Below are 103,868 nucleotides of genomic sequence, written 5' to 3'. Positions count from 1 at the left end.
GCTGCTGCTGCTGCTGCTGCTGCTCCCGAGCGTGCCGTTGACCGCGGTGACCGTGCCCGCCATCGGCGCCTTGAGCACCGTGCCCGCGACCGCCGCCTCGGCCTCGTCCACGGCCAGTTCCGCCTGCTCCACCTCGTTCTCGGCGGTGGAAGTGTCGGAGCCGGCGTCCTCGGCCCGCTCCAGCGAGTCGCGGGCGGCGTCCAGGTCGGCCTCGGCCGCGTCCAGGGAGCGCTGGGCGTCGGCCGGGTCGACCTTGGCCAGCACCTGCCCCTTGGCGACCTTCTGACCGACCCGGGCGTTGATCGCGGTCACCGTGCCGCCGGTGACAAAACTGGCGGTCGCGGTGCTGGCGCTCTCGACCGTCCCGTCCGCGGTCACGGTCTTGGTGACGGTGCCCTGCTGGACGGCGACCGTGCGGGTCGACGCGTTCGCGGCCGGGGTGGCGTCCGTTCCGGCGAGGGTCTGGTAGGCCCAGAATCCCCCGGCTACGAGGGCGACGCCGAGGGCGGTGTTGACCGCCACCGTGGGGCGTCGCAGGTTGAGGCGCGCTGGCATGCCGGACACTGTGGCGGTCCGGCCTCGGAGCAGCTTCCGGGCAACCTGGGAGCCAGCTCGAAATTGTGGTCCCGGTTCAGCCCGGCGCCGTGAAACGCCGGGCTGAACCGGCCCTCAGCCCGCGGTCAGCTCGTAGTCGTGCGCGGGCAGCAGGACCCGGAAGGTCGCGCCACCCTCCGCCGGCGACTCCAGCTCGACCCAGCCGCCGTGACCGTGCACAAAGGCGGCCACGATCGACAGGCCCAGCCCGGAACCGCCGCCCTTGCCGCGGTAACGGCTCGAGTCGGCGCGGTAGAGCCGCTCGAAGACCCGCGGCGCGTGCTCGGGCGGGATCCCCGGGCCGTTGTCGGCGACCTCCAGCACCGCCAGCCGGCCCCCGGACGGTGGGGCCGTGCCCGAGACGACGCTGCCGGGCGCGGGCGGTCTCGGGTGGATCAGCCCGACCCGTACGGTGATCTCGGCCTCGGGCGGCGTGTGCTGCAGCGCGTTGGAGACCAGGTTGGTGGCGATCTGCCGCAGGGCGTGCTCGTCGCCCAGCACCATGGGCGGCTCGAACGTCTCGTCGGCGTCGTTGAGGGCGGTCAGGTGCACCGCGCGCTCGGGGGCGCGGGCGTGCGCGTCGCGGACCGTGTCGGCGGCGACCTCGAGCAGGTCGACCGGCTTGCGGGACAGCGGGCGCTGCTGGTCGAGCCGGGCCAGCATCAGCATGTCCTCGACCAGCAGGCTCATCCGGCCCGACTCGCTCTCGATGCGCTGCAGGGCCGGGCCGGGCTCGACGCCGCCGCGGCGGTACAGCTCGGCGAACCCCTTGATCGAGGTGAGCGGGGTGCGCAGCTCGTGCGAGGCGTCGGCCAGGAACTGGCGCATCCGGTTCTCGGAGGCGGTGCGGGCGCTGACCTCGTTCTCGATCCGGCCGAGCATCGAGTTGAGGGCCAGGCCCAGGCGGCCGGGTTCGGTGTGCGGGTCGGCGCCGGCGACACGGCCGCTGAGGTTGCCCCCGGAGATGTCGGTGGCGAGGCGTTCCATGTCGTTCAGGGGACGCAGGCCCAGCCGTACGACGAAGGCCGCCCCCATGCCGAGCAGCGCGAGCACCAGCGCGCTGACCAGGGCGTCGATCAGCAGCAGCTGGTTGGTGGTCTGCTTCAGCTCGGACAGCGAGACGCCGCCCACCGCGTACCCGCCGATCTCTTTGTTCTCGACCGCGATCAGGCGCCAGTGGCTGCCGTCGGAGGCCTCGACCGTGTGCGGCTCGGCGAGCGTGGGGAGCTCGGCCACCCGGCTCACGGCCGGGACCGTCGGACGTTCGGTGGTGCCGGCCGATCGCGGATCGATCAGGACGAAGTTCGGGAAGAACCAGTACGTCACCTGGTCGGGGCCGAGGCTCTTCATGCCCCGCACGCCACCGCCCCCGCCGCCGTAGACGACGTTGCCGTTTCCGTTGCCCCCGTTGGGAACGCCGGGCATCCGGCCGTTCGCGTAGTCGTCCCGGGGGTCCATCTGGGACAGCGGATGAACCATGACCCGGAGCTGGTCGTCGATGCGGTCGAGCAGATAGCTGCGGATGAGCACGACGCCGGCGGCGTTCGCGATGATCAGGGCGAGCGCGGCCAGGGCACCCACCACCAGGACGAGGCGCGCGCGCAGAGTCCAGTGCCTCCAGCGCCGCGGCCGCGTCCAGACCCCCCGTGTGAACGCGGCCATCTCAGTCTTCGCCACCGCGAGGCAGCCGCAGGGCATAGCCGACGCCGCGCACGGTGTGGATCAGCGGCGGCTCGGTCCGGTCGATCTTGCGGCGCAGGTAGTAGACGTACGACTCGACGATGCGGCCGTCGCCACCGAAGTCGTACTTCCACACCCGGTCGAGGATCTGGGCCTTGCTGACCACCCGGCCGGCGTTGACCAGCAGGTATTTGAGCAGGTTGAACTCGGTCGGCGAGAGGTCGACGACCCGGCCCGCCCGGCGCACCTCGTGGGCGTCCTCGTCCATCTCGAGGTCGGCGTAGCGCAGCACGCCCCGCTCGCCCGGGCCGTCGAGCCCGGGCTGGGTGCGCCGCAGGATCGCCCGGATCCGCAACACGACCTCCTCCAGGCTGAACGGCTTGGTCACGTAGTCGTCGGCGCCGGCCGAGAGCCCGGAAAGCCGGTCTTCGAGGGCGTCGCGCGCGGTCAGGAACAGCACCGGCACGCGGGAACCGGTGGCGCGCAGCCGCTTGGCGATCTCGAACCCGTCGAGGTCGGGCAGCATCACGTCGAGGACCACGAGGTCGGGCTCGAACTCCTCGATCGCGACCAGCGCCCGGTGGCCCGTCTCGGCCACCCGCACGTCGAACTCGACGAGGCGCAGGGTCGCGCTGAGCAGCGCGGAGATGTTCGGCTCGTCGTCGACGACGAGCACCCGCGCGACGCGGGCCGGGGCGTCGCCGAGAGCGATCGAGGATCGGGAATCAGTCAGCACCCCGAAGGAGTATCAACGCCACCTAGGAATTCCCTATGAAGTTGTGCTGAGTCCGCTGTACCGCTGTCAGCTCGCTGACAGTCACCACGAACGGACGATCTCGTCGCCCTCCGAAAGGCCCCCGGTGATCTCGGTGAACTGGTCGCCCCGCAGGCCGATGACGACCTTGGCCGGCGCGCCGCCCTTGAGCACGGTGCCCTGGTCGCCGGAGACGTCGTGCACCGCGGTGCTGGGCACGCGCAGCGCCTCCTCCTTCGAGCCGGTCGTCACCCGCACCGACGCACTCTGCCCGACCAGCAGATCCTCGGGCGAGGTATCGAAGGACAGCAATACGCCGTACCGGACCATAGTGCCGTCGCTGGTGCCGACGGGGTCGACCTGCACCACGGTGGCCTCGAACTCCTTGCCGGCCCGGTCGGCCAGGGTGACCACCGCCTTCTGCTTCACGGCGAGCCGGTCGGCGTCGGCCTCGGGGAAGTCCGCGCTGATCTGCATGTCGTAGACGTCGGCCAGCGTTATGAAGGCGTTACCTGCGGTGACCTGGCTGCCGACCTTGCCGCTGACGCTGATGATCCGCCCCGCGATGGGTGCCGTGATGGTCGCGCCGGCCAGGGCTTCCTCGGCGTTCTCGAGCGTGGTGGTGGCCTGGGTGACCCGCTGCTGGGCGCTGAGGATGGCGTCGCCCCCTTGTTGCCCGCCTTGTTGCCCGCCCTGCTGTTGCCCGCCGGCGCAGGTTCCGCTCGTGGGTGCGCCCCCGCCTGGTGTGCTCCCGCCCGGTGCGCCTCCGCCTGGTGCGCCTCCGGTCGGGGCTGTGGTCCGGGAAGGCGCCGACGTCGTGGTGCGGGTCGGGCTCGGGCTTGTGCTCACGGACGGGCTCGGGCTCACGGTACGGCTCGGGCTCGCGCTCGGCGTGGGGCTGGCCGACGGCGGAGTGTAGGCCGCCGCGACGTTGGACCCGCAGGTCGTGCCGGCGGTGGCGGTGGCGTTCGCCCGGGCCTCGGCCAGCGCGTCCTCGGCGTCGTCGAGGGCGTCCTGCGCGTTGTCCACCGCTTCGGCCGCGTCGGTGTCGTCGACCTTGGCCAGCGTCTGCCCCGCCGTGACCGTCGTGCCCGCCCGCACCGAGACGCTTTCGACCGTGCCCTCGACCGCGAACGACAGGCTGCGGGTCTGGGCCGGCTGCACCGTCCCGGTGGTGGCGACCTCGATCGTCACCGCGCCCCGGTCGACCGCCACGGTGGCGGCCGCTTTCGGCTTCTCCTCGGCGTCCGCGCCCATGGCCCGGACCACCCCGAACACGATCAGCGCGAGCACGACAACCGCCGCGGCAGCCCAGATCCAGCGCCGACGACCGGCCAGTGCTTCACCCATGGCCCGGAAGTGTGGTGGTTGCCCCTCGCCGCCGCCTTCAACCGACCTCGGAGTTCCCTCGGAGCCGCACCCAGGGCGCCGCACCCCGGGACCGCGGCCTGGGAGCCGCAGCCCAGGAACCGCACCCTCGGACCACAGCCCAGGAACCGCACCCTCAAACCACAGCCCGGGAACCACAGCCCGGGAACCACAGCCCAGGAACCGCACCCTCGGACCACAGCCCAGGAACCGCACCCTCAAACCACAGCCCAGGATCCGCACCCTCGGACCACAGCCCGGGAACCGCACCCTCGGACCACAGCCCAGGAACCGCACCCTCGGACCACAGCCCGGGAACCGCACCCTCAAACCACAGCCCGGGAACCACAGCCCGGGAACCACAGCTCGGGAACCGCAGCGCGGGAGCCGGGATGCCGGATCGGAGTTTTCTCGGAGCCGCTACTTGGGGGCCGGGATGCCGATGAAGCCGAGGACGATGACGAGCACGCCGACGACGGCGATGCCCAAGGGGAGGCCGGCCCACAGGATGTACAAGCGGGTGTCGATCCATACGGATCCGCTCGGATCGTCCTTCTTCTTCCAGACCTTGATCGCGAAGTCTTCCCGGTGCGTCCGTTTGGCCGCATTCCACAGCTCCGACAGGGGCCGCGGTGAAGCGTTGATGGAATCGCGCACACGCTCGATCTCGCGCTGCACCTGCTTCATCACCTGCACGTGGAACCGGTTCCGCTCGAAATGCTTCAGGCTGAGCACGACGCCGAGACCACTGATGATGACCACCGCCGCTCCGGCCGGGACGTCGGCGACGCTCAGACCACCGACTCCGGCGAGCGCGGTTATGGCACCCGCAATCGCCGCGAGTGTTCCGGTCACGGTGGCCCGCAGACTCTCGTGCTGGCGGGCCTGGGTCGCATGCTCCTCATAGAACTGCCAGAGGTCCGCCACCATGGCACTGGAGTGGGTCGCTTTCGCGGCGGCCTGGCGACGAATCAGAAGGACGCGCGCGGGCGGATCGTCAAGCGCAGCGCGAGGCTGCATTGCGGTCATCCTGGCCCCCTCGTAAACGAGTCGCGGGATCCGCGGCCTCCTCATGATGCTCGCCGGCGCACCTCATGACAGTCCGATGCCCGACCGTGGGCCGGGCCGGAGCGGGGCGCGCGCAGCAGGCCGAGCCGGAGCGTGGCCGGGCGGGGGCGGCCGGGCAGGTCACGCGGGCCGGGCAGATCGGGTGGGCCGGGCGGATTGGGTGGGCCGGGCGGATTGGGTGGGCCGGGCAGGTCGGGCGGCCCGGACAGGTCGGGTAGGCCGGACAGGTCGGGTGGGCCGGACAGGTCGGGTGGGCCGGACAGGTCGGGTAGGCCGGACAGGTCGGGCGGCCCGGACAGGTCGGGTAGGCCGGACAGGTCGGGTGGGCCGGACAGGTCGGGTAGGCCGGACAGGTCGGGCGGCCCGGGCACAGGCTGCGCACAGGGGCTCTGAGGCAACTCCGAGGCGACGCCGATGTGGGGGCGAGGTGCGGGCGCTTGGGTGGGGCGTCATCCGAACCGGCATCGCGTCCGGTCCCTCCGGCATTCGCGGGTCTGCGGCCCGGGCCCGTGGAAAGAAGGCATCGTGTTTCGAGAGAAGGCTTACCGTCGCGCGGCGGGGCTGGTTGTGGCGTCGGCCGCGCTTGTTCTGACCGCGGCCTGCGGGGGCGGATCGGGGGACGCGAGCAGCGACGGGGACGGCGCGAACGGGGGCGGGCAGAACAGCGCGTTCACCGCCTACACCGACTGTCTCAAGGAGAACGGTGTCACGATCACGATGCCGTCGGGCGGGCCGCGTGAGGGTGGACGACCCTCGGGAATGCCGTCGGGGATGCCCCGGCCCAGTGGCAGTGCGGGGCCGCGGGGCGGAGGGGGCTTCCCGGGCGGCGGTGGCATGTTCGGCAAACCCGATGACGTCGACGACGCGACCTGGCAGAAAGCCCAGGAAGCCTGCTCCTCGCTGCGGCCTTCGGGGCGTCCGGGTGGCATGGGCAACGGGAACCGGGGCAACGGGCAGAACGCGGCCTACCAGAACTGCCTCAAGGAGAACGGCGTGACCGACCCGGCGACCATGGACACCAGCGACGCCACGGTCAAGAAGGCGATCGAGACCTGCAAGGTGCTGCAGCCGACGGCCGGCGCCACCCCGAGCGCCTGACGGGTCAGCGCCATCTCGACCGCCTGACGGGTCAGCGCCATCTCGACCGCCTGACGGCTCAGCGTCAACTCGACCGCCTGACGGCTCAGCGTCATCCCGACTGCCTGACGAGCCAGCGCCACCCCGACCGCCTGACGAGTCAGCACTACTCCGACCGCGCTGAATCGGCGTAGCCAGGTCAGTGCGGCACCAACCCCGCGCCGGCGTTGCCGTACCCCCCGTGACGGTGACGCCGGCGCGGTTCGCGTCGGGACAGGGCGGGCCGCATGAGCGGCTCGGCACCGGGGCGCAGCAGCCAGGCGCGCTGGGCGGCCAGGTCGCCGCTCGGGGCCCACGGCGTCAGGCGGTCGGCCACGGCGCCGATCACGGCCGCGACCGCCCGGAACAGGGCGGTCGCGAAGCTTCTCACCGCCGGCCCTGGACGTTCAGGCGGGACCAGCGGTCGGCCAGGTCGCGGCGGCGGCAGGCGACCAGGTGACCGGCCAGGATGGCGGGCTGGCCGCCGCGCACGCACGCGTCGGCGCCCGCGGTGAGGACGCCGGCCACCATCTCGGCCGGGGCCTCCTCGTCGACCAGCGCAACGATCATCGTGCGGGACGGCAGCACACGGCGGGCCGTGGCCACCTCGCGGACCGAGGCGCCGGCGAACAGCACGATCTCGTCGGGGCGTACGTCGTCGAGGTCGTCGGCCCGGCGCAGCGACCAACCGGCCGGCAGGTGCTGGGGCAGACCGGCGACGCGGCCCGGATGGCCGAAACAGACGACCGCGGGCAGCGGGCCCCGGCTGGTCGGCAGGTTGGCCGGGTTGATCGGCAGGTCGGTCGCGGTGGCGGTGAAGTCGCGCTGACCGGTGTTGCGATTCAACTGAACGAGCATGGCGCTCTCCCCCTACGTGCGAACCGTTCGGAACACCCTTCACGATTCGCCCGCAGGCTGAGTCACCCTTGTGCCCTACCTGTGCGTTTGTTGTCAGATTTATCGACGCCCGGCGATCAAGGGAATTGCCCGGAGGCGGGCAGCTCGGGGGTGGCCCCGCAACTCGTCGTTATCGACGCCCGGCGATCAAGCGAATTGCCCGGAGGCGGGCAGCCTGGGGGCGGCCCGGCCGCTCGCCTTCATCGACGCCCGGCGATCAAGCGGATCCCCTGGTCACGACCCGGACGATGTCGGGGGCGGGCAGCTCGGGGGCGGCCCGGCCGCTCATCACGGCGACGACGGCGGCCGCCAGATGGGCCCCGACGGCCGCCTGATCGGTGGTGACGGTGGTCAACGGCGGATCGGCGAGACGGGCTGTCGGGATGTCGTCGACCCCGATCACGGCCAGGTCCGCCGGCACCGACAGCCCCGCGCCGCGGACGCCGGCCAGCACGGCCAGCGCCACCTCGTCGTTGTACGCGCAGACCGCCGTGACGCCGGCCGCCTGCCACCTCCGTACGGCGTCGGAAGCGGCCGCCGGATCGAGCGGGACCGTCAGGCCGACCGGCGTGGGCAGCCGCTGGGCCACGCAGGCGGCGCGGACACCGGCCAGGCGGGGCTCGGCGAAGAACCGGACACGCTGGTCGTCGGGGTAGGCGTAACCGAGGTGGGTGTGCCCGGCGCGGATCAGGTGCTCGGCCTGGCGCCGGCCGACGAGTTCCTGCGGCACGGCGGACGAGCGGCCCCGGCGGCGCGGGACGGCCTCGACCACGGCGACCCCGGCCGAGCGCATGGCGGCGATCTCGGCGTCGGAGAACTCGGTGTACGCGATGACGGCGGCCGGCGTGATCGCCTTCCACAACTCGGTCATCGGGCGTTCCTGCCGGTTGCCGGGGTGCACCACGAGGGTGAGGCCGTGCCGGGTCAGCGCCGACGACAGCTGGCTCAGCATCGAGCCCACCTCGGGGCCGATCGGCCAGTCGGGCAGCAGGCAGAGCACGACGTCGGAGCGGCCGGTACGCAGGGTCCGCGCGGCCGCCGACGGGGAATAGCCCAGGCGGGCGGCCGCGTCGAGCACGCGGGTGCGGGTGCCGGCCGAGATGGTCTGCCGCGGCGTGTCGTTGAGGACGTAGCTGACCGTCGCGCGGGACACTCCGGCCACTCGGGCGACGTCGGCGCTGGTGACCCGTTTGGTGGTGGGTTCGGCCATCCACCAAACTTACACGTGTAACCCGGGTCGTGATAATGATGGAGACATGACGACCGACCTCGCCGCCCTCGTCAAGTCGCTCGGCCTCGCGGCCAAGGTACGCCTGCTCACCGGGGCCAGCGCGTTCACCCTGGCCGAGGAACCCTCGATCGGGCTGCACGAGATGCGGTTCTCCGACGGCCCGACCGGCGTACGCGGGCTGAAATTCACCGGGGGCCGGGTGGTCACCCTCCTGCCCAACGCGACGCTGCTCGCCTCGACCTGGGACGAGCAGACCGCGTACGAGGTGGGAAAGCTCCTGGCCGAAGAGGCAGCGGCCCAGCAGATCCACGTGGTGCTGGGACCGACCATCAACCTGCACCGCTCCCCGCTGGGCGGGCGGCTGTTCGAGGCGTACTCGGAAGATCCGCTGCTCACCGGCCGGCTCGCCGCCGCCTATGTGCGCGGCATGCAGGACAGCGGCGTGGCGGCCTGCCTCAAACACCTGGTCGCCAACGAGAGCGAGACCGAGCGCAACTCGATGAACTCGGTGGTCGACGAGCGCACGCTGCACGAGCTCTACCTGCTGCCGTTCGAGATCGCCGTCGAGGATGCCGGCGCGTGGACCATGATGGCGGCCTACAACGACGTCAACGGCGTGGCCGCGACCGAGCAGAACTACGTGAACAACGAGGTCGTCAAGGGCGGCTGGGGCTACACCGGTCTGATCATGTCGGACTGGTTTGCCACGAAGAGCGCCGCGCCGGCTGCGAACGGCGGGCTCGACCTGGTGATGCCCGGTCCGGACGGTCCGTGGGGTGACGCGCTGGTCGCCGCGGTCGAGGCGGGCGAGGTCGACGAGGCGGTGATCGACGACCACGTGACCCGGCTCCTGCGCCTGGCCGAGCGGGTGGGCGCCCTGGGCGAGGCACGGCGGTGGCCGGCCGAGATTCCCGAGCCCGATTCCCCCGTACGGCGGGAGCAGTTGACCCGCCTGGCCGCGCGCGGCATCACCGTGCTGAAGAACGATCACGACCTGCTGCCCCTCGACCGCTCGACGACCGTCACGCTGATCGGGCGGCACGCGGTCGAGACGATCGACATGGGCGGCGGGTCGGCCGCGCTGAACCCGCCCTACCAGGTGAGCGTGGCCGAGGGCCTGACCGCGCTGCTGGGCGACCGCGTGACGGTGATCGACGGCGTGAACGTGCGGACCCGTCCGGTCCCGGCACGCGGCGGCTTCCTGACCGCACCCTCGAACGGCCGGCCCGGCATCGACGTGATCCTGTTCGACGCCGCCGGCAACGAACTCGAACGGCGGTTCTGCGCCCAGGCCAAGACCATGATCGGCATGGACGACGACCTTCCGGCGCCGGTCGCCTCGGCTCGCCTGGTCGCCGACGTGCACACCGACGGACCGGCCGAGCTGGGCGTCATGGGCGTCGGCGACTGGACCGTCTCCGACGGCACCTCGCTCTCCCACGGCAGCTCGCCCACCGACGGCAGTTCGCCCTCCCACGGGACCTCGCCCTCCCACGGCGGCTCGCCCTCCCACGGCGGCTCACTCTCGGACGGCAGCACCTTCTCGCTACGCACGTCGGGTGGCGGCATGGGTGAGGAAGTGCTGACACCGCCGTACCGGACCTTCGCTCTGTCACCCACCCCGTCCTCCAGCCCCTCGCCCGCCTCTCACCGGCTCGACGCCACGGTCACGATCGAGGGCATGGGGCTTTTCGGGCTTATCGGGAATGTCGCCTCGCGGGAGTCGGTCGACGTGATCGACGACGCCGTCCGGGCGGCGGCCGGCGCCGACGTGGCGGTCGTGGTGGTCGGGTTGACCGAGGAGCAGGAGACCGAGTCGGCCGACAAGGACACGTTGCGGCTGCCCGGCGCCCAGGACGCGCTGGTCGAGGCGGTGGCCGGGGCTTCCCGCCGTACGGTGGTGGTCGTCAACGCCGCCACCCCCGTGCTGATGCCGTGGCTCGACCGCGTCGACGCCGTGCTGTGGGCCGGACTGCCCGGGCAGGAAGGTGGGCACGCGGTGGCCGCGGCCCTGCTCGGCGACGTCGAACCGGCCGGCCGTCTGGTCACCACGTTCCCGGCCGCCGACGGCGCCTCCCCCGCCTGGTCGGTCACGCCGGTCGACGGGCAACTCCCGTACGGGGAAGGAACTTTTGTGGGTTATCGCGGCCACATCGCGGGGCAGGCGCCCGAACCCGCGTTCTGGCTGGGTCACGGGCTCGGGTACGGCGAGTGGCAGTACTCCGACGTCCGCCTCATCACCGGCGACGCCCCCGCGATCACCGTCACCGTGACCAACGTCGGGCGGCACCCCAGCCGCGAAGTCGTGCAGGTCTACCTGCGCCCGGTCGAACACGACGAGCCCGTACGGCTGGTGGGCTGGACCGCCATCGACGTCGAACCCGGCAAGTCAGCCCGGGTCAGCGTCCGCACCGACCGCCGAATGTGGCGACGCTGGAACGCGGAGTCACATTCCTGGGGTGATCGACTCGCCGACGGCGGCGAATTCCTGGTGGCACGCGGCCTGGGCGACATCCGCGCGACAGTTTCCTGATCCGGGCCGGGCTAGCTGGCATACTCGTCACCTGCCGTGACGTACGACCGTGTCTGGATGACGCCGTGACCGCTGCACCCGAACGCTTGGGGCTCGAGGACATCGAGCTCCACAGTGTGGTGCGCCCGGAAAGCGTGCTCGAAGCCATGCGCCGCGAGGCCGAACGACACAAGGCACTGCTCGGCGAGGGCCGCACGCTGGTGCCGAACCGCTACACGGTCGGCCTGTCCGAGTACGACCACCGCCGCTGGGCCCCGCACGCGGCCCAGCTGGCGCAGGATCTGGCCGTCCGCCAGGCCGAGCTGATCGCCGACCAGGCCTGGATCGTCTATGGGGACGTGTCGGTCGAGGTGTTCGCCCTGGACGACCTGGACACGGGGACGTTCCGGGTGGCAGCGCTGCTCGAACCCGACCCGCCGCCCCTGGTCCGAGCCGTCACCCCGGGCGACGAGGCGGTGGTCACGCTGGTGAGCGCGGAGGGCCAGAGGTGGCCGTTGCCGGCCGGCTTGACGGTGCTGGGGCGCGACCGGCAGTCGGGGGTGCGGTTGCGCGACCCCGGGGTGTCCCGCCGCCACCTGATCATCGAGGTGACCCCCGACCGGATCACCCTGACCGACCTGGGTTCCCACAACGGCACAAGAGTCAACGGCCACCCGGTGGCAACGGTCGACCTACGCCCCGGAGACGTCATCTTCATAGGCGGAACGCAGCTGACGTTGCGCTCAGCGTCCTGATCTTCGGTTCCGGGTCGTCCCGGCCCTCGCGCGTTGCCAGCTGGGACGGCGGGATCTCAACTGCCGTAACGGCCTGCTGACGGCCCGCGCCTGGGCGTCTCGCGACCGCGGGGGGTGACCGCGCCCGGCGAGGCCAGGCCGGCAATCATCGCCTGGCCGTCCGGACTCGCCGCCCACCGCTCGGCTGCCGGGTCGCATGCCGTCGCCTGGTCCTGGTAGCGGTAGCCGGCCAGGTCGACGAGCAGCGCACACAGGTCGCCGAAGTCCAGCCCAGGGTCGTAGTCGTCGAAGATTTCCCGTACGCAGACCGTCATCGGCCGGAAGCCGGGACGGTCCGGCGGCCAGATGTTCGGGTGAAAGACCGGCGTGTTCCAGATGACGGTCGGCGGCGTCGTAGGGAACGTGGGTGGCAGGTCGATCGTGACTCGGTGGTGGTGAACGGGCAGCGGCTGCGGGGTGTCATCGGGCGGCACGAAGCCGGCGGCCGAAAACTCGACGACGATTCGGGTCGGGACCTCTGGATGATCCAGAAAAGTGATGGCGAAGCCGGTCCGGTCAGCCGCGAAGGCGCGAACCTGAGCAAGAACCGCGCGTAGTCGCGTCTCACGCCGAGCGACCTGCAAACTCGGAGCCCCGGCCGATCCTCCTGCCCGTGCCTCCGCCGAGACCCGCAACTTCGCATCATCGCGCACGTCGTTGTCGTGCAGGGTGGAGTCTGGCCGCAGGCGTTGGACGCCGCCTTCGGCCTCGCTGTCGACGACGACGGCCGTTCGGTCACTCAGCTGCCGAGTCTCCGCGACGATGGCCGCGGCGATATCACGCGGCGTGGCCGTGGCCGGCACCGACTGGAGCAGGTACGGCGTGGTGTCGGGACCGAAGACAGTCAGTTGCGATAGAAGGTAAGGCCGGAAGGGGTACTTCTCGTAGTACACCGCCAGTTCTGCCTCGGGCGCGTATGTGCGCACCAACTCCTCGATCTCGCGCCTTACCTGCTCCACCCTGTCACCCGGGTCAGGAATCGAAACCGAGCTCTGTTGCCTGCTGACGTAGAGGAGATCGACCTCCTCGCCGAACTGACCACGCACCACTTCGAGAAACTCGTCAGGCATGTCGACACCGGTGAGCGTCAAGGTGTGCGTCGGCTGATCAGCAGTTCCTCGCCGAAGCGCCGGGCCGGCCTCGATGACCGGAGCAGCCATCTCGGCGCGAAAAGCCTGGATCTCGCGGTTGCCGCGGAAGGTAGCGGCCGCGTCCTCGACCAGGTCGGTCAAGGCGTCGCCGGGGCCGATGCCCATCTCCATCAGGCGCACCGCCTCCGACCAGAAGCTCTCCGGAGAGGCGAACGCCGGCAGCAGCTGCGCAGGAAACCCTGCCCGAAGGAGAACCGATCGGGCGGATTCCTCGGTGAAGAACAGCCTGGACATCAGCTGCGCCAGCCGGACGTGAGTCGGGCGCGGCGCAGATCCGCGCAGCAACTCGTCAGTGCCGGTGCGGAGTGCCCGGGCCAGAATGTCGAGCTCCTCGGCGGTGACCGACTTGCGGACGCCGGACTCGATCTTGGCGATCGTGCCGCGGGTAAGCGAGGGGACTCCGAGCTGTGCGCACTCGTCGGCGAGATTCTGCGCTGACCAACCACGTGCAGCCCGCATCTGTTTGATGCGTTCCGCAACCCCCTGGGTGACCGAGACGCCGCTCATGGTTGCCTCCTCGCGCCACCCTGACTATACGCATCCGTTCTGATTCAGAACATCTGCTCTGTATCAGAGCAAGATCTTAGCGTATTGTGATGCTCGTGCAGTACTGAGGCGGTGATGGGGGTGGCGATGAAGAGCAATTGGCGCCGCGTGCTCGTGATCAGCTCCCCCTCCGGCGCTGCGACCGCCGCCGGAGCCGCATGCCTTGCGTCCACCGGCGATTCGGCGATGGCCTACCGCTTGGCGCTGCTGGCCGGGTTACTGTCCCTCGGCACCCTGGGCCTCATCATCGCGGCCGAACTGGCCACCAGCTGGATCAATCATCGCGCCGAACATCACCTCGCCTACGCGGCCAGGCGCGCGGTCCATATCGCCACGGCCGACGTCACCGCCGAGCGCCGGACCGCCGCTCTGGACAGCTCTCGGCGTTTCGGGCTGACCGACATCACGGCCCGGACACTCACCGCGATGCGCATCACCCGATCGGGAACCACGCCACCGGTCGACGAGGAGGCCGGCCGGTCACGGTAGACGGGTCGGATGCTCGCGAGCGCTTCTCTCATGGGAGGCCGACGCGGTTTCGAGGTCGTCGCGCCACAAGGTCCACGCTGCTTTGGCGCGTTTGGCCTGGTACATGGCTACGTCGGCGCGGTGCAGCACCTCGTCGGGGGTCGCGCCGGAGTTGCTCACGGCCACCCCGATGCTGGCCGAAGCGCGCACCGGCTCGCCGGCTATGACGATCGGCTCGGCCAAGGCCTCGGTGATGCGCCGGGCCACCGCCACCGCCTCGTCGGGGCCGCCGACTGAGCGCAGCACCACCGCGAACTCGTCACCGCCCAGGCGGCCGGCCAAGTCGTCGCCGCGGACGCTGCGGCGCAAAGCCCCGGCCACTGAGACCAGCAACTGGTCGCCGGCCTGGTGGCCGAGGGTGTCGTTGATCGGTTTGAAACCGTTCAGGTCGATCAGCAGGACGCCGACGGCCCGGCCGGACCGGTCCGCGCGGGGCAGGGACACGGCCAGCTCGCGGTGCAGGCGGGCGCGGTTGGCCAGGCCGGTCAGGGCGTCCGTGGCCGCGGCCTCGTCGCTCTCGTTCTGGGCCAGCATCTGGCGCACCACGACCACCCCGGTGATGCCCATGCTTCCGACGACCAGGCCGGACCAGGGATAGATCTGCCCCTCGCGCACGGAGGCTGCGCCCATCAGCAGGTAGCCGACGCCGATGGCGATGTACGGCAGGTTGGTGGCCAGCCGCCCGTGCCGGGTGCCGCGGTCGTCGCCGCTGGCGAGGCGTTGCCACTGGTCGGCCGCGCCGCATGCCAGCAGCAGGTGCATGGTCAGCCAGCAGGCGAACTGCCATGGCGTACGGGCTACCGCGATCGTCTGAGCCTGGGTGAAGCCGAGGTAGACGTCGCCGACGAACAGGGGGAACACGCCCGTGCCGAGCAACAGCAGGGGGCGGCGGGTGGCACGTTCGGTCCCGCGCATCAGCACCCGGGCGAACGCGAACAGGGTCAGCAAATCGACGACGGGGTACGCGGACGCGGCCAGCACCAGGCGCACCGAGGCGCCCTCGCGGACCAGGGCGGGGCCGATCACGATGTACCAGAGCACCATCGAGGCGCCAAGGGCGACCGTGGCCGCGTCGAGCAGGGCCTTCCAGCGTTCCCGGCGGGTGGCCGCGCGCACGGGATAGGACAGCAGGGCCAGGAACAGGATGAGGACGAACAGCAGGTGGGCTCCGTCGCCGGGCTGCGGAAACGGCGCCGCCCCGGTCACGAACAGGAACAGCACGGGCGTGGCCAGGGCCAAGCCGAGGGCCACGGTGACCAGGCGCCAGAACCGCCGCAGGCTGACGTCGAGCCGAGGATCGCGGGCAACGCGGGTGGAGTAGACAACTGCAACGATCCCGAGCACGACCATGACCGGGCCGGCGACCTTGTCGACTGCTCCCCCGGCGGCGACGGCGACCACGATGCCCGCCATGGTGGCCAGGTAGGCCGCGCACAGCACCCAGAGCACCACTCGCCCGCTCCTCACTGCACGACGTCCCAAGAATCTGTTCGGCCGTGCGAGGTAGCGGCTGAGCTAGGCCTTATGGTTGCGGTCCTTGATGCGTCGGCCGATAGGCGCGCGGCATCGTGGCCGAGCCGACTGCCGCCACCTGCGCCGAGCCTTTGGTTACGCGGATTGCCAGGCGCGCGGCGTCGCGGCCGGGCTGACTGCCGCCACCTGCGCCGGCCCGGTGGTCGCGCGGCCCGCCAGGCGCGCGGCGTCGTGGCCGGGTTGCTGCGGCCGCCTGGTGTGGGTGGGTTGTCGCGCGGATTGCCCGGCGCGCGCCGTCGCGGTCCGGGCTTCCTGCCGCCGCCCGGTGTGAGTAGGTTGTTGCGCGGCATGCCAGGCGCGCGGCGTCGTGGCCGAGCTGACTGCCGCCACCTGCGCCGAGCCTTTGGTTACGCGGCATGCCAGGTGCGCGGCGTCGTGGTTGGGCCTGCTGCGGCCCGATGGGCTGGGCGTGAGATTCGCTATTTCGCGAAGGCGCTATTCGGTTGTAATAGGTGGACGGAATAGTGGGTGGGCGTTTGCAATGTTCGCTCGAGCGGCACCGCTGGGTGGTTTTGAATTTGCTGGCTCGGCCGATGGATCTGCTGGCACCGGCGACCGGCAGGGCGGCCTGGATTGGCGCGGCAGGCTGGCCGTTTTGACCATTGGGGCTGACTGCGCAATTTGGTGTTGCCGTCGGTGACGGGGCGGGTGGGTGAACCTCTTTGCGGCTGGGCTCCTCTTTCGCACGCGCGGGAGGGAGGGGGCGTTTGCGTGACGCTGAGCCAAGCCCCACGCACGGTGCCGTTCGTGCTCGCGGCGGAACTCCTCAGCCTCCGGTGAATAGTTTCGACGCTTTGTCCGGTCGCGCATTTTAGCGAGTTCTGAAGAGCTGAACAACTGGAGCTGCCGCATGAAGAAATTATCCCGTACGCCTGATGGAATAGCCTCTCTTCGATCATGCCAATATTAGATCCCGAAAGCAGCGTAAATGGCACAGGCAACCATTGTCACCAAAAGCGGATCACAACAGAGTCACGTTAAGGAATCCGCGCGACGAAAACGCTGGAAAGACCACCCACCCACCCCAAGCGGCGGCAGCAACCCCGATCACGACGCCGCACGCCTGGCAACCCGCGCAACAACCCACCCACGCCAGACGGCGGCAGGGAGCCGGACCACGACGCCGCGCGCCTGGAAGCCGGAGCCGCGCAACAACCCAGGCCGCAGCAACCCCAACCACGACGCCGCCCACCTAGGACGCGCGCCCAGCGACCACGTTCCCAGCCGTACGGGGCAACCGGAACGCCTCAACAGCAGGAGCCAGCAACAACACCGCCAGCAACACGAACGCGACCCGGAAAGGCGACTCAGCGCCCGAGGTAAAGGCATCCCCAAGGCGTACGAGAAGCGCACCCAACGCCACCCCCAGCCCGGCCCCTAACTCCTGAACGGTCGACATCAGCGTGTTGGCACTGGTCATCCGCGCGGGTGGCACGTCGGCGAAGGCGACCGTGTTGTACGTGGTGAAGCCGGTCGAGCGGAACACCCCGCTCAGCAGCAGCACCGCCAGCGTGACGACCAGCGGGGAACCCCGGGAGAGCAACGCGATCCCGACCAGACACGTAGCGGAAGCAACGATCGAGCCCAGCATCACCGTACGGATGCCGAAGCGGCGCATCAGGGGCGTGGTGGCCGGCTTGATGCCGATGTTGCCGGCGAACAGCGCGATCACCACCAGGCCGGCCTGGGCCGCGGTCCAGCCGAAGCCGAGCTGGAAGAAGAGCGGCAGCAGGAACGGGATCGCGGTGATGACGGCCCGGAACATTGAGCCGCCCAGTGCCGTCGCCCGGTAGGTGCGTACGCGGAAGATGCGCAAGTCGACCAGAGGATGGGCCGACCGCAGCAGGTACAACGCGGCGCCGGTCAGCGTCAGAGCGGCCAGCACCAGAAGGGACGCCACCAGAGGCCAACGCGGCTCGCGGCCGGCGATCGCCTCCAGGCCGGCCACCAGGGTCGCCGTGCCGCCGGCGATCAGGAGGAAACCGCGCCAGTCCAGGGGACGTGGGGTTTCCGAACGCACGTCGGGCACCAGGCGGCGGGCCAGCACCAGGGCGGCCATCCCGAGCGGCACGTTGATCAGGAAGATCAGACGCCAGCTTGCGTACGTGCTCAGGATGCCCCCGAGCGCCGGTGCGATCAGTGGGGCGGCCAGTGCGGGCCAGGTCAGGTAGGCGATGGCGCGCACCAGGTCGGTCTTGGCCGTCGTGCGGATCACCACCAGGCGGCCGACCGGCACCATCAGGGCGCCGCCGATGCCCTGCAGTGCCCGGGTGCCGACCAGCATCGGCAGGTTCTGCGCGGCGGCGCACCCGACCGAGGCCAGCGTGAAGACGATCAGCGCGACGGCGAAGACCCGGCGGGCGCCGTGGCGTTCGGTGAGCCAGCCGCTGATCGGGATGAAGACGGCCAGCGTGAGCAGGTAGGCGGTGATCGCCACGTTCACGCTGACCGGCTGCACCCCGAGATCCGCGGCGATGTGCGGCGCCGCGGGGGCGATCACCGTCGCGTCCAGGATCTCCATGAAGAACGCGCCCGCGACCAGCAACGCGAGACCCCGGGCCTTACCGTCCATGCACGGATCATCCGACGACACCCGGGGTCAGCGGTAGCGCCCGCGGGCCGGAACTGAGACGGACGCAGGGTCAGCGATAGCGTCCCCCGGGCAGGAACTGGGCCGGACGCAGCGCGCGGGCAGTGATCCGCACATCGCCGATCCAGCCGTAGAAGCCCTGGCCGTACTTGAGGTCGAACGACGTCGCCCCGATCGTGAACGGACGGCCGACGGTGGCGATGCCCTGGGCCGGCTGGGTGGGGTTGCGCGCGATCTTCGAGCCGTTGACGTGGACGATCGAGCGTTTCCCGTCGTTGACGACCGCGAGGTGCTGCCAGACGCCGGTCGGCAGGGCGTGGCTCCACGACGTCGGGTTGTGGTCGCCCACCTCGGAGTAGAGCACGTACTGCAGGAACCGCTCGCCCGAGATGTTCAGGCTGCATGTGGGTTCGAGGTCGGACCAGCCGCTGTGCTTGCCGGCGTCACCCGCGCGGCCCTCCCAGCTGAGGATGCCCATCCACGCGTGGTCGCCGATGAACGGCTCGGGCAGCTTGACGAACGCCTCGATGGTGTAGCCGCCGAGGAACTTCGCGCTGTTGAGGGGCGCGTTGGCCGCCGTCTGCAGGATCGCGCCGCGGTCGGGGCCCTTGCCGCCGTCGAAGCGCAGGCTGGCGTGGGCGGGGGCGCCGACGTGGTGCTCCGTGGAGAGGGTCAGCGTTTCGGGCGTGCTGTTCGCGAGACGCCGTACGGTTAAATGGTTGCCCTGGCCGCTGAGATCCCGCACGGTGGCGCCGTCGGCCGTGCTCTGACCGGCCTGGTCGAATCGCCAGTAGGCGGCGGTGTGCCGGTCGACGACCTGGGCCGCCGGACGCGGCGCGGGCTTGGCCACCGGGAAGCGCGCGTCGAAGTCGAACTCCAGGCTGAACCGGTCGACGTCGCTGGTCAGCTCGATCGTCTCGGCCTCGAGCGGGGTGCGCTTGGCCGGGTCGCGGGCCAGGAACCAGGGTGCGAACGTCTCGACGTCGATCCGGTTGCGGCCCAGGTCGAAGTGGTAGAGCCGGATCATGGCGGCGCCGCCGTAGTAGCGGTCCTGGTAGTTGGTGATGTGCACGTGGACGTCGTTGCCCTCGGCATTCTGCAGCGTCGTGCGCCCGGGCGGCCAGTAGTGCCCGTTCAGGGTCAGGAATATCTGGTCGTTGTCTTTGATCAGCTTGTCCCAGAGGCGCTGGCCGTTGCCCGACAGCGAGGCCTTCCCGGAGTCGTCGGCGAAAGCCAGGTCGTGGGTCGTGACGATCGTCGGCACCCGGTGCGCCGCCATGATCGACGACGCCCAGGCCAGCCCTTTGTCCGAAATGCGCCAGTCAAGCGCCAGGATCAGCCACGTCCGGCCGGCCGCGGAAAGAAGATGAGCGCTGTTGTAGCCGTCCGGCGAGGCGCCGAGGAAGGACCGGGAGCGCTCGAAACGGGACGGCCCGAAGACTGACAGATAGGCACTGGGACCACGCTGGTCGTCAAGAGAGCCGTTGATGTCGTGATTACCGGCCAGAACGCTGTACGGCAGCTTCCCGTCGATCTTGGTGAACGTCTGCCCGGCCAGCACGATCTCCTGCTCGGTGCCGTGCTCGGTGACGTCGCCGAGGTGGGTCAGGAAGGCGATGTTGTCGTCGGCCCGCTGCTGCAGCAGATAGTTGAACGTCTCCTTGAGCGGCGCCGGGTCGGAGCTGTCGGCGTCGAACAGATACTGCGTGTCCGGCAGCACCGCGAGCGCGAACCGCGGATCGTCCTGATCAAAAGCGGCGGGCGCGGCGGAGGCGGCCGAGGGGGCGGCGGCAGTGACAAGGGATGCGGCAGCGGCCGCCCTGAACAGATTCCTTCGTTCCACGCCGCTCAATATCTCGGCCGCACCGCAACATCAGGCACCATCAATGCAAAGGTTGCATGATCATACGGCTTATCCGCAGGGCGAGTTCCACACGTCGATGGCGGTGCGCCCGTGGTCGAAGCCGAGGACGGACAGGGTGGCCGTGCCCAGCTTGAGCCGGCCCCCGCCCTCGGCCGGCATCCCGATCCAGCGCGCACCGACCACCCGCAGCGCGTGCCCGTGCCCGATCAGGGCCACGTCACCCTGGTCGAGCATCGGACGGACCTTTCCGAGTACGCGGTCGATGCGCTCGGAGATCTGGGCCGGGGACTCGCCGCCGGGCGCCCCGTCCCGGAACAGCCACCAGTCGGGGTCGGTCTGGTGGATCTCGGCCGAGGTGATGCCCTCGTATTCGCCGTAGTTCCACTCCACCAGGTCGTCGGTCGTCTCGGTGACCGTGAGGCCGGCCAGCTCGGCGGTGCGCAGCGCCCGGTGCCGCGGGCTGGAGATGACGGCCACGAACTGCCGGTCCTTGACCCGGTCGGCGACGGCTCGCGCCTGGCGCTCGCCCTCCTCGGTCAGGTCGAGGTCGGTGTACGAGGTGTGGCGGCCGTTGGCGCTCCACTCGGTCTGCCCGTGCCGGATCAAGACGATCTCACCCATGCTGTTCTTTCTACCCTGCCGCGAAGAGCATTAAAGGAGGTCCTTGAAGTCGACCGTCAGCGCGAACGGGTCGGCCACGGTGACCGGCTCGCGGCGTTCGACCTCGGCCGCCAGCTCGCCCGCGGCCCGGGTGATGCGCGACTGCAGCAGGCCGTCGGCCGAGTCGGCGCCCCAGTCGTCGCTGGCGGCGAAGACCGAGGTGGGAACGACGACGGCGTGCAGGTACGCGAACATCGGGCGCAGCGCGTGCTCCAGTGCCAGCGAGTGGCGGGCGGTCCCGGCCGTGGCCGCGATCAGCACCGGCTTGCCGTCGAGCACGTCCTTGTCGAGCACGTCGAAGAACGACTTGAACAGCCCGCTGTAGCTGGCGGTGAAGATCGGCGTCACCGCGATCAGGGCGTCGGCGCCGGCCACCGCGTCCAGGGCGTCCTTCAGCGCGGCCGGCGGGAACCCGGTGAGCAGGTGGTTGGCGATGTCGTGGGCCAGGTCGCGCAGCTCGATCACGGTGACCGTGAACTCGATGCCCGGGCCGGCCTCGATCGTCGCCGCGGCCAGCCGGTCGGCCAGCAGCCGAGTGGAGGACGGCTGGCTCAGGCCGGCGGAGACGACGACCAGGTTGCGCTGCTTCATGCGTTGGCCTCCTGACGAGCTGCGAGCAGAGACGCGTGCGTGGGTGCGTCCGGCACGTGGGCCGGTTTCATAGAGTCAAATTCCTTGCGCAGTACGGGGATGACCTCCTCGCCGAGCAGGTCGAGCTGCTCGAGCACGGTCTTGACCGGCAGGCCCGCGTGGTCGAGCAGGAACAGCTGGCGCTGGTAGTCGCCGACGTAGTCGCGGAAGCCCAGCGTGCGGTCGATGACCTGCTGCGGGCTGCCCACGGTGAGCGGGGTCTGGCTGGTGAACTCCTCGAGCGACGGGCCGTGGCCGTAGACCGGCGCGTTGTCGAAGTAGGGCCGGAACTCGTTGACCGCGTCCTGGCTGTTCCTGCGCATGAACACCTGCCCGCCGAGGCCGACGATGGCCTGGTCGGGGTCGCCGTGGCCGTAGTGGGCGAACCGCTCGCGATAGAGCCCGACCATGCGCTGCGTGTGCTCCTTCGGCCAGAAGATGTGGTTGGCGAAGAAGCCGTCACCGTAGAAGGCGGCCTGCTCGGCGATCTCGGGGCTGCGGATCGAGCCGTGCCAGACGAACGGAGGCACGTCGTCGAGCGGGCGCGGGGTCGAGGTGAACGACTGCAGCGGCGTACGGAACTTGCCCTGCCAGTCCACGACGTGCTCGCGCCACAGCTTGTGCAGCAGGGCGTAGTTCTCGATGGCCAGGGGGATGCCGGCACGGATGTCCTTGCCGAACCACGGGTAGACCGGGCCGGTGTTGCCGCGGCCCATCATCAGGTCGACGCGTCCGCCGGAGAGGTGCTGCAGCATCGCGAAGTCCTCGGCGATCTTCACCGGGTCGTTGGTCGTGATCAGCGTGGTGGCGGTGCTGAGCAGCAGCTTGTCGGTCTGCGCGGCGATGTAGGCGAGGGTGGTGGTCGGCGACGACGAGAAGAACGGCTCGTTGTGGTGCTCGCCGAGCGCGAAGACGTCGAGGCCGACCTCCTCCGCGTGCTTGGCGATGGTGACGATGTTCTTGATGCGCTCAGCCTCGGTCGGCGTCTGACCGGTGGTGGGGTCGGTCGTGATGTCGCTGACGCTGAAGATTCCGAACTGCATGACCCGCTCCTTCTATCGCCGGGACCCGGTGCATCCCGCTGTACTGCCAGCCTCAACCTCGTTGACCCGGCAACTATTTCAAAATCAAAGAACTTCCGCTGCGGCGGGGGTCACACTCCGTACGGTCGCGCCCGCGCGCTCGCCACCGCCCAGTCGCCCGAATGGGTCAGACGGGTCACTCGGGTTGTTGCAGGTAGGTTTCGGTACACAGTTACGGGCGGAAAGTGTCGATTTTTAATCCGCGGAGTGCCCGAGGGGCGTATCGCTAATAGAGGATGCATGTCCTAATGTGCAACCCGGCAACGGTGGACGGCTCAAAGATGCGGCGCGATTGCACCGCGTCTTACAGTGGATGGACTGGCCGACTTGGCAGCTGTCCGTGTCGACCGCCGTCGACCACACCCGCTGCTTGAGCGCCGGAGGGGCGACCCGTGACCGATACCGATCCAGATGTGAGCGCGGCCTCGATCGACCTGGACCTCGGACCGGTCGGCAACGAGGACGTGGACTGGGATCGGTTCAACTCCGACGCCTACTTCAGCCACAACTACAGCACGCTACGACCCGACGACACCCGCATCATCGAGATCGTCGCGAACTTCTTCGAGAAGACGTGCCGTGGTCACAGCCTGGGCCGCGCGATCGACGTCGGGGCCGGCGCCAACCTGTACCCCGCGATGATGATGCTGCCGTACGCCTCTCAGGTGACACTCTTCGAGCGGGCCTTCACCAACCGGCAGTGGCTGACCCACGAGCTGGAGAAGCCGCACGGCTCGTGGTGGCAGTTCTGGTCGACGATCGCGGCCGGACGCAAGCCGTACGAGCCGTTCCGCAAGCCCCTCGACGTGCTGCACGGCCGCGCCGCCGTCGAGCGCGGCAACATCTTCGACCTCACGCCCGACCAGTACGACCTCGGCACCATGTTCTTCGTGGCCGAGTCGATCACCACCCGGAACGACGAGTTCCAGCGCGCGGCCCGCCAGTTCGTCAACACCCTCAAGCCCGGCGCGCCGTTCGCCGCCGCGTTCATGCGCGACTCCTCCGGCTACATCGTGGCCGGTCGTTACTTCCCCGCCTGTTCGATCACCGAAGCTGACGTACAAAGGGCTCTTGCCCCCGTTGCGCGCAGCGTTCACATTGAACTGGTGGAGAGCAACGACCTCCGTGAGGGTTACGGCGGCATGATGGTCGCGACCGGACGGAAGAAGTAGCGCTCCAACACAGGCCCACGGACGGGTAGGTGACGGCGCACACATGCAGATCCAGCCACGCCAGCAGCTTCTCGACATCTGGCGCGCGACCGCGCGGGTGTCCTATCACGACGGGGAGTGGTTTCCCGGCGGCCGCAGCGGCAGCAATTCGATCAGCGACGCGGAACAGCTGCTGTGCATCATGGCCCCGGCGACCGAGATCCCGCTGTTCCGCCTCGACCGGCCCGACGCCGTCGCCAACGACGTGCTCGACAGCCTGCGGGTGGTCGGCGACAACCTGCAGATCCCGCAGCGGCTGCTGCGCGCTCTGACCCGCTACATCGAGCGTTACACCGACCCGCACGGCAACCCGGTCTTCTCGGGCGGCTCATATTTCTCGATCGACGACGAGGACCCGGGCGACGGCGGCGACGAGATCAAACAGGAGCAGCTCGACCTCGACGTGGTCGACTCGTTCTCCATCTCGGTCACGCTGATGCTGGCCACCATCGGCTTCACGAAGATCTTCCGCCAGGTCGTGACCCGGGCCGCGCTGATCAAGCAGGTCGACGCCCTGGAGAAGGCGGCCAACGTGCGGCTGTCGGCGGCGATGGCCGGCCTGCTGCGCAGCTTCGCGGTCAACGTGTTCACGGCCGAGAGCGGCTTCGGCACCGATCTGCTGCGCACGGTCAACCAGGAACGGCGCCCCACCCACCAGGTCGTCGAGGAGCTGCGCGAGGCCCTGCGCGAGATCAACGCCCGTCTGCGCGACGACGTCACGATCGGTTCCGGTGCGGCCGAGGGCAGCGAGCTCGACAATCCGAACCGGCTCTTCGAGTGCGGCTGGTCGTGGGGCGTGGTGCGGCAGGCACCCGAGATCGAGACCACGGCCGCGATCGGCGAGCAGCGCTCCGGCGTCGCCCAGAACGCGCCCTATCTCTACTTCACCACCGTCGCGATGGACGCCATCCAGGCGCTCTCGTCGGAACGTACGCGTCTGCTCGGCCTGCTCGACGCCGAACAGGCCCGTCTCGCGCAGTCGCTGCAGCTGCGGTTCGAGCTCACCCGGTCCTACTGGTCGGCCATCGCACGGTTCGGATCGGGCCGCTGGCCGCTGGAGGACCTGCCCTGGCGCACCACCGACGGCATCGAGTTCGACTACTTCAGCCTGCTCGTCGGCGGCATGGTCATCCAGAACATGCAGGCCGTACGACCGTCGAACACCGAGCTGCGCCGGATGACCGACGTGCTCGAGGAACTCGCCAACCGCGGCCGCATCACCCGCCGCTCGACCGAACCCGAATCCGCGGTCAACGTGCACTACCCGGGCCTGCACTTCCCGCTCGAGGGCAGTGAGGACATCGGCGGCCCCCGGCTGGCGTGGACGGTCGCCGACATCTCACCGACGCTGTTCAAGCGGGCGCTGACCCTGGCCGGCATGGTCGACGACGGCGTGATCCGCAGCCGTCTGCTCGACCTGGCCGACGCGATCTGGGACCACCTGCAAGACCGGGTGCTGCGCGAGGGCGACGACCACGGCCTGTGGGACCGGCCGTCCGGCGCTTACAAATACCTGCCCGACGACATCGGCGAGGTCTCCTGGTACTACACCAAACGCGTGGTCGACTGCCTGGTCGCGGCGGCCCAGCTGATCAACAATCCGCCGCTGCGCAGCGGCGTGCTCGCCCAGATGGCGGCCGACCTGCTCAACGAGGCCGACCACCTCTATGACCGCGAGCTGCTGAACGGCACCACGACGCGCGGCGAGACCCTGCGGATCGAGCTGGAACGCATCGGCACCGAACTGCGCCGGGCCCGGGCGGTGCGCCGGGAACGGCCCGGTGTCGCCGTGGCCGTGACCGAGGAGGTGCTGCGCAAGCTCGACCGGCTCTCGGCGGCCCGCCGCGCCGACAGTGGGGTGACCTGACATGCTGCTGTTCGCGACGTCCGACAAGGGCGGCACCGGGCGCTCGGTGACCAGCAGCAACCTGGCCTACCGGCACGCGTTGCAGGGCTACGACGCCTGCTACCTCGACTTCGACTTCGGCTCACCCACCTCCGGGGCGATCTTCGACCTGCCCGAGGCGCTGGCCGGGGTCGAGGAGGGCGGCCTGCACAGCTACCTGATCGACGGCACGCCCGAGCCGCGGCGGATCAACGTGTGGGCCGACTCCCAGCGGGAGGCGCTGCGCAACCGCCCGGCCGGCGCCGGACGGCTGACGTTGCTGCCCGGCGACGTGGGGCGCGGCGAGTTCAACTCGGCGCCCGGCATCGTGGACCGCTGCATCACCCTGTTCCAGCGGCTCGACGAGGAGTACGACCTGATCCTGGTCGACCTCAGCGCGGGCCGCTCGTACGCGACCGAGATCGTGCTGGCCGCCACCCGGAGCGAGGCGCTGCGCGGCGTCGAGGCGCGCTGGCTGGTGTTCCACCGGTGGACCCGGCAGCACATCATCGCCGCCAGCGGCCTGGTCTACGGCCGGCACGGCATCATCGAGACCGGTGGTCATCTGGGCCACGACCCCGAGGTGCTGCGCGAGGCGATCCGCTTCGTCCGTACGGCGGTGCTCGACCCGTCGTCACCCGACCAGGCCGGCCTGCGCCCCGAGCAGCTGGCCTGGCTCGACGTGTGCAACCGCCGCCTGCAGGATCTGGCCTCCCGCAAGGGCGTCGGCCGCCTCAACATGATCGGCGAGGTGCCGCTCGACCCGGTGCTGCAGTGGCAGGAGCAACTGATCTCCAACGACGACGTGTGGCTGCACCGCACGGCCAACGAGCGTACGGTGGCGGCCTTCGAGGATCTCTCCAAGAAGATCGTCGACGAGAGCGCGTGGGTCGGTCTGTGACGACCGCCGACGACCTGGCCACCGAGCTCGGCGCCCCGGCCGCGGCCGTCCGGTCGGTCGCCCTGTCCCACCTGTCGCTCGAACTGGGCCACCTCTACATGGAGGATTTCGCCGAGGGCGAGGCCCGGCTGCGGCAGCATTTCGACCGCGTACGCCCGTGGGCCGAGACCGCCGTGAGCCAGACCGCCCAGCTGGTCGGCCGGGGCCGCCCGCGGATCAGCACCTGTTTCCTGATCGACGACTACTTCACCCGGTTCTCGTCGCCGCGCGAGGTGGTCACGATGCTCGTCGCGGCGGCCGGCCAGGCCGGGCTGACCATCGACTACGTGGCCCGCGAGTCGGGGTGCGCCCGCGCCGGTGACGTCGACATGGCCCGCCTCGTGCAGGAACACCTGATCGACGAGCCGGCCGAGGGGGCGAACGGGCGCCCGGCGACGAAGGTGACCGGCTGGCTGACCAACGGCGAGCGCTCCCCCGGCACGTCGGCGGCGGCGATGGCCGCGCCCCGCCGGTGGCGGCCGCCCCGCCAGAGCGCCGTCCGCAACCATTCGATCTTTGTGGACGTCGAGCTGTGGAACGAGCGGGCCGACGGCAGCCGCCTCTGGTCGTGCCCGTTCCTGGCCGCGGTGTGGCAGCTGCAGCGGCTGGGCCTGCTGCGGCACCACGGGAAGCCGGTGGCCGAACCGGTGGAGGCGACACCCGAGACACTGCCGGGCGAGTGGGAGATGATGCCCCCGATCGTGCGGCTCAACCCGAAGGCGGCGCCGCTGCGGGCGTACCGGACCTTCACGCCGTTGGATTCGCGGTTCCTGCCGATCGAGCTGGCCGTGCGCACGATCCTGGGCAACGTGTCGGTCGACCCCACGGCGGCCGCGCAGGTGCGCGAACGTGCGCGCGGCGAGGGTTTCGCCCTGCCGGAAGAGACGGTGGGCCGGGTCGGTTACGCGTTCCTCTGACCCTCGGGCAGCAGCTCGCGCGAGATCTCCCACAGCTCGCGGAACAGCTGCGCGCACTCCTTGACCCGGGCGTCGTTGAGGACGAGCCGGGTCTCGGCCACCTGGGCGATCTGCGGGTCGCTGATGGTGGGCGTGGTCTCGTACGCGAGGATGTCGTCGAACACGATCAGGTCGCGCAGCTGCACCTGGAGCGGGGTGTGCACCGCCGACCGGTCGAGCAGCCGCACGTCGATCGACATCGCGCGCTGTTCCTCGTACGCCCGGCGCAGGTCGGGGTCGAGCTCCATCTCGGGCTTGTCCAGCACGAAGATGCGCCGCACCCGCTTGCCGGCCCGGGCCGCCCGGCGTTGCGCGTCGAGATAGCGCTGGCCGATCTCGCTGTTCCACAGGTCGTGGTCGACCGCGGCCAGGCTGATCGCGTCGACGCTGAGCGTGGCGTGCCGGGTGAGCCCGAGCAGCCAGTCCCGGTCCTCGCCGTAATAGGTGACCGTGCCGCCCTCGGAGAGCTGCTTGAGGAAGTCCGACGTCTCTTTGATCTTGGCCTGGACGAATTGGTAGACGATCGGCGGCGAGTCGGGCGAGATCGTGGTCGAGTTGCGCACGAGCTGGGTGACGAGGTCGGTCTGCAGGGCCGACGCCTCCACCGACCCGAACAGCTCGGTCGCCTCGTTGATCTTCGCGAAGGCGTCGCCGACCAGCCGCTTCATGTCCTCCATGCCGTCCTTCTCGAGCTTCTCGACGGCGGCCAGCCGCTTCTCGAACTCGACCAGGAACCGGACCATCAGCACGATGCCGCCGATGAGGACCGAGAGCGTGATGCAGACGGACTGGGGCTGGTTGAGTCCGTTCGTGATCAGGAACGTGGTGCCGCCGGTGGCGACGGTGATCAGCGCCGTACGGATGACGCCGGAACCCTCGCCGACCTGGCGCGCCTGGACACTCACCGGGCCGGCTCCCCGGCCAGCGCCTCGACCGCGGCCAGCGCCACCTGGTCGCGTATCCGGTCGCGCAGCAACCGCCACTGATCGCTCAGCGCCTCCTGCCGTTCCAGCGCCGTCCACAACCCGCGGGCCAGGTCACCGCCGCGGCGGCCGGGCAGCCACAGGTGCAGCAGGTGGTCGACGGCCGGGCGCAGCCGGCGCAGCGACTCCCCGAACGGCAGCACGCCGATCTCGGCCCGCTCCACGATGCCGATCACCGAGGTGAGCAGCCAGTCGTGCAGGGCCAGGTCTTCGGCGAAGGCCACCAGCAGCCGGGGCTCGGCGTCGGCGGGCAGGGCGACCCGCAGCACCCGCAGACGGTCGTCGGGCACGGTGTAGTGCAGGGGGCCGGCTGTCTCGGCCTGCTCGACCACGAACCGGAGCCGGGTGCGGGGCAGCCGCAGCCGCTCGCGGGGGCGGCCGTCGGCCGGGACGGCGCTCTGCACCGCGTCGGACGCCCGGCCCGCGACGTCGCCCAGGTCGAGGGCGGCCGGGTCACGGGCGGGAGCGGCGAAGGCATCGGCCAGCTCGGCCGGGCGGACGCGGCCGACGGCCTCGATCACGCCGGGCCGGGCCAGGTAGTGCGACCAGGGCTGCCGGGCGCTGCCCGCGGCGGGGGTCAGCGTGGCCCAGGCGGTGCCCTGCACGATGTGACCGCCGGTGATCGCGGCGCGCTGCAGGACGGTGCCGATGCCGCGGATCTGCCGGGCGGAGGCGACGGCGCCGAGCGGGCAGTCGACGCCGACGGGTCGTTCCGGCGAGCGCACGTACGGGCGTGGCCGCTCCAGGCGCAGCACCGGTTCGCCGGCCATCAGGTCGACCAGCAGCGCGGCGTCGTTCGCGCTCATGGGGCCACGACCGCGCAGCAGGCCGGTGTGGACCTCACCCACGATGAGCACGTCAGGGACCCCCATCTTCGACGGCACGGGGAACCTGGGGAGAGTACTCACCTCGATGTGGTCCCGATCCCCAGCGGCGCGTCCCCCGGGCCGCATGACGCCAGCCGTTCGATTGGAACGCAAAGGTCGGCGGATTGCAACACCGTGGGTGATCGCACACAAACGGTGAGTGGTATTGCCTACCATCCAATGTGCTGAGTGACAAGGTACGGGAGCGAAAAGCCGCATCGGCCGGAGAAATTCTCGCGTCTTGTCGAGCGGGGATCGATCCCCGTTAGCGTCGGGACGTGACCTCCGACCGACCCGATGTGCTTGTCGTCGGCGCCGGTGTCTCCGGCCTGACCACAGGGGTGCGCCTGGCCGAGAGCGGACGGCACGTGCGCATCCGTGCCGAGCAGGAGCCGTGGGAGAGCAGTTCGGCGGCCGCGGGCGCGATCTGGGACCCGATCTATGCCAAGCATCCCCGCGTCGAACACTGGGCCGCCCGCTCCTACGAGGTCTTCGTCGACCTGGCGGAAGACCAGTTCCCCGGCGTACGCGTGATCAACGGTGTCGAGGCTTCCCGCGTCCCCATCCCCTCCCCCGACTGGGCGGTCGGCCTGCCCGGCTACCGCGACTGCGTGCCGGACGAGCTGCCCGAAGGTTTCGTGAGCGGCTGGCACTACACCGCCCCGATCATCGACATGCCGTCCTACCTGCACGAACTCCAGCGCCGGCTGATCGCGGCGGGGGGCGAGCTGGTGTTCGGGCAACGGCTGCGCAGCCTGGGCGACGCGTTCGCCGACGCGCCGGTCGTGGTCAACTGCAGCGGGGTGGGCGCGCGCGAGCTGGTGCCGGATCCGGAGGTCCAGCCCATCCGGGGGCAGCTGGTCGCCGTACGGAACCCGGGGTTGACCGATTTTTTCGCCGAGCACACCGACGAGCTGGGCGAAATGACGTATCTGCTGCCCCAGGGCGACGTGCTGCTGCTGGGCGGGAGCGCCGAGAAGGGCGAGGCCGACCCGGTGCCCGACCGGGAGATCGCCGAGGCCATCGTGCAGCGGTGCAGCCTGATCTTCCCGGCGATCCGCGACGCCGAGATCGTCGGCCACCGCACGGGGATCCGCCCGTCCCGCCGCGAGGTGCGCCTCGAGCACGAAGACCTGGGCGACCGCCACATCATCCACAACTACGGCCACAGCGGCGCCGGCGTCAGCCTCTCGTGGGGTTGCGCCGACGACGTGTACGACCTGGTCGGCTCGATCGGCCGTGATCACTAGACTCACCGCATGCCGGACTTCACACCCACCTGGCGCACCGTCGAGGGCGACGTCGTACGGGGTCGGCAACGCCTGATCTTCGTGCGGAAACGCGACCACTACGACCTGGCCCCGCTCAGTGTCTTCGCCGACGGTGTCGTCACCTGGCAGTGGGATCGAAGCGACGTCGACGGCTTGCGGGCCGCGCTCGACGACGGCACCCTGACCCTGTCGCCGCCCTCGGACGCGTCGATCATCGTCGTGGGCACCGCCCGGGGTTCGGCGTCGCTCGAAACGTGGCTGACCCCCGACCTGCTGCTGGGCGACATCGCCGACGAGCTGGACCGGCTCAACGACCGCCCCGACTCCTCCCGGCGCTGCTTCGACGCCCTGATCGCGTACGCGGCCGACCCGACCGCCGCCAACCTGGAGATCGTCCGCGAGCGCTACCACGAGGTGCCCGCGCACCGGCGGATCTACATGCTCGGCGACATGGATCAGAACGACGTTCCCGTACGGATTCTGCTCGCCGAACCGGGTACGGAGATCCCCGCCCGGCATCCCGACCACACGTTTACGGTGACCCCATCGGAGCGTGAGTGGGCACTCGACTACTTCCGCCGCGCCGAGAAGGCCGTCGCCGAGTCGCGCTCACGGAAGGCCGCCGACGGTCCGGAGTCCGCGATCCCGCTGCGCGTTGGCGGTTCGGTGTTCCCCAACGGCTGGCCCGCACCACCCGGCCCGGAGCAGCTGCAGACCGACTACCCGGCGCCGGTCACCCACGGCGGCCGGGAGTACACATCGGTCATGCACGCCTACTGGGCACTGTCCACCGACGACCCGGCCTGGCACGACCGCATCGCCTCAGAGCCACGCGGCCTGGACGCCCGGAGTCTCGCCGCCGACGCCCCGCGACGCCCCAACTGGCCCGCGATCCGGCTCGGCGTGATGGCCGCGCTGCTACGCGACAAGTTCACCCGCCACCCGGCGATGGCCGAGGAGCTGACCCGAACCGGCGACACCCGCCTGATCTACGTCGACTGGGGATCGGCCTACTGGAGCTCGGACGGCACCAACTGGCTGGGCCGTCTGCTGGAGCTGGTGCGTTCCGAGCTCGCGGGTCGGTAGACCGGAGCTACCACGGTCCGCTGTGATGGGGTGACACGGACCAGTGGAGGCAGCGCGTGCAGATCCTCATCAAGACCGTCCTCACCGGAATTGCGGGCGCCCTGACCTGGTTTCTGGTCAACCTCACCGACCAGCCGGCGATCTGGCAGATCACGATGGCGGTCTTCGTCGCCGGCGTGGTGCTGGTGGTCCAGTTCCTGATCGAGGCCGCCGAGCAATCCCGCCGGCTCGTGTCGGCCGTCCGAGACACCAGCGCGGATCAGGTGCGGACGGTCCGGACCATCAACGCGGCCGCTACGCACCTGGCCGACGCCGCCGGAAACGGGGGCCAGGAGAACATCGTCCGCCTGGTCGGGGCCGCCGGCCGCATGGACTCGAAGCAGGATCTGCAACTCCGGTTCGCTGAACACCAGGTCGCGGGTTTGGTGACCCTCTTGGAGGGCCTGCACGCCGGTCGGGCGGAACATGAGGGCGAGAACCCGGACTGGTTGCTCGGCCTCACCGACACCGCGGCCATCAGCATCGACGCGACCAGCATTACCTCGTTCGACCGTCACCGCGGTTTCGTCGACGAGGGTGAGTTCTGGGTCAGCGACCTCGGCCTGCGCTACTTGGACCGCCAGCGCAAGGCGATCGAACGCAACGTCCGCATCCGCCGGTTGTTCCTGCTGACCGAAGACGCCACCGACGTGGACCAGCTCGAAAAGCTCCTGGAACCCCACCAGAAGATCAACGTCGAGACCAGGATCCTGCGCCCGGACGACATCGACTTCCTGCACCAGCACGACCTCGAAGACTTCATCCTCTTCGACCAGAAAATCAGCTACGAGTTCCACACCGCGCGGGCCCTCAAGAAGGACGTGACCCCCCTGATCGCGAGCGTCGCCCTGGTCGTCGATCCCCGCTTGGTGGCAAGGCGCAGGGAACGCTTCGAGGAGCTGTGGAGCGCCGCGGCCGACCCGGACGAGCCGAATGTCGCCTGAACAGGGGCTCAGCAACTCGGACGTTCCGTGGGACTCCTTCGATTCGGACGCCTACTTCGAAAGTAACTACAGGTGGCTCCTCCGCGAGGACGCCGAAATCATCGGGATCGTTGCCGACCACTTCCGCCGGTGGGCGCCGCGTCCTGGGCGGGCCGGCGCCATCGACGTGGGAACCGGCACCAACCTCTATCCGGCCCTCACGATGCTTCCGTTTGCCGAAAGAGTGACGCTCTTCGAGCGCTCGCTCAGCAACCGGGCGTGGCTCACGAATCAGCTCCGGGAGCCGGCGGAGTCGTGGGAGCCGTTCTGGGCGGAGATGAGGGGCCGACCCGAATACGATCGGATCGCCGGGCCGCTCGACCGGTTGGCGAGCTGCTCTCAGGTGGTGAAGGGCAACCTCTTCGATCTCGCGCCGCGCGGCTACGACATCGGCACGATGTTCTTCGTCGCCGAGGGCATCACCACTCGTACGGAAGAGTTCGAGCGTGCCGTTCGAGTGTTCATGGCATCGCTCACCGCGGGCGCGCCGTTCGCGGCGGCGTTCATGCGCGACTCGTGGGGATATGAGGTTGGTTGTCAGCGGTTCCCCGCCTGTCCGATCAATGAGGACGACGTCCAGCGGTGTCTCGCCGAGGTCGCCCGAATCGACGCGATCACCGTCGTGGACAGCCGCGGGCTTCGCGAGGGGTACAGCGGAATGATCGTCGCCACGGGACTTGTTGCGGGCTGAGCAGCCGGGCCGGCTTGGCGGAGCCGGCCCGGCTGTGGTCGGTCAGCGGCCCTGCAGGCGCTTCACGTTGTCGCCGAACGTCCAGGCGCGGGAGCCGTCCCAGTTGATCGACCAGGTCATCAGGCCCTTGATGTTGGGGACGCTGTTGTAGGCCTGGGTCACCAGGGCCGGGGTCATGTAGCCGCCGCCGGCGCCGGACTGGGCGGGCAGGCCCGGGACCTGCTTGTCGTACGGGATTCGGATTGTTGTGCCCTGGATGGTCAGGCCGTTGTTGAGGCACTGGGTCTGGACGGTGAAGCCCTGCACGGTGCCCGCGCCGTACGAGTCGCCGGAGCAGCCGTACATCGAGCCGTTGTAGTACTGCATGTTCAGCCACCACAGGCGGCCGTTGTCCAGGTACTTCTTGATGATCGGCAGGTACGAGCCCCAGATCGAGCCGTAGGTGACGCTGCCGCCGGTGACGTACGCCGTCTCGGGCGCCATGGTCAGGCCGAAGTTGGACGGCATCGCGGCCAGCACGCCGTCGATGATGCGGATCAGGTTGGCCTGCGAGGTGGACAGCTGGTTGATGTTGCCGCTGCCGGTCAGGCCGGTCTCGATGTCGATGTCGATGCCGTCGAAGTTGTACTGCTTGAGCAGCGGCACGATGGTCGAGACGAACCGGTCGGCGACGGCGCTGGAGCTCAGGTCGACACCGGCGGTGGCGCCGCCGATCGACATCAGGATCGTGGCGCCCTGGGCCTTGGCCGCGCAGATCTCGGCCGCGGTCGGCACCTTCACGCCGGAGTCCATGCCGTTCTCCCACAGCACCGTGCCGTCCGAGCGGATCACCGGGAAGGCCGCCATGAGCACGTTGTAGCCGTGCTGGGTGATCCGGCTGTCGTTGATCGGGATCCAGCCCATGCCGGGGTGCACGCCGTTGGACGCGCCGTCCCAGTTCTCCCAGTAGCCCTGCAGCACCTTGCCGGCCGGCTTACCGCGGGTCGCGCAACCGGTGGGCGGCGTCGTCGGCGGAGTCGTGGGCGGAGTGGTCGGAGGCGTTGTCGGCGGGCGGGTCGTCGGGGGCGGGGTCGTCGGCCCGGTAGGTGGCGGGGTCGTCGGAAGACCGGTGCACACGCCGAGGTCCTTCCACAGCGACGGCGTGGCGGCCGGGTTCCAGCCCGCTCCCGGGTAGGCGGTGTGGGCGACCAGCGCCTGGTAGAGGTTGGTGTTGTAGGTGACCTGTTGCCCGGCCGTGTACGAGCGGCCCTCGGCCCAGAACGTGGCCGAGCAGGCCACGGCGGCCGAAGCCGTGGTGGCGTTGGTTATCGCGACGGCCAATCCGCCGGCTGCCATTCCCAGCGCGGCGGCCAGCGCCAGCACTTTCCGACGAACACCCATGGCGACTCCCTCGATGCGCATGTGACCTGCGTTACGCACATCATGGAGTTCACATCCGTGAATATCAAGGGTTCTTAACAGTTAGTGGTAAACCGAGATAGGCGGCGTACGGCTCGAGCGCCGCCTCGGCTTGGCGGCGATCGGAAGCGCTGAAGGTCGCCAATGGCTCGACGGTGACGGTGACGCCCTTGCGGGTGAGCGTGCGGGTCCAGGTCGCCCGCACCCGCCCGGCCTGGACGAGCGTCGACCGGAACACACCGTTGCCACCGGGGACGATCGCGTCGACATCATCAGTCATCAGGGACCGGTCTTTATAGCCCAGCATGTATTCGTCGAATCCCGGCAGCGCCAGCCACTCCCCCGCCCCGAGGTCGGGCGCGCCGGCCGCCATGACCATCTCGACACCGTCGACGTCAACGGTGGTCAGCGCATCACCGGCCGCGGCGATGCCCGTGCGGCAATCGGTCATCGTCAGCCCCGTCCAGCCGACGAGATCTTTGCGCGGAGCCGGGCCGTGGCTGCGGAAATAGCGCAACGCGATCAGACCGAGCGCTTCCTCGCGCGACGGCCGCCGCGGCGCCGGCGCCCACTCGTCGAGCAGGACGAACGTCTGTTCCTTGCCGACGTGAGGCGCGATGGCCGTGACAGCACGCTGGGATGCGTACCAGAGAAGGTGGTAACCCCGCTGGCCGGTGATCTCGACCCCGCCCTCGGTCAGCGCGGTCAGGCACTCGGACCGGGTCAGGCGGCCGCCCTTCAGCGCGGCGGCCAGGATCTCGACCGCGCGGTCGGCCGTCGCCTCGTCGAGGCCCAGGGTGTCGCGGCGCTTGGCCGCCCCGGCCAGGGCCCGCGAGCCCATCAGCTCGAGCATCCAGTGGGTGTCGGCGGCGGGGACGAAATGGACTGTGCCGCGCATGGGCCACGTGCGGAGAACGCTTCTGTCCTCGAGCGCCTCGTTGATCTGATCGAGGGACCAGCCGGGCAGGCGGCAGCCGAGCGACCACAGGGCGCTGTTGACGTCTTGGGCCTGCATCGCGCCGAACCACTCGACGACCCCGGCCACGGACGCCGGAGCGTTGCCCCGCAACAGCAGGCTGGTCATCCGCAGGCCCAGGGCCGTCGTCGCATCCACAACGACGACCCTAGGACCTCCGTACGACAGAAATCAGCGGCCGCGCTGCGACCGGTACAGCTTGATCAGGTTGTTGGTCGACGAGTCGTCGTCGGTGGCCGGCGCGGACGACGCGGTCAGCTTCGGCGCGAGCTGGTTGGCCATCACCTTGCCGAGCTCGACACCCCACTGGTCGAACGAGTTGATCTGCCAGATCGTGCCCTGGGTGAACGTGATGTGCTCGTAGAGCGCGATCAGCTGGCCCAGCAGCGCCGGGGTCAGCTCCTCGGCGAGGATCGTGGTCGTCGGGTGGTTGCCCTGCATCACCCGGTGCGGCGCGATCTCGGGGTCGGTGCCCTCGTCGAGAACCTGGTCGATGGTGCGGCCGAACGCCAGCGCGCCGGTCTGCGCGAAAAAGTTCGACATGAACAGGTCGTGCATCTCGCCGATGTCGTGGTTGGGCTTGCTGAACCCGATGAAGTCGGCCGGGATCATCTTCGTGCCCTGGTGGATCAGCTGGTAGAACGCGTGCTGACCGTTGGTTCCGGGCTCGCCCCAGAAGACCTCGCCGGTCTGGAACGACGCCGGGGACCCGTCGAGGCGTACGGACTTGCCGTTGCTCTCCATCGTCAGCTGCTGCAGATAGGCGGCGAAGCGGTGCAGATATTGCGAGTACGGCAGGACGGCGTGCGACTGGGCGCCCAGGAACGTGTCGTACCAGACGTTGAGCAGGCCGAGCAGCGCCGGGACGTTCGACTCGATCGGCGTGTTGAGGAAGTGCTCGTCGACCTCGCGGTAACCCGCGAGCATGTCGGCGAAGTGCTCCTTGCCGACCGCGATCATGACGGACAGGCCGACCGCCGAGGGCAGCGAGTAACGCCCGCCCACCCAGTCCCAGAAGCCGAACATGTTGGCGGTGTCGATGCCGAAGTCGGAGACCCGCTTGGCGTTGGTGCTGACCGCGACGAAGTGCTTGGCCACCGCGTCGGCCCCGGCGTCACCGCCCAGGCCGGCCAGCAGCCAGTTGCGCGCCTCGGTGGCGTTGGTCAGCGTCTCCTGCGTGCCGAACGTCTTCGAGCAGACGATGAAGAGCGTGGTCGCCGGGTCGAGGTCGTGCGTCTTCTCATAGAGGTCGGTGGGGTCGATGTTCGAGATGAACCGGCACTCGATCTCGAGCGACTTGAAGGCCTTGAGCGCCTCGTACGCCATCACGGGGCCCAGATCGGAGCCGCCGATCCCGATGTTGACGACGGTCCTGATGCGCTGCCCGGTGTGCCCGGTCCACTCGCCGGACCGCACGCGGTCGCTGAACGCGCCCATCCGGTCGAGAACCTCGTGCACCTCGGCCACCACGTCCTGCCCGTCGACCACCAGCGTGGCGTCGCGTGGAAGCCGCAGCGCGGTGTGCAGGACGGACCTGTCCTCGGTGACGTTGATGTGCTCGCCGGCGAACATGGCGGCGGTCCGCTCGCGCAGCCCGGCCCGCTCGGCCAGCGCCACCAGCGCGCTCAGCACCTCGTCGGTGACCAGGTTCTTGCTGTAGTCGACGGTGAGGCCGGCGACCTGCGCGGTCAATCGCTCGCCGCGACCCGGGTCGCTGCCGAAGAGGTCGCGCAGGTGCACGGCCGCGAACTTCTCGGCGTGGCCCTGGAGCGCCTGCCACTCGGCGCTGTCGGAAACGTGTTCGCTCATTGTCCTAGTCTCTTCCTCGAACCCGGACTCTCGTCCTCATCCTGGCACGAATCGCTTCAGGCCGACGGCGACGCCGTAGAGATCACTTGGCGAACGACGCGTTCCATCGTGGGCATCACCTTCTCCGGATCCTCCCCCGCCGTCTGCAGCGCCACCCGGAAACACGCGATCCCGATCTGGGCTGCGAGCAGGGCCAGCTCCGGATCGGCGCCCCGGCCACGGAGGGCGACCTCGAGCGCGTCGGCGATCCGCTGCATCTTGCGGCCGGACCTGTCCTGCAACTCCGGCACGGTCGCGATCAACCTCTGGCGTACGGGAAACAGCTTCTTGTCGCCGAGCACGATGTCGCGCTTGGCGTAGGTGAGCCCCCAGAGCTGCAGCAACGCCCCGGCCAGGTCACGCGGCGCGGGGGCGGGCGCGTCGGACCCGGCGGCGAACATCTCGACCAGCGTCTGCTCGTCGGCGAACAGCACCTCCTGCTTGTCGCCGAAGTAGCGGAAGAACGTCGTGCGGCCGACCTGGGCCCGCTCGGCGATGTCGGTGACCGAGACCTTGTCGAAGCCGCGCTCGGCGTAGAGCGCGAACGCCGCCTCGACGATCTGCTCGCGCACCCGCTGCTGCTTCAGCTCACGGAGAGTCATGCCACCACCCTAGCGGAAACGGAACTCGATCCCGTACGGTACTGAGTACCACTTGGAACTCAGTACCGGGAGGTACCCGTGTCCACTTTCCTGATGAACGGCGCCAGCCGGGGCATCGGCCTGCACGCCGCCCAGCGGATGCTCGACCGCGACCCGGCGCTGCAGCTGATCGTGATCGCCCGCGGCGACCAGCCCGCCCTGCCGCGCACCACGGTCATCCCGGGCGACCTGACCTCGCTCGACAGCGTCCGCAAGGTCGCCGCCCAGATCACCGAGCCGCTCGACGGCTACGTGGGCAACGCGGGCGTGCAGATGACGACCGCGACCACCGCGACCGTGGACGGCTACGAGACGACGTTCGCGGTCAACGTGCTCGCCCACTTCCTGCTGCTGCGGCTCGTGCCGCTGACCGACCGGGCCCGCGTGGTGATCACCGGCAGCGACGCCCATTTCGGCGACTTCCGGCACAACCTCGGCCTCGTCCCGGCGCCGGCCTGGACCACAACCGAGCGGCTGGCCCGCACCGACCCGGGGCGCAAGGGCCGGGAGGCGTACGCGACCAGCAAGCTCGGGGTCCTCTATCTGGTGCATGCGCTCGCCCGGCGCGGCGTCGAGGCGTACACCTGGAACCCGGCCTTCACCCCCGGGACCGGTCTGGTGCGCGCTGACCGGATCGGCAACGTGCTGTTCCGGCGGGTGTTTCCGCTGATCCCCGGGGTCAACACGCCGGCCCGCGCCGGTGATCAGCTGGCGGCCGCCGCGATCGGGCCGCGCCCCGGGCCCAGCGGCAGCTACATCGACCGGGCCGCGGTCATGCGCTCCTCCGACGAGTCCTACGACGAAGCGCGCGAGGAGGAGCTGTGGGCCGCCGCTGAGCGTCTGACCGCGCTCGGCCTCCCGCGAATGGGCGCCTGACCCCGGCCTGCACGAACGCTCAGATCCGGCTGGCGCGAAAGCTCAACTACGGCCTGCACGAAACGCTCAGATCCGGCCTGCACGAACGCTCAGATCCGGCCTGCACGAACGCTCAGATCCGGCCGGCGCGAACGCTCAGATCCGGCCGGCGCGAACGCTCAGATCCGGCCGGCGCGAATGCTCAACTACGGCCTGCACGAACGCTCAACCCTGGCCTGCACGAAACGCTCGACTCGGTCCGTACAAGCGCTCGGCTGGGTCCGTACGGGCACTCGGCCTTGGTCCGCTGAGCGACTGACCTCATAGAACGCGCACAGGCGCGGCACAGAGCGGCCGTAGGGGCACGGCCGAAGGTAGCTGCCATGACGACCCTGATGGAACGGCCGGCGTCGGCCTCGCACCCGCCCCGGCACGTGGCGCCGCCCGTACGGAGAAATCGCCGATGGCCGGTCCTCGTGCTGCTGCTCGGCACCGCGGTGCTCTACCTGTGGGACCTGAGCGCCTCCGGCTGGGGCAACAGCTTCTATGCGGCCGCCGCGCAGGCCGGCGCGCAGAGCTGGAAGGCCTGGCTGTTCGGCTCACTCGACGCCGGCAACGCCATCACCGTCGACAAACCACCCGCCGCGATGTGGGTGATGGGCCTGTCCGCGCGCATCTTCGGCGTCAACAGCTGGGCGATCCTGGCCCCACAGGCGCTGATGGGCGTGGCCAGTGTCTGGTTCCTGTACGCGGCGGTGAAACGCTGGTCCGGGCAGGCGGCGGGCCTGGTCGCGGGGGCGGCGCTGGCGCTCACCCCCGTGGCCGTGCTGATGTTCCGTTACGACAACCCCGACGCGCTGCTCGTGCTGCTGATGACGGCCGGGGCGTACACGACCGTACGGGCCCTGGAAAAGGCGTCCTGGAAGTGGCTCGCGCTCACTGGCGTCCTGCTGGGCTTCGGTTTCCTGACCAAGATGATGCAGGCGTTCCTCGTGCTGCCCGCGTTCGCGCTGGTCTACCTGGTCGCCGCGCCCACCGGCCTCGGGCGGCGCATCCGTGACCTGCTGATCGCCGGTCTCGCGCTGATCGTCTCGGCCGGCTGGTACGTGGCGCTGGTGTCGCTGTGGCCGGCGTCGTCGCGGCCGTTCATCGCCGGGTCGACCAACAACACGCTGTGGGAGCTGGCCCTCGGCTACAACGGGCTCGGCCGCATCCTGGGCGGTTCCGGCGGCGGGTCGTCTTCAAATTCCTCGTTCGGGGGCGCGACCGGCATCGGGCGGCTCTTCGGGACGTCGATGGGGCTCGAAATCTCGTGGCTGCTGCCGGCCGCGTTGATCGGTCTGGTGGCCGTGCTGGCGGCCACGTGGCGGGCCCCGCGCACCGACCGGACCCGCGCCGGGGCGCTGATGTGGGGCGGCTGGGTACTGGTCACCGGGGTCACGTTCTCGTACATGAGCGGAACCATCCATCCGTACTACACCGTGGCCCTGGCGCCCGGAATCGCCGCACTGGTCGCTCTTGGCGGGCGTGTCATGTGGGATCGGCGGGGCTCGCTGTGGGGGCGGGCTGGGTTGTCGGCGATGATCGCGGCCACCGCGGTATGGGCGTGGGTGCTGCTCGGGCGGGTTGACTGGATGCCGGGGCTGCGGTGGGTCTCGCTTCTTGGGGTCCTGGTGGCGGTGGTGCTGCTGGTTCCGTTGCGGCGGGGTGTTGTGGTTGCGCTGGTTGTGGCGATTCTTTCGGCGGGGGTGGGTGGGGCTGCTTATGGGGCGGCTACCGCTTCCGTTGCCCACAGCGGGTCCATTCCGTCGTCCGGGCCGTCGTCTGCCGCCGGAACGGGGGGTGGATTTGGAGGCAGAGGTACGCAGGGTGGTGGATTCGACCGCAGCGAGGGATCTGACGGCTCGTCGAACGGAGGTCCGGGCTCGGGGTCGTCTTCCGGCGGGGCGGCGGAGGCCCCGTCCGGTAACGCCCCATCGGGGGCGAGCGGGGGGTCGTCCTTGTCCGGGGCTCCGGGTGGTGGTGAGACTGCCAACAGTGAGCTGACTGCTCTGTTGGAGGCGAGCGGTACCAAGTGGTCGGCTGCGGTCAGTGGGGCTACGTCGGCTGCCAACTATGAATTGGCCAGCGGGACCTCGGTGATCGCTTTGGGCGGCTGGAACGGCAGTGATCCGTCACCCACGCTGGAGGAGTTCCAGGCCTATGTGGCGGCTGGAGAGATCCACTACTACATCTCCGGTGGCGGTATGGGCGGCGGAGGTGGCGGTATGGGTGGTGAGTCCACGGAAGCCGGTCAGATCGCCTCCTGGGTGGCGGACAACTACACGGCTACGACCGTGGGCGGTAGTACGGTTTACGACCTCACTCAGGTGAGCTGAGTTTCGGCCTGTCTCGCCTCGCTTCGCCTCGAAGTAGGAGCCCCGCGTCCCGCCAAAGACGCGGGGCTTCGGCGCGGGTGCCCATGCGGTGGGCGCGCAAACTTTGAGGGGCTGGATTCACCCGGGTGAGTGAGGGGATGGTCGTCTCCCGGCTCGGGTGGGTTGGTGGTTGCGCGGCTTGCCAGGCGCGCGGCGTCGTGGCCCGGCTCGCTGCCGCCGCCCGGGGTGGGTGGGTGGTTGCGCGGCTGGCCAGGCGCGCGGCGTCGTGGCCCGGCTCGCTGCCGCCGCCCGGGGTGGGTGGGTGGTTGCGCGGCCGGCCAGGCGCGCGGCGTCGTGGCCCGGCTCGCTGCCGCCGCCCGGCGTCGCTGGGTTGTTACGCGGCCGGCCAGGCGCGCGGCGTCGTGGCCCGGCCCGCTGCCGCCGCCCGGCGTCGCTGGGTTGTTACGCGGCCGGCCAGGCGCGCGGCGTCGTGGCCCGGCCCGCTGCCGCCGCCCGGCGTCGCTGGGTTGTTACGCGGCCGGCCAGGCGCGCGGCGTCGTGGCCCGGCCCGCTGCCGCCGCCCGGCGTCGCTGGGTTGTTACGCGGCTTGCCAGGCGCGCGGCGTCGTGGCCGGGGTTGCTGCCGCCGCCCGGGGTGGGTGGGTGGTTGCGCTGCTGGCCAGGCGCGCGGCGTCGTGGCCCGGCCCGCTGCCGCCGCCCGGCGTCGCTGGGTTGTTGCGCGGGCTTGCCAGGCGCGCGGCGTCGTGGCCGGGGTTGCTGCCGCCGCTTGGGGTGGGTGGGTGGGTGGTTTCTTCAGTGCTTTCGCCGCGCGGAATTCGTTTGTCGGGTCAGCTTTGGTGACAATGGTTGCCTGTACCAATTTCGCTGCTTTCTTAATTCCACATTGGCATGATCGAAGAGATGCACTCCCATCGGGGCGCGCGGGATAATATTTCCATGCGGCAGCTTCAATTGTTCACCTCGTCCGAACTTGCCAAAATGCGTGACCGGACTAAAGCCCGCAACTATTCTCCCGACGCTGATGAATTTCGCCGTGTGCATGAACGCCACCGGCGCTGGGGGCTTGGCATGCGCCACGCGCGCCGACTCCGCCAGCTGCGCGAAGCAGCGTCCGATACCCAGCCCACAACCCGCGCATCCGTCGCGCCCGGCCGGCCCGCGGTGAACCGGCACGCCATCACGACAGAACAGCCGCAGCCGCAGTCGGCAGCCACCCGAACCGGCGTTCCGCGAGTTTCCGATAACGGCAATCGCAAATCGCGTCCGCACGATGCCACGGCTGACGCGCGTGACGCAATGGAGAGCGCCGACCCGCGCCACAATGCGGAATCATCCGAGTCCGGTGCGGAAAACGCCACGGCCGACACGCAGGGCGCAAGGGAAATCCTCGACCCGCACCACAACGCGGAATCAGCGGGTGGGGGTCGCCGCCGCGTACGTGGGAAGGCCTGTCTCCAGCAAGGCTCCGGCCGCCGCCGAGGGCAGGGGGCGCGACAGGAAATAGCCCTGGGCGTAATCGCAACCCATCGCGCGCAGGGCCGTCAGCTGGGTCTCGTCCTCGATTCCCTCGGCGACCGTGCGCATGCCGAAGCGGTGGCCCAGGCGGACGATCGTGGTGACCAGGGTTTCGTCTCCGGCGTCGCCAGTGGTCAGGCGGTCCACGAAGGAGCGGTCGATCTTCAGGACGTCCATGGGGAAGCGCCGCAGGTAGGCCAGGGACGAATAGCCTGTGCCGAAGTCGTCCATGGCCAGCATGACGCCCAGGGCCTTCAGGGCGACGATTCGGGACAGGTTCTCGTCGGTGTCGGTCAGCAGCACGCTCTCGGTCATTTCGAGGCACAGCTGGTCGGCCGGCATTCCGGTTTCGGCCAGCACGGCGGCGACCGTGGCGGCCAGGTCGCCGGCCTCGAACTGGCGCACCGAGACGTTCACGGCCATTTTCAGCGGGCGGCCCCACTCGACCGCCTGGCGGCACGCCTCGGTCAGGACCCAGCGGCCCAGCGGGACGATCAAGCCGGTCGACTCGGCGATGCCGATGAACTCGAGTGGGGGCACCATGCCGCGGGTGGGGTGCTGCCACCGTACGAGGGCCTCGAAACCGATGATCTCGCCCGATGCCAGGTCGACGGTGGGCTGGTAGTGCAGCACCAGCTCGTCGCGCTCCAGGGCCAGGCGCAGGTCGTCGGCCATTCCGAGGCGCTGCATGAGGGCGTTGTGCATCGCGGGGTCGTAGGCCGCGTAGACGCCGCCGCCGGCCTCCTTCGCCTTGTACATGGCCAGGTCGGCGTTGCGTTGCAGCTGTTCGATGTCCGTCGCGTCGGCCGACGAGGCGATGCCGATGCCGGCGCCCACGTGCAGCTCGCGGGCCTCGATGGTGAACGGCTCGTCCAGGCGTTCCAAGATGCGCGCGGCCAGGGCCTCGGCGTCGGTGGGGGCGTCGGGGGAATCGACGATCACGGCGAACTCGTCGCCGCCGAGGCGGGCGACCGTGTGGGGGGACGGCACGGCGTCCTGCAGGCGGGCCGCCACCTGCACCAGCAGCTGGTCGCCGGCGGCGTGGCCCAGGCTGTCGTTGACCTCCTTGAAGCCGTCCAGGTCGAGGAACAGGATCGACGCGGCGTCGGTGGCGGCCAGGCGTTCGCGGAACAGCGCGCGGTTGACCAGGCCGGTCAGCGCGTCGTGGTAGGCCTCGTGAATCAACTGGTCCTGCAGGCGCTGGGCGTCGCTCACGTCGCGGGTGTTGAAGACCAGACCCTGCACGTACGGGTCGTCGAGCAGATTGGTGATGGTCATCTCGGACAGGCACCAGTCGCTGTCCAGGTGACGCAGGGCGACCCGGAACGTGGTGACGCCGCCGGGGCGATTGAGCACGTCGTTGATCGCGGCCTGGATCACGAGGCCGGCGCGGCGTCCGACGACGTCCACGAGGCGCTGGCCGACGAGCGCCGCGGCCGGGTAGCCGAAGATGCGTTCGACGGACGAGCTCTGGTAGCGCACGGTCGAGTCGGCCTCGAGGATGGCCAGCGAGTCGGAGCTCTGCTCGACCAGGGCCCGGAAACGCTGCTCGCGGTCGGCCAGTTCGGCCGTCCGGTCGGTGACCCGCTCCTCGAGACGGCGGGCCAGCTGGCGGTTGTCGAGCACGAGGATCAGCTCGCGCAGCATGATCAGACCGATCGAGACGAACCGGCACCACGTGAAGACGGGCGAACTGGAATGTCCGGTGGCCAGCCACATCGTGCCGGAGATCAGGGCGGCCAGCACGGCCACGTAAGGCAGGAGCAGGCTGGCCGACCGCCGGGAACGCACCGCCTCGTCGTCCGGCTCCTCGTTGGTGATGCTGCCCATCGCGGCCGCCCGGATCGCGCCCAGCAGCAGGAACGCGTAACCGGCGAGCCGGCCCGCCTCGGGCAGCGACAGCCAGGCGCCGGCGTTGTCGGCCAGCAGGCGTACGGCGACGCTGTCACCCAGCGCGATCATCAGGAGGCCGCCGCTGATGAGCACGACCGTCGAGGAGCCGCGGTAGCCGCGGTGCCAGCGGGCGAGGGCCACGATCGCGACGGTGCCGAGCACGACGTCGGCGATGGGCAGGACGACCAGCAGGGCGCTTCCCATGTCCTCGGCCGGCCGGAACACGAAGTTCCAGCTGGTCATCAGCAGGGAACTGGCGACCAGCAGCGCGTCGACAACACTGCGCAAAGCGGTCAGGCGGGACCGTTTCGGCTGCGGGATGACGAACAGGGTGACGGTGACGATCGCGACCATGGCCACGTGACCCAGGCCGGTCGCGGTCCGGCCGTCGACGAAGATGCCCACCGCCTCGGCCACGGCGCCGGCGCCGAGACCGACCCAGGCCAGGCGGGTGCGGGCCTCGCGGCGGCGCATCACGTGCACGGCCGCGCCGGCCACGCCGAGAGCGACGACTCCGGTGAGGACGGCGACCACGCCCGGGTCGGCCGTGGTGGCCAGCGCTACGGCCAGGAGCAGCATGAGGACGGGTACGGCAGCGCCCGACTTCATCGCGTCCTCCCCTCCGTCGTCCCGTGTCTCCGCCCAGCAGAATCGGGTTGCCGAGCACCCACCTGAGAAATCGGGAACCCCGGAAATGCGGCCGGTCGCTTCCGCCGTACGGGGAACGGAACCCCCGGAAGTGCGAGCGGCGGCATTACCCGTACGGGAACAGAAGCCCTGGAGCGCGAGCGACGGCCTCCCCCGTACGGGAAACGGAAACCCCGGACATGCGAGCGGCGACCTCCCCCGTACGGGAAAGCCGCCGCGAAGCAAGAAGAGTCAGGTCACTTCTTCTTCTTGTTCTTCTTGTCCTTCTTCTTGTCCTTCTTTGACTTCTTCGCCATGGTGGGACCCCCCCTTCGACCTCTGGTTGGTGGCCGCCGGACCGGCGCCGAGGGTTAACGTTACGGAAAATCCAGGCGTGCGGGAACACGACCAGAATCTGCCTGGACCCGCACGCACCGGGTGAACCGTGCGTTGACTGACGTCAGCCGAGCTTGACCTTGAACGTGGCGTCGGCGGCCAGCTTCTTGAACGCGGCCAGCGCGGCCGGGGTGCTGTCGATGCTGATGTCGCGGTCGCCCTCGTCGTCCTTCTTGGTGTCGAAGTAAACGATCGCCTTGATGGCCGGACGCTTGGCGAGCTCGGGCAGCACGCTGTTGTAGACGGCGGACTTGTCGTTGATCTTGCCGACGCGGTGGTAGGCGCCCCACTCGGCAACCATGATCGGCTTGGCGGCGTGCTTGGTGGTGGCCCAGTCGTACCAGTTGGTGCCGCCACCGGTCGGGGCGCGGTCGAGCAGGTCGTTGAACTTGCCGTAGTGGTAGTAGCCGGGCTCCACACTCACGTAGGAGTCGAGGCCCATCCAGTCGACGACGTCGTCACCGGGGTACAGGTCCTTCCACCACGACTGCGCCATCCACTTCTCGTTACCCATGTACGCCATCACGTTGACCACATTGGTCACACCCTGGGCCCGCAGACGCAGGATCGTGTGGCGGTACATCGCCGCGAAGTCCTTGGCCTCCATGCCGGAGCCGGCCTTGGCCACGACATCGTTCTCGGGCTCGTGGTTCAGAACCAGGAAGAACTTCTTCCCGTACGCCTTGGCGCGCGCGGCGAACGCATCGATCCGCTTGTCCTGCTGGCCCTGGGCGACCTTGGCCCACGTCGAGCCGTACGCGATCTTCCAGTTGGTCAGCAGCACGCGGGGGCTGGCGGCGTCGCTCGTCATCGCGATCTCGGCCTTGGTCGGGAAGATCTCGTCACCCTTGTGGTAGGTGTGGAAGATCGTCGAGGTGCGGCCGCTGAGCTTCTCCCAGTCCTTGAGGGCCTGGTCGCGCGGCGCGGTGGTGAAGCCGCCGGCCGCAGCGCCCCACAGGACACCACAGGAGGGAACGAGGTTCGCACCGGTCACACAGTCACCAGCGGGCTTGGGCGTCGACACCACGGGCGGCGACACGTCGGTGTCGGTCTTGACCTCGAGGACCGGGGCGCCGGTCTTGGCCTCGGCCGAGTTGAAGCGCACGGCCGCACCGGTCGAGGACAGGGCGAAGGCGTACGTGCCCGGGCCCTTGACGACCTTGCCCAGGTCGAACGACAGCGTCGCGCCGGGAACGGCACTGCCCAGCACCGAACCGAGCGCCGGGGCGGTGGCCGCGGTGAGCTTGCCCTCGGCCCAGGTGGTGTTCGCGACCTGGCGGATGGCGACCGTGCTGGCCGACGAGGCCTGCGTGGTCAGCACCAGACGGGCCCCCGCGACCTTCGTGCCGGCCGGGACGGCGAACTTCAGGAACGAGGTCTTGGTCTCCTTGCCGGCGACCCCCGCCACCAGCTTGGTCTCCGCGCCGAAGGCGACGGCCGGGCGGACGTTCGAGACGTACGTGTCGTCGCCCGCTGCGATCTTCAGGGTGCCGGCGGCGGCGGCCGGGGCCGCGCCCATCGCGGCGACACCGGCGGTGCCGGCCACAACCGCGGTCAGGACCGAGTATTTCTTCAGCTTGGAACGACGCACTTTCGAATCTCCCCCGCTCTGTCCGGCCGTTGTCGGCCGGGCATGAGAAGAGATTCCGGGACGCCCGGTGCGCGTCCGGTGCCCGTCACGGTGCGGTCAGGTTGCGGGGGCCGTTTTCCTCAAGTCCAGCTTTTCCGGCCTCGCGACGGCTCACGTTCCGAGGCACGGCGGCCCGCTTTCCGCAGCACGACGACCGACGTTTCGAGACACGACGGCCGACGTTCCGAGGCACGACGGCCCGCCTCCCGAAGCACGACGACCGACGTTTCGAGACACGACGGCCGACGTTCCGAGGCACGACGGCCCGCTTCCCGAAGCACGACGACCGACGTTTCGAGGCGCGACGGCTTGCTTTTCGGGGCGTGTGCGGGGTAGCCACGAACCATGGACCTGATCATCGACGGGCACAACGACCTGCCCATGCAGCTGCGCGGACGCTTCGGATACCGGGTCGAGGGGCTGGACGAGCCCCGCCCCGAGCTGCAGACGGACATTCCCCGGCTGCGTGCGGGCGGGGTCGGCGGGCAGTTCTGGTCGGTCTACGTGCCGGGCGAGTTGAGCGAGCCCGAGGCCGTCGTGGCGACCATGGAGCAGGTCGACGCCGTCTACCGGATGGCCGCGGCCTACCCCGACGACTTCGCGATCGCGTACAGCGCCGACGACGTCGAGCGGGCCATGGCCTCCGGCCGGATCGCGTCGCTGATCGGGATCGAGGGCGGACACAGCCTGGCGACTTCGCTCGGTGTCCTGCGGGCGTTCGCGCGTCTCGGCGTGCGCTACGTGACGCTGACCCACAACGAAAACCTGTCGTGGGCCGATTCCGCCGCGCAGAAGTCCCAGGTCGGCGGTCTCAACGACGAGGGGCGAGCGGTCGTACGGGAAATGCAGCGCATCGGCGTCCTGGTGGACCTGTCGCACGTGGCGCCGGCGACGATGCACGCGGCCCTGGACACGGCGTTCGCCCCGGTCATCTTCAGTCACTCCGGCGTACGCGCGTTGCACGACCACCCCCGCAACGTGCCCGACGACGTGCTGACCCGCTTGCGCGACAACGGCGGCGTCATCCAGTTGACGTTCGTGGCACCGTTCATCTCGGCCGAGTCCCGAGCGTGGATGGCCGCCGCCGACGAGGAATGGAAGCGCCTGGGCCCGCCGCCCCGCCCCGCCGACTGGCCGCGCGCGCCGCGCCCCGCCGAGGACCCGGCCGCGATGCCGGACTGGCCCGGCCCCGACCGCCTGGTGGAGCCCGAGTTCGCCTCGTGGCTGGCCGCGAACCCGCGCCCGCCCGTAACCGTCGCCCAGGTCGCCGACCAGGTCGAACACGCCCGCGACGTGGCCGGCGTCGACCACATCGGTTTGGGCGGCGACTACGACGGAACCCCCGAACTCCCCGACGGCATGGGCGACGTCTCCAGTTACCCGTTGCTGATGACCGAACTGACAGGCCGAGGCTGGTCCGAAGACGAGCTGAGCAAACTGGCATCGGCCAACATCCTGCGAGTCCTCCGCGAGTCGGAGCGCCTGGCGCAGGAACCCCTGTGGCCCCTCTCCCCCGCCCGCTGACGATCAGTCCCCCGAACAACCCACCTCACGCTGGTGGCATCAACCCGCCGATGCCACCAGCACGCCGCCTTGCTCCCCCGGCCGCATTGCCAGCCCTCACCGACCCCTGCCTACTCACCACACCGCATCGCCTTACGCCACCGCACCGCCTTACGCCACCGCACCGCCTTACGCCACCGCACCGCCTTACGCCACCGCACCGCCTTACGCCACCGCACCGCCTTACGCCACCGCGCCCTCGCAGCCACCGCGCCCTCGCAGCCACCGCGCCGCCGCACACCGCGCCGCCGCTCCCCACCGTCGCGTCACCGGGCCCCACCGGCACCGCCATCCGCCGCCAACGCGACGCCACCATGCCCCGCGGCTACGGCGCCTGGTGCGGTGTTTGTCGTCGGGCGCGTTGGGGTTGTCAGACGAGGCCGGCGTCGTGGACCAGGATGGCGACCTGGACGCGGTTGTTGAGCTCCAGCTTGATCAGCAGGCGGGAGACGTGCGCCTTCACGGTGGCGATCGACATGTGCAGGTCGGTGGCGATCTCGGCGTTGGAGCGGCCCTGGGCGAGCGCCAGAGCGACGTCACGTTCGCGCTCGCTGAGCTGGTCGAGCCGTTCGGCGGCCCGGGTGCGTGAGGGCGGGGCCGGCGCCGCCACGTGGGCGATCAGCTGACGGGTGATCGTGGGCGACAGCGTGGCCTCACCCGCGGCCACCCGGCGCACGGCGTGCAGAATCTCCGCCGGAGGCGTGTCTTTGAGCAGGAACCCGCTCGCGCCGGCCCGCAGAGCCCGCAACACGAACTCGTCGGCGTCGAACGTCGTCAGCACCAGCACCTCAGGCGCCTGCGGCCGCGAGCGCAAGGTCTCGGTGGCGGCCAGCCCATCGACCCGAGGCATCCGGATGTCCATCAGCACGACGTCGGGCGCATGCCGCGACACCGCACCCGGCACCTCGGCCCCGTCGGCCGCTTCCCCCACCACGACGATGTCGGAAGCCGCCGACAGGATCATGCTGAGCCCGGCCCGGACGAGAGCATCGTCATCCACGATGAGAACGCGCACGGGCGCCCGCTCACCGTCGTCGATCATGTCGGCCATGGCAGCCATGCTGTCAGGGCGAACTCGTCCTGTGGGGTGCGACCGTGGCTGAGGCGGCCGCCGGCCAGGGCGGCCCGTTCGGTGAGGCCGATCAAGCCGGTGCCGGTGCCCGGGATCGAGGCGCCACCGCTGATCGGCCACGGATTGCGGATGTCGATCACCAGGCCGTCGCCGGCCGTGCCGGCCACGTTGACGCGGACGGCGGCGCCGGGTGCGTGTTTGCGGGCGTTGGTCAGGCCCTCCTGCACGATGCGGTAGGCCGTGCGGCCGGTGCCGGCGGGCACGGTGTCGGGTTCGACGCTGACGTCGAGGCTGACCTTGGTGCCGGCCGACCGTGACTCCTCGGCCAGCGCCGGCAACGCGCCCAGCGTCGGCTGCGGCGGCTCGGGCGCGCCCTCGGGCCGGTCGTCGCGCAGCACGCCGATCACCTCGCGCAGGTCTTGCAGGGCCTGGTGGGCGCTGGCGCGGATGACACCGGCGGCGCTCGTGACCTCGTCGGGGGTGGCGTTCGGTTTGATCTCGAGAGCGCCCGCGTGCAGGCTCAGCAGCGAGATGCGGTGGGCCAGCACGTCGTGCATCTCGCGGGCGATGCGGTTGCGTTCGGTGGCCCGGGCCTGCGCGACCCGCAGCTGCTGTTCGGCCTCGGCCCGCTCGGCTCGGTCACGGTAGGACGCCACGAGCTGGCGCCGCGCCCGCACCACCATGCCCCAGAGGCAGGCGATCAGCAGGAACACCGTGCCCCAGGCGGCGGTCCACCAATAGTCGCGACCGTGTTCGGGGCGGATGAAGGGGAACAGCGCGTTGGTGGCGGTGATGCCGAGGAAGAAGATCGCGAGCACGCTGAACTTGCGGTGCACAGCGATGGAGAAGAGCACGATGAGCAGGGTGAAACCGGCGGCGACGGTGAAGGTCGAGATGACCAGGCAGTAGATCGCGAGCGGGATCAGCAACCGGGTGCGCCGGAACCACAGCCCGACCGCCGCCACCGTCGCGCACGCGAAGTCGGTCCAGACCAGCCAGGTCGGGGTGCCGGCCTGCTCGACCAGGAACGAGGGCTCCGGGCGGAGCAGGTCGATCGTGCCGTAGAGGGTGAAGCCGAAGCCGACCAGGAAGACCAGGATGTCGACCAGCCAGTCACGGGTCGACCTGCGGCCCGGATCCGACGCTTCGAGCGCGGAGGGCAGCAGCCACCGGTATTCCTGGCTGAGCTTTCCCACGTTCGAAACTCTACGGGCGCCCGCGTGAGGCCGGATACCGACCAAAGTAGGTGTCAGGGGTAGACCAAGGTTCTGGGGCACCAACCTCCGGCCGAAGCGTGCGACCACCCGGCACCCGCAGGCTTGACTGCATGATCACGGTCGAACATCTCACGAAGAGGTACGGCAGCTACGCCGCCGTCGACGACGTGTCCTTCGCCTGCGAGCCCGGCACCGTAACGGGTTTCCTCGGGCCGAACGGCGCCGGCAAGTCCACCACCATGCGCATGATCTGCGGTCTCTCCACGCCGACGTCCGGTTCGGCGACCGTGCGCGGGGTGCCCTACCGCCGGCTCGGCAACCCCGGACGCGAGGTGGGTGTGCTGCTCGACGCGTCTGCTCAGCACCCCGGGCGTACGGGCCGGGAGATCTTGACTCTGGCCGCGCTCACCATGGGCGTCGACACCAAGGAGGTGCCGCGCGTCCTCGACCGGGTGGGGCTCAACACCACCGCCGGCAAGCGCCGCGTGAAGGCGTACTCGCTCGGCATGCGTCAGCGTCTCGGCCTGGCGCTGGCCCTGCTCGGTGACCCCGCGGTGCTGATCCTGGACGAGCCGGCCAACGGTCTCGACCCCGAGGGCATCTTCTGGATGCGTGGCCTGCTGCGCGACTTCGCCGACCGGGGCGGCGCGGTGCTGCTCTCGTCGCACCTTCTGCGTGAGGTCGAAGCGGTCGCCGACCGTCTGGTCGTCATCGGCGGCGGCAAGATCGTCGCGCAGGGCGACAAGGCCGAGCTTCTGGCCCAGACCGGCACCCTGGTGCGGGCCGCCGACCCGGCCGCGCTGGCGATGGTGCTCGACCGCGCCGGCCTGCCCGGAACGAGGACGACCGACGGGGGCGTCGTGGTTCCGACCGGGTCCGAGGTGATCGGGCGGGCCGCCGCCGACGCCGGGCTCGTCCTGCTCGAACTGCGCCCGGCCGGGTCCGGTGGCCTCGAGCAGATGTTCCTCACCCTGACCGCCGGCGATTCTGTCAAGGAGGCCGTCCGATGACCGCCGTTCTGCAGACCGAAGCTCCTTCCGTACGCCCGGAGTTCCGCTCCCCCGGGCTCGGCCGGCTGACCCTGGTCGAGCTGCGCAAGCTCGCCGACACGCGGGCCGGGCTCTGGCTGCTGATCATCATCGCCCTGGCCACGGTCGGCACCTCGGCCATCCAGCTCGGCTGGGCCCCCGACGAGGAGCAGGCGCTCGACGGTTTCTTCGGGTTCGCGCTGCTGCCGTCGGCCATCCTGCTGCCCGTGCTCGGCATCCTGTCGATGACCGCCGAATGGTCGCAGCGCACCGCGCTCACCACGTTCACGCTGGTGCCGGCGCGGGAGCGGGTGATCGCGGCCAAGCTGCTGGCCGGCGCACTGATCGCGCTCGCCTCGACCGCGGCCATGCTGGTGATCGCCTCGGCCGCGAACCTGCTGGCCGCGGCGCTGGGCGGTGACGGCGGCTGGAACCTGCCGCCCTCGCTGCTCTGGCAGGGCCTGGCCATGCAGATCATCCTGGTGCTGATGGGCATGGCGTTCGGTGCCCTGCTGCAGAACTCGCCGCTGGCGATCGTGCTCTATCTGGCGCTGCCGATGGTGTGGAGCCTGCTCGGCATGATCAGCGCCATCGCCGACGCCGCCAAGTGGCTGGACATCAACGTCACCACCACGGCGATGGCCGAGGCCGGGATGACCGGCGACGAGTGGGCCCGGGTCGGCGCCTCGGCCGCGGTGTGGGTGGTGCTGCCGCTGGCTCTGGGCATCGCGCGGGTGCTGCGACGCGAGGTCAACTAGAGGTTTGCGGAAGGCCGGGCGGGGGTAGCCGGGCGCATGCCCATCGGTGCCCAACCGCCCGGCCGCCGCGGCACGGTCGAGGAGCCGTACAGCCCGCTCAATCTGAGGCTGATTCTGGCCGCGTTCGGATTCGTCGTCTGCGTCGTTCTGGCGGTGCTGCTCTTCCGGGCCGGCTGGGCGGTGCCCGGCTGGCTGCTTCTGGCCTGGGCCGCGGTGGCGGTCGTCGACATGGTCGTGGTGCAGCTGCGGCGACGGGCCCGCAAGCGCGCCGGGAGTGGCCGCGACCACTCGCTCTTCGAATAGACACCGGGACGCTGCTCGCGACGAGTAGCGTCCCCTTTCATGAGCCGCGCCCGGTTTACAGCTTTTACGGTTTTCGCCCTGATGGCTGGCGCCGTCTCGCCATCCCCCGCATCGGCCGCGCCGGCCCATCCCACCGCCCTCACGGCTACCGCTGCTCTCGCTTCTGACACGCGCGAGCTCACCCGGACGAAGTTCACGCTCGACGGGCGCCCACTGCCGCTGCCGGACCGGCCCCGGGCGCGGACGGCGGCCAAGCCCACCCCACCGGTCGGCACCGTGCGCGACTGGCTCGGGCTCGACGACACGACCGGGAAGTATTACCGCAAGAAGTACACGCTGAAGGCGGTCGGCCGGCACATCGAGGTGTGGGTCGCGCAGGACATGGCGTTCCCCGCCGGCGACTGCCGCAAGGACTCGCTCGAGGTCACGGACAAGAACATCGCTGACCTCGTACGGGAATTCGACAGCACCATCTATCCGAAGGAGACGGCGGTCTTCAGCACGCCGCCTGATCGCAACGGCGCGGCCGCGACCGCTGAGGGTGACTTCACCGGTGACGGCGACAAGACGGTCACGCTGGTCGACAACATCCGCGACGCCAACTTCCACACCTTTCCCAAGGCGGTCACGTACGTCGCGGGGTTCTTCTCGCAGCAGCTCAACGAGCTCTTCGATCGCAACGTCATGACCATCGACGCCTACGACTGGAAGCACCGGCTCGGCGCGCAGCCCGCCGACGACCCGACCGACGACCTGTGCACGAGCCGGCCGGCGCGGCCGCGCATGTACGAGGCGACGTTCGCGCACGAATGGCAGCACCTGCTGGAGTATTACGCCGACCCGAACGAGACGACCTGGCTGAACGAGGGGCTGGCCGACTTCGCGTCGACGCTGACCGGATATGTGGACGGGCGGGCGGCGATCGACCAGCCCGGCAACGACACGCATCTCATGTGCTTCCAGGGGTGGGGGCCGGTGAAGACGGCGTACAACGTCATCCCCCGCGATTGCGGCGGCCCGCAGAACTCGCTGAACCTGTGGGACGAGGGCACGCCGAGCGAGGTGCTGGCCGACTACGGCAACGTCTATCAGTTCATGCTCTATCTGCGGGACCGGTTCGGCGTCGGGGTGATCTCGATGTTGCACCGCGACTCCCTGCGCCAAGGGCTGGCGGCGGTGCAGGCGGCGTTGCCGACCGGTGAGGCGCTCTATGACGTGCTGCACGACTACCAGTTGATGACGCTGCTGGACAGCGTGGACGGGCCGGTCACCGGGATCGCCGAGGACCGCGTGCGGGCGGCGAGTCTCCGGTCGGCGGTCAACCTCAGCAACAAGGCCGCCTACGACCTGCCGGGCGCGGCGCCGAACGGAGCCGATTACGTGCCACTGCCGACGCCGCTCAGGTCGGTCTCTTTCCGGGGCGCGTCCACGCTGGCGCCGCTGCCCACCGGGTGGACGATCGCGGCGGGCACCCTTTTCTCGGGCAACACCAACGACCTCGACTCGTACGCGGTGAGGCCCGTGACCATTCCGGCGGGCGAACCGGTGCTGTCGCTGGAGACGTCGTATGCGACCGAGGAACGGTACGACTTCGCGTACGTCATGATCTCGATCAACGGCGGCAAGACGTATCACGCCGTGACCGGGGACCGGACCGTTCCCGGGCCGCTCGGACCTGCTCTGACGGGTGCCAGCGGTGGAGTGGTGACGGCGCGTTACCCCCTCAAGCCGTACGCGGGGAAGAAGGTCTTGCTGGGTCTCCGCTATGTGACCGATGCGGCGGTGGCGAAGGGGGGCTGGCGGATCGGGACGCTCTCGCTGGCCGGGCGCACGCTCAGTGACGGATCTTCGCTGGCCGGCTGGACGTCGCCGACCGCGATCGAGCCGACGCCGGTGCACGGCTGGCACGTGCGGCTGGTCGGGCTCGACGCCCATCGCGCCGCGGTCGTGCCGGTGTCGCAGTTCAGGCGGCTGGCCGGTTATGCCAAGGTGGTCGCGGTGGTCGCGCACGACGAGCCGGACGAGAAGGAGACGCGCTTCGCGCCCTATCGCCTGGTCGCCAACGGCACTCTCCAGCCCGGCGGCGCCGGCCCGGCCACCGTGACACCACACGCCACTTCTACGCCCGCACCCCCACCCGCGACCTGACCTCGCCACTGCCCGACGGCCTCCGCTCCGCCGGGTGTGGCCGGCCCACCACCCCATCACCGCGTTCGTCAGCCGGCTCTTCGTGGCCGCGCTCCTCAGTCGGCCCACCAAGCTCCGCCGGGTTCTCATGGCAGCAGGCCGTAGATCAATGCCGGGGAGCCGGAGCCGGCGCGGTTGATCTGGCCGCCGCAGAGGATGTGTGCGCCCGTTTCGGGGAGCGACTGCAGGTTGGCCAGGATCTCGAGGCTGATGCGGTGGCGCTGATAGATCAGGCGTGACACCGCGAAGGTCTCGTCGGCGCCCACGTCGGGGCTGAAGGCGTCGGTTCCGGTGCCGCCACGGTGGCCGACGCGTCCGGTTCCGATCAGCCAGCGGGCGGTCTCGACGGCGAACCCGGGATGCGCCCGGGTGAAGCCGGCCGTGCCCCACTTCGCGTCCCAGCCGGTCCAGATGATCACCATGGACTCGTCGGGGATGCGGCCGTGCCTCTTTTCCCACGCCTCGACGTCGGCGACCGTGACCGCGTAACCGGGATCACGCGCGCACTTCTCCCGCACGTCGATCTTCACCGCCGGCCGATGCAGGTCGTGCAGGTCGAGCTCGTCGGCGAGCGGTTCGCCCTGATTGAAGTGGCCGGGCGCGCCCCAGTGGGTGCCGGTGTGCTCCCCCTGACGGACGAACCGGAGGTAGTAGCCGTCCCTCTCTATGGTGGCGACCGTCTCGAGCTCGAAGGGCGGGTCACCGGGGTAGATGGTCGTGGTCGCGGGATCGTTCACGTGGGAGAGGCTCACCAGCTGCATGCCGCAGGACTCTACACCTCATTGACAGTGTCATGGTGACAGTGTCACAGTGGTCGGCATGTGGACGCTCGACGAGTTGGTGGAACGGGTGCGCGAGGCCCTCGAGGCCGAATACCCAGGCGCACCCAACGGACGCGTCCGCGACCTGCCCGACCGCCGGGCGATCCGGTGGTATTCGACGATCGGCCTGGTCGACAAGCCGCTCGGCATGCGCGGGCGCACCGCTCTCTATGGCCCCCGTCATCTGCAGCAACTCGTCGCGATCAAGCGGCGGCAGGCCGAGGGGCGCACGCTCGCCCAGATCCAGGAGGAGTTGACCGGCCTGTCACCCTCGTCGCTCACCGACGTCGCCCTGGTCCCGCCCCGGCTGATGGTCGTGATCGACGAGGAGGCCTTCGGCCACCAACCCGAGCGTCCGCGCTTCTGGGCCGACCACACCGCCGAACCCGGCCCGGCTCCCGCGCCTCAGCCGACTCCCCCACTTCAGCCGGTTCCCGCTCGCTCCACCACTGCCACCCAGGCGTTCACCGGCGTGGCGCTGGGCGGTGGGGTGTTGCTGCTCGTCCCCTCCGCCGTCTCCGACCGCGACCGCGACGCCATCGCCGAGGCCGCCGCACCCTTGCTCGACCTGCTCACCGCCCGAGGCTTGACATCCGCCGACGGCTTGATCGATGGGAGTCCGTCATGACCCTCTCCGTCACCCCGATGGAGCCCGCGGAGATCAGCCGCATCCGGATCCTGCCCGACGCTGGTTTCGGCATGCTGCGTACCGACCGCGGTGCCCTGCCGCTCGACCGTCTCGACGTGCGTGCCCGCATCAGCGGCCTGGTGGCGCACACCGTCGTGACCACCGAGTTCGTCAACGTGCACGACGACGCGCTCGAGGCGACTTACATCTTCCCGCTGCCCGACCGGGCTGCGGTCACCGGCATGACGATGACCGCCGACGACCGCACGGTCACGGCCGAGCTGCAGGAGCGCGGGGCGGCCCGCGAGGCGTACGACCGGGCCATCGCCTCCGGCCGGCGCGCGTCGATCGCCGAGGAGGAGCGGCCCGACGTGTTCACGATGCGGGTCGGCAACATCGTCCCCGGCGAACGGGTGGTGATCGAGCTCAGCCTGGTCGGGCCGCTGCCGTTCGAGGACGGCGAGGCCACGTTCCGGTTCCCGCTGGTGGTGGCGCCGCGCTACATCCCCGGCACGCCCCTGCCCGGCAAGTCGGTCGGCGACGGCTGGGCGCCCGACACCGGCTCCGTTCCGGACGCCTCCCGCATCACTCCCCCGGTTCTGCTGCCCGGCTTCCCCAACCCGCTGCGGCTCGGCCTCTCGGTCGAGATCGACCCGGCCGGGCTCGAACTCGGCGAGGTGCGCTCGAGCCTGCACACGGTGGTCGACCGCGACGGCGTCCTGACGATCGGGCCCGACGAGCGCGCCAACCGCGACTTCATCCTGCGCCTGCCCTACGCGGGTGGTGGCCAGAGCGCGGTCGCCGTGCCCGACCAGACCGCCGAGGAGCCCGAGGGCGTCTTCCAGCTGGTCGTGCTGCCGCCGGCCGGCGCCGTGGCCACCCGGCCGAAAGACGTGGTGCTTCTGCTCGACCGTTCGGGCAGCATGGGCGGCTGGAAGATGGTGGCCGCCCGGCGGGCCGCGGCCCGCGTGGTCGACACGCTGACCGCCGGCGACCGTTTCGCGGTCCTCACGTTCGACCACCAGGTCGACCGCCCCGACGACCTGCCCTCGGGGCTGGCCGAGGCGACCGACCGCCACCGGTTCCGTGCGGTCGAACATCTGGCCAAGGCCGACGCCCGCGGCGGCACCGAGCTGCTGAGCCCCCTGCGGGAAGGGCTCGACCTGCTGCGGGCGAGCGAGAACCGCGACCGGGTGCTCGTGCTGGTCACCGACGGCCAGGTCGGCAACGAGGACCAGATCGTCCACGACGTCACGCCGCTGATCGGCACGACCCGCATCCACACGATCGGCATCGACCGCGCGGTCAACGCCGGCTTCCTGGGGCGGCTGGCCGCGCTGGGCGCCGGCCGGGCCGAGCTGGTCGAGAGCGAAGACCGTCTCGACGAGGCGATGGAACACATCCACCGCCGCATCGGCGCGCCGGTCGTCACCGGTCTCCAGGTCACCGCTTCGGGCATCACGCTCGTCGACGACGACCGGTCCCCGGCCCGGCTGCCCGGCCTCTACCCCGGCGTGCCGCTGGTGGTGAGCGGGCGCTACACGGGCCGGCCGGCCGGCGAGTTGGTGGTCACCGGGCGCACGCGTGACGACCAGGAGTTCCGTACGGTCGTTCCGGTGCACGAGAGCCATGAGCCGGCCGTCGAGGCTCAGTGGGCGCGGGCTCGCCTGCGTGATCTGGAGGACGCGTACGCGGCCGGCAACCGCGGCCTCGAGCAGCGCATCGTGGCGACGTCCCTGCGTTATGGCGTGCTGTGCCGCTTCACGGCGTTCGTGGCGGTGGACAGCCGGGTGGTCAACGAGGGCGGCGAGACCCGGCGCGTGACCCAGCCGGTCGAACTCCCCGACGGCTGGGAGAGCCCCGCCGAGTCGGGCTCGGTGATGATGTCGCTGGCCGCGGTGACCGGTCCGCCTCCGCCGTCGCCCGCCGCCCCCGGCCACTTCGCACCGACGTTCGCGGCCGACTCGATGGCCGACGGCGCCCCGCCCATGGGTGGAATGGCCGGCGGTGGTCCCGTCGCGGGCCGGGCGCGACGTTCGGGTGCTGTCCCGGCCGCACCCGCCATGATGCGGTCGAAGGCGCGGGCGTCCTTCGGGGGCGCGCCCACTCTGGACGATGTCCGTGCGTTGGCCGCCACCGAGGCCCAGCGCCTGCGAGACGCCGCCGCCCAGCCCGACTGGGAGCGCCGCGACCTGCTCGACGACCTGGCGAGCCGTCTGGACGTCCTGGTGGGTTCGGCAGAAGACCCGGCTTTCGCTCCGCTGAAGGACCTGGTGGCCAAGCTGCGCTCGGACGCTCCGGTGGCCGAGAGGTGGGCTGCTGCCATCGAGACGCTCGCTGCTTTCGCCGGCGACGCAACGCCCCCGGCGGCCGCCGAGCCGACGTCCCCGCCCTCCGACACGGCCCCCGAGCGAAAGGCTTTCTGGAAGCGCTGACGCCAAACCGGCGCCGCCACTTGGCTGGGTGCCGGGCGGTTTGGCGCTGGGCGTCGGCGGCCCCGGGTGGTGACCGATGCGGGCCGTCTGCTCGGCCTGGGGAGCGCCCCGCCCTCCGGTGGACGGTGGGCGGGGCGTGGTGGGTCAGCGGACGGGTGGCAGGACCTTGGGGGTGTTCTCGGTGGGGAGGCCCTGGGCGGCGATCTCGGCCGGGGTAGCGGTGGTCAGGTTGAAAGTGGACTCGCTGGTTTCGGTCGGGTTGTCGGCGAGGTTGGTCCGGAAGGGCTGCACGTCGCCCACGCAGGATTTGCCGCGGGCGGGCAGGGAGCGGGTGAGCAGGTAGTGGTCCATGGCGTTTGTCACGCACGCGGAGGTGCCGTATGCGGTGTGGCCCCAGTTGGCGCTCGAGAGCAAGCGGCTGTTGGGGAGGAGCTTGGCCGACTTCACGGCGTCGGCGTAGTTGGTGGCGGGGTCCCAGTAGCTGCCGACGACCAGGACGGGGTTCTTCGTCCGGCGGTTGAACGGGCCCAGGTAGGCGTCCTCGTCGCGGACCGTCCAGCTGTTGCGGGCGCAGGAGGCACTGGCCCAGGCCCACGCGCGGCCGAAGTAGGGGGCCCGCTTGTCGGCCTTGGCGCCGGCCTTGATCCACGCGGAGCCGCTGGTGGGGTGGTAACCGTCGGTGCACATCACGGCGGCGTACGCGTCGAACGAATTGTCGTACGGGAAAGCGCGGCCGATCGCCTTCTGGTGGGCCCGGGCCACGGTCAGGGTCTCGGTGCCGGTGGTCTTCGCGCCGGGCGTGGTCAGGCGCCACAGGGCGGCCGCCAGCTCCGTGACCTCGGCGCCGGCCTCCACGTCGTACAGGGAACTCAGGGCCATGCTGATGAACGTGGCGTAGGTGATCTTCTGGCCGCCGACCGACAGGGGCTTGGCCTTCAGGCGGTTCGCGACGATGCGGAACCGGCGCAGGGCCTGGCCGGAGAACTCGCACTTCGCGGCGCCGGCCTGGTTGCAGCGGCGCATGATCTCCTGGAGGGCCTTCCAGGCGCCGTCGGCCGAGCGCAGGCGGTCGTCCTGGACCTGGCCGGCGGTGGCGCGGGAGCCTACCCAGGCACGCGGGTCGATGACGCCGTCCACGGCGATGGCGCGGAAGCGGTCGGGGAACATGTTCGCGTAGTACTGGCCCAGGGCGGTGCCGTAGCTGAAGCCCAGGTAGGTGAGCTTGCTGTCACCGACCGCGCGGCGCATCACGTCCATGTCGCGGGCGACCTCGGCGGTCGACATCGCTCCGGCCAGGTCGCGTCCGTAGGTGGAGCACGCGCGGCCCTGCTTGGCGGCCGCCTTCACAAACGCCTTCTCCTCCTTCACCCCGTACGGGAAACCGGTGTTGAGCTTGGCCAGAACGGGCTGCTGGCGGCCGGGCCCGGCAAAACACATGACGGGGTCGCTGAAGCCGATGCCGCGCGGGTCCATGCCGACGATGTCGAAACGGTCGAGCAGCGAGTCGCTGAGGAAGAACGGGGCCGCCAGGGCGAGCGAGACGCTGGACGCGCCGGGGCCGCCGGGGTTGACGAACAGGCTGCCGATCTTGTGCTTCTGGTCCTTCGCCTTGACGCGCAGCAGGGCCAGGGTGACCTGCTCGCCATTCGGGCGGTCGTAGTCGAGCGGAAGCTTCGCCGTCGCGCACTGCGCCCACGTGTAGCAGGAGTACCAGCCGAGCTTCGGCGTCGGCACCGAGTCGACACGGCGGCGCTCCTCGGCGCTTGTGCGCGCGTTCCTCGACGGCGCCGAAGACGAAGCCGGAACAGCGGCCGTCGCCGGGCTCGGCGCGATCAACGCACCGGCCATGACCAGGCCCGCGACACCCGCGGCGAGCAGACGGGAGGGAAGCGACATGGACGACCTTCCTGATCAGCCGGTGCCCGTGTCGCGCCCGGATGAGCAGAAAGGTAGGTTCACGCGAGATCAACTCAGTGCGTCGTTGTGGAGCAGGAAAGTTGTCACCAAGCCGACTGAAGGTGTTCGTTCCCTGCCCCGACGGCCGCAACGGGCGGAAAGTCGGAAGTTCGGGGTCGGCGGAACCACGATCATCGCGGGTATCTTGGACGGCCGATCGTCGCTTGCGGACTCGATGGCGGCCCGATGGCGACGGGCAGAGTTCGATGGTGGCGGGCGGACCTCGATGGCGGCGGGTGAAGCGTGACGGACGGTGACCGGAGCGGCGAGCAGGACCCCCTGCTCGTACGGCCGTTCGTGCTGCGCGACTCGGGCGCGCTCGACGATCCCGACGCCACCCAGACGCGCATCACCGCGCCCGCCGCTGCGCCCGACCCCGCCGACGCGCCCACCGCGATCCTGCACCTGCCGTTCCGGCGTAAGCACGCCGCGAGCAAGTCGTCCTCCGGTCGCCGCCGCGTCATGATCATGGCCGGGGTGTCCGCCGTCGTGGTGCTGGGCGCCGCCGCGGCCGGTTATGCGGCGCTGCGGTCGGACGAGGTGCGTCCGTCGGTCGCGACCGCGCCCGGGGCCGAGATCCCGGCCGCGCAGGCGCCGGTGCCGACGACCGCCGCGATCTCGCCGTCGGTGTCGGGGACGACCGGTGATCAGATGGGCCGTCCGGCAAGCACCGCGGGTGGCGTCGCGACCTCGCCCTCCGCGTCGGTCAGCGCCGGGGCGACCTCGGCCGCGGTGCCGCCGGTCGCCGGCAGCCCCACGGCGGGTGAGCCGATCTCGCTCACGCCGTCGCCCGAGTCGGGCGGCGGGCGGACCAACGACCCCCAGCTCGTCGCGCCGGAACCCCCGGCCAGCGACCGTACGGGGGTGATCCGCGGCCAGAACGGGCTGTGTCTCGACCTGAACGGCGCGATCGCCGTCGACGGCAACCACGTGCAGGTCTTCGACTGCAACGAGACGGTCGCACAGACGTGGACGCTGGCCACCGACGGCACGGTGCGGGTGATGGGCAAGTGCGCGCTGGTCGTCGGGGGTGACCGGGTCGAGATCGTCACGTGCGACGGGCGGACGCCGGCCCAGTGGCGCGTCTCCGGCCAGCGGCTGATCAACTCGGCCAACGGGGGCTGCCTGACCGATCCGTCCGGGGGGCGTTCCTCGGGGACGGGCGTGACGGTGTCGACCTGTACGGGATCGGCCAGCCAGCGCTGGTCCCTGCCGTAACCGGGGGCCCTTCACCGTCTGCGTGACATCGGGCGCGGCCTTGTCGACGATCGGCACAAACGTCGGGCTTGGCGTTCCGCTGGAACCGCTCCCACCCCTAACGTGCGGCCCGGCCCGGCCGGTTTCTCCGGTCGTGACATCCCGTGGCGTACTCACGCTGGTGTCGCTTCGGGGGCATTGGTGATGGGGGTCCGGCGTGAAGCTGGGCTGCCGAGCGGCGGGAGCGGCGATGGACGGCGAAACGGGCGGCGAGGAGCCGACGCAGCTGGGCGGGGCCCATGGCGCCGCGAAAGGAGCTGGGCCACGCCGCGCCGCCGATGAGGTCGGACAAGCGTCGGTGATGCAGGCATCGACGCCAGCCCCGGTTCTGACGACGGGACCGGCGTCGGCGAGCATGGACGCGGCGACGTCGGCGGCCAGGGTGGGCGCGGAGTCGGCGACGTCGGTGGCCGAGGTGGGCGGGTCGGGGATTCGGCTGACTTTGGGTTCGCCGCTTTATCGGGGTGCGGCGGTCGCGATGTTCCTGTCGGGGCTCGGGTTCTCGGCGGCCGCCCCGCAGATCGCGTCGTTCCTGGTCAACGATCTGGGTGGATCGTTGACGGCGGCGGGCCTGTTCTATCTGACCAACCTCACCGCGCCGGTGGCCGGGTATCTCGTCGGGGCTCGCTCCGATCGCACCGGGCGGCGGCTCGGGCTCTTCCGGCTCTGCGCCGTCGCCGGGTTTGCCGGGTGGGCAGCTATCGCGTACTCGCCGCAGCTCTGGATGCCGTACGTGATCAGCGCCCTGGTTCTCGGGTTCGCCGGCGCGGCCACGTCGCAGCTGTTCGCCGCCCTGCACGACGAGATGGCGGCCCGGCCCGCTCCGGGGAACGACGCGGTGGTGGCCGTGGTGCGGATGGCGTTGACCGCGGGATGGGTGGTCGGGCCGGTGGCGGGGGCGTTCCTGGCGGCCCACACCTCGCTGCGCACCATGCTGCTGGCGACCGCGATCTGCACACTCGCGCAGATCGTTCCGCTCGGGATGCTGCGCACGCCGCGGGTCTCGGCGGCGACGGGTCCGGGTCGCGACAAGCAAGTTCCCGGCGTACGGGCGATGGCCCCGCTCCTGGCCTTCACCGGCCTCTACGTGCTCGTCTACGCCGGTGAGTCGATCAAGTACGCCTATCTGCCGATCTACATGAACGACCGGCTCGGGTTCGCGTCCGGTCTGAGCGGCGCCATCATCGGGATCCAGCCCCTGGTCGAGATCGTCCTGATGCCGCTGGCGGTGGTCGTGGCCCGCCGGACCGGCATGCTGCGGTTGATGGTTCTCGGCGCGGCGTTCGGGGTCGGCGCCAACCTGTGTTTCGCCCTCACCGGCACGGCGGCGGGCCTGTTCGCCGGGCAGATCCTGATGGGCGGGGTGTGGGGTGTCTTCGCCGCGCTCGGGATCATCGTCGCCCAGCGGCTGCTCCCGACCGCCGTCGCGACCGCCTCGGCCATCTTCCTGAGTTCGACCGCGCTCAGTTCCGCGCTGGGCGGGGCGGCCGGCGGTCTCGGCGCCGACCGGATCGGGCTTCCGCTGGTGTTCCTCATCCCGGGCAGCCTGGCGCTGCTGGCGGTTGCCGGGCTGGCCGTCATGGCGCGTCGGGCCGGTCGCGCCCTTGAACTCGAGAACGGCATCCGGCCCGCGAGTGGGCCGGGTCAAAGGGTGCGTGGGGTGGTGCTGTCGCGCACGACCAGCTCGACCGGGAAGGTCTGCCGGAAGCCAGGGGTGACGGCGCCGTCGAGCAGGAGACGGGTTGCGGCGACGGCCATCTCCTCGACCGGCATGCGCATCGTGGTGAGGGGTGGGTTGGCGCACACGGCGGCCACGCTGTCGTCGAAGCCGATCACGCTGACGTCGTACGGGACGGTGCGGCCGGAGGCCGTGATCGCCTGCACCACGCCCGCCGCCATCAGGTCGCAGGCTACGACGATCGCGTCGATCTGCGGATGGGTTGTCAGGAGGCGGTGGGCGGCCTCGAAGCCGTCCTCGCGGCGGAAGTCGCCGCCGTCGCTGATCTCGGACAGGCCGAGACGGTCGATCGCCCGCAGGTAGCCCGTCCTGCGGTCGCGCGCGTCGGCGCTGCTGGCGGGGCCGTGGATGGCCGCGATGTGGCGGCGGCCCAGGCCGTGCAGGTATTCGACGGCGGTGTACACGCCTCCGGCGTTGTCGGCCTCGATCGTGGGCACCACGGCCGAGGTCGCGGCCAGCGAGACCACACGCCGGAACTTCTCCTGGAAGCGCAACGCGATGGCGGGCGGAACGTCGGTCAGAACCGCGCCGACGGTCGCCCCGACCGCGATCCGATCCACCACGGCCACCAGCTCATCCGCCGCGCGATCAACCGCCGAACGGGAGCCAGCCGTGGCATCGGTGGGGGTCAAGGCCTGCACCCGCACCTGGACGTCGGTGCCCTGCAGGGCCGACGTGACGCCGGCCAGCACCCGGCTGTAGTACGGGTGCGACGCCAGCCACCCGATGACCGGGCCGTTGGTGAAGGCGACAACATCGACCGCCCGCTGGCGGCCGGATGCGAGGGCCCGCGCCGTCTGGGAGGGGACGTAACCGAGCTCCGCCATGGCCCGGCGCACCGCCTCGCGCACCGGGCCGGACGCGCCGGGCTCGTTGTTCATGACCCGCGAGACGGCCGACCGGGACACGCCGGCGCGGCGGGCCACGTCCGTGATCGTCGGCTTCGCGCGACTCATCGGCGGCCCCATCGGAGGCTCATTCGCGCGGCTCACCGGCGACCCATCGGAAGCTCATTCGCGCGGCTCACCGGCGACCCATCAGAGGCTCATTCGCACGGCTCACCAGCGACCCATCGGAGGCTCATTCGCGCGGGTCACCGGGGGCTCAGAGGGTCTTGGCCAGGTGGCGGCCGGCGGCCCGACCGCTGAACAGGCAACCGCCTAGGAAAGTGCCCTCCAGGGCGTTGTAACCGTGCACGCCGCCACCGCCGAAGCCGGCCACCTCGCCCGCCGCGTAGAGGCCGGGAATGGGCGAGCCGTCGCCGGCCAGCGCGCGGGACGAAAGGTCGGTCTGGATGCCGCCCAGGGTCTTGCGGGTCAGGATGTGCAGCTTGATGCCGATCAGCGGGCCCGCCGCCGGGTCGAGAATGCGGTGCGGGGTCGCCGTCCGGCCGATCCGGTCGCCCAGATAGCGCCGGGAATTGCGGATTCCCTGCACCTGGGCGTCCTTCGAATAGGGGTTGGCCATCTGACGGTCACGCGACTCGATCTGCGTACGGATGCGGGCCGCGTCGAGCAGGGGCTCGTCGGTCAGCTTGTTCATTCCGGCGACCAGATCGTCCAGGTTGGAGGCGACCACGAAGTCGGCGCCCTTGCGCTTGAACGCCTCGACGGGGGCCGGCGCGCCCTTTCCGAGAAGCCGTTCCCGGAGGAAGGCGCGCTTGTCGCCCGAGGTGATGTCGGGGTTCTGCTCGGAGCCGGAGAGCGCGAACTCCTTCTCGATGATGCGCTGGGTGAGAATGAACCAGGAATGGTCGTACGGCGCGATGTCGGGCGTCGTACGCAGGTGGGCCAGCGTGCTCATCGTGTCGTATCCGGGCAGGCAGGGCGCGGGGAGCCGCCGGCCCAGGGCGTCGAACCACATCGACGACGGCGCGGGCAGAATGCGGATGCCGTGGCCGGGCCAGATCGGGTTCCAGTTCCGGATGCCCTCGGTGTAATGCCACATGCGGTCCCGGTTGACGAGCCTCGCGCCGGCCTCTTCGGAAATGCCGAGCATCCGACCGTCCACGTACGCGGGAACGCCGGTGATCATGCTGGTGGGCGCGGTTCCCAGCCGTTCCGGCCAGAATTTCCGCACCAGTTCGTGGTCGCCGCCGATGCCGCCCGATGCGACCACGACGGCCTGCGCGGAAAGGTGGAAGTCGCCCACTTCCTCGCGGCTCGACGGTTCACCGCGGGCGGTGTCGGAAGCAGCGAGGACCTTTCCCCGTACGCCCGTGACCACGCCGTTGTCCACGACGATTTCGTCCACCCGGTGCCGGTAATGGAAAGTCACCAGTCCGCGGGCCGCGGCCTCCTCGATCGACCGGACGAACGGCGCGACGACCCCGGTTCCCGTGCCCCACGTGACGTGGAAGCGGGGCGCCGAGTTGCCGTGGCCGTCGGCGCGCAGGCTGCCGCGTTCGGCCCAGCCCACGGTCGGTAGCCAGCTCATGCCGAGCGACGAGAGCCACGCCCGCTTCTCTCCCGCGGCGAACTCGACGTAGGCGCGGGCCCACTTGTAGCCCCACGAATCCTGGTCGTCCTGGTCGTCGAGGCGGTCGAAGCCGGCGCTGCCCAGCCAGTCGTTCCAGGCCAGGTCGAACGAGTCGGCGACACGCATGCGCCGCTGTTCGGGGGTGTCGACGAGGAAGAGGCCGCCGAAGGACCAGTACGCCTGCCCGCCCAGGTTGGCGGCATTTTCCTGGTCGACCAGGGCGACCCGCTTGCCGGCCGAGGTGAGCTCGTGGGCGGCGGCCAGTCCGGCCAGTCCGGCCCCGACAACGATGACGTCTGCGTCCATGGTCCGGCAGGCTACCGGAAATTCCGAGGAAGTTTCAGGTTCCGGGGGTGACGGGAACCGGCGCGCCGAGCAGCGACCGCTGGGTGGTGAAGGCCGCGCGCAGGTGGTCGATCAGCTCGCCCTCGGCGGCGCCGGTGACCCAGCGGGTGAAGGCGACCTTGAACGCGGCCACGCCGGACTCGGCCGCCACCGCCGCGGCCGGGTCGGCCACCCCGCGGTCGCGCAGCACCTGGGCCAGCGCGGCGGCCACCCGGTCGAGCTTGGCCAGTTCCCGCTCCTGCAGAGGCGGGTTGGCGTCGATGATGTCCTGGCGTTGCCGGGAGAACGCGACCTCGGGGAAGTACGAGGTGGCAGCGTGCTCGAAGGCGGCCACGACGGCCCCGGCCGGGCCGGACGCCTCGAACGACGCCGCGGTCGTCTCGACCAGCAGTTCCTGCAGGCGTTCGGAGCCGGCGAACAGCACCTCGCGCTTGTCGGCGAAGTGGCGGAAGAACGTGCGCTCGGTCAGCCCGGCCCGCTCGGCGATCTCGGCGACCGTCGTGCGCTCGAAACCCCGGGACGCGTAGAGGTCCATCGCCGCCTGCCGGAGGCGGGCCTGCGCGTTCGGTTCCCAGCGTCCCATGCCGGCCATCCTATCCAACGACAGCCCCTGACATCACGGCGCGAGAAGCGAGGGCGCGAGGGCGCGAGACAGCAGGGGCAGCGGGAGAAGGACGCGGAAGCGTAAAGGGGCAGCGCGAGAAAAGGGCAGCGCGCGAAGGAAGCACGACAGTCGCTGACATCACATGTCGCGAGCCGATGACAGCGGCTGACATCGCGGTGTAGCGTCATGACAGCGGCTGACATCGGCCGCGAGGATCCGGAACCGCGAAAGGCGTGAGGATCCAGGACCCCGTACGAGAGAAGGAACTGTCATGCGCGTATTCGTCACCGGCGCCTCCGGCTGGATCGGCTCCGCGGTCGTGCCCGAGCTGATCTCCCACGGGCACGAGGTGGTGGGTCTGGCCCGCTCCGACGAGAAGGCCCGGGCCGTCGCCGCCGCCGGCGCCCAGGTGCTCCGCGGCGACCTCGACTCGCTCGACCTGCTGCGCGACGGCGCCCGCAACGCCGACGCCGTCATCCACCTGGCCTTCGTGCACGACTTCGGCAACTTCGCGGAGTCGCTGCGCAAGGACCGCGCCGCCATCGAAGCCCTGGGCGAGGCCCTCGAGGGCACCGACCGCCCCCTGGCCATCGCCTCGGGCACGCTCGCCGTGGTGCCGGGCCGGGTGCTCACCGAGAACGACACGGCCGATCTCGCCTCGGCCCACCCGCGGCAACAGAACGCGGCGGCCGCGCTCGCCCTGGTCGACAAGGGTGTCCGCACGCAGATCGTGCGGCTCGCCCCGACCGTGCACGGCGAGGGCGACCAGGGCTTCGTGCCCACGCTGATCAACGTGGCCCGCGAGCGCAAGGTGGCCGGCTACGTCGGCGACGGCTCGAACCGGTGGACCGCCGTGCACCGCAGCGACGCCGCTACCCTGTTCCGCCTCGCGATCGAGAAGGCTCCCGCCGGCGCCATCCTGCACGCCGTCGGCGAGGAGGCGATCACCGCGCGGGACATCGCCGGGGCGATCGGCCGCGGGCTGGGCGTGCCCACCGCGCAGGCCGAGCCGGCGGACTTCGGATGGATCGGGCCGATGTTCGCCGCCGACAGCCCGGCCTCCAACAAGATCACCCGTGAGCTGCTGGGATGGAACCCGACCGGGCCCACGCTGATCGAGGATCTGAGCGCCGGCCACTACTTCAAGTAAGCCTGAGAGTAAGAGTTGAACTAAGAGAGCGCTCTCTTGTTCCGGAACCTTTAAGAGAGACTTAAGTACGTCGATTTCTGCTTGACCGGGATCTCCCGGGATGGGAACTGTTAACTCACTTTCCGGTTCCCCACCCCCACCCGGGAGATCCCCTATGCACAAGCGCGCCCTTTTGGCGGTGTTCACGGCATTAGTCACGGCGGCGGCCGCGTTCGGCTTCCGCCTGACTGCCGACGCCGCGGAGACAAGAGCCCTGACGGCCGACGCCGCGGAAACAAGAGCCGACGCCGCCGGGACAAGAGCCGACGCCGCGGAGACAAGAGCAGCGTTCACCCACCCTGGCGTCCTGGTCAGCCGCGCCCAGCTCGACTTCGTCAAGAGCAAGGTCACCGCCGGCGCCCAGCCGTGGACCGCCGCCTACAACCAGATGCTGGCCAGCCGCTACGCGTCCCTCAGCCGGACGCCGGCCCCCCGCGCGACGGTCGAGTGCGGCTCCTACTCCAACCCCAACAACGGGTGCACCGACGAGCGCGAGGACGCGATCGCCGCGTACACGGACGCTCTGATCTGGTACATCAGCGGCAACACGGCGTACGCGCAGAAGTCGATCGCCCTGATGGACGCCTGGTCGGCGACGATCAAAGCGCACACCAACAGCAACGCCCCGCTGCAGACCGGCTGGGCCGGTTCGGTCTGGCCGCGCGCCGCCGAGATCATCAAGCACGCGTACGGCTCCTGGCCGAACCAGGCCCGGTTCGCCACCATGCTGCGCACCGTCTATCTGCCGGTCGTGATCGGCGGAAGCAGCAGCAACGGCAACTGGGAACTGTCGATGATGGAGGCCGCGGTCGGCATCGCCGTGCACCTCGACGACCAGGCCAGTTACGACCGGGCGATCGCCCGCTTCCAGGCCCGCACCGCCGCCTACATCTACATCGCGGCCGACGGCAGCCAGCCCAAGTATCCGCCGGTCGGCAGCGTCGACACCCGGGCCGAGCTGATCAGCTACTGGCAGGGGCAGAGCACCTTCGTCGACGGCCTCGCCCAGGAGACCTGCCGCGACTTCGTGCACACCGGCTACGGCATCTCGGCCATCAGCCACGTCGCCGAGACCACCCGGATCCAGGGCGCGGACCTCTGGCCGTCGGTGTCCGAGCGGATGCGGCATGCCCTCGGCTTCCACACCAAGTTCGAGAACGGCACCGCCGTGCCCGCCACCATCTGCGGCGGCTCGGTGACCAAGGGCCTCGGCCCGGTGACCGAGGTGGCCTACAACGCGCTCGCGAACCGGCTCGGCATCGCGATGACCAACTCCAGGACCTACACCGAGTCGCGCCGCCCACAGGGCACGAACAACCTGTTCGTGGCCTGGGAGACGCTCACCCACGCCAACAACCCCGCCTGAGGATGCCCGATATGAAGCGAAAAATCGTAACAACAATAGCGCTGGCAGCGACTGTCGCGGGGATCGGCCTGACAACCATGACGCAGGCGTACGCCGCGACCACGGGCTCAGTGACGAGCGCGGCCAACGGCAAATGCCTGGACGTGACCAACGGCAGCACGGCCAACGGCAACCAGCCCCAGATGTGGACCTGCGCGAGCGGCCCCAACCAGACCTGGACGCTTGCCGACGACGGCTCGGTCCGCGGCCTGGGCAAGTGCCTCGACGTGGCCAACGGCGCCACCACCGACGGCGCGGTCGTGCACATGTGGGACTGTTTCAGCGGCCTGACCAGCCAGCAGTGGACCCTCAACGCCGCGAAGGACCTGGTCAACGTCAAGGCCGGCAAGTGCCTGGACATCAAGGACAACAACCTCGCCGACGGCGCCAAGCTGCAGCTGTGGACGTGCGGCGGCGGCGCCAACCAGAAGTGGACCATGAACGGCGGCCCGACCACTCCCCCGACCACGCCTCCCACCACTCCGCCCAACAACCCGAACAACCCCGACCTGGGCCCGAACGTGACCGTGTTCGACCAGTCGATGAGCGCGAGCACGATCCAGAGCAAGCTCAACAGCGTCTTCAACCAGCAGGTCACGAACCAGTTCGGCCAGGCCCGGCAGGCGCTGCTGTTCAAGCCCGGCTCCTACAACGTGGACGTCAACGTCGGCTTCTTCACCCAGGTCGCCGGTCTCGGTCTTGTCCCCGACCAGGTGAACATCAACGGCCACGTGCACGTCGAGGCCGACTGGTGGCCGGACGGTTCGCAGAACGCGACCCAGAACTTCTGGCGCTCCGCCGAGGGGCTGAGCGTCACGCCGCAGGACGGCCTCGACCGCTGGGCCGTGAGCCAGGCGGCGCCGTACCGGCGGATGCACGTACGCGGGAACCTGGCTCTGTCCGACGGCGGCTGGTCGAGCGGTGGGTTCATCGCCGACTCGAAGATCGACGGCCAGATCCAGAGCGGCAGCCAGCAGCAGTTCCTCACCCGCAACTCGCAGATGGGCAGCTGGAACGGCTCGAACTGGAACCAGGTGTTCGTCGGCTCCCCCGGCGCCCCGGCCCAGAGCTTCCCCAACCCGCCGTTCACCACGATCGGCACCTCGCCGACCATCGCCGAGAAGCCTTACCTGTACGTCGATGCGGCCGGCGCCTATCAGGTCTTCGTGCCCGCTCTGCGCAGCAACGTCAGCGGCACCACCTGGGCCAACGGCAACCCGGCGGGCACGTCGCTGCCGATCAGCACTTTCTATGTGGTCAAGCCCGGTGACACCGCCGCCACCATCAACGCGGCCCTCGCACAGGGCAAGAACCTGCTGGTCACGCCGGGTGTCTACAACCTCAACCAGACCCTGAACGTCACCCGTGCCGGCACGGTGGTGCTGGGCCTGGGCCTGGCCACCTTCGTGCCGACCGGCGGCGTGAACGCCATGACGATCGCCGACGTGGACGGCGTACGGCTGGCCGGGGTGCTCTTCGATGCGGGCACGACCAACTCGAACACCCTGCTGCAGGTCGGCCCGGCCGGGTCGTCGGCGTCGCACGCGGCCAACCCGACCGTGCTCTCCGACGTCTTCGTCCGCGTCGGCGGATCGATCGCGGGCAAGGCCACCGTGAGCGTCGAGGTCAACAGCAACAACGTGATCGGTGACCACGCCTGGATCTGGCGCGCCGACCACGGCAACGGCGGAACCGTCGGCTGGAACGTCAACACCGGCCGCAACGGGCTGATCGTCAACGGCAACGACGTCACGTTCTACGGCCTCTTCGTCGAGCACTATCAGCAGTACCAGACGATCTGGAACGGCGACCGCGGCCGGACCTACTTCTATCAGAACGAGATGCCGTACGACCCGCCGAACCAGGCCGCCTGGATGAACGGCTCGACCCGCGGCTGGGCGGCCTACAAGGTGGCCGACTCGGTGACCACGCACGAGGCGTGGGGGCTGGGCAGCTACTGCTTCTTCAACGTCAACCCGTCGGTGGTCGCGCAGCGGGCGTTCGAGGTGCCGGTCAAGTCGGGCGTGCGGTTCCGCGACATGGTCACGGTCTCGCTCGGCGGCACCGGCACGATCACCAGCGTCATCAACAACACGGGCCAGACGGTGAACAGCGGCCACCAGGTCACCAGCATCGTGAGCGGCCCCTGACATAGCCGCAAATCGCCGCAAAATGTCGGCCAACGCATGACCATGGAGTCATGCGTTGGCTGATGCGCGTGGACACCAGTGTGCCGGCCGCCGGCGTGGTGACGTTCCTGCTGGTCTTCGGCCTGTTCGGCGGTCCCAGCGACCCCGCCCCGGCCGCCCGCTGGGTCGGTCTGGGCGTGCTACTGGCGCCGGCGCTCATGGTGTACGCCCATCGAGGCGCCGCCGCCTGGGCCGCCGTGCTCGGAGCGGTGCTGTGGACCCCACTCGCCATCAACCCCGGCACAGTCTTCGCCACCTGGGGTTACGCGGTCGTCGCGATCCTGCTCTCCCGCCTCGACAAGCCGCCCGCGCCGCTGCCGGTGCCACATCGCAAACCCCCTTCCCCGTACGCCGTTCCGCACGTCGCCGCCCCGGCCGAGGTGGCCGGTTTCTCGCTGCTGGTCGGGGCCGCGGCCGGGGTGGCCTGGGTGGCCGTGGACGACGCGGCCGTGCCCTGGCTGGCCGCCACCGTCTCCGCCTTCGGCCTGGGCTGTGCCTTGCTCGCCCGCGCGATGCGGCACCAGGCCGCACTGCGCCGCCTGTTCCTCACACCCCAGCCCGTGCATGCGGTGCGCGCGGTCGAACAGGAGGGGTACGTCCACGTGCTGCTGCCCTCCGAGGACGGCCGCACCGCCCTCGAGTTCGCCTTCGACGTGGCCGAGCCGGAACCGCGCCACGACGAGGACGACGTGCACACCGAGGCCGCCGTCCTCTACGGCGACCCGCGCCCGGGCAGCTGGTGCGCGCTCGAGGTCGGCGACCGGCTGCACGTCCCGGTGGGCCCGGTCGGCGAGATCATCGAGGTCCCGTACGACGTGGTCGAGGGTCTGCCCCGCGAGATCGAGGACGACGAGGAACAGCTGGTCGACCCCGAGTCGCTGCGCCCGGCCGATCGGGACGCCGACGCCTTCCAGGCCCGGGAGCACCGCATCTCGCCGCAGCGGGCCTGGATCGCCACCATCGCCATCGGTCTGGGCGCGGCGCTGGCCCTGGGTGAGGTGGCCCATCTGGCCGGGCTTCCCCGGGACGTGATGATCGCCGTGGCCGGGGTCGCGGCGGCGGCCGGGTACGAGTTCGGCTGGCGCTCCCAGCTGCGGCCGCGGCTGCGCTGGCACGCGGGCGGGGTCGCGGCGATCGGCTTCCGCGACCGCAACCGGGAGCCGTGGGCCACCGACAGCGCGATCGTGCACGACGACGAGGGCATGGTGGTGCTGACCGCGGGCGAGGCCGTGCTCACCGTCCCGGTGCCCGCGCCCTGGCCCTCACGCTCGCACCAGCGCACGGCCGACCAGCTGGTGGCCGCGCTGCGCGACACCCGGATCCGCGCGCTGAGCATGAGCCCGTTGCCCCCGCCGCCCATGCTCGACGTCCCGCGCCGCCCGCTGCTGCTGTTCGTGGCCTGGGCGGCGACTGTCGCGGCCACGACTCTGATCGTGAATTGAATGAAACACGACCCGCGTAGCGTACGAACGTGGACCTGAACACCGTCACCGAAGTGATCAGCCCGGCCCAGGTGGGTCAGTGGCGCCCGGGTGACGCGTGGCTCGGCGGCGGCACGGCGCTGTTCGGCGAGCCACGTCCGCACCTGACCCGCCTGCTCGATCTGACCGCCGCCGACTGGCCCGCCCTCACGCTGCGCGACGACGGCCTCGAGATCGCCGCCACCTGCACGATCGCCGAGCTGGCGGCGAGCGGCTACGACATCGCCGAGAAGTGCTGCCACGCCTTCCTCGCCTCCTTCAAGATCTGGAACGTGGCGACCGTCGGCGGCAACCTGTGCGCCGCGCTGCCGGCCGGGCCGATGATCGCGCTGGGGGCCGCGCTCGACGGCACGGTGCTGCTGCAGAGCCCGGAGGGCGAGCGCACGCTGCCGGTGGCCGACTTCGTCACCGGCGAGGGCACCACCGTGCTGCGCGAGGGTGAGCTGCTGCGCTCGATGCATCTGCCGGCCTCGGCGCTGACGGCCGTGACCGCGTACCGGCAAGGCTCTCTGCATGCTCATGGCCGCTCGGGGGTGCTGGTCGTCGGCCGGAGCGACCGGGACGGGCTGACCGTGACGGTGACCGCGGCGACCAGGCGTCCGTACGTGCTGAGGTTCGCCGAGCCGCCGACCGCCGAGCTGATGTCGGTGGCGCTGGCCGAGCGGATCCCCGACGACGCCTATGTCGACGACGTGCACGGGCTCCCGGCCTGGCGACGGCACATGACCCGCCTCTACGCCGAGCAGATCCGGGCGGAGCTGGTCGCGTGAAGATCAACGGAGCCGAGCCCGACCAGGCGCCCCGTCCGGGCCAGTGCCTGCGCACCTACCTGCGCGACCAGGGTGCGTACGGCGTCAAGAAGGGTTGTGACACCGGAGACTGCGGCGCCTGCACGGTGCACGTGGACGGCAAGCCCGTGCACTCCTGCGTCTATCCGGCGTTCCGGGCGGCCGGCCGCAGCGTCACCACGGTCGAGGGGCTGGCCGGCGACGACGGCCTGCACCCGGTGCAGCAGCGTTTCCTCGACGCCCAGGGCTTCCAGTGCGGGTTCTGCACCGCGGGCCTGATCATGACGACCGCGGCCCTGACCGGCGACCAGCTCACCGACCTTCCCCGCGCTTTCAAGGGCAACCTCTGCCGGTGTACGGGATATCGCGCCATCGCCGACGCGGTGGCCGGAGTGGTCAACGTGACCGAGCCGGTGACCGGAAAGGCGGTCGGCGCCAGCCTGGGCGCCCCGGCCGGCCCGCAGGTGGTCACCGGCCGCGCCCGCTACACGTTCGACCTCGACGTGCCCGGGGTTCTGCATCTGAAGGTGCTGCGCTCGCCGCACCCGCACGCCCGCGTTCTGGCCGTGCGCACCGAGGCCGCGCTGGCCGTGCCCGGCGTCGAGCTGGTGCTCACCCACGCCGACGCGCCCGCCGCCCGCTTCTCCACCGCCCAGCACGAGAACGCGGCCGAGGACCCGGCCGACACCCGGGTGCTGGACGACGTCGTGCGCTTCGCCGGGCAGCGGGTGGCCGCGGTCGTCGCCACCAGCGAGGCCGCCGCCGAGGAGGGCGTCCGCGCGCTGGCCGTCGACTACGAGGTGCTGCCGGCCGTGCTGACCCCCGACCAGGCGATGGCCGAGGGCGCGCCGCAGCTGCATGCGGGGGTCGAACGCAACGTCGTCGCCGAGCTGCACGCCGAGATGGGCGACCCCGGGGCCGGGTTCGCCGAAGCGGCCGAGGTCTACGAAGAGACGTTCACGACCCCGCGGGTGCAGCATGCGAGCCTCGAGACGCACGGCGCGGTCGGCTGGCTCGACGACGACGGCCGACTGGTCGTGCGCACCAGCACCCAGACGCCGTTCCTGACCCGGCGGGCGCTGGCCCGGCTCTACGACCTGCCCGAAGATCGTGTGCGGGTGGTCGCGGGCCGGGTCGGCGGCGGGTTCGGCGGCAAGCAGGAGATGCTGGTCGAGGATCTGGTGGCGCTGGCCGTGCTGCGGTTGCGGCGGCCGGTGCGCCACGAGTACTCGAGGGCCGAGCAGTTCACGTCGGCCACCACGCGGCACCCGTTCACGGTGACGGTGAAGGTGGGGGCCCGCGCCGACGGTGTGCTCACGGCGCTTCAACTGCGGGTGGTCTCGGACACCGGGGCGTACGGGAATCACGGGCCGGCGGTCATGTTCCACGGCTGCCACGAGTCGATCGCGGTCTACCGCTGCGCCAACATGCGCACCGACGCCTGGTGTGCGTACACGAACACGGTGCCCGCCGGGGCTTTCCGGGGGTACGGGCTGGGGCAGGTCTCGTTCGCCGTCGAGTCGGCCCTGGACGAGCTGGCCCGTCGCCTGGGCGTCGACCCGATCGTGCTGCGCGAGCTCAACATCGTGCGCGAGGGCGACCATCTGACCGCGCCCGGCGATCACGTGGACGACCTGACGATCGCCTCCTACGGTCTCGACCAGTGCCTCGACCACATCCGGGCCGCGGCCGCCTCGCCGGCCGAACCCGCTCCGGAGGGCTGGCTGGTCGGCGACGGGATGGCGGCCACGATGATCGCGGCCGGGCCGCCCGGCGGGCACTACGCCGACGCGACGGCGACGCTGCGGCCCGACGGCCGGTTCGAGATCGCGGTCGGCACGGCCGAGTTCGGCAACGGCAGCACCACCGTGCACGCGCAGATCGCGGCCGACGCGCTGGGGACGACACCCGACCGGATCGTCGTGCGCCAGTCCGACACCGACGTGGTGCGGCACGACACCGGCGCGTTCGCCTCGACCGGCGTGGTCGTGGCGGGCAAGGCGGTGCTGCACGCGACGCGCGGCCTGCAGGCGAAGCTCCGGCAGGCGGCGGGCGGGGCCGAACTGACCGACTCGGTGCTGGCGGAGCTGGCCGGCGACGGTTTCACGGCCGAGGGGCACTGGGGTGGCAGCCCGCGGTCGGTGGCGTTCAACGTGCAGTGGTTCCGGGTGGCGGTCGACCCCGGGACCGGCGAGTTGAGGATCCTGCGCAGCGTGCACAGCGCCGACGCCGGCACGGTGATGAACCCGCTGCAGTGCCGCGGGCAGATCGAGGGCGGCGTGGCCCAGGCGCTGGGGGCGACCCTGGCCGAGCACGTCGACATCGGACCGGACGGGCACGTCACCACGGCCGGGTTCCGGCAATATCACCTGCCCACGTTCGCGGACGTGCCGCGTACGGAGGTGCTGTTCGCCGACACCGACGACGCGATCGGGCCGCTGGGCGCGAAGTCGATGAGCGAGAGCCCGTTCAACCCGGTCGCTCCCGCGCTGGCCAACGCCGTGCGCGACGCCACCGGCGTACGGCTGACCGCTCTGCCCTTCACCCGTGACCGGATCTGGTCGGCGCTCCAGCCGGCGACGCCTGGAGGACCGGCGGCTCGGTCCGATCGGGAATCCGGGGCAGCGTCAGCGTGAAGGTGGTGCCGACGCCCAGCTCGGAACGGGCGGTGACGGTGCCGCCGTGGTCGTTGACGATGTTGCGCACGATCGCCAGGCCCAGCCCGTTGCCCTGCACGGCCTGATCCATCGCGTTGGCGGCCCGGTGGAACGGGGTGAACAGGCCGGGCAGGTCGTCGGCCGGGATCCCGATGCCGGTGTCCGTCACGGTCACCACGGCCCGATCGTCGGTGCAGGTCAGGCGGCATTCCAGGTGGCCGCCGGACGGGGTGAACTTGACGGCGTTGTCGAGCAGGTTGCGCACGGCCCGTTCCAGCTGCACGGCGTCGCCGCGCACCCAGGCCGGCTCGGTCGAGAGCTGACAGGCCTGGTTCTTGGCGCGGACGGCGACACCCAGCGTCGTGTGCACGTCGGTGACCACGCGGGCCAGGTCGACCGGCACGGCCTCGGCGCCGATCCGGTCGTTGGTGCGGTCGAGCAGCAGCAGGTCGGTCACCGTGTCCTCGAGCCGGTGGGCGTTGCGCAGGATCGCCTCGACGCCGCGCTTCTGCACCAGCGACAGGCCGATCGCGTGCTCCTCGTCCTCGACCAGCATCTCGCTGTAGCCCAGGATGCTGGTCAGGGGCGTGCGCAGCTCGTGGGTGACGGTCGCGACGAAGACGTCCTTCTGCTCGTCGAGGACCCGCAGTTCGTTGATGAGGCGGGCCTGGCGCAGCCGCAGCCGCTCCTGGTGGGCCGCGTGGTCGATCTCGCGGGCCAGGCCGATCAGCAGCCGGCGCTCCTCCTCCGACCAGGCCGGCCGGTCGGGGCGCACCAGGCAGATCAGGCCCGGCGGGCAGCCCGCGTCGCCGCTGAGCGGGATCACCAGCCCGCCCGGCAGTCCGGCCGGGCGCAGCGAGCCGCCGGGGGCGCACGAGCGGGCCTGCTCGGCGATCGAGGGGTCGAGCGGTTCGGCCGACGCCGGCCAGGTGACCTCGATCGGGACCCCGGCCTGGATGGTGATCCGGCTGTGCACGGCCGCGGCGCCGAGCGTCGCGCCGATCATCTCGGCGATCCGCCGGCCGGTCTCCGGCGGATCCTGGTCCTCCTGCAGCTGCACGGTGACCGCGTGGCGCAGTTCGCTGCGGGCCACCCGGGCCTTCTCGGCGCTGATCAGCCGCTCGGTCTCGCCGGCCAGGTCGTTGAGGGTGCCGGCCACGGCCCGCAGCTCACCCGGGCCGGAGGGCACGGCACGGGCGGTCAGGTCGCCGTCGGCGAGGCGGCGCAGCGTGAGCCGGATGTGCTCGAGCGGCACCAGAAGGTGCCGCTGGTGCAACATGGCCAGGCCGAGGCCGGCCGCCACGACCAGCGAGGCGAGGAGTGCGAACAGCAACGTGGAGAAGGCGGCGCCGAGACGCTCGCTGTCCCCGACCCGTTCCTCGTAGTTCTCGACCGCGGCGAAGACATCGGCGTTGGCCGTACGGAGGGTGTCGAAGAGATCCTTGCCGCGGGCCGCCCGACGGGCGTCGGTGTCGGGCACCCCGGCGTTGACGATCGGGATGGCGTAGCCGTAGAGCCAGCCCTCGGCCGCCTGCCGCTCCACCTGGAGCAGCCGAGCGGTCTCGGCGTCGAGCGGGTCGGCCGTGAGCCGTTCGATCGCGCTGAACGCGCCGGACCGCCCGCTGGCGTAGGGCTGGAGGAACGCCGTGTCGCCGGTGATCTGGAAGCCGCGGATCCCGGTCTCGGCGTCGGTCATGTACTGCAGCACGGCCCGGTTGGTGTCGCGGGCGGTGTCGATCCGGGAGGCGCGCTCCTCGTGCTGGACGCGTTCCCGCTCGCTCACCACGAAGTGGGCGACGATCAGCGCCAGGAAGAGCAGGAGCAGCACGACGAACCCGCCGGCCACCCGGTACTTCAGCCTCGTGAACGCGAACCGCTCGAAGATCATGACGGCGCCGCCGCGCGGGTTCTCATCGGCAGGGTGAAGACCACCGTCGTCCCGCCGCCGGGTGTCTCGGCCGCCACGATCCGGCCGCCGTGCCGGTCGACGATCCGCTGACAGGTGGACAGGCCGACGCCGTGGCCCTGGCCGGAGGCCGGGTCGACCTGGGTGAACATCTCGAAGACCCGTTCCCGCTGGGCCTTGGGGATGCCCAGGCCGTTGTCGGCGACCGCGATGCGCCACTGCTCGCCGTCGGGCCGCGCGCTGACCTCGATGTGGCAGGGCCGGTCGGGGCGGCGGTACTTGAGCGCGTTGCCCAGCAGGTTCTGCAGCAGCTGGCGGATCAGGGTCGGGTCGGCCTCGATCACCGGCAGGTCGGGCGGCACCTCCACGGTCGCCCCGTCCCGGCTGCCGCGCAGGTCGTTGAGGGCCTGGTCGACCAGGTCGCCGAGCTTGGTCGGCTCGGGTCGGCAGGGCGCGTGACCGGCCCGGGCATAGGTGAGCAGCGAGGTGATCAGGCGCTGCATCCGGCCCACGGCGCGGGTCGAGGCGGCGATCCAGCGCGCCGACTCCGGGTCGTTGCGGGCGATCCGCTCCTCGATCAGCTCCAGATAGCCGTTGACCACGGTGAGCGGGGCGGCCAGGTCGTGGCTGACCACCCCGGCGAACTGCTCCAGCTCGGAGTTGGAGCGGCGCAGCTCGACGATCGTGGCCGCCCGTTCGGCGTGCGCCCGGCCCAGGTCGGCGTGCGCGACCTCGAGCTGCTCGTGCTGTTCGCGCACCTCGGCCGCCAGCTCGGCGTTGGCCCGGGCCTGCCGGCGGCGCTCGAACAGGGCCAGGATCACCTGGGCCAGGTCCTTGAGGCGGTCGATCTGCTCGTCGGTGAGCTCATGGCGCTCGGTGTGGAAGACGCAGAGCGAGCCCAGCGCGTAGCCCTGCGGCGTGACCAGCGGCGCCGAGAAATAGAACCGGACACGCCCGAGCAGGCCGGTGACCCAGGGGTTGAACGCGAAGGCGAGGTCGAGGCTGGCGTCGGGCAGATAGGTGACCTCGCCCGAGGTGAACCGCACCGCGCACATCGAGTCGGAGCGGGCCGTGTCGGAACCCTCGAAGCCGTGGGTGGTGAGCTGGCACTGGCGGTTCTCGTCGATCAGGTTGAGCGTCGCGTTGGGCACACCCGCCACCATGGCCGCCACCCGCACCACGGCCTCCAGCTCGTCACCCGCGGGAGTGTCGAGCAGCTCGTACTCGTGCAGGGCGGCGAGGCGTCGCTGCTCGTAGGCGGCGGTCACACGGTTAATGTCGGCAGGAAACCCCCCGATACTGAGTAAATCACCCGCCGTACGCGGTCTGGCTGCTCGGCGGGGTGAAACCGTCGTATCCGTCGTCGCCGACCGCGGCGCGCAGGGTGCGGGCCACCGCCGTCACCACGCGCGTCTCGACCGCGCTGCCGACCAGGTCGGACGGGTTGGCCGGGTCGTTGGCGATGCCGGCCGCGGCCATGGTCGGGGTGAAGCCCACAAACGTCTCGGTCCGGTTGTCCTCGGTGCTGCCGGTCTTGCCGGCCACGTCGAGGCGGCCGAAGATGTCGCCGACCTGGGTCGCGGTGCCACCGTTGCACTCTCCGAACGTGCTCTGCTGACCGACCGGGCAGCGGGCGGCGTCGGTGGCGGCCCGCGCGATCTCGGGGTCGAGCACCTGCGAACAGTTGCCGGGCAGGGTCACCTTCGCGCCGTCCGAGCCCGTGATCGAGGCGACCGGCAACGGCGAGCAGTATTCACCCTCGGCGGCCACGGCCGCGTAGGCCGAGGCGAGTTCGAGCGGTGTGGTGTCGATGACGCCGAGGGTGAACGAGCCCCATGAGTCCGCGCTGTCGGCGGCCATTTTCGCGTCGGCCGGGGCGCTGAAGCTGATGCCCAGTTTTTTGGCCATGGCGACCACGGCGGCCGGGCCGACCTGCTCCTCCAGATGCACGAAGTACGTGTTCACCGACCGGCCGAAGCCGTCCCACATGGTGCGGTAGCCGTCCATCCAGCCCGGGTTGGCGTTGCCCGGGCAGTATCTGCCGTCGCAGCTGTCGGGGCCGGAGTCGGACCACTCGGTGACCAGTTTCGACGGCGAGTCGAAGCCTGTGCTCAGCGGCATGCCGGCCTCGAGCGCGGCCAGCATCGTGAACATCTTGAAGGTCGAGCCGGACGGGTAGCCGTTGACCCCGCCCCCACCGCTGATCAGCGGGTTGACCGTGTCGGTGATCGAGTCGCCGGTCGCGTAGTGCCGGTTGACCGCTAGCGCCAGCACCTTGCCCGTGCCCGGCTGCACCACGGCGATCGGCAGGGTCTTCTTGTTGTCGAGCCCGTAGACCTTGCGGGACTGCTCGGCGGCGACCTTCTGCACGCCGGGGTCGAGCGTCGTGACCACGGTGTATCCGCCGCGGCGCAGCGCGTTCTCCCGTTCGGTCCTGGTCGCGCCGAACTGGGTCTGGGTGTCCCACCAGCGCTCGAAGTAGTCGCAGAAGAAGCCCCAGCCGGCGGTGGTGCCGGTGGCGTCGACGCAGCCGTTGGGCTGGGTCGCGCCCGAGTAGGTCAGCTTCTCCTTGACCGCCGCGTCGTGCTGGGCCTGGGTGATCATGCCGGCCTTGAGCATCGCGTTGAGCACGTACGTCTGGCGGACCTTGGCCTGCGCCTTGTCGCCACCGATCGGGTTGTAGACGTCGGGCGACTGCACGATCCCGGCGATCAGGGCGGCCTGTGCGAGGTCGAGCCGGGCCGGGCTGACCCCGAAGATGCGGCGGGCGGCGGCCTCGATCCCGTACGCCCCGTCGCCGAAGTACACGATGTTCAGGTAGTTCCGCAGGATCTGCTGCTTGCTCAGCCGTGACTCGAGCTCGATCGCGTACTGGATCTCGCGCAGTTTGCGGCCGGCCGTGTCCTGGGTCGCCGCGGCCCGCTCGGCCGCCGTGAGGGTCGGGTCCTCCTTGAGCACGTTGCGCACCAGCTGCATGGTCAACGTCGACGCGCCCTGCTCGGCGGTGCCGCTGCGCGCGTCCGAGACCAGGGCGCGGGCGACCCCCTTGAGGTCGACCCCGCCGTGCTCGTAGAAGCGGGTGTCCTCGGCGGCGACGATCGCCTTCTGCATCACCGGGGCGATCTGCGACAGCGCGACGTCGTGGCGGTCCTCGTCGTAGAAGGTGGTGATCAGGGTCTTGCCGTCGTTGGCGTAGACCCGGGTCAGCTGGGCCGCCGGCGGGTCGAGCAGCTGGGCCGGCAGCTCGTCGCGCTGCTGCTCGCTCCAGTGGGCGCCGGCCACCAGCACCGCGCCGACCGGGATGGCCGAGACCCCGACGAGCACACCCACCAGCACCAGCACTCCGCCGAGCCGGGCCAGCGCCCCTGGTTTGGAGGTGGTGTTTGGCGAGCTCATCGAGGGTCCTCCAGCCGTCACGCGCAGTCGTCGACCAAGTCGGTAACACCGGTTTCTGAGAGACAGCTGGGTTTCGTTACCGATCCGTGACAAAGCGGTCCGCTTATACACGTGGTGACCATCACAGTGTACGTGACACATAGATCCGCCCTGATAGATCCAGGAATTCGAACCGTCACGCCCGCTTTGGTCACTCGGAGTTACGGAGATCCTGTGACCTGAGTTACTTGCCAGTAGCTCCAGCCCTTGTCCCGGCGAGGCCGGAGCGGCAACATTTCCCGCACGTTAATGGACGGCATCGACGGAACTGCATGCCATCGCCCGGAACGACAGGGGCGGCCTTCGATGCGATCCGACCTGTCGGTCACGAGGAGGATCCGTGAAGGATGCGCAAGGCGATCCGGAGTACGGACGCACCAACTGGCGTCGTTTCGCCGTCGCGGTCGGTGTGCCCGCCCTGGTCGCCGGAGGTCTGGTCGTCGCCCTGGCCAACGGCGCGCTGGCCGCCAGCTTCTCGGTGTCGGGCACCCAGTTCAAGCTCACCGCCGACCGCCTCGTCGGTGAGGGATTCACCCAGTACAGCAAGCAGCTGCCGACCGAGAAGGTGCAGCAGTCGACCGGGCAGAAGTACGTCGTCGCGGCCATGTCCGGGATCAAGTCGGCCGACATCTACAAGCTGTGCCAGTCGGTGGCGGCCGGGCCCGTGGTGCTGCGGATCGAGGCCGGCACCGACCCCGACAAGCCGGCCGAGGCCGACGACCTGCTGATCGGCATGTCCGAGCTGAGCGGCGACGCCACCTTCCAGAACATCGACATCGGCCAGGACGCCTCCACCCTCACCGCCGACGGGCAGAAGGAGCACGGCGAGGTCGGCTCGTTCGGCCAGCAGGCCAGCGACGTGACGATCGTGGGGCTCAAGCAGAAGGCGTACATGACCTCCGCCTCGACCTTCAAGCTGACCGGGATGAGCCTCAAGCTCTTCCTGGGCGACAGCAGCAAAGAGTGCTACCAGGGCTGATCCCGGCACTCCGGGGCTCGCGGTGTGGTTCCGCGGGCCCCGTCCCCGTTCCCGGAAGGTAATTGCAGGTGGCTCAGGACAGTTTCTGGAGCAGGTTCCGGCGGTGGCGGCGCAGGCGGCCGTTCTGGGGCGGCTTCTTCCTCGTGCTGGCGGCGCTAGAACTGCTCTACACCGCCAACATGAACCTCGGGAACCTCGAGGTGCACCTCGGCCCGCAGGGCTTCCTCTCCTATCTGCTGCCGATGTTGCTGCTGCTCTGCGGCCTGCTCAGCTGGTTCAGCCCGGCCCAGCGCGTCTTCTACGGCATCATCGGCCTGCTCACCGCGCTCTACACGTTCCTCGGGCTCAACCTCGGCGGCTTCTTCGTCGGCATGCTGCTCGGGATCGTCGGCGGGGCGCTGGTCATCGCCTGGGGGCCACCCCGGGTCCGGCCGGCCCCGCCGACTGACGGCCCGGACCCTGACGACGAGCCCGTGCGCACCGACCGCGACCAGCAGGTACGCCGCTCCACACAACTGGGCGACAGCACGATCATCCCGGGCATGAACGACGGGCGCTTCAAGAACCCGCGGGCGCTTTCGATCGTGCTGCTGGTGACCGCGGTGACCGGCAGCGTGCTGGTGGCCGGTTCCAGTCTTCCGGCCCGCGCCGAGGAGTGTCCCGAGGGGCTTCCGTCCCGCACCTCGGAGACACCGTCGGCGCCGGCCTCCTCGGCGGCATCCCCCTCGGGCCGCGAGTCGCTCGAGCCGACCCCCGCGGCTCCCGGCGATTCCAAGCCCGGCGGGGGTTCGAAGTCCGCAGCCCCTTCGTCCTCCGCGTCCGCTTCGCCGGGCGCGGAGGACGAGGGCACCGGCAACCCGATCCTCGACGGGATCGGGGACTTCTTCGACGGCGTGGGCGATCTGCTCGGCATCGGTGACAAGGAATCACCGGCTCCGAGCGCGTCGCCGACGCCGTCGAAGAACCCTTTGCCTGCGGCCCCCTCTCCGTCCGCGTCCGCCTCGTCCTCGAAGGCCGCCCGGTCCAGTGCCCCGGTTTCGGCCTCGGCCTCGGCCTCGGTGGAGGAGATCCCCTGCCTCGGCCCGCGCGTGATGGACAAGGTGGCGAGCGCCGACGACATCCCGCGGGTCGCGGTCGAGCCGGGCGTGATGAAGGTCGACTCGCTGACCATGTACGAGTCGACGTACGGCGGGGTGGTCGACATGCCGACGGCCAAGGGCAGCTTCAAGGCGCTCAAGTTCAGCATGGACAAGGCCGTGAACAAGCCGTTCACGCTGACCATGAACGAGCCTGGACGGGCACAGACCGTCATCAAGAGCAACGAGCTGGTCACCGACGGCAACGTGCGGTTCTATACGCCGGAGTTCAAGGGCAACCTGTTCGGCCTGATCCCGGTGACCTTCACTCCGGAGTCGCCGCCGCCGCTGACGTTGCCGGTGCTCTGGTTCACCAACGTCACGATCAAATTGGCGTACGTACGGTGCGACGTTCTGACGGCCGATCCGCTCGACATCCGCGAGAAGTTGACCGCAGCGTCGTGACCGGGGTGCGCGGTGCCGCCTCAGCGTCGTGACCGCCACGCTTCGACCACCGCTTCGGGGTCGAACGGGCGCAGGATGACCGGTGGGCCGTCCATGCGTCCGACCGTCGCGTCGTGGATCCGCTCGTTGAGGGCGGTCACGTAGTCACGCACCTCGCGTTCGGTGCGCAGGTTGCCGACCTTCTTCTCGAGGTCTTCGGTCTCGCGGCGCAGGGCGAGCGTGGGCGGGATGACGCCGGCCGTCGCGCCCTCACGCTCCAGCCAGTCCTTGACCCACCAGTCCTCCTCGTACTCCCCGCCGTGGCCGCGCAGAGGTTTGCCCTTTCCGGGCAGGTCGTCGAACTCGCCGCGTTCGGTGGCCTCACGCAGTTGCCGGTCGATGGAGGACTCGTACCAGTGCGCCATGAATCCATCGTAGTTTCGTCGTACGGGTGGCGTAGCTTGGCAGGCGTCGCGTTCCTCGTCGCCCGGAGGTCTCTGCCGTGTGCCGCAACATCCACCAGCTGCACAACTTCGAACCGCCCGCGACGCGGGACGAGGTGCACGCCGCCGCCCTGCAATACGTGCGTAAGGTCGCCGGCGCCACCCGGCCGTCGCAGGCCAACCAGGCCGCGTTCGACCGGGCGGTCGCGGCCGTCGCCGCCGCCACCGCCGAGCTGCTGGAAGAGCTGGTCACCACCGCCCCGCCGAAGAACCGCGAGGTCGAGGCGGCCAAGGCGCGGGCCCGGGCCGAGAAGCGCTACGCGAGCTGAGCCCAGCTGATCGACAGGCCGGTCACGGCCCGCTCGGTGCGGATCTCCATCGCCGTGCCCAGGATCGTCGCGCGGTCGGCCACCAGCGCGCGGTCGTCGAGGCCATAGGTGATCCGTTCGGAGAGGAAGGCCGGCGTGCCCGTGGGTTGCCGCAGCAGGGTGGCCGCGGCCTGGTCGAGAGCGCCCGGCCGCACGGCCTCGCTCGCCCGGTGCACGGCGACCCCGCTGTCGGCCAGCGCCTGATAGAGCGAGGTCGCGCTCAGGTCGGCCTCGGCCAGCGCGGCCCCGCGGATCCACGACACCTGGTGCACGGCGGGGCGCCCGGCCAGCAGGCGAAGGCGCTCCAGCCGTACGGCCGGGGGCCGCTCGCCGAGGTGAGCCGCCGCCCACGCCGGCGGCGTGCCCACCGCCTGGCCGAGGATCTGGGTGGCGACCGTGTGGCCCTGGGCCCGCAGATCCTCGGCGAAGCCGCGCAGCGAGTCGAGGCGGTAGGCGGCGCGCGGCTCGGCCACGAACGTGCCCCGCCCGGGCTGCTGCGAGAGCAGACCGTCGGCCTCCAGCTGCTGCAACGCCTGCCGCAGCGTCGCCAGGGTGACGCCGTAGAGCCCGCTCAACTCCTTCTGCGGCGGCAGGGCCGAACCGGGGGCCAGTTCCCCGCCCCGGATCTTGGCGCTCAGGTCAGCCGCGATGACCTGATATTTCGGCGTACGAGGCGTGGTCAGCGGAGGCCTCCTGGTCGGCACGGTCGAGAGCGGCGCGCATCGCCGCGACCTCGGCTCCCAGGTCGGCGGGCGTGGCACCGTCCAGAACCCTACGCATCAGAGCCGACCCGACCACAACACCGTCTCCGGCGCGTCCCGCCTCGACCGCCTGTTCCGGCCCCGAAACACCGAACCCGACCAGCACCGGCAGCCGCGCACCCGACGCGCCGTTGCGGCCCGCCGCGGTCGCGGCCGGCGACTCGACGCGCGATGGGGCGGCGAGCGAAGTGGTGGCTGACGGCGCGGCCGACGAGGCGGCGTGCGATGGCGCGGACCGCTGCTGGGCGGCTTTGATACGGGCGGCCAGGTCGGCGGCCGAGGAAGCCAGGGCGGCGCGTTCGCCGGTGGTGCCCATCCGGCTGATCGCGTAGACGTAACCGCGGCTGCGGGAGACGATCTCGGCCAGCCGCTCGTCGGTGGTGACCGGCGCGACCAGCAACGTCAGGTCGACTCCGGCCTCGGCGGCGGCGCGCTCCACGGCCGCTGCCTCGTCGAGCGGCAGGTCGGGCACGATCAGCCCGCGGACACCGGCCTCGGCCAGCCGCCGGCAGAACTCGGGGGCGCCCGGACGGAACACCAGGTTGGCATAGGTGAAGGCGATCAACGGCACGCGCACCTGGGGGCGTACGCGGGAAAGGTCCTGAAGAATCGATGCCACGGTGACGCCCCGGGCCAGGGCCCGGTCGGACGCCTGCTGGATCGTGGCGCCGTCGAGCATCGGGTCGGAGAACGGCAGGCCGACCTCGATCGCGTCGGCGCCCGCGGCCTGGACGGCGAGCAGGTAGTCGGTCCAGTCCTCGGTCAGGCCGGCGGTCAGATAGGGCACGAGAAGCGTGCGGCCTTGCGGCGCGACGGTCGCAACGCGGGCAGGCTCGGGGGTCGAGGGCGGCACGGCTTTCCCGTCGCGGGCTTCGATGAGGTCGCTCATGCGGTCGCCTCCAGTGTTGCCATGTCCTTGTCGCCGCGACCGGAAAGGGTCAGCACGATGCGGGAGCCGGCCGGAAGCAGCGGACCACCGGCCTCGCGCAGCACCCAGGCGACCGCGTGGGCCGATTCGAGCGCGCAGATGATCCCCTCGTCGCGGGCCAGCCGGCGGACCGCCGCGATCACCTCGTCGTCCTTCACCGCGTGGTATTCGGCGCGTCCGGCGGCGCCCAGGAAGGCGTGCTCGGGCCCGATCCCCGGGTAGTCCAGGCCGGCCGCGATCGACTCGGCCTCGGCCACCTGCCCCTCGGCGTCCTGCAGCACCATCGAGCGGGCGCCGTGCACCACGCCGGGCCGCCCGGACGACATCGCCGCGCCACCGGCCGCTTCCACGCCGACCAGGCGCGCCGCCGTGTCGGCGAAACCGGCGAACGTGCCGGCCGCGTTCGAGCCGCCTCCGACACAGGCCACCACGACGTCGGGGACGTACGGGCTCTGCGCCCTGGCCTCTTCCCCGATGACCCGCTGCAGTTCCCGCACCATCCACGGGTACGGGTGCGGCCCGCCGACCGAGCCGAGCAGGAAGTGCGCGCCGTCCACATCGGCCACCCACGCGCGCATCGCCTCGTTGGTGGCGTCCTTGAGCGTACGGCTGCCGGTCGTGACCGGGACGACGGTGGCGCCGAGAGTGGTCATCCGCAGGACGTTGAGCCGTTGCCGCTCGATGTCCCGCTCCCCCATGAAGATCGTCGCCTCGAGCCCGAGCAGGGCGGCGGCGGTGGCCGCGGCGACACCGTGCTGGCCGGCGCCGGTCTCGGCGATGATCCGGCGCTTGCACATCCGGCGGGCGAGCAGCCCCTGGCCGAGCACGTTATTGATCTTGTGAGAGCCGGTGTGGGCCAGGTCCTCGCGCTTGAGCAGCAGCTCGACACCGAGGGCGGCCGAGAGGGTGCGGGCCGGGGTGAGCGGCGTCGGGCGGCCGGCATAGACGGCGAGCAGGTCATCGAGCTCGGCCCGGAACGCCGGGTCGGCCCAGGCGTCCTGGAAGGCCGCGGCCAGGGCGTCGCAGGCCGGGACGAGGGATTCGGGAACGAACCGGCCGCCGAAGTCGCCGAAGCGACCGGCAGCCGGCTCGCGCATCAAGGTGGGCATCACGCCTCCAAAGCTCTAGAACTCTCCACGGCAGTGTTGCATAGATGCCGCGGAGAGTTCTAGAACTATTGGAGACCAGTTACTTCTTGGCGGCCGCCTGATACAGCGACTCCGGAGCGACCGCGCCGGCGAAGACCCGGCCGTCGTCGGTCACCAGCACGCTGAACAGCGACCCGGCGAACAGCCGGCCCTTGCCCCACGTGCCGCTCACCTCGGGCAGCATGCCCAGCATGCTCTCGGCCTGCTTGCCCTCTTCACCCTTGGCGTCCGACGCCTGGGGCAGCTTGGCCGTCACGATCGACGCCCAGCCCTCGCCGACGACCTTCACGCCCTCGCCCTGAGCCTTGGCCTTCTCGATCTCGGGGCTCTTGTGTTCCTTGGCCGCCTTCTCGGCGTCCTTCTCGAGCTGGTCCGAGTTCGTCTCCGTCACCTTGGCGCCGGGCGGCGGGTTGAAGACGAACTGCTGCGGGTCGGGCGTGTCAAAGCTGATCTGCTGGAACGCCACCCGGACGGCCGGGCTCGTGGCGTTCTTCGCGTAGACGTCCACGCGCAGCGGAATGTGCTTCTCGGCGTCGACGGCCAGGCGGACCTGACCGATCAGCGACTGGTCGGCCTTGGGGCTGAGCACCAGCTCGTACGCGTCCCGGTCGGCCACCTTGGCCGCGCCGGTCGTGCTGACCTTGGTGGTGTCGTCGATCGCGGCCAGCGCCGCGTCGGCGGCCTCCTGCGGCGTCGACGGCACACCGGACGGCAGGGCCGTCGGCTTCTGCTTCTGCACGGCATCGGCCGGCAGCTTCAGGTGCGTCGCGGCGTTCTCCTGGGACTGCCAGAACCAGACGTCCGGGCCGTTGCGGATGACGTCGGTCTCGCCCTGGGTGCCCAGCAGCGCGATGCGGGCCTTGTCCTCGCCGGCGTACCAGACCCGGGCGGTGTTGCTGCCCGCGACCAGGCTGGCCAGGCCCAGCTGGCCCGACGCGTCGCTGGTGAGCCCGGCGATCTGCGGCAGACCCAGATCGGCACTCTGCACGATGGTTCCGCTGAACCCCTCGACGTCTGCGTTCTGCAGGTCGACGAGGATCTGCGCGGCGCTGCGCTCGGGCAGCGCGGGGTCGGCGCTGGCGACGATCGTTCCCGCCGCCGCACCGCCTCCGATGACGACGACCGCCGCGGCCGACGGCACGAGCCACCGGAGCGTCGGCCTTGACCTGAACACGGACACGATGTCCACCTCCCGTTGATCTGTCACCAGAGTGCGCCACCACCGCTGTGACCGGGCTGAGAGCAGCCCCTAGGGGTTGCCCCTGCCATGCAAAGGTAATGAGGTGCGGTTGCTGGTGGTGGAGGACGAAGCGCGGCTTGCCGCCGCGCTGCAGCGTGGACTGCAGGCCGAGGGCTTCGCGGTCGACGTGTCGGGTGACGGTCAGGACGGGCTCGAGATGGCCCGTCACGGCGGTTACGACGCGATGATCCTGGACGTGATGCTGCCCAGGCTGAGCGGCTATCGGGTGGTGCGTCAGCTGCGGGCCGAGCAGAACTGGGTGCCGGTGCTGATGCTGTCGGCCAAGGACGGCGAGTACGACCAGGCCGACGGTCTGGACTGCGGCGCCGACGACTATCTGACCAAGCCTTTCTCGTACGTCGTCCTGCTCGCCCGGCTGCGGGCGCTGCTGCGACGCGGAGTGCACGAGCGCCCGGTGGTGCTGCGCCACGGCGACGTCGAGCTCGACCCGGCCGAGCGGCGGGTGCTCGTGGCGGGCGAGGAGGTGACACTCACGGCGCGCGAGTTCGCGCTGCTCGAATATCTGATGCGCCGCCCCGGCGAGGTGGTCAGCAAGATCGAGCTGCTCGACCACGTGTGGGACGCGGCGCTCGAGACGGCCCCGAACGCCGTCGAGGTGTACGTGGGCTACGTCCGCCGCAAGATCGGGCGGGAACGCCTGGAGACGGTGCGCGGCGCCGGCTACCGGCTGGCGGCCCGCTAGATGAAGAGTCCCCGCGAGCTCAGCCTCCGGGCCCGGCTGGTGCTGGTCTCGGTGCTGGCGCTGACCATCGGCCTGGCCGCCGGCGGCGTGCTGCTGATCGGGGTGCTCAACTTCGCGATGCTGCGCGCGATCAACACCGAGGCCCGGGAGACCGCCCAGGGCGTGGTCAAGCTGGTCTCGCAGAAGCAGCTGAGCCAGCGTATCGAGGCCAATCCGGCCATGCAGGTGCAGGTCATCGACTCGCAGGGGCGGGTGCTGGCGATGTCGGCCGGCGCCGACCGGCTGGTGCCGATGCTGCACGAGGACGAACTGCGCGGGCTGGCCGACGGTGACGTACGCGAGATCCCGGGCAGCCGGATCGGTCTGCCCGGCGACGCCCGCGTGGTGATGATGACGGCCGGCGCGCCGACCGACCCGATCCGGGTTCTGGTCGCCCGCTCGACCAACGATCTGCGGCAGGGTGTGCACATCCTGCGGCTCGCCCTGCTGGTGACGTTCCCGCTGCTCATCGCGCTGCTGGCGATCGTGCTGTGGCGGGCCCTGGGCGCCGCGCTGCACCCGGTCGACGCGCTGCGGGCCGGGGCCGAGGAGATCACCGGGGGTACGCGCGAGGGCCGCCTGCCCGTGCCGGAGTCCCGTGACGAGATCCACCGGCTGGCGGTCACCCTCAACGGCATGCTGCACCGGCTCGAATCGGCCCGCACCAAACAGCGCGCGTTCGTCGCCGACGCCGCCCACGAGCTGCGCAGCCCGCTGACCAACATGCGTACGGAGCTCGAGGTCGCCCAGCGGCTGCCCGACACCGACTGGCAGGGGTTGTCGACCGACCTGCTCACCGACGTCGACCGGCTCAGCCGCCTGGTCGACGACCTGCTGCTGCTCGCCCGCGCCGACGACGGGGGCGGCCGGGTCGTCGCGGCGCCGTTCCGCTCGGTCGACCTGGGCGCCCTGGTCGGCGACGTCAGCGACCGCTACCCCTCGGTCACCTATGTGCGGCCGTCGGCGCCGATGGAGGTCACCGGCGAGCCCGACGCGCTCGGCCGGGTGGTGGCCAACCTGCTCGACAACGCGGTGCGTCACGCCAAGGCCCACGTGCAGGTCACGGTGAGCGCCAACGGGACCCACCGCTTGATCACCGTCACCGACGACGGGCCGGGCATCCCGGCGGCCGACCGGGAGCGGGTCTTCGACCGGTTCACCCGGCTCGACGATGCCCGGGCGCGCGACGCCGGCGGTTCCGGGCTGGGGCTGGCGATCGTCCGCGAGCTGGTACGACGGCACGGCGGAATCGTCACCCTGGGCGACGCCGGGCCGGGGTTGCGGGTCGACGTGCGGCTGCCCGCACTTCGCTGAAAATCGTCGGGAACTATCTGGACCCGGGGAGCGACCAACGGGGAGTGCCCGGCACCGGGCATCCCCCCACGCGGAAGGTTCGACAAGGATGTCCCTGCTCAAGCGCTCGGCCGTAGTGGGCGCCACCGTCCTCGGTTTCACCCTCGCGCTGGCCTCCCCCGCCCTCGCTCACGTCACGGTGAACCCCGACACCGCGACGGCCGGCGGATACTCCAAGGTCACCTTCCGGGTGCCCAACGAGTCCGACAGCACGTCCACCACCAAGGTCGAGATCAACCTGCCGGCCGACAAGCCGGTCGCGTCGGTGTCGATCAAGCCGCTGACCGGCTGGGACGTGGCCACCACGATCTCGAAGCTGGACAAGCCGCTCGAGGCGCACGGCGCGCAGATCACCGAGGCCGTCTCGAAGATCACGTGGACCGCGAAGTCGGGCTCGGACATCAAGCCGCACCAGTTCCAGGAGTTCGACGTCTCGCTGGGCCCGCTGCCCGCCGAGGGCGACATGGTCTTCAAGGCGCTGCAGACCTACTCCGACGGCACGGTCGTCCGCTGGATCGACGAGCCCTCCACCGACGGCACCGAGCCGGAGTCGCCGGCGCCGGTGCTCAAGCTGGTCGCGGGCGCGGCCGAGGGCAGCGACACCGCCGCCGCGGCGCCGACCGCCGAGGCCGCCGCGCCAGCCACCGAGAGCGAGAGCTCGAGTGGCACGGACGGCTACGGCATCGCCGGGCTGGTCGCCGGTGTGCTCGCGCTGATCGTGGCCATGCTGGCCTACGCCCGGTCGGCCCGCCGCCCCGAGCCGGCCGCCGCGACCACCACCACCGACACCGCCAAGGCCGAGAAGTAGGACAGCATCGCGCGGGCCGTCCGCTGGTGATTCAGCAGGCGGACGGCCCGCGTGAACGCTTGCACGGAACGAACGTTCGTTTGCAAGTCGGACCATGCTTGTCCGCGAAGGCTGGCCAGGTTGGGATCTCGCCGGAATTAACGTTCGTTCGCGGGGCGGACCATGCATGTCCGCGATGGCGGGCCGGGTGGAGAGTTCAGCCGAAACGAGTGTTCGCTTTGCGGCGAGGCGCAGAGAGGCAAAGGGCGCGGCGCGGCGAGGTCAGACGCAGCGCGGCGAGGTCAGACGCGACGCGGCGAGGTCAGACGCGACGCGGCGAGGTCAGACGCGACGCGATGGGGTCAGACGCGACGCGGTGAGGCCAGGCGCGGCGCGGTGAGGCCAGGCGCGGCGCGGTGAGGCCAGGCGCGGCGCGATGGAGTCAAGCGCGGCGCGATGAGGTCAGGCGCGACGCGATGCGATGAGGTCAGGCGCGACGCGATGCGATGAGGTCAGGCGCGACGCGATGAGGCCAGGCGCGGCGCCGCGGGGTTATGCGGGTCTGTCGTCCTTCCAGGTGTCGCGCAGGTCCTTCTTTGTGGTGCGCCACCAGTCGCGCAGTTCGTTGCTCCAGTCGGCGAGGGCCTGGCGGCTGCCCGGGTCGTCGAGGCCTGCGCCGAGCAGTTCGGTCAGGCCGAGCACCCACAGCACCGGGGTCACGGCGAGCGCGATCACCGGCAGCGGCCACCACGGCACGGCCCCGAACAGCCCCAGCAGCACCACCGCCACCCCGGTGAGGGCCAGCCCGGCGGTGTCGGCCCGGCGCATCAGTGGGGGCAGCAGGCTCAGGCACCGCCACGGCAACCGGCCCGCCGGGATCAGCACCCGGGCCGCGAACCCGGCCATCACCGCCGCCAGCACCGCCGCGACGATCCGGGCGAGCGTGCCCACCGGCGGCCACCACCAGAGTGTCACGAGCAGCAGCACGCAGACCAGGCCGGCGCTCGCGGCCAGACCCCGGCGCAGCCCGCTCAGCACGCCCCGGATCGGCCACGTCATCGACACCACGTCGGCCCGCGCGGGATTGTCGCGGGCCACCTCCCGCAGCGCGCGCATCGAACGCCGGACCCGCAGCCGCTCGGCGTCGAGCATGGCGATCAACCAGCGCCCGTACGCGTTGTCGGGGTCGATGGCGAGCGCCGCGTGAGCCGCCGCGAGGGCGGGCTCCCGGTTGCCCGCGTCGCGTTCCACATCGGCCACCGTGAGCAGTCCCTCGACCGACCTCGGGGCGAGTGACCGCCCGTGCGCGGCGGCGGCCCGGGCCCGGTCGAAGTTGCGCGCCGTGGCCAGCGCCCGGGCCAGTACGAAGTGTCCGGACGCATCCTCGGGTTCGAGCCTGACCGCCTCGGCCGCCGCGTCGACCGCCTCCTTCGAGCGCACCAGCACGATCAGGTTCTCGGCGCGTTCCAGGTGCGCGTCGGCCAGCCGGGGTGCGGCCGCGACGGCGGCGTCGGCCCCGCGCAAGGCGGCCGCGTAGTCACGCCGCAGCCGCAGCACCGAGGCGAGCAGGGTGAGCAGCCATCCGTCGGCCGGCGCTTCGGCCAGCCCTTCGCGGGCGACCCGCTCGGCCTGGTCGTAGTGCCCGACTTCGGCCAGCCGCTGCGCCCGCCAGTACGCCCCGGGCGGCGACGTCACCGGATCTTGCGCTTCTTCAGGTAGGCCGCGAGGTCGTCGTACTCCCCGGACTCGTTGGCGAACATCGCCACGTTGCGGGCCGTGGCGAACCAGCCGTCGGTGGACGGGCGCACCTCGCGGGCGGCGGCCATCATGTCCGACTGGTTGATCATGCGGATCTCGCCGCTGGTGATGGAGTCGCGCATGGCGAACTCGGCCGCGGTCTCGCAGACGTGCGCGAGGTCGGCGCCGGAGTAGTTCTCGGTCGCGTCGGCCACCTTGCCCAGGTCGACGCCGGCCACCGGGCGGTCGCGCAGGTGGTAGTGCAGGATCGCGGACCGGGCCGGCTTGTCCGGCGGCAGCACGAGCAGGGTGCGGTCGAGCCGGCCGGGGCGGCGCAGCGCCGAGTCGATGTCCCAGGGCGCGTTGGTGGCGGCGAGGACGAAGACGCCGTCGTTGTTGCCGTCGACGCCGTCGAGCTCGGTGAGCAGCTGGTTGACCACCGTACGCATGGACGACGAGTTGAGCTGGCTGCGCTTGTGACCGAGCGCGTCGATCTCGTCGAGGAACAGCACGCAGGGCGCGTGGCCGCGGGCCGACTGGAACAGGTCGTGCAGGTTGCGCTCGGAGCTGCCGACCCACATGTTGAGCACGTCGGTGATCGACAGGGAGATGAACGAGGCCCCCATCTCGCCGGCGACCGCGCGGGCCAGGAACGTCTTGCCGCAGCCGGGCGGGCCGTAGAGCAGCAGACCGCCGCGCAGGCTCTTGCCGAACAGCGTACGGAGCTTGGGGTTCTTCAACGGGCCGAGGAACGAGATCTCGAGCCGCTTCTTGACCTCCTGCATGCCGCCGACGTCGGCCAGGGTGACGGTGGAGGTCTCGATGTCGAACGTGCGGTCCTCGTGCCCCTGGACGGGTTCCTGCTCGTGGGAGAAGCGCGGCGGCACGATGTCGCCGAGATCCTGTTCCATGGCGGCCCAGTCAACGGTGCCGGCGGGTTGAGGAGACCCAGTGCCGGCGGGCGGGGAAGACTCGGGCCCGACGGTGCCGGCGGGTTGAGGAGACCCGGTGCCGGCGGGCTGGGGAGAAACGGTGTCGGCGTCGGCGCGCTTGGGAGACTCGGGCGCCGCCGCGGTCGGGGAGCCGAGCGCCGAGGTCATCAGCTTCTGCGCGGCGGCGTTGCCCGGCTCACGGGCCAGGACCTGAGCGGCGTGCCCGATCGCCTCGGCGCCCCGCCCCGCGCCCACCAGCAACTCGGCCAGGTGCAGGCGCAGCGTCAGGTCGTCGGGCCGGGCCTCGACGGCCGCGGTGAGGCTGTCGATCAGGGGCGAGTCGCTCATGCCATGGAATTATGCCCGCGCCGGATCAACGCTTGTCCGCGACCGACCCCGCGCTCGATCGCCGAACGTCGAAGGCCGCCGGGGACCCGCCCCGACGGCCTTCGATCACTGCTTCGGTGCCCGTCTGGCCCGGCCGTCGGTAACCCGCGATCGGGCCCGGTCGATCGTCGCCATCCGCACCTGGTCGCGCGTTCTAGCCCGGCCGCCGGTAACCCGCGATCGGGCCCCGGTCGATCGTCGCCATCCGCACGTGGTCGCCCGTGTGCGGCGCGTGCACCACCATGCCGTCACCGATATAGATGGCGACGTGATGGAGGCTGCCCGGGTAGTAGAACACCAGGTCACCCGGTTGAAGCTCGTCCGCCGACACGGGCCGGCCCTGGTTCCACTGGTCCTTCGTGTAGTGGTCCAGGTGCACCCCGACACTCGCCCACGCGGCCTGGGTCAGACCCGAGCAGTCGTACGAGTTGGGCCCGGCCGAGCCGAAGACGTACGGCAGGCCGACCAGGTCACAGGCGCGCTGGGCGGCGCGTCCACCCTTGTCGTTGGTGTAGTCGACCGGGCACGGACCGGTCTTGTACGGCCCGTCGTCGGCGCCCGAGGCCCCGTACGCCTGGATCCGCAGCTTCTGCAGCGAGGTGATCTTGGTTTCGATCGCCTTCTTGCGCTGCGCCAGGTCGACGTCGCGCGCGGCGACCGACTTGGTGACGGCGTCGAGGTCGGCCTTGGTCGCGGCCAGCTTGTCGCGCAGGGCCGCGACGTCGGCGATCTGCTCCTGCTGGTGCCGGGCGAGCTGATCGAGGTACATCAGCTTATCGGTCAGCCCGGTGGGCGAGCCCGTGATCAGCATGGCGTTGAGCGCGCTGGGCGAGCCCTGCTTGTAGGCGTCGACCGCCAGCCCGCGCACCTGCTGCATGGCGAGGTCGACCTTCACCTGGAGCGGGGTGATCTGGGCGGCCAGCTTCTTCTGCTGGGCCTGGTTCTTGATCAGCTTGCCGTGCACGTCGTTGTACTGCTCGATGACGGGCTCGAGCTGGTTCCACTGCTTGTCGATCTGCGCCTCGACCGATCCCGGCGAGGGTGTGGCATGCGCCACGGCGGGTCCGGAGAAGAGGATCCCGACCGCGGCGGCGGCGCAGACCAGGCTGCGCACTACTGCGGCGCGACGCACGTAGGTGAGGTGTCCTTTCTTCCCTCATCCGCCGACCGGGTTAGCTGACGGGTTCGGACGGGAAGCGCGCCCGGCCGCGAGGTTCCACGGCTTCACCCCGACTACTCGGGTCCCCGGCTCGCCACGAATGGCGATTGAGCGGTGATCCGTCAGATCGGCCTGATGGACGATGGGGGGCTGCCGGACCGGAGAACACCGTACTCCCGATCATGTCCTTATATAAAGGCGCACCGGCGAGGAAACTTTGCGCTCGTCCCGTTCTACGCTGAGTGACTAGAGAGGCCACTTATCTAGAGCTTTGTCGAGCCAAGGCAACACCAGGATCACGGTGGGTAACACCAGCAGGCCGACCGCGGCGACCCCGGCCAGCACGTTGAGGGCGACGGACGGGGTGTGCGACGCGGACAGCCGATCAAGCCGTCTGCGACGTGCGTCACCCCTCGGGTCGGGCTTCACGTCCTCCGCGAGAGGGACGGCGTCGGTCAGCCGCTCCAGCGCGGCCCGCAGCGGCTCGGCGCCCACCCGCCGGCGCGCGGCGTCGTCGGCGATCATTTCGAGCAGCAGATGTACGGCGTCGAGGGGCTGACGGCTGCGCAACGGCCCCGGCACGGCGCGGTAGAAGGCGGTGAACGACTCCATCACCACCTCGTGCCGGTGCCGCAGGTGGGTCTGCTCGTGGGCGAGGACGGCGTTGATCTGTTCGCGGTCGAGCACCTGCAACACGCCGCGGCTGAGCACCACCCGGGGTTCGCGGCCGGGCACGCAGTAGGCCAGCGGCAGGGCGCCGTCGAGCACGCGCAGGTGGTCGGGGCCGATCTCGCGGTGCTGCTCGGCCCGGTCGAGCAGGTCGACGAGCATCCGGTGCCGGGCGCGGCGGGCCCGCGAGCGACGGGTCACGCCGGCCAGCGAGATGAGCAACCGCAGGATGATCACGGCGGCGACCACGAGCGCGCCGATCACCGCGACCTCGGTCACCCGCCGGCCGGAGTCCGCGGCGCGGGTGACCTCCTCGGGTGCAGCGAGCACGACGCCGAGGGCGGCCAGCACGCCGGTCAGGGTGATCGACTGCCAGAGGGCGACGGCGGCGGCCGGGGCGCGGTCGGGCCAGCGGGCGTTGGCCAGGAGGCCGGGCACGACGAGCGACAGCGTCAGGCCGAGTGCGCCCAGCAGCAGCGCGGTCATTTCTGTTTTTGTGACGCCTCGATGGCGGCCGCGAGCGCGTCCGGCGAGAGCTGACCGACGAAGTAGGCGAGAGCCGCGTCCTGATCCACGCTCGAACTGAGCGCATCGAGCATGACCGAGGCCGTCATCTCCTCACGGGACTGCGAAGGGGCGTACTTGTAAGCGCGGTCCGCCTTCTGCTGGGTGACGACACCCTTTTTCGCCAGCCGGTCGAGCACGGTCATCACCGTCGTATAGGCCAAGTCGCGCTGACGGCTCAGGCGCTCGTGCACCTGCCGCACGGTGAGGGGCTCACCGGCGTCCCACAACTGCGTCATGACCTCGCGTTCCAGATCACCGAGAGCCATGTCACGAAGTCTACTGCATCCCGTCGTACTACGTGGCGTAGTATCTACTACGAGACGTCGTAGAGGGGGCCTCCCATGGACGTGCTGGATCTGACCAGGCTGCAGTTCGCGGTCGTGACGATCTATCACTACTTCTTCGTGCCGCTGTCGATCAGCCTCGCCGCCAGTGCCGCCGGACTGCAGATCGCCTGGCTGCGCACGAAGAAGGAGCACTACCTGCATCTGACGAAGTTCGTGGGCAAGCTGCTGATCGTCACGTTTGCGGTCGGCGTGGTCACCGGGCTCGTGCAGGAGTTCCAGTTCGGCCTGGGGTGGAGCGCGTTCGCCAACTTCTACGGCGACGTCTTCGGGCCCACGCTCGCCATCGAGGGCATGCTCGCGTTCTTCCTCGAGGCGACGTTCCTCGCGCTCTGGTATTTCGGGTGGGACCGCCTGCCCCGCCTCGTCCACACCGCCTGCATCGTCATCGTCGCGGTCGGCACGCTGCTCAGCGCGTTCATCATCCTGGCCGCCAACAGCTTCATGCAGAACCCCGTCGCGTACGCCCTCGACCCCGTCACCGGGCGGGCCCGGCTCACCTCGTTCACCGAGCTGATGCTCAACAAGGTCAACCTGGCGGCGTTCCCGCACACCATGTCGGGGGCGGTCATGGTCGGCGGCGCGCTCCTGCTCGCGCTGGGCGTGTGGCGTCTCGCGGCCGATCCCGCGTACGGAGTCCTGGCCCGTCTCGGCGCCTGGCTGACGCTGGTCGGCGGCGGGTTCACGGCGCTCACCGGCGACCACCTGGGCAAGGTCATCACCGAGGTGCAGCCGATGAAGATGGCCGCCGCCGAGGCCCTGTACGAGACGACCTCGGGCGCGCCGTTCGCCGTGTTCGCGACCGGGAAACCGCTGCCCGAGTTCGCGCTCGAGATCCCCTGGCTGCTCTCGATCCTGGCCAAGGGTGACCCCGGCGCGACCGTCCAGGGCATCGACGACCTGCAGGCCCAGTACGCGGCGGAGTTCGGCCCCGGCTCGTACGTGCCGATGATCCCGGTCGCCTTCTGGACGTTCCGCCTGATGATCGGCGCGGGCATGCTCGCCATGGTCATCGGGGGCTACTACCTGTGGCGTACGCGGAAAGGTCGTCGAGCTCCTCGCTGGCTGACCCGGTGGCTGCCGCTGATCCCGTTGCTTCCCGCCGCGGCCAACACCTTTGGCTGGATCTTCACGGAGACCGCGCGCCAGCCGTGGATTGCGTTCGGCATCTCCAAGGTCGCCGACGGGATCTCGCCCGGGCTGACCAGTTCGGAAGTCATCGCGTCGCTGGCCGGCTTCACGGTCGTCTACGGGGTGCTCGCGGTCGTCTGGCTGCGGCTCGTGCGCCATCTCGCCCGGCAGCCGCTTGTTGCTTCCACCCCCGCGTCTTCTTCCGCTGACCTCGCGCCCGTCTACTGAGGAGCCTCGACATGATCACCTTCTGGTTCTCGGTCGTCGTGCTCGCCTGGGTGCTGTTCTTCGTGCTCGAGGGGTTCGACTTCGGCGTCGGCATCCTGGGGCCCGTGCTCGGTCGGGACGATCACGAGCGAGGAGCCGCCGTACGCACCATCGGCCCGTTCTGGGACGGCAACGAGGTCTGGCTCGTGGCCGCCATCGGCGTGACGTTCGCGGCGTTCCCCGCCTGGTACGGCGCGTTGCTGTCCGGGCTCTACATCCCCATGGTCGTGCTCCTGCTCCTACTGGCGGTGCGCGGCGTGGCGCTGGAGTTCCGAGGCAAGGGCGACGGCGAACGCTACCGCCGCCGGGCCGACCTGGCGCTGGCGCTGAGCTCGCTCGGCATCGTGCTGCTGTGGGGCGCGCTGCTGGCCATCTTCACGCGTGGCCTGGCCATCGGGGCGGACGGCCAGGTGGTGGGCAGCGGCCTTTCCCGTACGCTCGGACCGCTGTTCACCCTCCCCGCGTTGCTGGGCGCGTCGGCCGCCCTGGTGGCCGCGCTGCTGCTGGGGGCGACGTTCCTTTCCCTCCGTACGAGCGGACCCCTGCGCCGCCGTTCCCGCGCGCTGGCCCGATGGGGCGGCACCGGCGGGGCCGTGGCCCTGGTGGTGGCCGGCACAGCCACGGGTTCGCCGCTCGTGTTGGCCGCAGCCGTCCTGAGTTTCGGCACCGGCTTGCTGGCCCGAACCAGCCGCGAGGCGCTGGCCTTCACCACAGCAGCGCTGATCGTCGCTGGGTCCGTGGTAGCCGTCTTCACCACACACGGCCAGGTAGTGCTGCACAGCACCGTGGACCCGGCGTTCGCCTTGACCCGCACCTCCGCGGCGGCCACACCGCAGGCCCTGTCGCTGATCACGTGGGCCGGCGTGCTGATCCTGCCCGGGGTGCTGGCTTATCAGGCCTTCTCCTACTACGTGTTCCGTCGCCGCGTGGCCAGCGAGCGGGTCCCCTCATGACCGCCGTGCCCTCCCCCACCGCTCCTGTGTCTGCTGCTTCCTTGTCTGCTCCGACGGCCGCTCTCCCGGTCGCGGAGTTCCAGCGGTCTGCCCCGCCACGCGGGCCGCTGGACCCCCGGCTGGTGCGTCATGCCCGCACCAGCCGGGCCGGTATCGCCGGCCTGGCCCTGCTCGGAGCGGGCCAGGCCGGCGTCACCGTGGCCGTAGCGGTTGCACTGACCCTCCTGGTCACCCGTGGCCCCGGCTGGCCGGCGGCCGTCCTGCTCGGAGGCGCGTTCGCCGCCCGGGCCGCTCTGTCATGGGCCGAACAAGTCGTAGCCCGCCGCACGGCCGCCCGGGTCGCCGACGAACTCCGCCGCGCCATCCTGACCGCCCTCCCCCGCCGCGGCCCGGCCTGGGTGGCGTCTTTCGGCACCGGTCGCCTGACCGCCGTCCTCACCACCGGCGTCGACGCCCTCAAGCCCTGGTTCAGCGGCTACCTGCCGGCCCTGGTCCTGGGCGTGGTCCTCCCGCCGATGGTGATCGTGGCGATGGCCCTGGTCGACCCCGCCTCGGCCGTAGTCGCCCTGGTCACGCTGCCCCTGATCCCCGTGCTGGGCGCCCTGACCGGCTGGGCCACCCAGGCCCAGGCCCGCCGTCGCTGGCAGGCCGACGCCCGCTTGGCCGGCCACTTCCTCGACGTGGTCCGGGGCCTGCCCACCCTCCGCGTCTTCGGCCGCGCCGACCGTCAGACCGCAACCGTCGAAACCCTGACCGACCAGTACCGCTCGGCCACGATGCGCGTCCTGCGGGTGGCGTTCCTCTCGTCAACCGCCCTCGACCTGGTCGGCACCCTCTCGGTAGGCCTGATCGCGGTCGAGGCCGGCCTACGCGTCGCCTCCGGCAACCTGGCCCTCGGCCCGGCCCTGCTGGTGATCCTGCTGGCCCCCGAGGCCTACCGCCCGCTACGCGAGATGGCCGCCCGCTACCACGCGTCCACCGACGCCACCGCCGTCATCTCCGACGTCGACGAGATCCTGACCGCCACACCCTCGCCCGTCGCAGCGCCGCACCCCAGCCACGCGAACCTGACCGACACACCTCCGGCCGCCGCAACACCACAACCCAGCCACATGAACCCGACCGACACTCCACCGGCCTTCGCAACCCCGCAGCTCGGCCACGCAGACCTGACCGACACACCGCCGGCCGTTGCAGCTCCGCGGACCGGTCACGCGGAATCGTCCGGTGGCGTCGTCGTTCTGGGGTTGCGCGCGCGTTATCCCGGAACCACCGCCGACGCGGTCGCGCTCGACGATCTCGTGGTTCGGCCCGGTGAGATCGTCGCACTGGCTGGGCCCTCCGGCGCCGGCAAGACGACCGCCCTGCGGGCGCTGGCCGGACTGCACGCGCCCTCCGCGGGTCTAGCGCACGCCGCGAATGCGCTCTACCTGCCCCAGCGCCCGACGCTGCCACACGCCCGCGTGGTCGCCGACCTCTTCCCGGCCGGCACCCCCGACGCTGAGATGCGCGCGGCCCTGCGAGACGTCGGCTTGAGCGGCGAACTCACACCCGACACCCCGCTCGGCGAACGCGGCATCGGAGTCTCCGCCGGCCAACGACAGCGTCTCGCCCTGGCCGCGCTGCTGCACCAGGCCCACAGCCTCCAGCGACGGCAGGCACGGCCAAACACGTTGCCCAGTAAAGGATCCCGCCCTTCCTCCCTTCTCAAGGAACAACTCTCGGACACTCAGGACGCCGCTCACGCTACGCCGAACAAAGTTCCCCTGCTCCCGTTGTCCACAGGCACCAGAGCGACCACGAAGTTATCCACAGGGGCCGATTTCGGCACTGGCGCTTCGATAGAATTTCCGCACACAGGTGACACCACCGACAGTCCCCCGGCCGGGCCGCCCATCACGTTGCTGCTGGACGAGCCGACCGCCCACCTCGACGCCGACACCGAGTCCTTGGTGATCGACCGCCTTCGCGCCGCAGCCCGGTCCGGCGTCGCGATCCTGGTCGTCGCCCACCGTCCAGCGCTGCTCGCCGCCGCCGACCGCGTCGTCGAACTCAGCCCGCCACCCGCCGCCGAGTCAACAACCCAACCCACCGCCGCACTCAACCCGACGACCGCCACCGGACTCACGCCACCAGCCTCGATCAAACGCAGTCCACAGACACACGTCGCGCTCAACCCCGCGTCCGTTGGGCCCACATCGCCACCTGATGCCGGTGGCCGCACACCGCCGTCCGATGCCGGTGACCACACACCGCCGTCCGATGCCGGTGACCACACACCGCCGTCCGATGCCGGTGACCACACACCGCCGTCCGATGCCGGTGACCACACACCGCCGTCCGATGCC

The 103,868-nt window shown here is 70.6% G+C and carries 82 protein-coding genes, 1 pseudogene and 1 riboswitch; of the genes and pseudogenes, 38 read left to right on the top strand and 45 right to left on the bottom strand.

Annotation, left to right across the window (positions count from 1 at the left end; all coding sequences use genetic code 11):
* The 6 genes from JIG36_RS47125 to JIG36_RS52920 form a co-directional block, all read right to left on the bottom strand.
* A partial coding sequence (locus JIG36_RS47125) for an efflux RND transporter periplasmic adaptor subunit (protein WP_203383449.1) occupies nt 1-555 on the bottom strand: 555 nt, incomplete at its 3' end.
* Nucleotides 556-669: 114 nt separating this feature from the next.
* Entirely contained in the window at nt 670-2,256 is a 1,587-nt protein-coding gene (locus JIG36_RS47120) for a sensor histidine kinase (RefSeq protein WP_203383448.1), read from the bottom strand.
* 1 nt (nt 2,257) lies between these two features.
* Nucleotides 2,258-3,010 (bottom strand): response regulator transcription factor, encoded by a 753-nt coding sequence (locus tag JIG36_RS47115; RefSeq protein WP_307873201.1) that lies wholly within the window; start codon nt 3,008-3,010, stop codon nt 2,258-2,260.
* An 81-nt stretch (nt 3,011-3,091) separates the two neighbouring features.
* Nucleotides 3,092-4,378, bottom strand: coding sequence for an efflux RND transporter periplasmic adaptor subunit (locus JIG36_RS47110; RefSeq protein WP_203383447.1), 1,287 nt, complete (start codon nt 4,376-4,378; stop codon nt 3,092-3,094).
* A gap of 438 nt (nt 4,379-4,816) precedes the next feature.
* Nucleotides 4,817-5,425 (bottom strand): hypothetical protein, encoded by a 609-nt coding sequence (locus JIG36_RS47105; RefSeq protein ID WP_203383446.1) that lies wholly within the window; start codon nt 5,423-5,425, stop codon nt 4,817-4,819.
* A gap of 41 nt (nt 5,426-5,466) precedes the next feature.
* A complete protein-coding gene (locus JIG36_RS52920) occupies nt 5,467-5,835 on the bottom strand; it encodes a hypothetical protein (protein ID WP_236049767.1) in 369 nt (122 codons plus the stop codon).
* A gap of 154 nt (nt 5,836-5,989) precedes the next feature.
* Between JIG36_RS52920 and JIG36_RS47095 the strand changes: the two genes are divergently transcribed.
* Entirely contained in the window at nt 5,990-6,562 is a 573-nt protein-coding gene (locus JIG36_RS47095) for a hypothetical protein (RefSeq protein ID WP_307873200.1), read from the top strand.
* Between the two features lie 178 nt (nt 6,563-6,740).
* Here JIG36_RS47095 and JIG36_RS47090 read toward each other — a convergent pair whose 3' ends face one another.
* From JIG36_RS47090 to JIG36_RS47080, 3 genes are all read right to left on the bottom strand, one after another.
* Nucleotides 6,741-6,971 (bottom strand): hypothetical protein, encoded by a 231-nt coding sequence (locus tag JIG36_RS47090; RefSeq protein ID WP_203383443.1) that lies wholly within the window; start codon nt 6,969-6,971, stop codon nt 6,741-6,743.
* Nucleotides 6,968-7,438, bottom strand: coding sequence for a hypothetical protein (locus tag JIG36_RS47085; RefSeq protein WP_203383442.1), 471 nt, complete (start codon nt 7,436-7,438; stop codon nt 6,968-6,970). The genes JIG36_RS47090 and JIG36_RS47085 overlap by 4 nt, the downstream gene beginning before the upstream one ends.
* A 256-nt stretch (nt 7,439-7,694) precedes the next feature.
* Nucleotides 7,695-8,687: a LacI family DNA-binding transcriptional regulator gene (locus JIG36_RS47080; protein ID WP_203383441.1), complete on the bottom strand. Its 993-nt coding sequence runs from the start codon at nt 8,685-8,687 to the stop codon at nt 7,695-7,697.
* A 46-nt stretch (nt 8,688-8,733) separates the two neighbouring features.
* On the opposite strand from JIG36_RS47080, the gene JIG36_RS47075 reads away from it, so the two are divergent.
* Both JIG36_RS47075 and JIG36_RS47070 read left to right on the top strand, forming a co-directional pair.
* Nucleotides 8,734-11,241, top strand: a complete 2,508-nt coding sequence (locus JIG36_RS47075) for a beta-glucosidase family protein (RefSeq protein WP_203383440.1) — start codon at nt 8,734-8,736, stop codon at nt 11,239-11,241.
* Between the two features lie 65 nt (nt 11,242-11,306).
* A complete protein-coding gene (locus JIG36_RS47070) occupies nt 11,307-11,975 on the top strand; it encodes an FHA domain-containing protein (RefSeq protein ID WP_203383439.1) in 669 nt (222 codons plus the stop codon).
* A 56-nt stretch (nt 11,976-12,031) separates the two neighbouring features.
* Here the strand turns inward: JIG36_RS47070 and JIG36_RS47065 are convergent, their stop codons facing one another.
* Entirely contained in the window at nt 12,032-13,672 is a 1,641-nt protein-coding gene (locus JIG36_RS47065) for an effector-associated domain EAD1-containing protein (protein WP_203383438.1), read from the bottom strand.
* A 126-nt stretch (nt 13,673-13,798) separates the two neighbouring features.
* Between JIG36_RS47065 and JIG36_RS47060 the strand changes: the two genes are divergently transcribed.
* A complete protein-coding gene (locus JIG36_RS47060) occupies nt 13,799-14,200 on the top strand; it encodes a hypothetical protein (RefSeq protein ID WP_203383437.1) in 402 nt (133 codons plus the stop codon).
* Here JIG36_RS47060 and JIG36_RS54520 read toward each other — a convergent pair.
* The 6 genes from JIG36_RS54520 to JIG36_RS47030 all read right to left on the bottom strand — a co-directional run bounded on the left by JIG36_RS54520 (nt 14,192) and on the right by JIG36_RS47030 (nt 22,559).
* Entirely contained in the window at nt 14,192-15,691 is a 1,500-nt protein-coding gene (locus JIG36_RS54520) for a GGDEF domain-containing protein (RefSeq protein WP_203383436.1), read from the bottom strand. The two genes, JIG36_RS47060 and JIG36_RS54520, sit on opposite strands and share 9 nt — an antisense overlap.
* 1,273 nt (nt 15,692-16,964) lie before the next feature.
* Entirely contained in the window at nt 16,965-18,344 is a 1,380-nt protein-coding gene (locus tag JIG36_RS47050; RefSeq protein ID WP_203383435.1) for an MFS transporter, read from the bottom strand.
* A 70-nt stretch (nt 18,345-18,414) separates the two neighbouring features.
* Nucleotides 18,415-20,205, bottom strand: a complete 1,791-nt coding sequence (locus JIG36_RS47045) for a LamG-like jellyroll fold domain-containing protein (protein ID WP_203383434.1) — start codon at nt 20,203-20,205, stop codon at nt 18,415-18,417.
* A 69-nt stretch (nt 20,206-20,274) separates the two neighbouring features.
* A complete protein-coding gene (locus JIG36_RS47040) occupies nt 20,275-20,847 on the bottom strand; it encodes a histidine phosphatase family protein (RefSeq protein WP_203383433.1) in 573 nt (190 codons plus the stop codon).
* Between the two features lie 30 nt (nt 20,848-20,877).
* Nucleotides 20,878-21,477 carry an FMN reductase gene (locus JIG36_RS47035; protein ID WP_203383432.1) on the bottom strand — a complete coding sequence of 200 codons (600 nt, stop codon included), beginning with the start codon at nt 21,475-21,477 and terminating at the stop codon, nt 20,878-20,880.
* Nucleotides 21,474-22,559: an LLM class flavin-dependent oxidoreductase gene (locus JIG36_RS47030; RefSeq protein ID WP_203383431.1), complete on the bottom strand. Its 1,086-nt coding sequence runs from the start codon at nt 22,557-22,559 to the stop codon at nt 21,474-21,476. The genes JIG36_RS47035 and JIG36_RS47030 overlap by 4 nt, the downstream gene beginning before the upstream one ends.
* A 431-nt stretch (nt 22,560-22,990) precedes the next feature.
* Here JIG36_RS47030 and JIG36_RS47025 point away from each other — a divergent pair, with 431 nt between their 5' ends.
* Genes JIG36_RS47025 through JIG36_RS47010 form a run of 4 tightly spaced genes read left to right on the top strand, consistent with a single transcriptional unit; the run spans nt 22,991 to nt 27,551 of the window.
* Complete coding sequence (locus tag JIG36_RS47025; RefSeq protein ID WP_203383430.1) at nt 22,991-23,770, top strand: SCO2525 family SAM-dependent methyltransferase; 780 nt, start codon at nt 22,991-22,993, stop codon at nt 23,768-23,770.
* 43 nt (nt 23,771-23,813) lie between these two features.
* Entirely contained in the window at nt 23,814-25,676 is a 1,863-nt protein-coding gene (locus JIG36_RS47020; protein WP_203383429.1) for an SCO2524 family protein, read from the top strand.
* 1 nt (nt 25,677) lies between these two features.
* Nucleotides 25,678-26,595, top strand: coding sequence for an SCO2523 family variant P-loop protein (locus JIG36_RS47015; protein WP_203383428.1), 918 nt, complete (start codon nt 25,678-25,680; stop codon nt 26,593-26,595).
* Nucleotides 26,592-27,551, top strand: coding sequence for an SCO2522 family protein (locus tag JIG36_RS47010; protein ID WP_203383427.1), 960 nt, complete (start codon nt 26,592-26,594; stop codon nt 27,549-27,551). The genes JIG36_RS47015 and JIG36_RS47010 overlap by 4 nt, the downstream gene beginning before the upstream one ends.
* Here the strand turns inward: JIG36_RS47010 and JIG36_RS47005 are convergent.
* Nucleotides 27,536-28,495, bottom strand: coding sequence for a DUF6879 family protein (locus JIG36_RS47005; protein WP_203383426.1), 960 nt, complete (start codon nt 28,493-28,495; stop codon nt 27,536-27,538). The genes JIG36_RS47010 and JIG36_RS47005 overlap by 16 nt on opposite strands.
* Nucleotides 28,492-29,430: an SCO2521 family protein gene (locus tag JIG36_RS47000; protein WP_203383457.1), complete on the bottom strand. Its 939-nt coding sequence runs from the start codon at nt 29,428-29,430 to the stop codon at nt 28,492-28,494. The genes JIG36_RS47005 and JIG36_RS47000 overlap by 4 nt, the downstream gene beginning before the upstream one ends.
* 287 nt (nt 29,431-29,717) lie before the next feature.
* Between JIG36_RS47000 and JIG36_RS46995 the strand changes: the two genes are divergently transcribed.
* The 4 genes from JIG36_RS46995 to JIG36_RS46980 are packed head-to-tail and all read left to right on the top strand — an operon-like array spanning nt 29,718 to nt 33,509.
* A complete protein-coding gene (locus JIG36_RS46995) occupies nt 29,718-30,689 on the top strand; it encodes an FAD-dependent oxidoreductase (RefSeq protein ID WP_203383425.1) in 972 nt (323 codons plus the stop codon).
* Between the two features lie 9 nt (nt 30,690-30,698).
* Nucleotides 30,699-31,796, top strand: coding sequence for an NADAR family protein (locus JIG36_RS46990; protein ID WP_203383424.1), 1,098 nt, complete (start codon nt 30,699-30,701; stop codon nt 31,794-31,796).
* A 56-nt stretch (nt 31,797-31,852) separates the two neighbouring features.
* Nucleotides 31,853-32,779: a DUF6879 family protein gene (locus JIG36_RS46985; protein WP_203383423.1), complete on the top strand. Its 927-nt coding sequence runs from the start codon at nt 31,853-31,855 to the stop codon at nt 32,777-32,779.
* On the top strand, nt 32,769-33,509 hold the full coding sequence (locus tag JIG36_RS46980) for an SCO2525 family SAM-dependent methyltransferase (protein ID WP_203383422.1): 741 nt from the start codon (nt 32,769-32,771) through the stop codon (nt 33,507-33,509). The genes JIG36_RS46985 and JIG36_RS46980 overlap by 11 nt, the downstream gene beginning before the upstream one ends.
* Nucleotides 33,510-33,551: 42 nt before the next feature.
* On the opposite strand, the gene JIG36_RS46975 is transcribed toward JIG36_RS46980, so the two are convergent.
* The 4 genes from JIG36_RS46975 to JIG36_RS46960 all read right to left on the bottom strand — a co-directional run bounded on the left by JIG36_RS46975 (nt 33,552) and on the right by JIG36_RS46960 (nt 38,333).
* Complete coding sequence (locus JIG36_RS46975) at nt 33,552-34,889, bottom strand: carbohydrate-binding protein (RefSeq protein WP_203383456.1); 1,338 nt, start codon at nt 34,887-34,889, stop codon at nt 33,552-33,554.
* A gap of 64 nt (nt 34,890-34,953) precedes the next feature.
* Nucleotides 34,954-36,021, bottom strand: coding sequence for a winged helix DNA-binding domain-containing protein (locus tag JIG36_RS46970; RefSeq protein WP_307873199.1), 1,068 nt, complete (start codon nt 36,019-36,021; stop codon nt 34,954-34,956).
* A gap of 33 nt (nt 36,022-36,054) precedes the next feature.
* Entirely contained in the window at nt 36,055-37,692 is a 1,638-nt protein-coding gene (gene pgi / locus JIG36_RS46965; protein ID WP_203383421.1) for a glucose-6-phosphate isomerase, read from the bottom strand.
* A gap of 56 nt (nt 37,693-37,748) precedes the next feature.
* Nucleotides 37,749-38,333, bottom strand: a complete 585-nt coding sequence (locus JIG36_RS46960; protein WP_203383420.1) for a TetR/AcrR family transcriptional regulator — start codon at nt 38,331-38,333, stop codon at nt 37,749-37,751.
* A gap of 78 nt (nt 38,334-38,411) precedes the next feature.
* On the opposite strand from JIG36_RS46960, the gene JIG36_RS46955 reads away from it, so the two are divergent.
* Together JIG36_RS46955 and JIG36_RS46950 are read left to right on the top strand one after the other, a co-directional pair.
* Nucleotides 38,412-39,248, top strand: a complete 837-nt coding sequence (locus JIG36_RS46955; protein WP_307873198.1) for an SDR family NAD(P)-dependent oxidoreductase — start codon at nt 38,412-38,414, stop codon at nt 39,246-39,248.
* 362 nt (nt 39,249-39,610) lie between these two features.
* Nucleotides 39,611-41,605 (top strand): glycosyltransferase family 39 protein, encoded by a 1,995-nt coding sequence (locus JIG36_RS46950; protein WP_236049761.1) that lies wholly within the window; start codon nt 39,611-39,613, stop codon nt 41,603-41,605.
* Between the two features lie 791 nt (nt 41,606-42,396).
* Here JIG36_RS46950 and JIG36_RS46945 read toward each other — a convergent pair.
* From JIG36_RS46945 to JIG36_RS46935, 3 genes are all read right to left on the bottom strand, one after another.
* Nucleotides 42,397-42,924, bottom strand: a complete 528-nt coding sequence (locus JIG36_RS46945) for a hypothetical protein (RefSeq protein WP_203383419.1) — start codon at nt 42,922-42,924, stop codon at nt 42,397-42,399.
* A gap of 90 nt (nt 42,925-43,014) precedes the next feature.
* A complete protein-coding gene (locus tag JIG36_RS46940; RefSeq protein ID WP_203383418.1) occupies nt 43,015-45,621 on the bottom strand; it encodes an EAL domain-containing protein in 2,607 nt (868 codons plus the stop codon).
* Between the two features lie 478 nt (nt 45,622-46,099).
* Complete coding sequence (locus tag JIG36_RS46935) at nt 46,100-47,626, bottom strand: CBM96 family carbohydrate-binding protein (RefSeq protein WP_203383417.1); 1,527 nt, start codon at nt 47,624-47,626, stop codon at nt 46,100-46,102.
* A 384-nt stretch (nt 47,627-48,010) separates the two neighbouring features.
* Between JIG36_RS46935 and JIG36_RS46930 the strand changes: the two genes are divergently transcribed.
* On the top strand, nt 48,011-49,189 hold the full coding sequence (locus tag JIG36_RS46930; RefSeq protein ID WP_203383416.1) for a dipeptidase: 1,179 nt from the start codon (nt 48,011-48,013) through the stop codon (nt 49,187-49,189).
* A gap of 409 nt (nt 49,190-49,598) precedes the next feature.
* On the opposite strand, the gene JIG36_RS46925 is transcribed toward JIG36_RS46930, so the two are convergent.
* Both JIG36_RS46925 and JIG36_RS46920 read right to left on the bottom strand, forming a co-directional pair.
* The gene (locus tag JIG36_RS46925) at nt 49,599-50,279 is read right to left on the bottom strand and encodes a response regulator (protein WP_236049760.1); all 681 of its coding nucleotides are present in this window, start codon (nt 50,277-50,279) and stop codon (nt 49,599-49,601) included.
* Nucleotides 50,267-51,496, bottom strand: coding sequence for a sensor histidine kinase (locus JIG36_RS46920; protein WP_203383414.1), 1,230 nt, complete (start codon nt 51,494-51,496; stop codon nt 50,267-50,269). The genes JIG36_RS46925 and JIG36_RS46920 overlap by 13 nt, the downstream gene beginning before the upstream one ends.
* A gap of 131 nt (nt 51,497-51,627) precedes the next feature.
* On the opposite strand from JIG36_RS46920, the gene JIG36_RS46915 reads away from it, so the two are divergent.
* The 4 genes from JIG36_RS46915 to JIG36_RS46900 all read left to right on the top strand — a co-directional run bounded on the left by JIG36_RS46915 (nt 51,628) and on the right by JIG36_RS46900 (nt 55,754).
* Entirely contained in the window at nt 51,628-52,527 is a 900-nt protein-coding gene (locus JIG36_RS46915) for an ABC transporter ATP-binding protein (RefSeq protein ID WP_203383413.1), read from the top strand.
* Nucleotides 52,524-53,303, top strand: a complete 780-nt coding sequence (locus JIG36_RS46910) for an ABC transporter permease (protein ID WP_203383412.1) — start codon at nt 52,524-52,526, stop codon at nt 53,301-53,303. Before JIG36_RS46915 ends, JIG36_RS46910 begins: the two co-directional genes overlap by 4 nt.
* A gap of 36 nt (nt 53,304-53,339) precedes the next feature.
* The gene (locus JIG36_RS46905; protein ID WP_203383411.1) at nt 53,340-53,606 is read left to right on the top strand and encodes a hypothetical protein; all 267 of its coding nucleotides are present in this window, start codon (nt 53,340-53,342) and stop codon (nt 53,604-53,606) included.
* 81 nt (nt 53,607-53,687) lie between these two features.
* Complete coding sequence (locus tag JIG36_RS46900) at nt 53,688-55,754, top strand: M6 family metallopeptidase (protein ID WP_203383410.1); 2,067 nt, start codon at nt 53,688-53,690, stop codon at nt 55,752-55,754.
* 125 nt (nt 55,755-55,879) lie between these two features.
* Here JIG36_RS46900 and JIG36_RS46895 read toward each other — a convergent pair whose 3' ends face one another.
* A complete protein-coding gene (locus JIG36_RS46895; RefSeq protein WP_203383409.1) occupies nt 55,880-56,554 on the bottom strand; it encodes a cyclase family protein in 675 nt (224 codons plus the stop codon).
* A gap of 58 nt (nt 56,555-56,612) precedes the next feature.
* On the opposite strand from JIG36_RS46895, the gene JIG36_RS46890 reads away from it, so the two are divergent.
* Together JIG36_RS46890 and JIG36_RS46885 are read left to right on the top strand one after the other, a co-directional pair.
* Entirely contained in the window at nt 56,613-57,242 is a 630-nt protein-coding gene (locus tag JIG36_RS46890) for a MerR family transcriptional regulator (RefSeq protein WP_203383408.1), read from the top strand.
* Entirely contained in the window at nt 57,239-59,677 is a 2,439-nt protein-coding gene (locus tag JIG36_RS46885; protein ID WP_203383407.1) for a VIT domain-containing protein, read from the top strand. The genes JIG36_RS46890 and JIG36_RS46885 overlap by 4 nt, the downstream gene beginning before the upstream one ends.
* Before the next feature lie 144 nt (nt 59,678-59,821).
* On the opposite strand, the gene JIG36_RS46880 is transcribed toward JIG36_RS46885, so the two are convergent.
* Nucleotides 59,822-61,573 carry an alpha/beta fold hydrolase gene (locus JIG36_RS46880; RefSeq protein ID WP_203383406.1) on the bottom strand — a complete coding sequence of 584 codons (1,752 nt, stop codon included), beginning with the start codon at nt 61,571-61,573 and terminating at the stop codon, nt 59,822-59,824.
* Nucleotides 61,574-61,876: 303 nt separating this feature from the next.
* Here JIG36_RS46880 and JIG36_RS54515 point away from each other — a divergent pair, with 303 nt between their 5' ends.
* Together JIG36_RS54515 and JIG36_RS52905 are read left to right on the top strand one after the other, a co-directional pair.
* Nucleotides 61,877-62,851: a ricin-type beta-trefoil lectin domain protein gene (locus JIG36_RS54515; RefSeq protein WP_203383405.1), complete on the top strand. Its 975-nt coding sequence runs from the start codon at nt 61,877-61,879 to the stop codon at nt 62,849-62,851.
* A 229-nt stretch (nt 62,852-63,080) separates the two neighbouring features.
* Nucleotides 63,081-64,478, top strand: a pseudogene (locus JIG36_RS52905) (MFS transporter); the annotation flags it as partial.
* A 56-nt stretch (nt 64,479-64,534) separates the two neighbouring features.
* Here JIG36_RS52905 and JIG36_RS46870 read toward each other — a convergent pair.
* From JIG36_RS46870 to JIG36_RS46860, 3 genes are all read right to left on the bottom strand, one after another.
* Nucleotides 64,535-65,584: a LacI family DNA-binding transcriptional regulator gene (locus JIG36_RS46870; protein ID WP_203383404.1), complete on the bottom strand. Its 1,050-nt coding sequence runs from the start codon at nt 65,582-65,584 to the stop codon at nt 64,535-64,537.
* A gap of 148 nt (nt 65,585-65,732) precedes the next feature.
* A complete protein-coding gene (locus JIG36_RS46865) occupies nt 65,733-67,412 on the bottom strand; it encodes an FAD-binding dehydrogenase (protein WP_203383403.1) in 1,680 nt (559 codons plus the stop codon).
* A 34-nt stretch (nt 67,413-67,446) separates the two neighbouring features.
* Nucleotides 67,447-68,034: a TetR/AcrR family transcriptional regulator gene (locus JIG36_RS46860; protein ID WP_203383402.1), complete on the bottom strand. Its 588-nt coding sequence runs from the start codon at nt 68,032-68,034 to the stop codon at nt 67,447-67,449.
* Nucleotides 68,035-68,326: 292 nt separating this feature from the next.
* Between JIG36_RS46860 and JIG36_RS46855 the strand changes: the two genes are divergently transcribed.
* From JIG36_RS46855 to JIG36_RS46830, 6 genes are all read left to right on the top strand, one after another.
* Complete coding sequence (locus JIG36_RS46855) at nt 68,327-69,205, top strand: SDR family oxidoreductase (protein ID WP_203383401.1); 879 nt, start codon at nt 68,327-68,329, stop codon at nt 69,203-69,205.
* 154 nt (nt 69,206-69,359) lie between these two features.
* Complete coding sequence (locus JIG36_RS46850; RefSeq protein ID WP_236049759.1) at nt 69,360-70,610, top strand: alginate lyase family protein; 1,251 nt, start codon at nt 69,360-69,362, stop codon at nt 70,608-70,610.
* A gap of 77 nt (nt 70,611-70,687) precedes the next feature.
* Entirely contained in the window at nt 70,688-72,799 is a 2,112-nt protein-coding gene (locus JIG36_RS46845; RefSeq protein ID WP_236049756.1) for an RICIN domain-containing protein, read from the top strand.
* Nucleotides 72,800-72,849: 50 nt separating this feature from the next.
* Complete coding sequence (locus JIG36_RS46840) at nt 72,850-74,280, top strand: hypothetical protein (RefSeq protein ID WP_203383399.1); 1,431 nt, start codon at nt 72,850-72,852, stop codon at nt 74,278-74,280.
* Nucleotides 74,281-74,309: 29 nt separating this feature from the next.
* Nucleotides 74,310-75,089: an FAD binding domain-containing protein gene (locus JIG36_RS46835; protein ID WP_203383398.1), complete on the top strand. Its 780-nt coding sequence runs from the start codon at nt 74,310-74,312 to the stop codon at nt 75,087-75,089.
* Nucleotides 75,086-77,743 carry a molybdopterin-dependent oxidoreductase gene (locus tag JIG36_RS46830; RefSeq protein WP_203383397.1) on the top strand — a complete coding sequence of 886 codons (2,658 nt, stop codon included), beginning with the start codon at nt 75,086-75,088 and terminating at the stop codon, nt 77,741-77,743. Before JIG36_RS46835 ends, JIG36_RS46830 begins: the two co-directional genes overlap by 4 nt.
* On the opposite strand, the gene JIG36_RS46825 is transcribed toward JIG36_RS46830, so the two are convergent.
* The 3 genes from JIG36_RS46825 to JIG36_RS46815 are packed head-to-tail and all read right to left on the bottom strand — an operon-like array spanning nt 77,649 to nt 83,066.
* Entirely contained in the window at nt 77,649-79,652 is a 2,004-nt protein-coding gene (locus tag JIG36_RS46825; RefSeq protein ID WP_203383396.1) for an ATP-binding protein, read from the bottom strand. The two genes, JIG36_RS46830 and JIG36_RS46825, sit on opposite strands and share 95 nt — an antisense overlap.
* Nucleotides 79,649-80,938, bottom strand: a complete 1,290-nt coding sequence (locus JIG36_RS46820) for a sensor histidine kinase (RefSeq protein WP_307873197.1) — start codon at nt 80,936-80,938, stop codon at nt 79,649-79,651. The genes JIG36_RS46825 and JIG36_RS46820 overlap by 4 nt, the downstream gene beginning before the upstream one ends.
* A gap of 40 nt (nt 80,939-80,978) precedes the next feature.
* A complete protein-coding gene (locus JIG36_RS46815; RefSeq protein WP_203383395.1) occupies nt 80,979-83,066 on the bottom strand; it encodes a transglycosylase domain-containing protein in 2,088 nt (695 codons plus the stop codon).
* 379 nt (nt 83,067-83,445) lie between these two features.
* Here JIG36_RS46815 and JIG36_RS46810 point away from each other — a divergent pair, with 379 nt between their 5' ends.
* Both JIG36_RS46810 and JIG36_RS46805 read left to right on the top strand, forming a co-directional pair.
* Nucleotides 83,446-84,084 carry a DUF6230 family protein gene (locus JIG36_RS46810; protein ID WP_203383394.1) on the top strand — a complete coding sequence of 213 codons (639 nt, stop codon included), beginning with the start codon at nt 83,446-83,448 and terminating at the stop codon, nt 84,082-84,084.
* A 68-nt stretch (nt 84,085-84,152) separates the two neighbouring features.
* The gene (locus tag JIG36_RS46805) at nt 84,153-85,625 is read left to right on the top strand and encodes a DUF6114 domain-containing protein (protein WP_203383393.1); all 1,473 of its coding nucleotides are present in this window, start codon (nt 84,153-84,155) and stop codon (nt 85,623-85,625) included.
* 20 nt (nt 85,626-85,645) lie between these two features.
* Here the strand turns inward: JIG36_RS46805 and JIG36_RS46800 are convergent, their stop codons facing one another.
* Nucleotides 85,646-86,029: a DnaJ family domain-containing protein gene (locus tag JIG36_RS46800; protein ID WP_203383392.1), complete on the bottom strand. Its 384-nt coding sequence runs from the start codon at nt 86,027-86,029 to the stop codon at nt 85,646-85,648.
* 77 nt (nt 86,030-86,106) lie between these two features.
* Between JIG36_RS46800 and JIG36_RS46795 the strand changes: the two genes are divergently transcribed.
* A complete protein-coding gene (locus tag JIG36_RS46795; protein ID WP_203383391.1) occupies nt 86,107-86,376 on the top strand; it encodes a DUF2277 domain-containing protein in 270 nt (89 codons plus the stop codon).
* Here JIG36_RS46795 and JIG36_RS46790 read toward each other — a convergent pair.
* From JIG36_RS46790 to JIG36_RS46775, 4 genes are all read right to left on the bottom strand, one after another.
* A complete protein-coding gene (locus JIG36_RS46790) occupies nt 86,364-87,119 on the bottom strand; it encodes a GntR family transcriptional regulator (protein WP_307873196.1) in 756 nt (251 codons plus the stop codon). The genes JIG36_RS46795 and JIG36_RS46790 overlap by 13 nt on opposite strands.
* Nucleotides 87,055-88,065, bottom strand: a complete 1,011-nt coding sequence (gene trpA, locus JIG36_RS46785; RefSeq protein ID WP_203383390.1) for a tryptophan synthase subunit alpha — start codon at nt 88,063-88,065, stop codon at nt 87,055-87,057. The genes JIG36_RS46790 and trpA overlap by 65 nt, the downstream gene beginning before the upstream one ends.
* A complete protein-coding gene (trpB, locus tag JIG36_RS46780) occupies nt 88,062-89,213 on the bottom strand; it encodes a tryptophan synthase subunit beta (protein WP_203383389.1) in 1,152 nt (383 codons plus the stop codon). The genes trpA and trpB overlap by 4 nt, the downstream gene beginning before the upstream one ends.
* Nucleotides 89,214-89,292: 79 nt before the next feature.
* Nucleotides 89,293-90,432 carry a LolA family protein gene (locus JIG36_RS46775; RefSeq protein ID WP_203383388.1) on the bottom strand — a complete coding sequence of 380 codons (1,140 nt, stop codon included), beginning with the start codon at nt 90,430-90,432 and terminating at the stop codon, nt 89,293-89,295.
* A gap of 103 nt (nt 90,433-90,535) precedes the next feature.
* On the opposite strand from JIG36_RS46775, the gene JIG36_RS46770 reads away from it, so the two are divergent.
* From JIG36_RS46770 to JIG36_RS46760, 3 genes are all read left to right on the top strand, one after another.
* A complete protein-coding gene (locus JIG36_RS46770; RefSeq protein WP_203383387.1) occupies nt 90,536-91,195 on the top strand; it encodes a response regulator transcription factor in 660 nt (219 codons plus the stop codon).
* The gene (locus JIG36_RS46765; protein WP_203383386.1) at nt 91,196-92,548 is read left to right on the top strand and encodes a sensor histidine kinase; all 1,353 of its coding nucleotides are present in this window, start codon (nt 91,196-91,198) and stop codon (nt 92,546-92,548) included.
* Nucleotides 92,549-92,636: 88 nt separating this feature from the next.
* Nucleotides 92,637-93,395, top strand: a complete 759-nt coding sequence (locus tag JIG36_RS46760) for a YcnI family copper-binding membrane protein (RefSeq protein ID WP_203383385.1) — start codon at nt 92,637-92,639, stop codon at nt 93,393-93,395.
* Nucleotides 93,396-93,926: 531 nt separating this feature from the next.
* Here the strand turns inward: JIG36_RS46760 and JIG36_RS46755 are convergent.
* The 5 genes from JIG36_RS46755 to JIG36_RS46735 all read right to left on the bottom strand — a co-directional run bounded on the left by JIG36_RS46755 (nt 93,927) and on the right by JIG36_RS46735 (nt 99,091).
* Entirely contained in the window at nt 93,927-95,069 is a 1,143-nt protein-coding gene (locus tag JIG36_RS46755; protein ID WP_203383384.1) for a tetratricopeptide repeat protein, read from the bottom strand.
* On the bottom strand, nt 95,066-96,391 hold the full coding sequence (locus JIG36_RS46750; RefSeq protein WP_203383383.1) for an AAA family ATPase: 1,326 nt from the start codon (nt 96,389-96,391) through the stop codon (nt 95,066-95,068). The genes JIG36_RS46755 and JIG36_RS46750 overlap by 4 nt, the downstream gene beginning before the upstream one ends.
* A 193-nt stretch (nt 96,392-96,584) precedes the next feature.
* Nucleotides 96,585-97,562 (bottom strand): C40 family peptidase, encoded by a 978-nt coding sequence (locus JIG36_RS46745; protein ID WP_203383382.1) that lies wholly within the window; start codon nt 97,560-97,562, stop codon nt 96,585-96,587.
* 14 nt (nt 97,563-97,576) lie between these two features.
* A riboswitch (cyclic di-AMP (ydaO/yuaA leader) is annotated at nt 97,577-97,713 on the bottom strand.
* A gap of 122 nt (nt 97,714-97,835) precedes the next feature.
* Entirely contained in the window at nt 97,836-98,744 is a 909-nt protein-coding gene (locus JIG36_RS46740) for a M56 family metallopeptidase (RefSeq protein ID WP_203383381.1), read from the bottom strand.
* Nucleotides 98,741-99,091: a BlaI/MecI/CopY family transcriptional regulator gene (locus JIG36_RS46735; protein ID WP_203383380.1), complete on the bottom strand. Its 351-nt coding sequence runs from the start codon at nt 99,089-99,091 to the stop codon at nt 98,741-98,743. Before JIG36_RS46735 ends, JIG36_RS46740 begins: the two co-directional genes overlap by 4 nt.
* 75 nt (nt 99,092-99,166) lie before the next feature.
* Between JIG36_RS46735 and JIG36_RS46730 the strand changes: the two genes are divergently transcribed.
* The 3 genes from JIG36_RS46730 to JIG36_RS46720 form a co-directional block, all read left to right on the top strand.
* On the top strand, nt 99,167-100,528 hold the full coding sequence (locus tag JIG36_RS46730; protein WP_203383379.1) for a cytochrome ubiquinol oxidase subunit I: 1,362 nt from the start codon (nt 99,167-99,169) through the stop codon (nt 100,526-100,528).
* Between the two features lie 11 nt (nt 100,529-100,539).
* A complete protein-coding gene (gene cydB / locus JIG36_RS46725) occupies nt 100,540-101,520 on the top strand; it encodes a cytochrome d ubiquinol oxidase subunit II (protein WP_203383378.1) in 981 nt (326 codons plus the stop codon).
* Nucleotides 101,517-103,868 (top strand): ABC transporter ATP-binding protein/permease (locus tag JIG36_RS46720; protein WP_438870808.1); only part of this gene is annotated, 2,352 nt, incomplete at its 3' end. The genes cydB and JIG36_RS46720, both read left to right, overlap by 4 nt.

The organism is Paractinoplanes ovalisporus (genome assembly GCF_016834655.1).
Lineage (GTDB): Bacteria > Actinomycetota > Actinomycetes > Mycobacteriales > Micromonosporaceae > Actinoplanes > Actinoplanes ovalisporus.
This window is presented reverse-complemented; position numbering and strand designations above follow the sequence as displayed.

Coding starts and splice junctions, on each gene's coding strand:
- JIG36_RS47120 (WP_203383448.1), bottom strand. CDS start 2,256: ATGGCCGCGTTCACACGGGGGGTCTGGACGCGGCCGCGGCGCTGGAGG.
- JIG36_RS47110 (WP_203383447.1), bottom strand. CDS start 4,378: ATGGGTGAAGCACTGGCCGGTCGTCGGCGCTGGATCTGGGCTGCCGCG.
- JIG36_RS47105 (WP_203383446.1), bottom strand. CDS start 5,425: ATGACCGCAATGCAGCCTCGCGCTGCGCTTGACGATCCGCCCGCGCGC.
- JIG36_RS47085 (WP_203383442.1), bottom strand. CDS start 7,438: ATGCTCGTTCAGTTGAATCGCAACACCGGTCAGCGCGACTTCACCGCC.
- JIG36_RS47080 (WP_203383441.1), bottom strand. CDS start 8,687: ATGGCCGAACCCACCACCAAACGGGTCACCAGCGCCGACGTCGCCCGA.
- JIG36_RS47075 (WP_203383440.1), top strand. CDS start 8,734: ATGACGACCGACCTCGCCGCCCTCGTCAAGTCGCTCGGCCTCGCGGCC.
- JIG36_RS47065 (WP_203383438.1), bottom strand. CDS start 13,672: ATGAGCGGCGTCTCGGTCACCCAGGGGGTTGCGGAACGCATCAAACAG.
- JIG36_RS47060 (WP_203383437.1), top strand. CDS start 13,799: ATGAAGAGCAATTGGCGCCGCGTGCTCGTGATCAGCTCCCCCTCCGGC.
- JIG36_RS47050 (WP_203383435.1), bottom strand. CDS start 18,344: ATGGACGGTAAGGCCCGGGGTCTCGCGTTGCTGGTCGCGGGCGCGTTC.
- JIG36_RS47040 (WP_203383433.1), bottom strand. CDS start 20,847: ATGGGTGAGATCGTCTTGATCCGGCACGGGCAGACCGAGTGGAGCGCC.
- JIG36_RS47035 (WP_203383432.1), bottom strand. CDS start 21,477: ATGAAGCAGCGCAACCTGGTCGTCGTCTCCGCCGGCCTGAGCCAGCCG.
- JIG36_RS47030 (WP_203383431.1), bottom strand. CDS start 22,559: ATGCAGTTCGGAATCTTCAGCGTCAGCGACATCACGACCGACCCCACC.
- JIG36_RS47020 (WP_203383429.1), top strand. CDS start 23,814: ATGCAGATCCAGCCACGCCAGCAGCTTCTCGACATCTGGCGCGCGACC.
- JIG36_RS47015 (WP_203383428.1), top strand. CDS start 25,678: ATGCTGCTGTTCGCGACGTCCGACAAGGGCGGCACCGGGCGCTCGGTG.
- JIG36_RS46990 (WP_203383424.1), top strand. CDS start 30,699: ATGCCGGACTTCACACCCACCTGGCGCACCGTCGAGGGCGACGTCGTA.
- JIG36_RS46980 (WP_203383422.1), top strand. CDS start 32,769: ATGTCGCCTGAACAGGGGCTCAGCAACTCGGACGTTCCGTGGGACTCC.
- JIG36_RS46975 (WP_203383456.1), bottom strand. CDS start 34,889: ATGGGTGTTCGTCGGAAAGTGCTGGCGCTGGCCGCCGCGCTGGGAATG.
- pgi (WP_203383421.1), bottom strand. CDS start 37,692: ATGAGCGAACACGTTTCCGACAGCGCCGAGTGGCAGGCGCTCCAGGGC.
- JIG36_RS46960 (WP_203383420.1), bottom strand. CDS start 38,333: ATGACTCTCCGTGAGCTGAAGCAGCAGCGGGTGCGCGAGCAGATCGTC.
- JIG36_RS46950 (WP_236049761.1), top strand. CDS start 39,611: ATGACGACCCTGATGGAACGGCCGGCGTCGGCCTCGCACCCGCCCCGG.
- JIG36_RS46940 (WP_203383418.1), bottom strand. CDS start 45,621: ATGAAGTCGGGCGCTGCCGTACCCGTCCTCATGCTGCTCCTGGCCGTA.
- JIG36_RS46930 (WP_203383416.1), top strand. CDS start 48,011: ATGGACCTGATCATCGACGGGCACAACGACCTGCCCATGCAGCTGCGC.
- JIG36_RS46925 (WP_236049760.1), bottom strand. CDS start 50,279: ATGGCCGACATGATCGACGACGGTGAGCGGGCGCCCGTGCGCGTTCTC.
- JIG36_RS46915 (WP_203383413.1), top strand. CDS start 51,628: ATGATCACGGTCGAACATCTCACGAAGAGGTACGGCAGCTACGCCGCC.
- JIG36_RS46910 (WP_203383412.1), top strand. CDS start 52,524: ATGACCGCCGTTCTGCAGACCGAAGCTCCTTCCGTACGCCCGGAGTTC.
- JIG36_RS46905 (WP_203383411.1), top strand. CDS start 53,340: ATGCCCATCGGTGCCCAACCGCCCGGCCGCCGCGGCACGGTCGAGGAG.
- JIG36_RS46900 (WP_203383410.1), top strand. CDS start 53,688: ATGGCTGGCGCCGTCTCGCCATCCCCCGCATCGGCCGCGCCGGCCCAT.
- JIG36_RS46895 (WP_203383409.1), bottom strand. CDS start 56,554: ATGCAGCTGGTGAGCCTCTCCCACGTGAACGATCCCGCGACCACGACC.
- JIG36_RS46890 (WP_203383408.1), top strand. CDS start 56,613: ATGTGGACGCTCGACGAGTTGGTGGAACGGGTGCGCGAGGCCCTCGAG.
- JIG36_RS46885 (WP_203383407.1), top strand. CDS start 57,239: ATGACCCTCTCCGTCACCCCGATGGAGCCCGCGGAGATCAGCCGCATC.
- JIG36_RS46880 (WP_203383406.1), bottom strand. CDS start 61,573: ATGTCGCTTCCCTCCCGTCTGCTCGCCGCGGGTGTCGCGGGCCTGGTC.
- JIG36_RS46870 (WP_203383404.1), bottom strand. CDS start 65,584: ATGAGTCGCGCGAAGCCGACGATCACGGACGTGGCCCGCCGCGCCGGC.
- JIG36_RS46865 (WP_203383403.1), bottom strand. CDS start 67,412: ATGGACGCAGACGTCATCGTTGTCGGGGCCGGACTGGCCGGACTGGCC.
- JIG36_RS46860 (WP_203383402.1), bottom strand. CDS start 68,034: ATGGGACGCTGGGAACCGAACGCGCAGGCCCGCCTCCGGCAGGCGGCG.
- JIG36_RS46855 (WP_203383401.1), top strand. CDS start 68,327: ATGCGCGTATTCGTCACCGGCGCCTCCGGCTGGATCGGCTCCGCGGTC.
- JIG36_RS46850 (WP_236049759.1), top strand. CDS start 69,360: ATGCACAAGCGCGCCCTTTTGGCGGTGTTCACGGCATTAGTCACGGCG.
- JIG36_RS46845 (WP_236049756.1), top strand. CDS start 70,688: ATGACGCAGGCGTACGCCGCGACCACGGGCTCAGTGACGAGCGCGGCC.
- JIG36_RS46840 (WP_203383399.1), top strand. CDS start 72,850: ATGCGTTGGCTGATGCGCGTGGACACCAGTGTGCCGGCCGCCGGCGTG.
- JIG36_RS46825 (WP_203383396.1), bottom strand. CDS start 79,652: ATGATCTTCGAGCGGTTCGCGTTCACGAGGCTGAAGTACCGGGTGGCC.
- JIG36_RS46815 (WP_203383395.1), bottom strand. CDS start 83,066: ATGAGCTCGCCAAACACCACCTCCAAACCAGGGGCGCTGGCCCGGCTC.
- JIG36_RS46800 (WP_203383392.1), bottom strand. CDS start 86,029: ATGGCGCACTGGTACGAGTCCTCCATCGACCGGCAACTGCGTGAGGCC.
- trpA (WP_203383390.1), bottom strand. CDS start 88,065: ATGAGCGACCTCATCGAAGCCCGCGACGGGAAAGCCGTGCCGCCCTCG.
- trpB (WP_203383389.1), bottom strand. CDS start 89,213: ATGCCCACCTTGATGCGCGAGCCGGCTGCCGGTCGCTTCGGCGACTTC.
- JIG36_RS46765 (WP_203383386.1), top strand. CDS start 91,196: ATGAAGAGTCCCCGCGAGCTCAGCCTCCGGGCCCGGCTGGTGCTGGTC.
- JIG36_RS46760 (WP_203383385.1), top strand. CDS start 92,637: ATGTCCCTGCTCAAGCGCTCGGCCGTAGTGGGCGCCACCGTCCTCGGT.
- JIG36_RS46750 (WP_203383383.1), bottom strand. CDS start 96,391: ATGAGCGACTCGCCCCTGATCGACAGCCTCACCGCGGCCGTCGAGGCC.
- JIG36_RS46740 (WP_203383381.1), bottom strand. CDS start 98,744: ATGACCGCGCTGCTGCTGGGCGCACTCGGCCTGACGCTGTCGCTCGTC.
- JIG36_RS46735 (WP_203383380.1), bottom strand. CDS start 99,091: ATGGCTCTCGGTGATCTGGAACGCGAGGTCATGACGCAGTTGTGGGAC.
- JIG36_RS46730 (WP_203383379.1), top strand. CDS start 99,167: ATGGACGTGCTGGATCTGACCAGGCTGCAGTTCGCGGTCGTGACGATC.
- cydB (WP_203383378.1), top strand. CDS start 100,540: ATGATCACCTTCTGGTTCTCGGTCGTCGTGCTCGCCTGGGTGCTGTTC.